103 protein-coding genes, 1 tRNA gene and 4 pseudogenes (1 of these 108 only partly in view) are annotated in these 113,061 nt (G+C 61.5%); 37 read left to right on the forward strand and 71 right to left on the reverse strand.

Going from position 1 to position 113,061, the window contains the following annotated elements; translation table 11 throughout:
* Nucleotides 1-199: 199 nt before the first annotated feature.
* Nucleotides 200-1,855 (forward strand): lipid IV(A) 4-amino-4-deoxy-L-arabinosyltransferase, encoded by a 1,656-nt coding sequence (gene arnT / locus HX793_RS13945; protein WP_177062599.1) that lies wholly within the window; start codon nt 200-202, stop codon nt 1,853-1,855.
* A complete protein-coding gene (locus tag HX793_RS13950) occupies nt 1,855-3,375 on the forward strand; it encodes an ArnT family glycosyltransferase (RefSeq protein WP_177095183.1) in 1,521 nt (506 codons plus the stop codon). Before arnT ends, HX793_RS13950 begins: the two co-directional genes overlap by 1 nt.
* A 9-nt stretch (nt 3,376-3,384) precedes the next feature.
* Here the strand turns inward: HX793_RS13950 and HX793_RS13955 are convergent, their stop codons facing one another.
* The 3 genes from HX793_RS13955 to HX793_RS13965 all read right to left on the reverse strand — a co-directional run bounded on the left by HX793_RS13955 (nt 3,385) and on the right by HX793_RS13965 (nt 5,616).
* A complete protein-coding gene (locus tag HX793_RS13955) occupies nt 3,385-3,960 on the reverse strand; it encodes an HD domain-containing protein (RefSeq protein WP_177095106.1) in 576 nt (191 codons plus the stop codon).
* Nucleotides 3,961-4,065: 105 nt separating this feature from the next.
* Entirely contained in the window at nt 4,066-4,623 is a 558-nt protein-coding gene (locus tag HX793_RS13960; protein WP_177062608.1) for a helix-turn-helix domain-containing protein, read from the reverse strand.
* Between the two features lie 63 nt (nt 4,624-4,686).
* Nucleotides 4,687-5,616: an ATP-binding cassette domain-containing protein gene (locus tag HX793_RS13965; protein WP_177095104.1), complete on the reverse strand. Its 930-nt coding sequence runs from the start codon at nt 5,614-5,616 to the stop codon at nt 4,687-4,689.
* A 555-nt stretch (nt 5,617-6,171) separates the two neighbouring features.
* Between HX793_RS13965 and HX793_RS13970 the strand changes: the two genes are divergently transcribed.
* Complete coding sequence (locus HX793_RS13970; RefSeq protein WP_177062612.1) at nt 6,172-6,480, forward strand: DUF6124 family protein; 309 nt, start codon at nt 6,172-6,174, stop codon at nt 6,478-6,480.
* Between the two features lie 469 nt (nt 6,481-6,949).
* On the opposite strand, the gene HX793_RS13975 is transcribed toward HX793_RS13970, so the two are convergent.
* Nucleotides 6,950-13,159, reverse strand: a complete 6,210-nt coding sequence (locus tag HX793_RS13975) for a non-ribosomal peptide synthetase (RefSeq protein WP_177095102.1) — start codon at nt 13,157-13,159, stop codon at nt 6,950-6,952.
* Nucleotides 13,160-13,648: 489 nt separating this feature from the next.
* Here HX793_RS13975 and HX793_RS13980 point away from each other — a divergent pair, with 489 nt between their 5' ends.
* Both HX793_RS13980 and adeC read left to right on the forward strand, forming a co-directional pair.
* On the forward strand, nt 13,649-14,440 hold the full coding sequence (locus HX793_RS13980) for a helix-turn-helix transcriptional regulator (RefSeq protein WP_095016852.1): 792 nt from the start codon (nt 13,649-13,651) through the stop codon (nt 14,438-14,440).
* The gene (gene adeC, locus HX793_RS13985; protein WP_177062089.1) at nt 14,440-15,891 is read left to right on the forward strand and encodes an AdeC/AdeK/OprM family multidrug efflux complex outer membrane factor; all 1,452 of its coding nucleotides are present in this window, start codon (nt 14,440-14,442) and stop codon (nt 15,889-15,891) included. The genes HX793_RS13980 and adeC overlap by 1 nt, the downstream gene beginning before the upstream one ends.
* On the opposite strand, the gene hpaA is transcribed toward adeC, so the two are convergent.
* Nucleotides 15,818-16,678 carry a 4-hydroxyphenylacetate catabolism regulatory protein HpaA gene (hpaA, locus tag HX793_RS13990; RefSeq protein WP_177062091.1) on the reverse strand — a complete coding sequence of 287 codons (861 nt, stop codon included), beginning with the start codon at nt 16,676-16,678 and terminating at the stop codon, nt 15,818-15,820. The genes adeC and hpaA overlap by 74 nt on opposite strands.
* Nucleotides 16,679-16,805: 127 nt before the next feature.
* Here hpaA and HX793_RS13995 point away from each other — a divergent pair, with 127 nt between their 5' ends.
* From HX793_RS13995 to hpaI, 8 genes are read left to right on the forward strand one after another with little or no spacing between them, the layout of a single operon-like run.
* On the forward strand, nt 16,806-17,471 hold the full coding sequence (locus HX793_RS13995) for a fumarylacetoacetate hydrolase family protein (RefSeq protein ID WP_177062093.1): 666 nt from the start codon (nt 16,806-16,808) through the stop codon (nt 17,469-17,471).
* The gene (locus HX793_RS14000; protein WP_177095100.1) at nt 17,468-18,238 is read left to right on the forward strand and encodes a fumarylacetoacetate hydrolase family protein; all 771 of its coding nucleotides are present in this window, start codon (nt 17,468-17,470) and stop codon (nt 18,236-18,238) included. Before HX793_RS13995 ends, HX793_RS14000 begins: the two co-directional genes overlap by 4 nt.
* Nucleotides 18,239-18,243: 5 nt before the next feature.
* Complete coding sequence (hpaE, locus tag HX793_RS14005; protein ID WP_177053657.1) at nt 18,244-19,704, forward strand: 5-carboxymethyl-2-hydroxymuconate semialdehyde dehydrogenase; 1,461 nt, start codon at nt 18,244-18,246, stop codon at nt 19,702-19,704.
* Nucleotides 19,705-19,751: 47 nt separating this feature from the next.
* Nucleotides 19,752-20,609 (forward strand): 3,4-dihydroxyphenylacetate 2,3-dioxygenase, encoded by an 858-nt coding sequence (gene hpaD, locus HX793_RS14010; RefSeq protein WP_177095090.1) that lies wholly within the window; start codon nt 19,752-19,754, stop codon nt 20,607-20,609.
* Nucleotides 20,610-20,624: 15 nt separating this feature from the next.
* Nucleotides 20,625-21,017, forward strand: coding sequence for a tautomerase family protein (locus tag HX793_RS14015; RefSeq protein WP_028617030.1), 393 nt, complete (start codon nt 20,625-20,627; stop codon nt 21,015-21,017).
* Between the two features lie 46 nt (nt 21,018-21,063).
* Complete coding sequence (locus HX793_RS14020) at nt 21,064-22,368, forward strand: MFS transporter (RefSeq protein WP_177062097.1); 1,305 nt, start codon at nt 21,064-21,066, stop codon at nt 22,366-22,368.
* Between the two features lie 11 nt (nt 22,369-22,379).
* A complete protein-coding gene (gene hpaH / locus HX793_RS14025; RefSeq protein WP_016978426.1) occupies nt 22,380-23,183 on the forward strand; it encodes a 2-oxo-hept-4-ene-1,7-dioate hydratase in 804 nt (267 codons plus the stop codon).
* Nucleotides 23,184-23,198: 15 nt separating this feature from the next.
* Nucleotides 23,199-23,999 (forward strand): 4-hydroxy-2-oxoheptanedioate aldolase, encoded by an 801-nt coding sequence (hpaI, locus tag HX793_RS14030; protein WP_177062099.1) that lies wholly within the window; start codon nt 23,199-23,201, stop codon nt 23,997-23,999.
* Between the two features lie 124 nt (nt 24,000-24,123).
* Here hpaI and hpaR read toward each other — a convergent pair whose 3' ends face one another.
* Nucleotides 24,124-24,552 carry a homoprotocatechuate degradation operon regulator HpaR gene (gene hpaR, locus HX793_RS14035; protein WP_016978427.1) on the reverse strand — a complete coding sequence of 143 codons (429 nt, stop codon included), beginning with the start codon at nt 24,550-24,552 and terminating at the stop codon, nt 24,124-24,126.
* A 207-nt stretch (nt 24,553-24,759) separates the two neighbouring features.
* On the opposite strand from hpaR, the gene HX793_RS14040 reads away from it, so the two are divergent.
* The 5 genes from HX793_RS14040 to HX793_RS14060 are packed head-to-tail and all read left to right on the forward strand — an operon-like array spanning nt 24,760 to nt 28,828.
* Nucleotides 24,760-26,058 (forward strand): NAD(P)/FAD-dependent oxidoreductase, encoded by a 1,299-nt coding sequence (locus tag HX793_RS14040; protein WP_016978428.1) that lies wholly within the window; start codon nt 24,760-24,762, stop codon nt 26,056-26,058.
* Nucleotides 26,059-26,089: 31 nt separating this feature from the next.
* Nucleotides 26,090-26,455 (forward strand): cupin domain-containing protein, encoded by a 366-nt coding sequence (locus HX793_RS14045; protein ID WP_177003250.1) that lies wholly within the window; start codon nt 26,090-26,092, stop codon nt 26,453-26,455.
* A gap of 13 nt (nt 26,456-26,468) precedes the next feature.
* The gene (locus HX793_RS14050) at nt 26,469-27,290 is read left to right on the forward strand and encodes a molybdenum cofactor biosynthesis F family protein (RefSeq protein ID WP_177095088.1); all 822 of its coding nucleotides are present in this window, start codon (nt 26,469-26,471) and stop codon (nt 27,288-27,290) included.
* Nucleotides 27,283-28,083, forward strand: coding sequence for an SDR family NAD(P)-dependent oxidoreductase (locus tag HX793_RS14055; RefSeq protein WP_177053653.1), 801 nt, complete (start codon nt 27,283-27,285; stop codon nt 28,081-28,083). Before HX793_RS14050 ends, HX793_RS14055 begins: the two co-directional genes overlap by 8 nt.
* A complete protein-coding gene (locus HX793_RS14060) occupies nt 28,076-28,828 on the forward strand; it encodes an SDR family oxidoreductase (RefSeq protein ID WP_438810848.1) in 753 nt (250 codons plus the stop codon). Before HX793_RS14055 ends, HX793_RS14060 begins: the two co-directional genes overlap by 8 nt.
* A gap of 141 nt (nt 28,829-28,969) precedes the next feature.
* On the opposite strand, the gene feaR is transcribed toward HX793_RS14060, so the two are convergent.
* The 3 genes from feaR to HX793_RS14075 form a co-directional block, all read right to left on the reverse strand.
* On the reverse strand, nt 28,970-29,911 hold the full coding sequence (feaR, locus tag HX793_RS14065; protein ID WP_177095084.1) for a transcriptional regulator FeaR: 942 nt from the start codon (nt 29,909-29,911) through the stop codon (nt 28,970-28,972).
* 113 nt (nt 29,912-30,024) lie between these two features.
* A complete protein-coding gene (locus tag HX793_RS14070; protein ID WP_177095082.1) occupies nt 30,025-30,591 on the reverse strand; it encodes a DUF3156 family protein in 567 nt (188 codons plus the stop codon).
* Nucleotides 30,554-32,053: an APC family permease gene (locus tag HX793_RS14075; protein ID WP_177095080.1), complete on the reverse strand. Its 1,500-nt coding sequence runs from the start codon at nt 32,051-32,053 to the stop codon at nt 30,554-30,556. The genes HX793_RS14070 and HX793_RS14075 overlap by 38 nt, the downstream gene beginning before the upstream one ends.
* Before the next feature lie 217 nt (nt 32,054-32,270).
* On the opposite strand from HX793_RS14075, the gene HX793_RS14080 reads away from it, so the two are divergent.
* On the forward strand, nt 32,271-33,593 hold the full coding sequence (locus HX793_RS14080) for an alginate export family protein (protein ID WP_177053648.1): 1,323 nt from the start codon (nt 32,271-32,273) through the stop codon (nt 33,591-33,593).
* Nucleotides 33,594-33,625: 32 nt separating this feature from the next.
* Here the strand turns inward: HX793_RS14080 and HX793_RS14085 are convergent.
* Both HX793_RS14085 and HX793_RS14090 read right to left on the reverse strand, forming a co-directional pair.
* Nucleotides 33,626-34,105 (reverse strand): annotated as a pseudogene (locus tag HX793_RS14085) (flavin reductase family protein); the annotation flags it as partial.
* 57 nt (nt 34,106-34,162) lie between these two features.
* Entirely contained in the window at nt 34,163-35,332 is a 1,170-nt protein-coding gene (locus tag HX793_RS14090) for a p-hydroxyphenylacetate 3-hydroxylase oxygenase component (RefSeq protein WP_028617044.1), read from the reverse strand.
* 236 nt (nt 35,333-35,568) lie between these two features.
* Between HX793_RS14090 and HX793_RS14095 the strand changes: the two genes are divergently transcribed.
* Complete coding sequence (locus HX793_RS14095) at nt 35,569-37,056, forward strand: aldehyde dehydrogenase family protein (protein WP_177095078.1); 1,488 nt, start codon at nt 35,569-35,571, stop codon at nt 37,054-37,056.
* Between the two features lie 266 nt (nt 37,057-37,322).
* Here the strand turns inward: HX793_RS14095 and HX793_RS14100 are convergent, their stop codons facing one another.
* Both HX793_RS14100 and HX793_RS14105 read right to left on the reverse strand, forming a co-directional pair.
* Nucleotides 37,323-37,727: a RidA family protein gene (locus tag HX793_RS14100; protein ID WP_177053644.1), complete on the reverse strand. Its 405-nt coding sequence runs from the start codon at nt 37,725-37,727 to the stop codon at nt 37,323-37,325.
* Between the two features lie 88 nt (nt 37,728-37,815).
* The gene (locus HX793_RS14105; protein WP_095015576.1) at nt 37,816-39,156 is read right to left on the reverse strand and encodes a PQQ-dependent sugar dehydrogenase; all 1,341 of its coding nucleotides are present in this window, start codon (nt 39,154-39,156) and stop codon (nt 37,816-37,818) included.
* 268 nt (nt 39,157-39,424) lie between these two features.
* Between HX793_RS14105 and HX793_RS14110 the strand changes: the two genes are divergently transcribed.
* Entirely contained in the window at nt 39,425-39,901 is a 477-nt protein-coding gene (locus tag HX793_RS14110; protein ID WP_177095077.1) for an Sbal_3080 family lipoprotein, read from the forward strand.
* Here HX793_RS14110 and HX793_RS14115 read toward each other — a convergent pair.
* From HX793_RS14115 to HX793_RS14130, 4 genes are all read right to left on the reverse strand, one after another.
* Nucleotides 39,876-40,808, reverse strand: a complete 933-nt coding sequence (locus HX793_RS14115) for a pyridoxamine 5'-phosphate oxidase family protein (RefSeq protein WP_177053642.1) — start codon at nt 40,806-40,808, stop codon at nt 39,876-39,878. The genes HX793_RS14110 and HX793_RS14115 overlap by 26 nt on opposite strands.
* 79 nt (nt 40,809-40,887) lie before the next feature.
* On the reverse strand, nt 40,888-41,772 hold the full coding sequence (locus HX793_RS14120) for a LysR family transcriptional regulator (protein WP_177053641.1): 885 nt from the start codon (nt 41,770-41,772) through the stop codon (nt 40,888-40,890).
* On the reverse strand, nt 41,772-42,692 hold the full coding sequence (locus HX793_RS14125; protein WP_177095074.1) for a LysR family transcriptional regulator: 921 nt from the start codon (nt 42,690-42,692) through the stop codon (nt 41,772-41,774). Before HX793_RS14125 ends, HX793_RS14120 begins: the two co-directional genes overlap by 1 nt.
* A gap of 18 nt (nt 42,693-42,710) precedes the next feature.
* The gene (locus HX793_RS14130; protein ID WP_177095072.1) at nt 42,711-43,331 is read right to left on the reverse strand and encodes a glutathione S-transferase family protein; all 621 of its coding nucleotides are present in this window, start codon (nt 43,329-43,331) and stop codon (nt 42,711-42,713) included.
* A 256-nt stretch (nt 43,332-43,587) separates the two neighbouring features.
* On the opposite strand from HX793_RS14130, the gene HX793_RS14135 reads away from it, so the two are divergent.
* The gene (locus HX793_RS14135; RefSeq protein WP_177053638.1) at nt 43,588-44,802 is read left to right on the forward strand and encodes a DUF2599 domain-containing protein; all 1,215 of its coding nucleotides are present in this window, start codon (nt 43,588-43,590) and stop codon (nt 44,800-44,802) included.
* Nucleotide 44,803: 1 nt separating this feature from the next.
* Here the strand turns inward: HX793_RS14135 and HX793_RS14140 are convergent, their stop codons facing one another.
* A complete protein-coding gene (locus HX793_RS14140) occupies nt 44,804-45,598 on the reverse strand; it encodes an ABC transporter permease (protein ID WP_016978449.1) in 795 nt (264 codons plus the stop codon).
* The gene (locus HX793_RS14145) at nt 45,595-46,278 is read right to left on the reverse strand and encodes an ABC transporter ATP-binding protein (RefSeq protein ID WP_177062101.1); all 684 of its coding nucleotides are present in this window, start codon (nt 46,276-46,278) and stop codon (nt 45,595-45,597) included. The genes HX793_RS14140 and HX793_RS14145 overlap by 4 nt, the downstream gene beginning before the upstream one ends.
* A 173-nt stretch (nt 46,279-46,451) precedes the next feature.
* Between HX793_RS14145 and HX793_RS14150 the strand changes: the two genes are divergently transcribed.
* The 3 genes from HX793_RS14150 (at nt 46,452) to HX793_RS14160 (ending at nt 48,971) form a co-directional block, all read left to right on the forward strand.
* A complete protein-coding gene (locus HX793_RS14150; protein WP_177062103.1) occupies nt 46,452-47,648 on the forward strand; it encodes a DUF1835 domain-containing protein in 1,197 nt (398 codons plus the stop codon).
* Between the two features lie 45 nt (nt 47,649-47,693).
* A complete protein-coding gene (locus tag HX793_RS14155) occupies nt 47,694-48,518 on the forward strand; it encodes an HAD family acid phosphatase (protein ID WP_177062105.1) in 825 nt (274 codons plus the stop codon).
* A gap of 75 nt (nt 48,519-48,593) precedes the next feature.
* Nucleotides 48,594-48,971, forward strand: a complete 378-nt coding sequence (locus HX793_RS14160) for a c-type cytochrome (RefSeq protein ID WP_218178626.1) — start codon at nt 48,594-48,596, stop codon at nt 48,969-48,971.
* 3 nt (nt 48,972-48,974) lie between these two features.
* Here HX793_RS14160 and HX793_RS14165 read toward each other — a convergent pair whose 3' ends face one another.
* From HX793_RS14165 to HX793_RS14215, 11 genes are all read right to left on the reverse strand, one after another.
* The gene (locus HX793_RS14165; RefSeq protein ID WP_177095070.1) at nt 48,975-49,409 is read right to left on the reverse strand and encodes a RidA family protein; all 435 of its coding nucleotides are present in this window, start codon (nt 49,407-49,409) and stop codon (nt 48,975-48,977) included.
* 208 nt (nt 49,410-49,617) lie between these two features.
* Nucleotides 49,618-51,201, reverse strand: a complete 1,584-nt coding sequence (locus tag HX793_RS14170; protein ID WP_177062111.1) for a flavin monoamine oxidase family protein — start codon at nt 51,199-51,201, stop codon at nt 49,618-49,620.
* A 12-nt stretch (nt 51,202-51,213) separates the two neighbouring features.
* Nucleotides 51,214-52,137 (reverse strand): ABC transporter substrate-binding protein, encoded by a 924-nt coding sequence (locus HX793_RS14175; protein WP_177062113.1) that lies wholly within the window; start codon nt 52,135-52,137, stop codon nt 51,214-51,216.
* A gap of 18 nt (nt 52,138-52,155) precedes the next feature.
* Nucleotides 52,156-52,929 carry an amino acid ABC transporter ATP-binding protein gene (locus HX793_RS14180; RefSeq protein WP_016978457.1) on the reverse strand — a complete coding sequence of 258 codons (774 nt, stop codon included), beginning with the start codon at nt 52,927-52,929 and terminating at the stop codon, nt 52,156-52,158.
* The gene (locus tag HX793_RS14185; RefSeq protein ID WP_016978458.1) at nt 52,922-53,887 is read right to left on the reverse strand and encodes an amino acid ABC transporter permease; all 966 of its coding nucleotides are present in this window, start codon (nt 53,885-53,887) and stop codon (nt 52,922-52,924) included. Before HX793_RS14185 ends, HX793_RS14180 begins: the two co-directional genes overlap by 8 nt.
* Before the next feature lie 16 nt (nt 53,888-53,903).
* The gene (locus HX793_RS14190) at nt 53,904-56,297 is read right to left on the reverse strand and encodes a TonB-dependent receptor plug domain-containing protein (protein WP_016978459.1); all 2,394 of its coding nucleotides are present in this window, start codon (nt 56,295-56,297) and stop codon (nt 53,904-53,906) included.
* Nucleotides 56,298-56,683: 386 nt separating this feature from the next.
* Nucleotides 56,684-57,892 carry a DSD1 family PLP-dependent enzyme gene (locus HX793_RS14195; protein ID WP_177095181.1) on the reverse strand — a complete coding sequence of 403 codons (1,209 nt, stop codon included), beginning with the start codon at nt 57,890-57,892 and terminating at the stop codon, nt 56,684-56,686.
* A gap of 56 nt (nt 57,893-57,948) precedes the next feature.
* A complete protein-coding gene (locus HX793_RS14200; protein ID WP_177095179.1) occupies nt 57,949-59,280 on the reverse strand; it encodes a D-arabinono-1,4-lactone oxidase in 1,332 nt (443 codons plus the stop codon).
* 73 nt (nt 59,281-59,353) lie between these two features.
* Nucleotides 59,354-59,710, reverse strand: coding sequence for a c-type cytochrome (locus tag HX793_RS14205; protein WP_016979647.1), 357 nt, complete (start codon nt 59,708-59,710; stop codon nt 59,354-59,356).
* Nucleotides 59,711-59,854: 144 nt separating this feature from the next.
* A complete protein-coding gene (locus HX793_RS14210) occupies nt 59,855-60,607 on the reverse strand; it encodes an outer membrane beta-barrel protein (protein ID WP_016979648.1) in 753 nt (250 codons plus the stop codon).
* A 136-nt stretch (nt 60,608-60,743) separates the two neighbouring features.
* On the reverse strand, nt 60,744-61,568 hold the full coding sequence (locus HX793_RS14215; protein ID WP_177095068.1) for an arylamine N-acetyltransferase family protein: 825 nt from the start codon (nt 61,566-61,568) through the stop codon (nt 60,744-60,746).
* Between the two features lie 120 nt (nt 61,569-61,688).
* On the opposite strand from HX793_RS14215, the gene HX793_RS14220 reads away from it, so the two are divergent.
* The 3 genes and pseudogenes from HX793_RS14220 to HX793_RS14225 all read left to right on the forward strand — a co-directional run bounded on the left by HX793_RS14220 (nt 61,689) and on the right by HX793_RS14225 (nt 62,812).
* The gene (locus HX793_RS14220) at nt 61,689-61,925 is read left to right on the forward strand and encodes a DUF6555 family protein (RefSeq protein WP_016979650.1); all 237 of its coding nucleotides are present in this window, start codon (nt 61,689-61,691) and stop codon (nt 61,923-61,925) included.
* A 95-nt stretch (nt 61,926-62,020) separates the two neighbouring features.
* A pseudogene (locus HX793_RS31290) lies at nt 62,021-62,212 on the forward strand (LysR family transcriptional regulator); the annotation flags it as partial.
* A gap of 186 nt (nt 62,213-62,398) precedes the next feature.
* Nucleotides 62,399-62,812 (forward strand): hypothetical protein, encoded by a 414-nt coding sequence (locus HX793_RS14225; protein WP_177095066.1) that lies wholly within the window; start codon nt 62,399-62,401, stop codon nt 62,810-62,812.
* A 183-nt stretch (nt 62,813-62,995) separates the two neighbouring features.
* On the opposite strand, the pseudogene HX793_RS14230 reads toward HX793_RS14225, so the two are convergent.
* Nucleotides 62,996-64,426: pseudogene (locus HX793_RS14230) on the reverse strand (IS1182 family transposase).
* A 25-nt stretch (nt 64,427-64,451) separates the two neighbouring features.
* Here HX793_RS14230 and HX793_RS14235 point away from each other — a divergent pair.
* Nucleotides 64,452-64,766, forward strand: a complete 315-nt coding sequence (locus tag HX793_RS14235; protein WP_177053850.1) for a hypothetical protein — start codon at nt 64,452-64,454, stop codon at nt 64,764-64,766.
* 156 nt (nt 64,767-64,922) lie between these two features.
* On the opposite strand, the gene HX793_RS14240 is transcribed toward HX793_RS14235, so the two are convergent.
* A complete protein-coding gene (locus HX793_RS14240; RefSeq protein WP_177095064.1) occupies nt 64,923-65,183 on the reverse strand; it encodes a DUF3630 family protein in 261 nt (86 codons plus the stop codon).
* Nucleotides 65,184-65,357: 174 nt separating this feature from the next.
* Here HX793_RS14240 and HX793_RS14245 point away from each other — a divergent pair, with 174 nt between their 5' ends.
* Nucleotides 65,358-66,392 carry a hypothetical protein gene (locus HX793_RS14245; protein ID WP_178905516.1) on the forward strand — a complete coding sequence of 345 codons (1,035 nt, stop codon included), beginning with the start codon at nt 65,358-65,360 and terminating at the stop codon, nt 66,390-66,392.
* Between the two features lie 94 nt (nt 66,393-66,486).
* Here HX793_RS14245 and HX793_RS14250 read toward each other — a convergent pair whose 3' ends face one another.
* From HX793_RS14250 to HX793_RS14265, 4 genes are all read right to left on the reverse strand, one after another.
* Complete coding sequence (locus tag HX793_RS14250) at nt 66,487-66,933, reverse strand: GNAT family N-acetyltransferase (protein WP_177095690.1); 447 nt, start codon at nt 66,931-66,933, stop codon at nt 66,487-66,489.
* Nucleotides 66,881-67,483, reverse strand: coding sequence for a P-loop NTPase family protein (locus HX793_RS14255; protein ID WP_256354448.1), 603 nt, complete (start codon nt 67,481-67,483; stop codon nt 66,881-66,883). The genes HX793_RS14250 and HX793_RS14255 overlap by 53 nt, the downstream gene beginning before the upstream one ends.
* Before the next feature lie 141 nt (nt 67,484-67,624).
* On the reverse strand, nt 67,625-67,825 hold the full coding sequence (locus HX793_RS14260) for a DUF6021 family protein (RefSeq protein WP_177095688.1): 201 nt from the start codon (nt 67,823-67,825) through the stop codon (nt 67,625-67,627).
* A gap of 14 nt (nt 67,826-67,839) precedes the next feature.
* Complete coding sequence (locus HX793_RS14265; protein ID WP_177095685.1) at nt 67,840-68,016, reverse strand: hypothetical protein; 177 nt, start codon at nt 68,014-68,016, stop codon at nt 67,840-67,842.
* A gap of 114 nt (nt 68,017-68,130) precedes the next feature.
* Here HX793_RS14265 and HX793_RS14270 point away from each other — a divergent pair, with 114 nt between their 5' ends.
* Nucleotides 68,131-68,652 carry a DUF3087 family protein gene (locus HX793_RS14270; RefSeq protein WP_177095699.1) on the forward strand — a complete coding sequence of 174 codons (522 nt, stop codon included), beginning with the start codon at nt 68,131-68,133 and terminating at the stop codon, nt 68,650-68,652.
* On the opposite strand, the gene HX793_RS14275 is transcribed toward HX793_RS14270, so the two are convergent.
* From HX793_RS14275 to HX793_RS14285, 3 genes are read right to left on the reverse strand one after another with little or no spacing between them, the layout of a single operon-like run.
* Nucleotides 68,649-69,089, reverse strand: a complete 441-nt coding sequence (locus tag HX793_RS14275; protein ID WP_177095697.1) for an MEKHLA domain-containing protein — start codon at nt 69,087-69,089, stop codon at nt 68,649-68,651. The genes HX793_RS14270 and HX793_RS14275 overlap by 4 nt on opposite strands.
* A gap of 43 nt (nt 69,090-69,132) precedes the next feature.
* On the reverse strand, nt 69,133-70,263 hold the full coding sequence (locus tag HX793_RS14280) for an MFS transporter (RefSeq protein ID WP_016979669.1): 1,131 nt from the start codon (nt 70,261-70,263) through the stop codon (nt 69,133-69,135).
* A gap of 47 nt (nt 70,264-70,310) precedes the next feature.
* The gene (locus tag HX793_RS14285; protein ID WP_177095683.1) at nt 70,311-71,675 is read right to left on the reverse strand and encodes an MFS transporter; all 1,365 of its coding nucleotides are present in this window, start codon (nt 71,673-71,675) and stop codon (nt 70,311-70,313) included.
* A 200-nt stretch (nt 71,676-71,875) separates the two neighbouring features.
* Between HX793_RS14285 and HX793_RS14290 the strand changes: the two genes are divergently transcribed.
* Nucleotides 71,876-72,601 (forward strand): carbonic anhydrase, encoded by a 726-nt coding sequence (locus HX793_RS14290; protein ID WP_028616817.1) that lies wholly within the window; start codon nt 71,876-71,878, stop codon nt 72,599-72,601.
* A gap of 3 nt (nt 72,602-72,604) precedes the next feature.
* On the opposite strand, the gene HX793_RS14295 is transcribed toward HX793_RS14290, so the two are convergent.
* The 7 genes from HX793_RS14295 to HX793_RS14325 are packed head-to-tail and all read right to left on the reverse strand — an operon-like array spanning nt 72,605 to nt 76,427.
* Complete coding sequence (locus HX793_RS14295; protein ID WP_028616818.1) at nt 72,605-73,054, reverse strand: alpha/beta fold hydrolase; 450 nt, start codon at nt 73,052-73,054, stop codon at nt 72,605-72,607.
* Entirely contained in the window at nt 73,047-73,796 is a 750-nt protein-coding gene (locus tag HX793_RS14300; RefSeq protein ID WP_177095680.1) for an HvfC/BufC N-terminal domain-containing protein, read from the reverse strand. Before HX793_RS14300 ends, HX793_RS14295 begins: the two co-directional genes overlap by 8 nt.
* Nucleotides 73,793-74,617 (reverse strand): MNIO family bufferin maturase, encoded by an 825-nt coding sequence (gene bufB / locus HX793_RS14305; protein ID WP_177095678.1) that lies wholly within the window; start codon nt 74,615-74,617, stop codon nt 73,793-73,795. The genes HX793_RS14300 and bufB overlap by 4 nt, the downstream gene beginning before the upstream one ends.
* A gap of 54 nt (nt 74,618-74,671) precedes the next feature.
* Nucleotides 74,672-74,944, reverse strand: coding sequence for a BufA2 family periplasmic bufferin-type metallophore (gene bufA2, locus HX793_RS14310; RefSeq protein ID WP_016979675.1), 273 nt, complete (start codon nt 74,942-74,944; stop codon nt 74,672-74,674).
* Between the two features lie 26 nt (nt 74,945-74,970).
* Entirely contained in the window at nt 74,971-75,732 is a 762-nt protein-coding gene (locus HX793_RS14315; protein ID WP_010209550.1) for an alpha/beta fold hydrolase, read from the reverse strand.
* An 18-nt stretch (nt 75,733-75,750) separates the two neighbouring features.
* On the reverse strand, nt 75,751-76,158 hold the full coding sequence (locus tag HX793_RS14320) for a DoxX family protein (protein WP_177095676.1): 408 nt from the start codon (nt 76,156-76,158) through the stop codon (nt 75,751-75,753).
* On the reverse strand, nt 76,155-76,427 hold the full coding sequence (locus HX793_RS14325; protein WP_010209548.1) for a BufA1 family periplasmic bufferin-type metallophore: 273 nt from the start codon (nt 76,425-76,427) through the stop codon (nt 76,155-76,157). The genes HX793_RS14320 and HX793_RS14325 overlap by 4 nt, the downstream gene beginning before the upstream one ends.
* Nucleotides 76,428-77,002: 575 nt before the next feature.
* On the opposite strand from HX793_RS14325, the gene HX793_RS14330 reads away from it, so the two are divergent.
* Nucleotides 77,003-79,819, forward strand: coding sequence for an ATP-binding protein (locus tag HX793_RS14330; RefSeq protein WP_177095674.1), 2,817 nt, complete (start codon nt 77,003-77,005; stop codon nt 79,817-79,819).
* A gap of 67 nt (nt 79,820-79,886) precedes the next feature.
* Here HX793_RS14330 and HX793_RS14335 read toward each other — a convergent pair whose 3' ends face one another.
* Entirely contained in the window at nt 79,887-80,780 is an 894-nt protein-coding gene (locus HX793_RS14335; protein WP_177095673.1) for a glycine betaine ABC transporter substrate-binding protein, read from the reverse strand.
* A gap of 156 nt (nt 80,781-80,936) precedes the next feature.
* Between HX793_RS14335 and HX793_RS14340 the strand changes: the two genes are divergently transcribed.
* Nucleotides 80,937-82,973 carry an NADH:flavin oxidoreductase gene (locus tag HX793_RS14340; RefSeq protein WP_177095671.1) on the forward strand — a complete coding sequence of 679 codons (2,037 nt, stop codon included), beginning with the start codon at nt 80,937-80,939 and terminating at the stop codon, nt 82,971-82,973.
* Here HX793_RS14340 and HX793_RS14345 read toward each other — a convergent pair.
* Nucleotides 82,970-83,641, reverse strand: coding sequence for a TetR/AcrR family transcriptional regulator (locus HX793_RS14345; RefSeq protein ID WP_177095669.1), 672 nt, complete (start codon nt 83,639-83,641; stop codon nt 82,970-82,972). The two genes, HX793_RS14340 and HX793_RS14345, sit on opposite strands and share 4 nt — an antisense overlap.
* 140 nt (nt 83,642-83,781) lie before the next feature.
* Here HX793_RS14345 and HX793_RS14350 point away from each other — a divergent pair, with 140 nt between their 5' ends.
* Nucleotides 83,782-84,558 (forward strand): hypothetical protein, encoded by a 777-nt coding sequence (locus HX793_RS14350; protein ID WP_177095667.1) that lies wholly within the window; start codon nt 83,782-83,784, stop codon nt 84,556-84,558.
* 60 nt (nt 84,559-84,618) lie between these two features.
* Here HX793_RS14350 and HX793_RS14355 read toward each other — a convergent pair whose 3' ends face one another.
* The 16 genes from HX793_RS14355 to HX793_RS14430 form a co-directional block, all read right to left on the reverse strand.
* Entirely contained in the window at nt 84,619-85,503 is an 885-nt protein-coding gene (locus HX793_RS14355; protein WP_177095665.1) for a DMT family transporter, read from the reverse strand.
* A 114-nt stretch (nt 85,504-85,617) separates the two neighbouring features.
* Nucleotides 85,618-87,114 (reverse strand): aldehyde dehydrogenase, encoded by a 1,497-nt coding sequence (locus tag HX793_RS14360; protein ID WP_177095663.1) that lies wholly within the window; start codon nt 87,112-87,114, stop codon nt 85,618-85,620.
* Nucleotides 87,114-88,016, reverse strand: coding sequence for a dihydrodipicolinate synthase family protein (locus HX793_RS14365; RefSeq protein ID WP_177095661.1), 903 nt, complete (start codon nt 88,014-88,016; stop codon nt 87,114-87,116). The genes HX793_RS14360 and HX793_RS14365 overlap by 1 nt, the downstream gene beginning before the upstream one ends.
* A 38-nt stretch (nt 88,017-88,054) precedes the next feature.
* Nucleotides 88,055-89,386 carry an MFS transporter gene (locus HX793_RS14370; protein ID WP_177095660.1) on the reverse strand — a complete coding sequence of 444 codons (1,332 nt, stop codon included), beginning with the start codon at nt 89,384-89,386 and terminating at the stop codon, nt 88,055-88,057.
* 161 nt (nt 89,387-89,547) lie between these two features.
* Complete coding sequence (locus tag HX793_RS14375; protein ID WP_177095658.1) at nt 89,548-90,867, reverse strand: NAD(P)/FAD-dependent oxidoreductase; 1,320 nt, start codon at nt 90,865-90,867, stop codon at nt 89,548-89,550.
* An 83-nt stretch (nt 90,868-90,950) separates the two neighbouring features.
* Entirely contained in the window at nt 90,951-91,673 is a 723-nt protein-coding gene (locus tag HX793_RS14380) for a GntR family transcriptional regulator (protein WP_016979687.1), read from the reverse strand.
* 137 nt (nt 91,674-91,810) lie between these two features.
* Nucleotides 91,811-92,824: a GlxA family transcriptional regulator gene (locus HX793_RS14385; RefSeq protein ID WP_177052810.1), complete on the reverse strand. Its 1,014-nt coding sequence runs from the start codon at nt 92,822-92,824 to the stop codon at nt 91,811-91,813.
* 1 nt (nt 92,825) lies between these two features.
* The gene (locus tag HX793_RS14390; protein WP_016979689.1) at nt 92,826-93,671 is read right to left on the reverse strand and encodes an ABC transporter permease; all 846 of its coding nucleotides are present in this window, start codon (nt 93,669-93,671) and stop codon (nt 92,826-92,828) included.
* On the reverse strand, nt 93,668-94,516 hold the full coding sequence (locus HX793_RS14395) for an ABC transporter permease (protein WP_038851404.1): 849 nt from the start codon (nt 94,514-94,516) through the stop codon (nt 93,668-93,670). The genes HX793_RS14390 and HX793_RS14395 overlap by 4 nt, the downstream gene beginning before the upstream one ends.
* A complete protein-coding gene (locus tag HX793_RS14400) occupies nt 94,513-95,625 on the reverse strand; it encodes a quaternary amine ABC transporter ATP-binding protein (RefSeq protein ID WP_177061295.1) in 1,113 nt (370 codons plus the stop codon). Before HX793_RS14400 ends, HX793_RS14395 begins: the two co-directional genes overlap by 4 nt.
* Nucleotides 95,626-95,713: 88 nt before the next feature.
* Nucleotides 95,714-96,562, reverse strand: coding sequence for a glycine betaine ABC transporter substrate-binding protein (locus HX793_RS14405; protein ID WP_177052813.1), 849 nt, complete (start codon nt 96,560-96,562; stop codon nt 95,714-95,716).
* 364 nt (nt 96,563-96,926) lie between these two features.
* Nucleotides 96,927-98,213, reverse strand: a complete 1,287-nt coding sequence (dctA, locus tag HX793_RS14410) for a C4-dicarboxylate transporter DctA (RefSeq protein WP_033903071.1) — start codon at nt 98,211-98,213, stop codon at nt 96,927-96,929.
* A 40-nt stretch (nt 98,214-98,253) separates the two neighbouring features.
* The gene (locus tag HX793_RS14415; RefSeq protein WP_177095656.1) at nt 98,254-99,195 is read right to left on the reverse strand and encodes a D-2-hydroxyacid dehydrogenase; all 942 of its coding nucleotides are present in this window, start codon (nt 99,193-99,195) and stop codon (nt 98,254-98,256) included.
* Nucleotides 99,192-99,575 carry a VOC family protein gene (locus HX793_RS14420; RefSeq protein ID WP_177095654.1) on the reverse strand — a complete coding sequence of 128 codons (384 nt, stop codon included), beginning with the start codon at nt 99,573-99,575 and terminating at the stop codon, nt 99,192-99,194. Before HX793_RS14420 ends, HX793_RS14415 begins: the two co-directional genes overlap by 4 nt.
* Entirely contained in the window at nt 99,568-100,518 is a 951-nt protein-coding gene (locus HX793_RS14425) for a hydroxymethylglutaryl-CoA lyase (protein WP_177095652.1), read from the reverse strand. Before HX793_RS14425 ends, HX793_RS14420 begins: the two co-directional genes overlap by 8 nt.
* A gap of 16 nt (nt 100,519-100,534) precedes the next feature.
* Nucleotides 100,535-101,725, reverse strand: a complete 1,191-nt coding sequence (locus HX793_RS14430) for a CaiB/BaiF CoA transferase family protein (protein ID WP_016979696.1) — start codon at nt 101,723-101,725, stop codon at nt 100,535-100,537.
* A gap of 112 nt (nt 101,726-101,837) precedes the next feature.
* Between HX793_RS14430 and HX793_RS14435 the strand changes: the two genes are divergently transcribed.
* Together HX793_RS14435 and HX793_RS14440 are read left to right on the forward strand one after the other, a co-directional pair.
* On the forward strand, nt 101,838-102,740 hold the full coding sequence (locus tag HX793_RS14435; RefSeq protein WP_177052818.1) for a LysR family transcriptional regulator: 903 nt from the start codon (nt 101,838-101,840) through the stop codon (nt 102,738-102,740).
* 86 nt (nt 102,741-102,826) lie between these two features.
* Nucleotides 102,827-106,027: a DEAD/DEAH box helicase gene (locus HX793_RS14440; RefSeq protein WP_177095650.1), complete on the forward strand. Its 3,201-nt coding sequence runs from the start codon at nt 102,827-102,829 to the stop codon at nt 106,025-106,027.
* Between the two features lie 50 nt (nt 106,028-106,077).
* Here the strand turns inward: HX793_RS14440 and HX793_RS14445 are convergent.
* From HX793_RS14445 to uvrC, 7 genes and pseudogenes are all read right to left on the reverse strand, one after another.
* Nucleotides 106,078-106,257, reverse strand: a pseudogene (locus tag HX793_RS14445) (aldehyde dehydrogenase family protein); the annotation flags it as partial.
* Nucleotides 106,258-106,811: 554 nt separating this feature from the next.
* Nucleotides 106,812-108,974 carry a helix-hairpin-helix domain-containing protein gene (locus tag HX793_RS14450; protein ID WP_177052820.1) on the reverse strand — a complete coding sequence of 721 codons (2,163 nt, stop codon included), beginning with the start codon at nt 108,972-108,974 and terminating at the stop codon, nt 106,812-106,814.
* Nucleotides 108,965-109,756 carry a PP2C family serine/threonine-protein phosphatase gene (locus tag HX793_RS14455; protein WP_306790380.1) on the reverse strand — a complete coding sequence of 264 codons (792 nt, stop codon included), beginning with the start codon at nt 109,754-109,756 and terminating at the stop codon, nt 108,965-108,967. Before HX793_RS14455 ends, HX793_RS14450 begins: the two co-directional genes overlap by 10 nt.
* Nucleotides 109,713-110,390, reverse strand: coding sequence for a vWA domain-containing protein (locus HX793_RS14460; RefSeq protein WP_177052822.1), 678 nt, complete (start codon nt 110,388-110,390; stop codon nt 109,713-109,715). The genes HX793_RS14455 and HX793_RS14460 overlap by 44 nt, the downstream gene beginning before the upstream one ends.
* 242 nt (nt 110,391-110,632) lie before the next feature.
* Nucleotides 110,633-110,708, reverse strand: a tRNA-Gly gene (locus HX793_RS14465).
* A 60-nt stretch (nt 110,709-110,768) separates the two neighbouring features.
* A complete protein-coding gene (pgsA, locus tag HX793_RS14470; RefSeq protein ID WP_003232771.1) occupies nt 110,769-111,329 on the reverse strand; it encodes a CDP-diacylglycerol--glycerol-3-phosphate 3-phosphatidyltransferase in 561 nt (186 codons plus the stop codon).
* Nucleotides 111,330-111,361: 32 nt separating this feature from the next.
* A protein-coding gene (gene uvrC, locus HX793_RS14475) for an excinuclease ABC subunit UvrC (protein ID WP_177095649.1) crosses the window boundary here: on the reverse strand, nt 111,362-113,061 show its 3' portion. 124 nt of this gene lie beyond the right edge of the window; 1,700 of the gene's 1,824 nt are visible here — the last part of the coding sequence; its start codon lies beyond the right edge, outside the window; the stop codon is at nt 111,362-111,364.

Genomic DNA, 113,061 nt, shown 5'->3' on the forward strand with positions numbered 1-113,061 from the left:
TTGATCATTTGGCGAGTTTAAAAGTTGCGCTAGGTGGTATGCCGGGGAAATACATGGCTACTTCAGACCATCCTTAGTTGCGCCTTTTAACTAAGGACATCATGACTATTTTCCGTAATTCAGTGACCACTGTGACATTTTCTTCTATTACTTCATTACTTGAATTCCCCACAACTAAACGTCAGGGAGCGACGTTTGCATGACTCGATTAAAACCTCTGCCACTGTTATTACTGGCCTTTGTCGCGTTTTACCTGTTGCCCCTGGGCCTGCACGGCTTATGGATCCCGGACGAAACCCGCTATGGCCAGATCAGCCAGGAAATGCTCCAGAGCGGCAACTGGGTAGCGCCGCATTTCATGGGCATCCGCTATTTCGAAAAACCCGCTGGCGGCTATTGGTTGATCGCCCTGGGCCAGGCAGTGTTCGGCCAGAACCTGTTCGGCGTGCGCATCGCCTCGGCGCTTACGTCCGGCTTGAGCGTGCTGCTGGCCTACTTGATCGCCCGCCGCCTGTGGAATGACCCGCGCAAAAGCTTCGCCTGCGCCCTGCTCTACCTGAGCTTCGGTCTGGTGGCCGGGCAAGCGGGCTACTCCAACCTGGATCCGCAATTCACCCTGTGGGTCAACCTGAGCCTGGTAGCCCTGTGGTTTGCCCTCGACAGCCACACAGTGCGCGATCGTCTGTGGGCCTGGGCCGTCGTGGGCCTAGCCTGTGCACTGGGTTTCCTGACCAAGGGGTTCCTGGCCTTGGCGTTGCCGGTGTTGATCGCCGTGCCTTACATGCTCTGGCAACGCCGCCTGGGCGAACTGCTGCGCTATGGCCCGCTGGCCATGCTGGTGTGTTTGCTGGTGTGCCTGCCTTGGGCGTTGGCGATCCATCTGCAAGAACCGGACTTCTGGCGCTTCTTTTTCTGGAATGAACACATCCGCCGCTTCAGCGCCGACAACGCACAGCACGTGCGGCCGTGGTGGTTCTTCCTGCCGATCATCGCGGTGGCTTGCCTGCCCTGGGCAGGGTTGCTGCCGAATACACTGCGCAAGACCTGGCAGGAAAGGCGCCAGCCGGCCATCGCTTTCCTCGCCCTGTGGCTGCTGTTGCCGCTGGGTTTCTTCAGCCTGAGCAACGGCAAACTGCCGACCTACATCATGCCGTGCCTGCTCCCCCTGGCCTTGTTGATGGGGCATACGCTGGTCGGCCTGATCAACCAGCATAAAGCCCGCTCGATCTGCCTCAATGGCCTGCTCAACTTCGTGATCGGCATGGCGGCCATGATCGTGCTGATCTACCTGCAGATCGCCCGGCCGCTGTACAGCAACAGCCATGCGGAAATGTTCAGCCTGTCCCTGGCGTTTATCGTGTTGCTGGGGTGGATCCTCACCAACCTGCTGCAAGCCTTCCGCCCGCTGACGCTGTGGGCGATGCCAGCGCTGGGCATCGGCCTGCTAGTGATCCTGCTACCAGCGAGCATGCCGGAGTGGATCGCGGACAACGAAATGCCCGACCAGTTTGTGCTCGAACACCTGGAAGAACTGCAACAGACCCAAGCCTTGCTGAGCAATGAACTGGGGAATGCCAGCGCACTGGCCTGGCGCCTGAAACGCCCGGAAGTGGCGCTGTACGACACCGAGGGCGAACTGCGTTATGGCTTGCAGTACGCAGGCTCGGTCCATCGCAAAGTGGAGTTGGAAGAGGTGCAGGACTGGCTCAAGGAACAGCGCCAACTCGGCTCGGTGGGCGTACTGATGCGCGTCAACAGCACCAGTGAAATGCGCGAAGCCGGGCAACTGCCGCCAGGAGGCAAACGCTACTACAAGGGCTCCCTCGAACTGATCATCTACCCGCAATCGCCATGATGTCAGCTTTCTGGAAGACCGAACGCGGTGCCCTGCTGCTGTTGCTGGGCGTCACTGCCCTGCTGCTGCTGACCGGCCTGGGCGCACGCGACCTGTGGGGCCCGGAAACCCGTTGGGCGAACATCGCCTTGCAGATGCTGCAGAGCGGTGACTACTTCGACCCCTACCTCAAGGGCGCACCGTATTACGACAAACCCCTTCCCTCCTACTGGCTGATCACCGCCAGTGCCCACTTGCTGGGTGGCCTCGGTCCCTGGTCACTGCGCTTGCCGTCCGTGATCGGCGCCTGGCTGAGCGTGTGGCTGGTCTACCTGATCGGCGAACAACTGCTGCGCAAGGGCACCGGGCTGATTGCCGGTTGGATGCTCGCCACCACCTTCTACTTCCTGTTCTGGGCGCGCGTCGCCACGGCGGACGTGCTGACGGTGTGTGGCGTACTGGCGGCGGTATGGTGGTACTGGCGCGGGCCGGAGGACACGCGGCTGGGTCGCTATACCGTGTTCTTCCTGCTGCTGGCCGTGACATCGCTGTTCAAAGGACTGATCGGTTTTGTGCTGCCCGGCCTGGTGCTGCTACCGCACCTGCTGGCTGAACATCGCTACAAACGCCATCTCAACCTGCGCCTGGTGTGTGCCGTGCTGATCGCGGCGGCGGTGTATGCCGTGCCCTTCGTGCTGTCCCATGTCTACGGTGCCCCGAGCTATGGCAGCAGCGGCCTGGCCCTGGTGTTCCGCGAAAACGTGGTGCGCTTTTTCGACCCGTTCGACCATATGGGACCGATCTACACCTACCTGATCTACCTGCCCGCCTACACCCTGCCCTGGGTACCCTGCTGGTTGCTCGGCCTGTGGCTGGCGCTGCGTCACTGGCGCCAGACGCCGCCGAATGTGCGCTGGCTGGTGTGGGGCCTGGGCCTGTTGTTCATATTCTTTACTGCCAGCGGCAGCCGCCGCAGCTATTACGTACTGCCACTGGTGCCCTTCGCCCAACTGCTCGGCGCCTGGTGGGTCAGCGAACGCCTGCGGGCACGGCCGGCCAGCCAGTCACGCTGGTTCAAAGGCTTCGCCATCGCCGCAGCGCTGATGCTGCTGATACTCGGTGTGGCCTACCCCTGGAGCAACAGCAACGGCGGCGTGACCCGCTTTGCCGAAGACGTTCGAGCCGAAGCGACCCAAATCGCGCCGTGGGAGCAATGGCAATTGGTGCTGGTGGAAGCGGACAACAAAGTGCCGATGTACCTGCAAAACGGCGGCAAGCCGTTCTACTACGTGGCCGAAACCCAGGACTTCCCGCGCCAGGGCGATAGCGCAGCATTCCTGGCCTGGCTGGAAAAAACCAGCGGCAAGGCCTTCGATCCGCAACGCACGATCATTGTCGCGCAGTACGCCAAGGACGATCCCGCGCCACTGGCTTACCTGGGCAAGGATCATCGGGTGATTGGCACCCAGCCGGATAATGGCGAGCGGTGGTTTCACAAGCGTGAGGATGGGAGCGTGGCGTTTGTGCCAGAGCGTCGATAGGCAGAAGTTTCACCGGCTCAACAGGTCGATTTTCTCCCGCGTCCCCTCATCAATAAGCCCGCGAAGCCTCTCAAACAAAGGATCGGCATCCGTGTAGCCTTTGCCGTAGGTCAGGTTGAATCCATAGTCGAAATCGGGCGGGTTCTTGCCCTGATTGTGCTGGAGAAGGGTTTCCAGTTTGTCCAGCGCCTTGACGGCCTTGGCCTCGGCAGACTGTGCGGCTTCATAGTCCTCCCACAGCGCCATTATCTGCGTTTGCAATGGCCCGTCGAGGGCGCGGGTCAGATGCAGAAGGTCTTTTCTCTCTTGCTCGCTCTTGTCGGGAAACGACGCTTTGTGGATGGCCGGGATGTCGCCATGGATGGCCTCCCCCAGGTCATGGATGACGCACATCTTGAGCAGTTTGAGCCTGTCGAGATGGCGGAATTGATCCTCGAAAACCATCGCCATCAGGCACAGGCGCCAGCTATGTTCCGCGGTGCTTTCGGTGCGGCCTGAGGTGGTGTGGGCGCTGCGGAGTACGTCCTTGAGTTTTTCCGCCTCGCGAATGAAGGCGAGGCGCCCTTTGATCTCTTCGGTGTCCATGGTGTTCTCTGGCTCGGTCGACTGACGTGCTGCGCGACTGCACAGGCGGCCAGACTAGGTCCAGGGCTATCCGACGTCCACGCATAAGATATGCGTGCGCCCGCGTCAGAGTGTCTCGACCAGGCGCGCGGCCGTTCCGTCCGAGAGGGGGATACGGGTCCAGCGGCAAACGCCTTGCGTGATGGGCACGAGCAGCGAGTCATTGGCGCCCGTGGAAAACTCCACGGCGGGGGGTGCCAGGATTTCGCGCCATCCGGATGCGTTGAGCGCAAGCTCCTTGCACATGATCTCGGGGGTGGCGAAACGCCAAAGAGAGCAGCCCATCAACTCACTGATCGGGCGCGTGAACTCGGCCGCTCGGCTTGGAGAGCACGCCAGCAGACGGTGGGTCAGGTCGCAGACAAGGTGCATGGGCCGTGAGCTCTCGCTGACCAGCCGGGCCAGGACTTGATCGGCGGCGGCGTCGAGGCGAGCGGCCAGCAGTTGCTCAAGCTGTTTGTGCGCCACCGGGTCCATGGCCTGCACGCCGCTTTCCCAGCGGGAAATGGTCGACTGGGTCACACCGAACACCTGCGCGGCATGGGATTGCTTGACGCGGTGCAGCAGGCGCCAGCGCCTCAGCGCAACGCCAGGCAAGGCCAGCGGTAACAATGTGTCAGGCATGTCGAGATCCTCGAGAGGCGACGGGGCGGGTCAGTTTGATGGATGTGCGCCCACGCCTGCAAATCAACTTTGCGGATTGATCCCACTTTTGCGCGGCACACCGGCCGCGTCCGTGCCCACTCGCAACCCTGCCACCTGCTCCTGCACCGCCCGCCCCTCCGCCCGATTGCGGATAAACCCAGCGCGGGTAAACCGCTCCAGGAACGGCACCGGCAGGGTCTTGTCCGGTGTCACTGCCGGCTGCTCGGCCACATCACCGAACAAGGTGAATGCGGCACTTGGCAAGTGCCGGGTGTTGAGGTCACTGGTCAGCCGTCCTTCCTGCAACACAATCGCGCGGTTGGTGACCCGTTGCAGGTCGGACAGGCGCTGGGAGATGTAAAGGATCGCCACACCCCGTGCGCGCTGGCTGTCGATCAGGCCAAGCAGGCGTTCGGCGTCGGTTTCCGACAGGGCCGCGGTGGGTTCGTCGAGGATCAGGAAACGGGGTTGCTGGGCAAAAGCGCGGGCCAGCACCAGCAGTTGGCGGTCCGCCTGGCCGAGGCGTTCGACCGGGTGTTGCAGCGGCAGCTCCAGGCCCAGCCCGGCGGCGATGGCTTCGGCACGTTGCAGCAGGTTTTTGCGGTTGAGCAAGAAGTCGGCGTCGGGTTGGCCCAGCTCATCGAGCAACAAGTTCTCGGCCACACTCAGGCCGGGAGCGATCCCGTCGTCGGGATGTTGGTGCACCGCCACGATGCCGACCCGACGCGCCGACAACGGCGAGGTGAAACGTTGGCGCTGGCCATCGACCCACAGTTCACCCGCGTCCGGCGCCAGGGTGCCGCTGAGGATTTTAACCAGGGTCGATTTGCCTGCCCCCGTGGCGCCAAGCAACGCCACGCCCTCGCCCGGATAAATATCCAGGCTGACCTGATCCAGCGCCCGTTGGGCACCATAGGTTTTGCAAAGGCCAAGCAGGCGAATCAGGGGCGCGGGGGCAACGGGGTTGCTCATGGCTCATCTCTAAGGCGGAACGGTGACTCATTACAACGCTTTACGGCGCTGATTTATTCCGAACAACAATGAGTTAGGTGCCGAATTAAATGCATTACGTCATGAACAATCCAATAGCTGAATCGCATAGGAAAATTTTTTTGAGTTATAAGGCGCTTGTCGGCAGTTTGATGAATGCTTTCAGCAGGGCAACCATGAATCCCATGGGGCCGCGGTTGAGTAGTGGGCGGCAGGATTGGTGGCATTTGGTCATGGTTTGTAAAGGGCCAGCAAGGCGTGTCGCTTTTAATTGCAGGACGTTTCCTAGACAATCCTCGCCGCCTTGTGCCTGCCGGGGTCGGTGGCTAGTCTTCGCTCCGTCACTGAACTCAGTGATCGGGTTTAGCAGCCTGACTTCAATGGGCACACGGTTCACATCTGCGTTTATGGTGGCTGTGCGCGGGGCACCTTCGGGTGCGCTGGTTTTCCTATTGACCGGTCTGCTAACCCGCGTACAGCTGCCACCCGCGTTTAGCAGCGTCGGCGGTAGCTCCTTTACTCAATAGGAGTTACACCATGAACAAAGCCCTACCCGACCCGCCCTGTAACCCCGCCAATGACCGCGCCGCCTTCAACCGCGCCATTGACCATTACCTGCCTTCACAGGGTTTCCACGCCATCAACGAAGACCTCAGCTTCGAAGACGCCCTGCTCTACACCGCCAGTTTGCTCGACAGCGCTTCAGCGACTGCATTGGATTGCGGCGAGCTGCTGCCCAGCCCCGAGCGGGCCAAGATCCTGGCGGTGTGGCATTTACTCGAAATTGCCAAGACGACGGTGGATCGCTCCATCGCATGCCTGAAACCGTCGCCTAACCCTGCCTGAACGCGATCAGAAAATGTAGGAGCTGGCTTGCCGGCGATGGTCGTTAACGATGACGTTGGGTATCTGGGTGAACGCGGCGTTCTCACGTTTTTCGCCGGCAAGCCGGCTCCTACAGAAAACGAAAAGCGTATCCACGATGCGAAGCGAGTCGCTCTTGATTTTGATCTCAGGCGCCCCGTCAAACACGCTGGCCGGAATTCGACAGGGATTTGGGGGGTAAACCGGCAGGGATGCCGGTTTAGCCGCCCCGCGCCATGGATGGCGCGTGGCGGCGNNGAGGTGCCGAGTGTTGGGGCAAGAGCCCTTTGGTTACTTTGGGGCTTTTCCAAAGTGACCCGCCGTAAGGGCGGAACCAATACCCGCCATCACCCAAATAACGGATATGTACTCCGTCTGATCCAACATCCAGGTCGTCTGTCAGGCCGCCTTCGCAGGCAAGCCAGCTCCCACAGGGTCCGCATTACCAACCTTAGATCCTGCGCCGCCGGTTAAGCTGAGGAATGGCCGCCTGAGGAACCTCCACCCGCTCCACCTGCGTCGCCGTCTGCGCCGCCAACTGCGCCAACGTCGGATGACTGAACAACGTCCGCGCATCCACCCCCAACCCCGCCTTGCGCATCCGCGCCACCAGATTCACCGCCAACAACGAATGCCCCCCCAACTCAAAGAAATGGTCATGCCGCCCCACCCGCTCAAGCTTCAGCACCTCGGCCCAAACTCCGGCCATCACCGTTTCGACATCCCCCACCGGCGCCTCATAAGCCCGACTCACCACCGACTCCAACCCCGGCTCCGGCAACGCCTTACGGTCAAGTTTTCCCGCAGGATTGAGCGGCAACTCATCCAACAGCACAAACGCCGCCGGCACCATGTACTCCGGCAACTGCTCCAGCACATGCACGCGCAAGGCTTCCAGGCTCGGTGCCTCCCCCCGCACAGTGAAATAGGCAACCAAACGCTCATCCCGAATCAACACCGCCACTTCGCGCAATGCCGGATGCGCCATCAACCGTGATTCAATTTCCCCCAGCTCCAAGCGCACACCGCGCAGTTTGACCTGGAAGTCATTACGCCCCAGAAACTCAAGGTTGCCGTCCGGCAGGTAACGCACCAGATCACCCGTGCGGTACAGCCGGTCGCCGTCAACAAACGGGCTGTCGATAAACCGTTCGGCGGTCATCTGCTCCAGCCCCAGATAACCACGGGCCACGCCGACCCCACCGATATGCAACTGCCCACTGACACCCATCGGCACAGGCGCATCGTGTTCGTCGAGCACATACAGACGCGTGTTGTTGATCGCCCGGCCAATCGGCAGTTGCAGCGCAGGCACCGGCGCGCCGGGCTCCAGGGTCCATGCGCTGCTGTCCACCGTGGCTTCGGTAGGCCCGTAGACATTATGCAGGCGCACCTTGGGCAAGCGCGCCTGCACGCCACGGGCCAGGGCTTCGGTGAGTTCGCCGCCGCCACACAGCACTTCAGTGAGGCTGGTGCACAGGGCAGATTCTTCCAGTTCAAGAAACTGCTGGAGCATGGCCGGCACGAACTTGATCACGCTGATCTGCTGTTCGCGAATCACCTGCGCCAGGTACGCAGGCTCACGGTGACCATCCGGCCGGGCGAGCACCAACCGCATGCCGTTGGTGAGTGGCCAGAACAGCTCCCACACCGAGCCGTCGAAGCTGAAGGGCGCCCGTTGCAACAGCGCGCCGCCCTCGGCGTTGGGGCACAACTGCGAGCCCCAATGCATCAGGTTACCAAGGCCCCGATGCTCGATCATCACGCCTTTGGGCGTACCGGTGGAGCCCGAGGTGTACATCACGTAGGCCAGGTTGGCGACGCTCAAGCCCGGCACCAACGGATTGCCGATGGGTGCCTGGCTCCAGGCGCAGTGGTCGAAGTCGATCACCGGGATCGACACATCACCCGGCAAGTCGCGGGTTGCCGCGTGCACCAGCAATGCAACCGGTTGGCTGTCGTGGAGCATGTAGGCCAGGCGCTCGCGCGGGTAGCCAGGGTCCAGCGGCACATAGGCGCCGCCGGCCTTGAGGATCGCCAGCAAGCCCACCACCAGGTCCAGCCCGCGCTCGACGCACAGCGCCACGCGGGCGTCCGGTTGCACCCCGCGTTCGCGCAGGTGGAAGGCCAGTTGATTGGCGCGTTCGTTGAGCTCGCGGTAGGTCAGTTGCCGCTCGCCGGCCTGCACCGCCACGGCGTGGGGAATGTGCCGCGCGTGAGCTTCGAACAGAGCCTGCACGGTGAGGGTTTCGGGGTACGTGGTTTCAGTGGCGTTGAAGTCCACCAGCAAGGTGTTCAACTCGCGGGCGGGCAGGACCTGAATTTCACACAGTGGCGTTTGCGGTGCCTGTTCCAGCGTACCCGCCAGGTTGACCAGCACGGTTTCCAGATAATCCAACAAGCGCTCGGCGCCGACCTGACCTGGGGCCTTAGCCTTGATCTGGAAGCCACTGGCGGTGTCATCCACGGTCAGCATCAGTGGGTAGCTGAGAATGTCTTCACTGCTGAGCAAGGCGATGCCCGGCACCAGGGTCAAGTCGCGCTCGGCATCGGTGTGCCGGTAATTGAGCAGGCTGTTGAAGAGCGGTGACGCGCTGCTGCAACGCTGAGCCAACGCAAGGGAGGCTTGCTCATGGGCGAGTAATGCACTGAGCTGAGCGTGAGTATCGCGCAGGGCATCAGCCACGTTTTTACCGGCAAGGCGCACGCGCAGCGGCAGCGTGTTGATGAACATGCCCAGGGCCCGGTCGGCGCCCTCGCCCGCCTGCAAACGGCCGAGCAGCACGGTGCCGAACACCACGTCATCGCGGCCCGCTACGCGGCTGAGCACCTGGGCCCAGGCCAGATGGAACAGGCTGGCCGCGCTCACGCCCAAACCGCGCGCCTGGGCACGCAGGCTCAGGTTGAGGCGGTCGCTCAGCACGCGTTCGGCTTCATCGGTGTGCGCCCGATCCGCCTGGCGTTCCTGTAGGCCGAAGGCCAGCGTCGGCTCGTCGATATCACCCAGTTGCTCGCGAAAGAACGCCTCATGCCCAGCCTGCCGTGCCGGCGAACGGGCTTGCGTCACCACAGTGCGATACGGCACTGGCACCGGCAGTTGTGCCTGCTGGCCGAGCAAATGGGCGCGAAGTTCCTGCATCAGGATTGTGGTGGAGGTGGCGTCGTTGACCAGGTGATGGAAGCGCAGGCGAGCGATCCAGCGTTGGTACTGCGGTTCTTCGGCATAGTCCAGGGCCATGAGTGGCGCCTGGCGCAAATCCAGCGGTAAATAGCCCTCGCGCAACGGTTCAACGCGTAACAGCGCCGCGCGCCACACCACTTGCATCGGCTGCTCAAGCGCATCCCATACCAGGCTGGTGCGCAGGATGTCGTGGCGGTTGATCACCTGTTGCAGGGCCTGGGCAAATGCGTCCACCTGCTCACGCCGGGCAAAACTGAACAGCGCCTGTTGCTGATACGGATCGCGCTCGTCGGTGATGTGATGGTAGAGCAAGCCCTCCTGCAACGGCGCCAGCGGGTAGACGTCCTGCACGTTGGCCGCGCCGCCGGGAATGCTCGCAACAATGCGCGCCAGGTTGTCAGGATCCAGTTCGGCCAGCTCAGGCGCGTCCATCACGCCGTATTCACTGGCCGCCGCCAAGGCCGCCAGGGTCGGCTGGCCGAACAGCACCTGCACATCGGCACGCAGCCCGACCTGGCGCATGCGTTGCACCAACTGCACGGCCAGCAACGAATGCCCGCCGAGTTCGAAAAAGTGGTCGTGACGCCCGATCTGCTGCACCTGCAACAGCTCGGCCCAGAGTTGCGCCAACAGGGACTCCACCCCGGCGTGCGGGGCTTCATACAGGCGCGTGACGAAGGCATCCTGGGTCGGCGCGGGCAATGCCTTGCGGTCGAGCTTGCCGTTGGCGGTCAGGGGCAGCGCGTCGAGTTGCGTGTAGGCGGCGGGCAGCATGTAGTCGGGCAGCGAGACCTGCAGGTGGGTGCGCAGGGCTTCGATCTGCAGCGCTTCGCGGGGGACGAACCAAGCGAGCAATTGCCCATCGCGTGACTGCACCACGGCTTCCTGTACCTGTGGATGGGTGGCCAGGGCGGATTCGATTTCGCCCAGTTCGATGCGCATACCTCGGATTTTCACCTGGTCGTCGTTGCGCCCCAGGTATTCAAGGTTGCCCTCCGGCAGCCAGCGCGCGAGGTCGCCGGTGCGGTACATGCGGCCTTCGATAAACGGGTCGTCGAGGAAGCGTTCGGCACTGAGTTCGGGGCGGTTGAGGTAGCCCCGTGCGACACCGTTGCCGCCGACGTACAACTCCCCTGCTACACCGATGGGCACCGGGCGTTGCTGTTCATCCAGCAAGTACACCGTCGCATTGGCGATGGGCGCGCCGATGTGCAACGGCTGGCCTACTTCCATGGGACCGGAGGTGGCGACCACCGTGGCTTCGGTGGGGCCGTAGTTATTGATCACCGCGAAGGACTGCGCCTGGGTGAAAGAGCGCAATCGGTCGCCACCGATCAGTAGGGTGCGCAGGGTCGGGTGTTGCAGGCCCTGGCTGAAAGCGTACTCGGCCACGGGCGTCGGCAGGAAGCACACCTGCAGCGGCTGTGCCTGCCACCAACGGAGCAGCGCGTCGATATCTTCGGCGCCGTCGTGAGCCGGCGGCAGGTGCACGGTGGCACCCACGCACAGCGCAGGCCAGACTTCCCAGGCCATCGCGTCAAACCCGAAGCCGGCGACGCTGGCGGTGTGGCTACCGGCGTGCAGGTCGAAAGCCTGGCAATGCCAGTCCACCAGGTTCGCGACGGTGTGATGCTCGACCATCACGCCCTTGGGCAGGCCGGTGGAGCCGGAGGTGTAGATCACATAGGCAAGATTGGAAGGGCTGACCGCTACGCAGGGGTTGGTGCCTAGGTGGAAGGTCGGGCGATCCAGCTGGATCACCGGCACCTCCAGCGCAGGCAAACGTGACAGCAGATCGTGCTGGGTGAGCACCACCACCGGATCGCTGTCTTGCAGCAAATAGTTCAGGCGCTCGGCGGGATGGGCCGGGTCGACCGGCACGTAGCAGGCGCCCGACTTGAGGATCGCCAGCAACCCCACCAACGTCTCCAACCCGCGCCGCGCCAGGATCACCACGCGGTCGTCCGGTTGTACACCGCGTTCCAGCAGTTGATGGGCCAGCGCATTGGCCTGCTGGTTGAGCTGCGCGTAGCTCAACTGCCGGCCTTGGTACACCGCCGCCACGGCGTCCGGCGTACGTGCAGCCTGAGCTTCGATGCGGCCGTGCAGGGTTTGCAGCGGTGCGTTGGGCTGGGCGGTGGCGTTCCAGTGTTGCAGCTGGGCCTGTTCGGCGGGCGTCACCAGGGAGAAATCACTGATCTTCAGCGCGACGTCCTCCAACCCTTGCTCCAGCAGCCAGGTAAAGCGCTGCGCCAGGACAAGTACTTCATCGTGCTGGAAGTACGCTTCGTTGTAGACGCAATGCAGGCACGCGGTGTCCTGGTAACGGTTGCTGCGCAGGTGGATCGCCAGCGGCAACGGCTCATGGTGATTGGACACCTTGACCGCTCGGGCCTCGGTAGTGCCATAGCGCAGTTCATGGTCGTCCTGCTCGAAGGACACTGAAAGGTCGAACAACTGACTGCGATCAGTGCGGCGCAGGCCCAGCTCACGGTTCATCTCACTCAGGGGAAACCGTTGGTGCCGGAAGTCCTGCTTGAGCTGATCACGCACCCCGCGCACCACAGCGCTGAATGGCAACTGCTCATCGAACTGCAAACGCACGGCACTGACCTGGGTGAACAGCCCGACGGTGGAACGAAAACGCGCATTGGAGCGGTTGAGAATCGGCAGCCCTACCACCCACTCCTGGCGCTGGGCGGTGCGCGTGAAATACACATACATCGCCGCCAGCAGCACATGAAATGCCGAGGCCTGGTACCGGTGGGCCACTTGCTCCATACGGTTGAGCAGCGCCACCGGAAACCCTTGGACCAAGGTATTGCTGGACATCCTGGCGGTATACCGGGGCGTCAGTAAAGGCTCCGGCAGCACGCGGTATTTGCTCAGCCAATACCCACGGTCGCGGGCATAGCGGGCCGAGGCGTGATAGCGCTCATCCGCGTCGATGAAGTCGAGATACGACGGCGCCAGCGGCTCCGGTTGCCTGCCTTGTTGCAGGTCGGTGTACAGCCGGGCCAGGGATTGCAGCATCTGGCCGAAGCCCCAGCCATCGAGGATCAGGTGGTGGGCCTGGGTGCCGAGGCGGTAGTGATCGTCATCGAGCTTGACCAGGAAGAAGCGAAACAGCGGCGCGCCCTGCAGGGTGAATGGCAGGGCCATTTGCGCCTGCATCAGCGCCTGGCTGGCGGCCTGTGGATCAGCCTCGCCGGCAACATCATGCAGGGCCAGGTCGACGGGCAACGTGGTAGCGAAGGTCTGCCGAGGCAAACCGTTGGCGTCGGTGTGCAGTTGCGTGCGCAACGCATCGTGCTTGATCACCAATAACTCGATAGCGCGCAGCATCAGGTCTTGCGCGATGGGGCCGGCAAAATCCACATAGCCGCCGATGTTGTACAGCGGCGAATCGCCCACGCGCAGTTGGTCGAGCCAGATGTCCTGTTGGGCGGCGGTAAGGGGGAAGCTGGAGGAATGCTTCATAAGATCCTTCTCATGGGGTTCAGGCACTGGCCGCGCAGGGAGGCCCATTACGACGAATAGGCCGGATTGGAGCATGAGGGATCGGGGCTGTCTGACACCCTAAACCCGGACATCCAAATGGATGGAACAGGCTTGGCTGAGGGTTCATTGCTGAAACGATTAAAGCTGTGTAGGAAATTGGCTATCCATGACCGCTGCCAGCTCTCATTGATTGTTTTAAAAATTAATTATTTTTCTTAATTATCAAATAGTTAATTAACTCTAAAAACCTCTTATGGTTTTTCTAAGCCGGAATTGCCTCTCAGAAACGTCGAATTAATGACGTGGTTTTTATGGCAGGTTGTGTCCCTCGTTTCCGCTACATACGTAGGACGAATCCCCTGGCTAAATACAATCTCGACTACCGACTCTGGTGTGTGAGCAACGGATCGCCCCCGCAGAAGCCCAGAGAGTCTGTTGACGGTTTTCGACATCAAGGATGAGATGGCTATGAGTTTGACCAGCAGTATTGCCAACCCGCAAAGCCCGAATTTCTATGCTGAAATGGGTGAGTTGATTGCCAGCAGTGGCCACGCGGACTTCGCCGCACACATGCTGCACCTGGTGGACAAGTGGGTGCCGATCCACCTGGTGGACCTCAGTGAATGGACCCTCGACGCGCTGCGCGACCGCGTGCTCGATATCAAGCTGCTCGGCAGCGCCGGTCAGACCCAGGACCTGCCGCCGCTGGTGCTGAACTCCATGGACGACCACCCGTTGCTGCGGGAAATGCTCGGCATGCAGGACCCACTGCTGATCCAGTTGAAGGCCAAGGCCAAGAGCGTGTTCCCGCGTGGCACCTCGCACCAGTGCAACCTGGTGTCACGCCAGGGTAACCGGCGCTGTGTGATTTCGTTTTATCGCCCACCCAACCATCGCGGGTTTTCCCTGGCCGAGTTGTCGTTTCTCAAGTGCCTGTCGGACACCCTGCTGCCGTTGATCGAGTGCCATGCCCAGAGCCTGCGCCAGGCGCCCCAACCTGCGGCCGAACCGGCCCACACTTTGCTGGAGCAATCCCAATTGCAGCGTGAGTTCTACAAGCGCCTGTCCCTCGGTGAAATCACCCTGTCGGCTCGCGAACAAGAGGTGTGCCTGGGCCTGCTGACCGGTGGCACCGTGCCGCAAATGGCGGAAAAACTCAGCGTGAAGAACAGCTCCATCGAAACCTACCTCAAGCGCGCCGCGGCCAAGTTGGGCGTGAGTGGTCGGCATGGCCTGGCCAAATGGATGGTTGGCGCCTGATGAATAAATTGAGCGCATTCGCGATGGCAGGGCTGCTCGGCGGCTGCTCGCTGATCCCCGATTATCAACGGCCTGAGGCGCCCGTGCCGGCGCAGTATCCCCAGCAAGGGGTATACGCGCTGGCACAGCCCGGCACGTCGGACTGGCAGCAGTTGTTTCATGACCCGGCGTTGCAACGGTTGATTGGCGAGGCCTTGGTCAACAACCGCGACCTGCGGGTGGCGGCGCTGAACGTCGAGGCGTTCCAGGCGCAGTACCGTATCCAGCGCGCGGACCTGTTCCCGGCCGTCTCTGCCACCGGGGCCGGTCAGCGTCGGCGTTTGCCGGGGGATGTGACCGGCACGGGCAAGCCTGCCATCACGTCGAGCTATTCCGCGACCCTGGGCATTAGCGCCTATGAGCTGGATCTGTTCGGCCGCATCCACAGCCTCAGCGAACAGGCGATGCTCACCTACCTCGGTACCGAAGAGGCCCGACGCAGCGCGCAGTTGAGCCTGGTCGCCAATGTCGCCAATGCCTACCTGACCTGGCGCGCCGACCAGGAACTGCTGGCCCTGGCCCGACAAACCCTGGTCGCCAACGAGCACAGCCTGCGCCTCACCAGCCGCAGTAAAACCGCCGGCAAGGCGTCGGCACTGGACGTGGTGCAAGCCAGTACCAGCGTCGAAAGCACCCGTGCCAGCGTGGCCCGTTATGAGCGCCAGGTCGCCCAAGACCTCAACAGTCTGGCCCTGCTGGTGGGTGGCCCGGTGGACGAACAACTGCCGTCGCGCCCGCTGGCGGATGACTTAGTCGCAAGGGTGCCGGCCGGCCTGCCTTCGGACCTGCTGCAACGCCGTCCGGATATCCTCCAGGCCGAATACCAACTGCGCGCCGCCAATGCCAATATCGGCGCCGCACGCGCTGCGTTTTTCCCGTCAGTGAGCCTCACTGCCAACGCCGGCACCGCCAGTACGGAACTGTCAGGGCTGTTCAAGGCCGGCTCCGGCAGTTGGACGTTCCAGCCGCAGATCAACCTGCCGATCTTCAACGCCGGCAGCCTGCGCGCCAGCCTCGACTACGCCAAGCTGCAAAAGGACATTACCGTGGCGCAGTACGAAAAATCCATCCAGACCGCTTTCCAGGAAGTCGCCGATGGCCTCGCGGCGCGGCAGACCTATACCGACCAGCTGGAGGCACAACGGGATTTCGTCGCGGCCAACCAGCAGTATTACAACCTGGCCGAACACCGCTACCGCAGCGGCGTGGACAGCAACCTCACCTTCCTCGATGCGCAACGTACGCTGTTCAGCTCGCAGCAGGCGCTGATCGTCGACCGCCTGGCACAACTGGTGGCCGAGGTGAAGTTGTACACCGCACTGGGCGGCGCGTGGCAGGTCAACGCAAGCCCGACTGCCGCAGCCGATACTCCCCCGGCGTCACCTGCGCATAACGAAGGAAAAACCGGCTGAAATACGCCGGGTCCTTGAAGCCGAGCTGGTAGCAGATTTCGTTGGCGGAACTGCCGGTGAACAGCAACAGGCGCTTGGCTTCCTGCATCACGCGCTCAAGGATCAGGCGCTTGGACGGCAGGTCGGCCAGGCGCCGGCACACCTCATTCAGGCGAGCCTCGGTCACGCCAATCCCCACGGCATAGCGCGCCAGCGGCCAGTGTTCCAGGTAGTGCGCCTCGATCAACTCGTTGAAGCGATGGAAGATGCGCAGGTCTTCGTGGCGGGTCGGCCGCGCCGGTAACGAGTGGGCGCACAGCCGCAGCAGGCGGATCATGATCAGCCGCGTAAGGCTGTCCAGGGCCGCCGCGCGCCCTGCCCGTCCGGCGTTGATCTCATCGCTCAACTCTTCGAACAATCGATCCAGGCCTTGATCACCCGCCGTCAACGCCACGCAGGCGGCGCCGGAGGCCAGGCTGGGGTCGGCGTCGATCAACCCCCAGACCAACTGCTGACGAACCGTCAGCACGTGCCCATCGGCATCCGCCTCGGTGACAAAGGCGTGGGGCACCGTGGGCGGCGTGAGGAAGAACATCGGCCCGGACTCCACATACTGGCGGTCGTCCAGGTACACCCGCACCGCGCCACTTTTCACGTAATGCACCTGGAAAAACCGGTCATGCCGGTGCACGGGCATGTTGCGCCCGAAAAAGCCCGCCAGGTTGCCGAGCTTGTCGTAGTGCACCTCGGCATCGCTGTAACGCTGGTCGTAGACCTGCCCGATATTGATATTGGGAATCGGCTGCACGCTGCCCCCTTGTTGTTATTTGAATGCCAGGGATTTTGCCACGCTTGACGGTAGTTAACATATTAATTATAACGTTAACAACTTAACGAACTGCCTATGCAGCAGTCGCCACCGTCAGGAGAAACGCATGAGCCGTACCCTGCATGATGTTGCCAGCGGCACCCTGTTCGGCGTTGCGCTGAACTACCAGGGCCTGCTGGACCAGCATCTCGCCGCCTTCCAGCAGGCGCCCTACCAGAAGCCGCCGACCAAGCCGGTGCTGTTTATCAAGACCCCGAATACGCGCAACCAGCACGATGCGGTGGTGCTTCACCCACAGGGCGAACGCCTGCAACCCGGCCCGGCATTGGGTGTGGTGATCGGCCAGCGTGCCAGCCGCGTCAGCCTGGACAATGCCATGGCCCATGTGGCCGGTTATGTGGTGGTCAACGAATTCAGCCTGCCGGAAGACAGCTACTACCGCCCCGCCGTCAAAGCCAAATGTCGCGATGGGTTCTGCGCGCTGGGGCCGGCGTTCGTGCCACAGGACCAGGTGGGCAACCCCAACCAACTGAGCCTCAAGCTGTGGGTCAACGGCGAACTGCGCCAGGAAAACTCCACCGCGAACTGGGTGCGGGACATCCCGCAATTGATCGCCGAAATCAGCGAGTTCATGACCCTGTACCCCGGCGACGTGCTGATCACCGGCACGCCCGAAGGCCGCGTGGATGTGGTGCCGGGCGACACCGTTGAAGTCGAGATCAGTGGCGTGGGCCGCCTGACCAACCATATCCAAGCGGAGACCCCGGCATGAAACGCGCACGCATTCGCTATGAAGATAAGATCCACGCCGTAACGGTCGAAGTCGACAATGCCGTGCGCCTGGACGACGGTCGCTTGCTCGCGGAAGATCAGGTCGAGTGGCTGCCCCCGGCCACCGGCAACATGTTCGCCCTCGGCTTGAACTACGCCGACCACGCCGCCGAACTGGCCTTTACGCCACCGACCGAGCCGCTGGCCTTCATCAAGTCCGTCGGCACCTACACCGGCCACCGCCAGGTCACCTGGCGCCCGGACAATGTCGCCTACATGCACTACGAGTGCGAGCTGGTGGCGGTGATCGGCAAGGCCGCACGCAACGTCAAACGTGCCGATGCGCTCGACTACCTGGCCGGCTACACAGTGTGCAACGACTACGCGATCCGCGACTACCTGGAAAACTACTACCGCCCCAACCTGCGCGTGAAAAACCGCGACGCCACCACTCCGGTCGGCCCGTGGATCGTCGACGTGGCCGATGTGCCCAACCCAGGCAACCTGACCCTGCGTACCTGGATCAACGGTGAACTGCGCCAGGAGGGCAGCACCCGCGACATGATTTTCGACATCCCCTACCTCATCGAATACCTGTCCAGCTTCATGACCCTGCAACCCGGCGACATGATCGCCACCGGCACGCCCGAGGGCCTGGCCGATGTGGTGCCTGGCGATGAAGTGGTGGTGGAAGTCGAAGGCGTGGGCCGCCTGGTCAACCGAATTGTCAGCGAGGCGGAGTTCTTCTCCGCCCGGAAAGAGGCGTAAGCAGCATGATCAAACACTGGATCAACGGCCGCGAGGTCGAAAGCAAAGACACCTTTATCAACTACAACCCGGCCACCGGCGAGGCGATTGGTGAAGTGGCCAGCGGCGGCTCGCAAGAAGTCGCCCAAGCCGTGGCGGCAGCCAAGGAAGCCTTCCCCAAGTGGGCCAACACCCCGGCCAAGGAGCGCGCACGCCTGATGCGCAAGCTCGGTGAATTGATCGAACAGAACGTGCCACACCTGGCCGAGCTGGAAACCCTCGACACCGGCCTGCCGATCCACCAGACCAAAAACGTGCTGATCCCAAGGGCGTCGCACAACTTCGACTTCTTTGCCGAAGTCTGCACACGCATGGACGGCCACAGCTACCCAGTGGACGACCAGATGCTCAACTACACCCTCTACCAACCGGTAGGCGTGTGCGGGTTGGTGTCGCCGTGGAACGTGCCGTTCATGACCGCCACCTGGAAGACCGCGCCGTGCCTGGCACTGGGTAATACGGCGGTGCTGAAGATGTCGGAACTGTCGCCGCTGACCGCCAATGAACTGGGGCGCCTGGCGGTGGAGGCCGGCATCCCCAACGGCGTGCTCAACGTGATCCAGGGCTATGGCGCCACGGCCGGTGATGCGCTGGTGCGCCACCCGGACGTGCGGGCAATTTCCTTTACCGGCGGCACCGCCACCGGCAAGAAGATCATGCAGACCGCCGGCCTGAAGAAGTACTCCATGGAGCTGGGCGGCAAGTCGCCGGTGCTGATCTTTGAGGACGCCGATCTGGAACGCGCCCTCGACGCGGCGCTGTTCACCATCTTCTCCCTGAACGGCGAGCGCTGCACCGCCGGCAGCCGGATCTTTATCCAGGAAAGCGTGTACCCGCAGTTCATCGCCGAATTCGCGGCGCGCGCCAAACGCCTGATCGTCGGTGACCCACAGGATCCGAAGACCCAAGTCGGTTCGATGATCACCCAGGCGCATTACGACAAGGTCACCGGCTACATCAGGATTGGTCTCGAGGAAGGCGCCACCTTGCTCGCCGGCGGCCTGGAACGCCCGGCCAACCTGCCGGCGCATTTAAGCAAAGGCCAATTTATCCAACCGACTGTGTTTGCCGATGTGAACAACAAAATGCGCATCGCCCAGGAAGAAATCTTCGGCCCGGTGGTGTGCCTGATCCCGTTCAAGGACGAAGCCGAGGCCCTGCAATTGGCCAATGACACCGAATACGGCCTGGCCTCCTACATCTGGACCCAGGACATCGGCAAGGCCCATCGCCTGGCGCGCGAGATTGAAGCCGGCATGGTATTTATCAACAGCCAGAACGTGCGCGACCTGCGCCAGCCGTTCGGCGGGGTCAAGGGCTCCGGCACCGGGCGCGAAGGTGGCCAGTACAGCTTTGAAGTGTTTGCCGAGATCAAGAACGTGTGCATTTCCATGGGCAGCCATCACATCCCGCGTTGGGGCGTGTAACACCAGGTAATGCGCTCCAACAAAAATAATGAATCTGGAGAATCATCATGGGCGAAGTGGTCCTGGCAGCGAAGATCTGCCACGTACCGTCGATGTACCTGTCGGAACTGCCCGGCAAGCATCACGGCTGTCGCGAAGCGGCGATTGCCGGGCACAAGGAAATCGGCCGTCGCGCCCGCGAGCTGGGCGCCGACACGGCGGTGGTGTTCGACGTGCACTGGCTGGTCAACAGTGGTTACCACGTCAACTGCGGCGAGCAGTTCCAGGGCACCTACACCAGCAACGAGCTGCCGCATTTCATCAAGAACATGGACTACGCCTACCCCGGCTGTCCCGATCTGGGCGAGTTGATCGCTGCCGAGGCCAACGCGGCCGGCGTGCGCAGCATGGCCCATAACATCCCGAGCCTGGAGCTGGAATACGGCACGCTGGTGCCCATGCGCTACATGCACATGGGTGTGCCGGAGGATGAGAAATTCAAAGTCATTTCCATCGCCGCCTGGTGCGCGTGGCATCGCCTGGAAGACAGTTTTGCATTCGGTGCCGCTGTGCGCCGGGCCATCGAGAAGAGCGACCGCAAGGTGCTGGTGCTGGCCTCCGGCTCGCTGTCGCACCGTTTTTCGGATGACCGCCAAGCCGAAGCGAATATCCACAACTGGACCCGCGAGTTCGACAAGCAGGTGGACCTGCACGTGGTGGAGATGTGGAAGCAAGGCCGCTTCAAGGAGTTCTGCGCGATGCTGCCGGACTACGCCGAACACTGCTTCGGCGAAGGCAAGATGCACGACACCGCCATGCTCCTGGGGCTGCTCGGTGGGCCGGATTATGCCAAGCCGGCCGAGATCATCACGCCGCCATTCGGCAGCTCGGGCACCGGTCAGATCAACGCGATTTTCCCGCTGTAAACCTGGGAGAAACCCATGCCGCATTTTATCGCCGAGTACACCGACAACATCGAACAACAGGCCGACCTACCCGGCCTGTTTGAACAGGTCCACCGCGTGCTGGGAGACAGTGGCGTATTCCCCCTCGGCGGTATCCGCAGCCGTGGCGTGCGCCTGGACACCTGGCGCATGGCCGACGGCAAGCACGACTACGCCTTTGTGCACATGACCCTCAAGGTCGGCCACGGTCGCGACCTGGCCACGCGCCAAGCGGTAGCCGAGGCGTTGTTTGCGGTGATCACCACGCACTTCGCCGAGCTGCAGGCGCAACGTTTGCTGGCGCTGTCGTTCGAGATGGTCGAGCTGCACCCGCAGCTGAATTTCAAGCAGAACAATGTGCATGCGTTCTTGAATAACCCGACGGGGTAGATCCCGTCACTCCCCTCACGGCCTCTCAGACAAAAAGTACAACATCATGAGCACAGCCCAATCGACTGCCAGCCGCGTGCTGGCCGAGCATGACCGCACCCATCGTTCAGTGACGTGGCGCCTGATGCCGCTGTTGCTGGTGTGTTACCTGTTCGCCCATCTGGACCGCATCAACATCGGCTTCGCCAAGATGCAGATGAGCAGCGACTTGCAGTTCAGCGACACGGTGTACGGCTTCGGCGCCGGGTTGTTCTTTATCGCCTATGCGTTGTTTGGCGTGCCGAGCAACATGGCGCTGGACCGCGTCGGCCCGCGGCGCTGGATCGCCAGCCTGATGGTGGTGTGGGGCCTGCTGTCCACCGGCATGCTGTGGGTAGAAAGCGCCAAGGGCTTCTACGTGCTGCGCTTTTTGCTGGGGGTGGCCGAGGCCGGTTTTTTCCCAGGCATCCTGGTGTTTCTCAACCGCTGGTACCCGGCACGCCGCCGCGCCCAGGTCACCGCATTGTTTGCCATCGCCGTACCCATGGCCGGCGTGCTGGGCGGGCCGTTGTCCGGGGCGATCCTCGAACATTTCCATGATGTGGGTGGCCTGCGCGGCTGGCAGTGGATGTTCCTGATTGAAGGCTTTCCGGTGGTGCTGCTCGGGCTGGTGGTGCTCAAGTGGTTGCCGGATGGTTTTGAATCGGTGCACTGGCTGACGGCCGAGCAAAAGCAACAGTTGCAGGCCCAATTACGTAGCGAAGAACAGCGCAAGACCATCACCTCGTTCGGCGGCATCCTGCGCGACCCGCAGGTGTGGTTGCTGGTGGCGGTGTATTTCGCGGTGATGCTGGCGGTGAACACCCTGGCGTTCTGGATGCCCACGCTGATCCACGGCGCCGGTATCGGCCGCGACAGCCAGGTCGGCCTGCTGAGTGCCGTGCCGTACCTGGCCGGGTGTTTTTTCATGATCGGCTGCGGGCGTTCGTCCGACCGCCACCGCGAACGTCGCTGGCACCTGTGCGTGCCGCTGCTGATGGCTGCCGTCGGCATTGCCGTGGCCGGCCTGGCGCCAGGCAACCCTCTGCTGGTGATGGGCGGGTTGGTGGTCGCCGGCATGGGCGCCAGCGCGGCCTTGCCGATGTTCTGGCAACTGCCGCCAGCGTTTCTCTCCAACACCACCCAGGCGGCCGGTATCGCCATGATCAGCTCGTTCGGCAGCGTCGCCGCGTTCCTCGCGCCGTACCTGATCGGCTGGATGCGCGACGCGACCCAGAGCGCCAGCCTGGCGCTGTACGTACTCGCTGTATTTATCGCCCTCGGCGGCCTGCTGGTGCTACGCACCCACGCCGCCATCGTCAATCCCCGTTAAGGACCGTTGCCATGCTCGACTCCCAGCAAATTCTTGCGGCCGCTGCCCACCTGGACCGCGCCGAACGCAGTCGCGAACAGGTGCGCCAGTTTTCCCTCGACTACCCCGGCATCACCCTTGAGGACGCCTACGCCATCCAGCGCGCCTGGGTTGCGCAAAAGATCCAGGACGGGCGCACGCTGAAGGGCCACAAGATCGGCCTCACCTCGCGCGCCATGCAGGTTTCGTCAAACATCACCGAACCGGACTACGGCGCCCTGCTCGATGACATGTTCTTCGACGAAGGCAGCGACATTCCCTTCGAACGCTTCATCGTGCCGCGGGTGGAAGTGGAGCTGGCGTTTATCCTCGGCAAACCCCTCAAGGGCCCGAACTGCACGGTGTTCGATGTGCTCGACGCCACCGAATGGGTGATCCCGGCGCTGGAGATCATCGACGCACGCATCCAGCAGGTCGACCCGCAGACCAACGCGACGCGCAAGGTGTTTGACACCATCTCCGACAACGCCGCGAATGCCGGCGTGGTGCTGGGCGGCCGTGCCGTGCGCCCCACCGAGATCGACCTGCGCAAAGTGCCGGCGGTGCTGTACCGCAACGGCGTGATCGAGGAATCCGGCGTTTCCGCCGCCGTGCTCAACCACCCGGCCAAAGGCGTGGCCTGGCTGGCGAACAAACTGGCGCCGTATGACGTGACCTTGCTGCCGGGGCAGATCATTCTCGGCGGCTCGTTCACGCGCCCGGTCGCGGCCCGTCCTGGCGACACCTTCCACGTCGACTACGACCTGCTCGGCTCGATTGCCTGTCGCTTCGTCTGAACCCTGGAGATTGCCATGGACATGCCCGTCAACCGCTTCAAACAACGCCTGCGCAACGGCGACATACAGATCGGCCTGTGGCTCGGCCTGGCCGACGCCTATTGCGCGGAACTGGCCGCGAATGCCGGTTTCGACTGGCTGCTGATCGACGGCGAACATGCGCCCAACCACCTGCAAGGCATGCTCGCCCAGTTGCAGGCCGTGGCACCCTACCCCAGCCAGGCGCTGATTCGCCCGGTGATCGGTGACAGCGCATTGATCAAGCAGTTGCTGGATATCGGCGCCCAGACCCTGCTGGTGCCTATGGTCGAAAGTGCCGCCCAGGCCCGCGAACTGGTGCGCGCCCTGCGTTATCCGCCCCAAGGGATCCGGGGTGTGGGCAGTGCACTGGCGCGGGCTTCACGTTGGAACAGCATCCCTGGCTACCTCGACCAGGCGGATGAACAGATGTGCCTGCTGGTGCAGATCGAAAACCTTGAAGGCCTGGCCAACCTGGATGAGATTGCCGCCGTCGAGGGCGTGGACGGCGTGTTTATCGGCCCGGCGGATTTGAGTGCGTCGATGGGGCATCGCGGCAACCCTGGGCATCCCGAGGTGCAGGTGGCGATTGAGGACGCGATCGGGCGCGTCGTGCAGTCGGGCAAGGCGGCGGGGATTCTGAGTGCGGATGAAAGCCTGGCGCGGCGCTATATCGAGTTGGGCGCGACGTTTGTCGCGGTGGGCGTGGATACCACTGTGTTGATGCGTGGGTTGCAAGCGCTGGCCGGGACATTCAAAGGGGCTTGCGAGGCCAACTACGCAGGCAGCGTGTACTGAGATCCCCTGTGGGAGCTGGCTTGCCTACGATGGCGATGTATCAGTGACAAATAAGCCAGCTGACCCGCCGCTATCGCAGGCAAGCCAGCTCCCACATTTGCCCTGCGCAGAGTCAGGAATTGCTTCAACGCTTGATATTGATGTTCTTCAAGTCATCCAGCAGACCCAGCAGGGTCTGCAACTTCTCCTCGCCCAACTGATCCTGCAAGCGCTGGTAGTTGGCCTCCATGCATTGGCTCATGGACTCGAAACTCGCCTTGCCCTTGTCGGCCAATGTCACCAGCACCCGGCGCTGATCCTGCTCGGCTTTGCGCCGGTGCACCATGCCGGCGGTTTCCATGCGCACCAGCACGCCGGTCATGCTCGGCTTGAGGATGCAGGCCAGTTCGGCCAGTTGGTAAATCTCCAGCTCACCGTGTTGCTCAAGGATGCGGATGATGCGCCACTGCTGTTCGGTCAGGCCGTGTTCATTCAGGGAAGGACGGAAAAAACTCATAGCGGCTTCGCGCGCCTGCAGCAAGGCCAGGGTCAGGGACTGTCGAGGTTTGGACATAGGAATCAGGGTCACGAGGTATTTAGTTAATAATTTAACGAAACTCTAGCATTCCCAGACGGCGAGCGCGCTATAACTTGTCTAGCGCACTGCCCATGGCGCGCAGAATCAAAAGCCTGGGCACGCAGGATCAAGACTTCCACCCCGCCAGGGCCCCTAATGGAGGCATCCGCTTTAGAGCCTTCCTTCACCTTTTCAGGCTGCGCCATGATCAACATCGAAACCCCCACGTATTACACCGCCACCAAGAAATACAACCTCAGCTTCCCGACCCTGGAACAGGACATCGACGCCGATGTGGTGGTGATCGGCGGCGGTTTCTCCGGCATCAACACGGCCCTGGAACTGGCGGAAAAAGGCATCACCAATATCGTCGTGCTTGAGGCACGTTACCTGGGCTTTGGCGGCACCGGCCGCAATGGCGGGCAGATCATGGCAGGCATCGGCCATGACCTGGAGAAGATCAAGAAAGACGTCGGCGAAGACGGCCTGCGCCAGGTGTTCGAGATCAGCGACCTGGGCGCCGACATCATCAAGAGCCGCATCGCCAAGTACAACATCGACGCAGACTTCTGCCACGGCTACGGCTACATGGGTTTCAATGCCCGCCAGGAAAAAACCCTGCGCGCCTGGGAAAAGGACTTCAAGTCGATCAACAGCCAGCACGAGATCCGCTTCCTCGGCGGTTCCGACGTGCAGCAGATCATTGGTTCCAAAGCCTACAGCAGCGCCTTGCTGCACATGGGCGGCGGGCACGTGCATTCGCTGAACCTGCTGCTGGGCGAAGCCACCGCACTGGCCAGCCATGGCGTGCGGATTTTCGAGAACAGCCCGGCGTTGGAGGTCAGCTATGGCGAGCGCATCACCGTGCGCACCGGTCGCGGGTCAGTGCGCGCCAGCAAGTTGCTGTGGGCCTGTGACAGTTTCCTCAACAAGCTGGAGCCGGAGCTGCACCGTTCGACCATCAACACCTACGCGTTCCAGATGATGACCGAGCCATTGTCCGAGGAACTGATCCAGCGCATCAGCCCGATTCGCGGGGCCTACAGCGACATCCGCCCAGTGATCGACTACTACCGCGTCACCAACGAGAACCGCCTGCTGTTCGGCGCCGCCACGCCGCTGGTGGAGCATATTCCCGGCGACCTCAAGGCGTGGAACCGCAACCTCATGCTGAAGATCTTCCCCTACCTCAAGGACGTGAAGATCGACCTGGCCTGGGGCGGCCCGATGGCGTGCAGCCCCAACCTGTTCCCCCAGATCGGTACCTTGCCGGGGCGCAGCAACGCGTTTTTCGTGCAGGGCTATTCCGGCTTCGGCGTGACGCCCAGCCACATCATCTGCAAGGTCCTGGCCGAAGGCATGAGCGAAGGCTCGGCGCGCTATGACCTGGTCAGCTCGATTCATCGCCCGACCATCCTCGGCAAGGACGCGATCCGGCCCTTGCTGCTGACGGCGGGCAAATCCTGGCACCAACTGTCCGGTTATTGGAACGGGCGCCGCTAACCCCCTTTTTTCCTCATCAGGAGCAACTGCCATGACCCTCACTACGCTCAAACACAACATCCAGCTGTCGGAACTCGACCCCTGGGGCACCGTGGCCGACCTCGGCTCGCAGATTCTCGAAGGCGAAGTGCGTGCCTTCGGCAAGATGACCTTCGGCGCGCCCACCGACCCGGTCAGCAGCGCCTATTTCGGCACCACCCAGGGCAAGTTCCGCATGGTCTACCCGTTTGCCGAACAGGCCACGGTGGTTACCGGCGAAGTGCTGCTCACCGACGAGTCCACTGGCCAAACCACGCGCTACAAAAGCGGTGATAGCTGGTTCGTGACCAAGGGCACGCCGGTGCTGTGGGAAGTGGTCAGCGAGAGCTTCGTCAAACACTACTTTGCCGTCGTGTAAGGGAGGCGTTGCCATGACGAGTTCTTCTGACTGGATCACCGTCGGCGCGTTGGCCGACGGTTTCGCCCCGGATGCGTTCATCCTGCCCAACCTCGCCGAACTGGCGGGCCAGACCTTCACCCTGCACTTCGCCAACGGCTGGCAGATCGAACACCGCTTCGAGCAAGACCGCCTGGCCTGGCACGCTGCCGACGGCCACTCCAGCGGCAGTGCGGCGTACCGCGCCACTTCGATCCGCCCAGGCCTTTACCTGGTGGATTTCATCAAGCATGAGGCCGGGCAGAGTTGGTCGATCAGCCTGGTACTGGACACGCCGAACGCCTCATTCACTGCGGTGATCGGACGCCTGCCAGACCCGGCCGAGACCCACGAAGGTCTTTATCACCGCGCCCTCGCCGGTAAACCGCTGACCTCGGTCGAAGTCGACTTCCTCCACGGCAGCCTCGACCGCCCATGGCAGGCCGGCCACTGCCTGCATGCACCGACCGACGAACTGGTCGGTCTGCGTAACCAGTACCGCTACAGCCCCAGCGAAGTCTACGAACACATCTACCTCAACGAGCGCTTCTACGCCTGGCAATGCTTGAAGGGCGTAGAGCAAGGCCTGTGCGACACCGACCGCTGCCATTACTACAAGATCGCCGAGCAGCTGTACCTGTTCGTGTGGCAGGAGAAGATCGTGCCGACTCTCGGCCTGGTGCTGATCGACCTGCAGCAGCACCGCAGTGACGGCAAGATCTTCGGTTATGCGGGCGCGTCCTTCGATGCGCTGTCGAACTTCCCCATCAGCTCGTATTGCCAGGTGCTCAACCGCACGGAGTATCCCGATGACTGAGCCGCGCACGGTGGTGATCACCGGCGCCGGCACAGGCATCGGCGCCGCGTGTGCCCGGTTGTATGCCCAAGAAGGTGCACGCCTGGTGCTGATCGGGCGGCGCCGTGAGCCATTGGAACAGGTCGCGCAGGAGACTGGCGGCCTGATCCTGGTGGGCGATGCCGCCTGCCCGCAGACCTGGGACGGGTTTATCCAACAGATCAGCGAGCGTTATGGACGCCTCGATGTACTGCTGGCCTGTGCCGGCGGGCATGGCCTGGGCAGCGCGACCCAGACCAGCCCAGCCACCTGGGAAAGCGCCCTGCGCAGCAACCTGGACAGCGCGTTCTACAGCGCCCGCGCCTGCTTGCCACTGTTGCAGGAAAGCGCGGGGGCTATCGTGCTGATCGGCTCCATCGCCTCCTTGGCGGCGGGGCCCGAGGTGTGCGGCTACACCACGGCCAAGCATGCGTTGCTCGGGCTCAATCGCTCGCTGGCGCGGGACTATGGGCCGCACGGTGTGCGAGTGAACGCGGTGTGCCCCGGCTGGGTGCGCACGCCCATGGCCGACGCGGAAATGCAGCCGTTGATGGACACCTATGGCGACACCTTGCAGCAGGCCTACGACCGGGTCTGCGCCGACGTGCCGCTGCGCCGGGCGGCCAGTGCCGAAGAGATCGCCACGGTGTGTCGCTTCCTGGCGTCCAGTGATGCGTCGATCATTACCGGGGCGACGTTGGTGGCCGATGGCGGTTCCAGCATTGTCGACGTGCCGACCCTGGCGTTCGCGCACTTGGAGAATGCCCATGACTGACCTGGATTTCAGCGGGCAAGTGGTGTTGGTCACCGGCGGTGCCCAGGGGATCGGCCGGGGCATCGTCGAGGCGTTTGCCAGGCGTGGTGCTCGGGTGGTGATTGCCGACCGGCAGCGGGAACAGGCTGAGGCGGTGGCGACTGAGTTGTCCGCGCAGGGCTATCCGGTTGAAGCGGTCGGCGTCGACCTGGCGGAATCAACGGCGGTGTTTGAGTGCGTTCAAAGGCTGCCACGCCTGGATATCCTGGTGCACAACGCCGGGTATTTTCCGCTGACGGCCTTTGAAGACATTACCCCGGACATCCTGCAGCGCACCCTGGCGGTCAACCTGTCGGCGCTGTTCTGGCTGACCCAGGCCGCACTGCCTGCGTTTCGCGAACAGGGCCGGGGCTGTGTGCTGGTGACCTCTTCGGTGACCGGCAACCGCGTCGGTTACCCGGGCCTCAGCCATTACGCGGCGTCCAAGGCCGGGGTCAACGGGTTTATCCGCAATGCGGCGCTGGAACTGGCGCCGTTGAAGGTTCGGGTCAATGGCGTGGAACCGGGCATGATCGCCACACCGGCGATGGGTAACCTGGGTGACGCCGCGCTGAATGACACGATCGCCAGCCGTGTGCCCCTGGGTCGATTGGGCGCAGCAGCGGATATTGCCGGAGCCATGTTGTTCCTGGCATCTGAGCTGGCCAGCTACGTTACCGGGCAGACCTTGGTGGTGGACGGCGGGTCCACTCTGCCAGAAGTCTGAAAATCGATTCAAATGTGGGAGCGGGCTTGCTCGCGAATGCGGTGGATCAGTCAAAGTATGTGCTGACTGGTCTACCGCATTCGCGAGCAAGCCCGCTCCCACATTGGCTATACAACGTTTTTGCCGACCGCGATCCCGTGCTTATGCCCCCACCGCCTGCATCCGGCTCGAACGGAAATCCTTGGGCGACACCTCGAATTGCTTCTTGAACGACCGGCTGAAATGCGCCGAATCGGTAAAGCCCCACTTGTAGGCAATCGAGGTGATCGACTCGCTGCGCAGGAACGGGTTGGTCAAGTCATCCGCACTGCGTTTGAGCCGCGCGCGCTGGATGTAGCGGCAGACGCTGTCGTCCTGCTCTTCGAACAGACGGTACAGGTGACGCACCGAGATATTCAGCCGATTGGCCAGGCCGATCGGGCTGAGGCCAGGCTGGCTCAGGGACTCATCGATGACCTTCTGCACGTAGCTGCGCAGGTTGTTGCCCTGCAACGCTGCCAGACCCTCGCGACACTCGTCGCCCTGCTCAAGCGCCGAGCCGAGCAGCGACACAAAGGCGGTTTGCAGCGCCTCTAATTCACCTGCGCCGTCTTCGGTGTCGTCCTTGCACAGTTGGTCCATCAGCACATGCAGCATGCGCCCGCAGGCCTTGGTCGAGGAGATCTTGCCAAAGGCACGCGCGTCGCCGCCCAGATGCTTGCACACCTGCGGGCGTGATAGTGACAGGGAGGCGTGTTCGATGAGGCCGAAGGGGGTGATTTCGATGGAGCCTACCGAGTCCATCAGCAGCATCTCGCCGGGGGCCAGTTGCAGGGTCTGGCCGTTCTGTACGATCTGTGAGTAGCCGCTGCGCTGGCTGACCAGGAAGCAATCCTGGTCGTTGTCGTGGTCGGCATGGTGCGCCGGGCGTTTGATCAGCCCGGCATTGGTGCGCAGGATCGCGACGCCGCGTGGCAGGTCTTTGATCTCGCCGATGAACAGTGAGCGGTTGAATGCCAGTTCGGTGTCGAAGTAACCGCACGCGGCGCGTAGGTCGCGGGTCCAGGTGTCCAGCCCGTCGTGGGCATGCTGTGGGATGCTCATGGGGTGTCTCCGCAAAGGATTCTTTTTGTTGTTCTGGCGCAATAGTTAACATGTTATCTATATGCACGCAACAACAACCTGTTTGCCCTTTGCAGAAGCACTAATGATGCCAATCAGAGGTTCGACAACACGCGATTCAATCCGGCCAGCGCCGCGAGTAAGTGACTGCGTTGCGCGGGACTCAAGGCGATGTAGCGTCGAAAGGCCGGTAAACGATTGACCACCTCACTGCCGCCCATATGCTCCAGGCGCACGCACCATTGCTGACCTTGCAGCTCGATGCGCAGGCGCTTGAAATCCAGCGGCATCAGCGCCTGGAACACCTCGTCGTCCGCGATCAGGCGCGCCTGCAACTCACGCCCCAATGCCTGATTGCCGGAGCGGCGCCGTACACGAATGCCAGTGCGTCGAATCGCGCCGCCATGGTGCACTTCGAAGCTCGCTGTGCCTCCTGTCGCAGCAGGCACACGCAGAACAAACTCAGTCAACACCAGGTGCATCAACAACTGCGACTCGGTGCGTTCGACGATCTCGAACGCCACGCCGTCCACTTCAAGTGTCGCCAACCCGAGGTTGCGCCGCAGATGTGCCAGGGTCACTCCCGGTCGGTAGCCTGCCGGCGCGCGCTCGGCGCGAAACAGCTCAAACAGTCTTTGCCGCAAAGTCGCCATAACGCTCATCGGCCAGCTCCGGTTGATGACTGAATTCCTTTGCCAATACGTCCTCCACGGCGGCCGGCTTGAAGGGGTTGACCTTTTGCACCACCAGGGTCCAGAACAGCGCGTACGCGGCGGTGCCGCCCAGCATCACGCCAAAGGGTACGTAGATGTCCGCCGGGTTCATGCCCGGTGGCGTGATGAACCACATGCCCAGCAGGATGCCGATGCTCGACACGATCTGTGGCAGTGGGAACCACGGCGAGCGATACGCCCGTGGCAGGTCCGGCCGACGGATGCGCAGGCTCACCACCGAGATCGTCACCAGCAGGTAGGCAAAGCTCCACGCACACACCGCCGCCAGCACCAGGTGCATGATGTTGTCGGTGTTGCCGCCCAGGTACAGCGCGTGCAGGCAAGGAATCAGCATCGCCACCAGGATGCACAGCAGCGGCGTCTTGAAGCGTGGGTGCAGGTAAGTGAAGACTTTGGGCAACGCCCCATCCACCGCCATGCCGTAGAGAATCCGTGGCACGCCGGCCATCAAGGTGTTGATGGTGGCCGCGCCGGCAAACAGGAAGCCGATGCCCAGCCACAGCGGACCGATTTGGCCCATCACTTGTTCGGCGAATTTGGGGATGGCCATGGGTGTGTCCAGCAGGTGCACGCCGGAGGCGGCATCGAGTACCACGTTTTCTACTTGGCGTTTCATCGCTGCGCCGTAGATGAACATGCACGTGGCCACGCCCATCAGCCCCAACATCATGGCGCGCGGCATCACCTTGGCCGATTGGCGCAGGTCTGGCGCCAGCGGTGTGACGAATTCGCAGCCGACAAACATGAACATCGCCATGCCCACCAACGACAGCACGGTGATCAGGTCGGTGCCCACCAGCGACTCACCGAACCAGCCATCCAACTGCACGGCGGGCGCGGCGATCAGGCCCAGCACACCGAACACCATCAGGGTGGTCCACATGCCGAAGGTGAGGATGATTTCCGCGCGGCCAAACGCGCTGACACCAAACGCGTTCAGCACACCAAAGACAATCACGAAGCCGACGCCCAGCAGCCACGAACCGCCGGCCGACTCGGCCAAGGTGTTGAGGTGTTCGAAGTTCACCAGGGCCATGACCCCGGACAGGATGGTTTCGGCGGTGCCGGCGAACACATGCACGATCAGGTAGGCCGACAAGGTGCCGGTGATCGCGAAAAACCGCCCCATGCCGCAGTTGATGTAGTCGTACACCGAGCCGGTGGTGGGCAGGATTGAGGCGGCCTCGGCGAAGGTGGTGGCCTGGGCCAGCATCATCACCACGGCGATCAGCATCGCCAGGGCAAACGCACTGCCGCCGATGCCAAAGCCCATGGTGGCGGTGAGAATCACCGGGCTGGCCATGATCAGGCCAATGGTGCTGGCCAAGGCGGTGGGGAAACCTACCGTGCCTCGGTTGAGGTGCGCGGTGAGTCGGTCGTTGATCGACATGATGGGGTCCTCGAAAGCGGTTTTTTTTAATGTGTCAGCACTCTGCGCCCCACTCGAGTTGATCGTCTTGCCCCTGTCTGCCGCCGGTTTTGTTGCTCCCTGCCACAGCGTAGGGCGTGGCGGCCTGGGTCAATTCCCTGGCACGCAGAGAAAAGACTTCGCCCTCCGCGCTCGCCCTAATGCGCCCTCACTCTTAACCAAGATGGGGACAATAACAATGGAGCACACACTGAAAAATCGCCGCCTGCGCCAGGCGGTCGGCCTGGGTATTGCGCTGCTGATGGGCCAGGCCCAGGCCATCGAGTTGTATGCCGATGCCGACACCAGGGTCACCGGCAACTTCCTCGCCGTCTATGGGATGTTCAACAGCCCGAAGAACTACGATGGGCGCAGCGGCGGTTCCACCTGGCGTGAGGCCTTTATCAAATACGGCCTGAGCGTGGACCAGAGCCTCGGCGCCTTGGGCGGCGTGTATGGCACGGCCAACCTGGTGAGTTCCGGCACCTGGGGCGATGGCGATGCGTCCGGGGTGACCACAGGCAAGGAGCGCACCACCAAGTTTGACGAAGCCTTTGCCGGCTGGCGCTCCGGCGATCTGTTCCCAGCCTTGGGCAAGGACGGCGTGGACCTGTCGTTCGGCCGCCAAATCATCATGCTGGGCGACGGTTTCCTGATCAATGATGACGGCCCCAACCTCGGCAAGGGCATGGGCGATGGGGAATTCAACCGTGGCGGCGCCTACTACATCGCCGCGCGTCATGCGTTCGACAAGACCGCCGTGATCCGCCTGGGCGGCAAGGACGGCGTGCATGGCAGCCTGATGTGGATCAAGTCCGACAACCCCGCCCAGGCCATGACCGAAATGGCCGCCGGCACCCTGGAATACAGCGCCGCACCGGGCACCCTCGGGCTCACCTACATTCACGGCATCGACGTGGACGAGCGCTTCGCCAGCGACGTGCAGCGCCAACGCAAGGGCATGAACCTCTATAGCCTGCGCGGCGCGGGCAATGCCGGCATCGACAACGCGCACTTCGCCTTTGAACTGGCCCGCCAGGACCGCCGCGACAGCCAGCAGAATGCCGGTTACGCCGAAGCCGGCTACACCTTTGCCGACCTGCCCTGGTCGCCGGACCTGACCTACCGCTACGCGCGCTATTCAAAGAACTGGGACGCAATGTTCGCAGGCTTCAACCGGGGCTACGGCACCTGGGTGCAGGGTGAAGTGGCGGGCAACTACTCGGGCCCCTACAACACCAACACCTCAGTGGAGCACGTGGGCTTCAAGGTCAAGCCGCTGGAAAATCTTACCCTCGGCGCGTTGTTCTTCGACTACAACACAGTCAGCACCCGCGGCCAACTCAACCTGGATGGCCGCGAGCTGGACCTGTACGCCGAGTGGGCGGTGAACGAGCACCTGATCATCACGCCGCTGCTGGGCCTGTATAAACCCAACAAGGATGCCGAGACCGGCGGCAATCAGGTCGGTGGCAACGGCACCAACGTGTACAGTCAGTTGGTGGTCGCCGTGCCATTCTGAACCGCTTGGGGCGCGCACGGACGCAGCGCCTGGACCTCGGCATAAGCGCCCTGGTGGTACAACAGCGGCGCACGCCCGAAGTCATCAAACGCAACCACCTTGCCAATCATGATCCAGTGGTCGCCGCCGTCCACCTGCTGGTATTTCTCGCAGTGGAACCGCGCCGAGCAATCGGCGAATACCGGCGAGCCACCCTCCCCCGGCTCGTACTCGATCAGGGCGAAGCGATCCTCACGCGGGCGCGCAAAGTTGTTGGACAGGTGCACCTGGTCGGCCGCCAGTACATTCACTGCAAAATGGCTGGCCTCCTCGAACACCTCGTGGCTGTTGGAGCGTTTATCGATGCTCCACAGCACCAGCGGCGGGTCGAGGGACACCGAGTTGAAACTGTTGGCGGTCACGCCCACCTTGCGCCCGGACGCGGTGGCGGCGGTGACCACGGTCACGCCGGTGGCGAAGTTGCCGAGGGCGCGGCGAAAGGCCCGTGGGTCGAAAAGGCGGCTGTCAGACATGCAAGACTCCCGGACGCCGTCGAACGGGCGCCCTGATTGTTGTGGGGGAAGACGGCGTCACACCATGCTCGGGTCCGGCTCCAGGCCCATCAGCTCACGGCCGAGGATCTGCGCGCAGACGTCGTAGTCGGTGTAGGCATGGGCGCCGGTCATGTGGGAATCGCGGAACAGGCGCTGCATTTCGTTGTGTTCGAACCAGGCATTGCCACCGGCGGCGGCGAACAGCCGGTCCACGGCTTCGATGCACATTTTGGTGGCGTAGGCCTGGTTGGTGCGCCAGAACGCCAGGGTTTCACGGCTCGGGTAGCGGTGCGCGGCGCTGTGTTCGGCGTGGTCCTGCCAGGTCTTTTCGAGGAATGCGCGAGCGGCCGCCACTTGGTGGGTGGATTCGGCCAGGCGCATCAACGCAGGCGTGGCCGCGCCGACAGCGGCACCGGTGTAGGCGCGAACGCGGTTTTTGGTTTTTTCGCGGAACACCTCCAACATGCGCTCGGCCACGCCGAGGCTGACGGTGGAAAATCCACTGGCAAAATACGGCCGGTACGGCGCGTAGAAAATCTGGCTGTCCGGATAGAGGCCAAAGCCAGCCGACTTGCCTTCCATCATGTCCTTGGCTTTCTGGATACGATGCTCGGGCACCCAGGCATTATCGATGACCAGGGTCTTGGTGCCGCTGCCCTTCATGCCGGCAGCGAACCAATCGTCACGGATCTGGTAGTCACTGCGCGGCAGCACGGCGAAGCAGTAATCCTGGCCGCCTTCGGCGTTCTGCCGACGGCAGCCGACAATCGCCCACTCGCCATGGTCACAGCCGCTGCTCCAGCCCATTTCACCACTGAAGTGCACACCGCCCTCGCCCTCCACCACCCGGCCAAACGGCGCAATACTGCTGCTGGCGGTGGCGTGCGGGTTTTCGCCCCAGATCTCCTGCTGTAACTGCGCCGAAAACAGCGCCAGTTGGTGGCTGTGGGTGCACAGCAAGCTCATGGCCCAGGCGGTGCTGGCGCAACTGCCGGCAAGCAAGGCGATGCAGTCGGCGAACTCGGGCAGCGACAGCTCCAGCCCACCAAAGGCCTTGGGTTGAAAGGCGCGGTGCAGGCCGATGCTTTTGAGCAAGGCGATGTTTTCATCCGGCACCTGGCGCTGCTGCTCGGCCCGCGTGGCATTCGCGGCAATCAGCGGCAGGAGGGGCTTGAGGTCTTCAAGGAGCGGGTTTGGCTTTTTCATGGACGGCCCTGCTTATTATTGGAAGTCCGGCGGGCGCTCCGGGTTGAGGAACGGCGCCTGATGCAGGGCCAGTATCGATGGGGGCGCGCAGGTGGAAAATGCACGTTCCACAGGCAAGGTTGTACTTTTCATGGGCGTGGCAGCCACAGACATCTCGCGCGGCAGGCAGAGTCAAGCCATGGTCCAGTGGCTTGGTTACCCTCAGGCTTTCCTTTGTGAACTGCCAGGAACCTGCCATGAGTGATATCCCGCTGTTGCCCCAAGTCGAAGCCTTTCTGCGTCGGCCCCATGGGTTATTCATCGACGGCGTGAACGTGCGCAGCCATTCCAGCCAGACCCTGGCCGTGACCAACCCGGCGACCGGTGAGGTGATCGCCCAGGTGGTCGATGCAGACCTGGCGGATATCGACGCGGCAGTGGATTCCGCCAACCGTGGCTTCCAGCTCTGGTCCCAGGCGTTACCCGCGACACGTGGCAACGTACTGCTCAAGCTCGCGGACTTGCTGGAACGCAACCGCGAAGAGCTGGCGCAGATTGAAACCTGCCAGTCCGGCAAGATCATCCAGATTGCCCGCGCGTTCGAAGTCGACCAGGCCGCGCACTTCCTGCGTTACTACGCGGGCTGGGCGACCAAGCTCAGCGGCCAGACCCTGACCCCGTCGCTACCCTCGTTCAACGGCGAGCGTTACACCGCGTTCACCCTGCGTGAACCGGTGGGCGTGGTGGTGGGCATCGTGCCGTGGAATTTCTCCACCATGATCGCCATCTGGAAACTTGCCTCGGCACTGGTGACCGGCTGCAGCATCATCATCAAGCCCAGCGAGTTCACGCCGCTGACCCTTCTGCGCATCGCTGAACTGGCCGTCGAAGCCGGGTTGCCAGCCGGTGTGCTTAACGTGCTCACCGGCGGCGGACATGTCGGCAAAGGCCTGGTGGAACATCCTGGCACCCACAAAGTGTCCTTCACCGGCTCCGTGCCGACGGGCATCGCTGTCGGCCGCAGCGCCATGGGCGCCGGCCTCACCCGTGCGACCCTGGAACTGGGCGGCAAGAATGCCGCCGGTTTCCTGCGCGATGTGGACGTGGACAAGGCGGTAGACGGCATCATCGAAGCGGGCTTTTTGCACTCCGGGCAAATCTGCGCGGCGGCCGAGCGGTTCTTCGTGCATCGTTCGCAAATGGACGCTGTGTTGGACAGGCTCAGCCAGCGCCTCAGTCGCCTCACCATCGGCTCGCCACTGGATGAGCGCACCGAATTCGGCCCGGTCACCCACCACCAGCACCAACTCAAATTGCTCGGTTACTTCAGCCAGGCCCACGCCGAAAACAACACGATCATCCATGGTGGCACCCTGCTTGACCGTCCCGGCTGCTACGTCGAACCCACGGTGATCCTTGCCAACAGCATCAACGACACCCTGCTCAACGAAGAGACCTTCGGCCCCATCGCCACCTTCCTGCCCTACGACAGCGAAGACGAACTGCTCGCCCTGATGAACAACGGCCCCTACGGCCTTAGCGCCAGCCTGTGGACCAACGACCTGGGCAAGGCCCTGCGCATGGTGCCGGCGATCCAGGCCGGCACCGTCTGGGTGAACATGCACACACTGCTCGACCCGGCGGTGCCGTTTGGCGGCAGCAGGTCGTCGGGGGTGGGAAGGGAGTTTGGCAGTGCGTTCATCGAGGATTACACCGAGCTGAAGTCGGTGATGATTCGGTACTGAGGGTGCGGATAACGACCATGACTTCTGTGGCGAGCGGGTTTGTTGTGGTGAACGAGCTTTCTGTGGCGAGCGGGCTTGCCCCGCGTTGGGCTGCGAAGCGGCCCTTGGTTCGGAAGAATGCGGTGTATCAGGTAATCCTCGGCGCCTGGTTTTAGGGCCGCTTCGCGCCCCAACGCGGGGCAAGCCCGCTCGCCACAACAAGCCCCCTCACCACAACAAGCTCGCTAGCCACAGAAAGCTTACCTGCCCCACCGTCTGATGTGTACTCACGCCTGCGGAATCACCGCTTCCGCCTCGATCTCGATCAACCACTCCGGCAACGACAACCCGCTGACGATAATCCACGAAGACGGCGGCGGGTTGTGCGGGAAGCGCTGGCGCAGCGCCTGCGCGATCGGCTCCTGCTGGTCGCGGGCGGACTCGGCGATGTACAGCCGCAGCATGATCACATGGGACAGATCACCGCCGACTTCGGCCAGCACCTTGTGGATATTGTCCAGCGCAGCGGCGGTCTGCTCGGCCATGCCTGGGCCGACCGTGCGCTCTTGCGCATCCACCCCCACCTGGCCGGACAGCATGATGCGCCGACCCTGTGGCACCTCAAGCGCCTGGCTGAAGCCGTATTGCAGGGAGTTGAATACCGTCGTGGGATTGATGACCTTTCGTTGCATGACGCTTCCTTGTTGTCGGTAGGAAAACAAGGCTAACCCAACGGCATCGTTCAATCTGGCAGTTCAACATCCCGCAACATATCGGGGGTCAGGGCTTGCGCTGTGTCACCCGCCACACTTTGTTCCCCACATCATCCGCCACCAGCAACGCGCCCTGCTCGTCCAGGGTCACACCCACCGGCCGACCTTGCGCTTCGCCTTCGGCATTGAGAAAACCGGTGAGGAAGTCGACCGGTGCACCCGACGGCTTGCCCTCCTTGAACGGGATAAATACCACCTTGTAGCCCGCTTGCGGGTTGCGGTTCCAAGAGCCGTGTTCACCGACAAACACTCCATCGGCAAAGGCAGCCGGCATGCCGCGCGCATCGGAAAAGGTCAGGCCCAGCGGTGCGACGTGAGTACCCAGGGCGTAGTCCGGCGCGATGGCCTGGGCCACCTTGTCCGGGCGTGGCGGTTGGACGCGCACATCGACGTGGCTGCCGTAGTAGCTCCACGGCCAGCCGTAGAACGCGCCGTCCTGCACCGAGGTGAGGTAATCGGGCACCAGGTCGCTGCCGATTTCGTCGCGTTCGTTGACCACCGTCCACAGTTGGGTAGAACCCGGTTTCCACGCCAGGCCGTTGGGGTTGCGCAAGCCGCTGGCGAACAGGCGTTTCTCACCGCTGGCCACGTCCAGTTCCCAGATGGCCGCACGTCCCTCCTCTGCGTCGAGGCCGTTTTCGCCGACGTTGCTGTTGGACCCCACCGTCACATACAGCCGGGTGCCTTCGGGGTTGGCCAGCAGGTTTTTGGTCCAGTGATGGTTGATGCCGGCCGGCAGGTCGGTGACCTTGACCGGAGTGGCGTCGATGTGGGTCTGGCCTGGGGTGTAAGGCACCTTGACCACCGCGTCGGCATTGGCGATATACAAGTCGTTGCCCACCAGCGCCATGCCGAACGGCGACATCAGGCCGCTCAGGAACTCGGTCCGCACTTCGGCATGCCCATCGTGATCAGCATCACGCAGCAAGGTGATGCGATTGGCGCTCGGTGTATCCGCGCCGACACGCCCCATCACCACACCCATCGCCGTGCGCCGTGCCCAGGCGATCACACCCGTGCCGCCGTCGGTGGCGCCTTCGGGCATGGGCGGGTGATTGCTTTCAGCGACCAGCACATCACCGTTGGGCAGGGTGTAGACCCAGCGCGGGTGATCGAGGTTGTCGGCCAGGGCTGTGACGGTGAAACCCTGCGGCGCAGTGGGTTGCACGCCGTCGGGCCAGCCCACGGCCTTGGAGACCTTGAGCGTGGGGATCAAGGAAGTACTGGGTTCGGGCAGTTGCGGCGAAGGGCCGACACCGGCTTGGAACGGTAATTTGGACGCTTCGCCACAGGCGCTGAGAACAGCGGCGGCGGCAATCAGGAGCGCAAGGCGGCTCGGTACATTCATGGTGCAAACCTCGGGGCAGAAACCTGAGGGAGTATTGCCCTATAACGCGCGGGTAGCCACCGGCCGTGGCGCAATTGAATGTTAACCGTGGGGCACGAATGGCATCGAAGTCTCTCTTTTGTCGGACTGCTTGGGGCCGCTTCGCGACACAACGGGACGGTTCGACAAGCCAGCTCCCAACACATGATCCCTTGCGTCTGAAATGCTGCGCTCGCCATCAGACCTTCACTGCTATCATCAAGCCACTACTGAAGATATGGACGTCGCTATGCGCCTGATAACAGCTCCCGCTTGTTTGCTGGCAGCCTTAACCCTGGCTGGCTGCAGCATCAAGCAAACCGTCACGCCGGTTGCCTTCAGCGGCGCCCAGGCGCCTGAGATCTGCATGATCCCCGCCGAAGGCTTGCGTGCCGGGTTCAATGCCACCTACACCGCGCAGTTGCGCAGCAAAGGCTTCCAGACTCGTGAGCTGCGGCCCGGCACCCCACCGGCCAGTTGCGCCCTATCGACGACCTACATTGGTCAATGGAGCTGGGACCTGGCGCTGTACATGAGCTATGCCGATATCCAGGTGTTTGAAAATGGCCGCCAGGTGGGCAAGGCGCTGTATGACTCGACCTCGGGTGGCGCTCGAATGGGCAAGTTTATCGATGCACAAAGCAAGATCATCGAGATGACCAACCAGTTGTTCCCGAATACCTCCTATGGTCCGGGACTGCCTACCAACTCCCCATCGCCAGACTGAACGGCGAAAACTCCGCGAACTGCCACCGCAACGCCAACGCCGCCGGGCGGCGCACCACCTGTTCCACCGTCACCGTCCACAGTCGCTGGGCGCCCTCGAACAGCGCCACTTGCGGGCCGTCCAGAATCAACGTGGTGCGCCCCGTCACTTGCAGCACGTCCCCCGATTCAAAGTCGATGAACAACAACCCCGCCACCGGGTTGGCTTGCAGGTTGCCCAGGGTGGCGAAAAACAGGTTGCCGGCAAAGTCGGGGATGGTCAGTACATTGCCTTCGACCCGCACAAAACCCGTGTTGCCGCCTCGATGAGAAACGTCCACCGAACGTTGGCCGTCCAGCTCGACGTAGCTGGCGACGAACAACGTGTCGGCGTTGCGGATCAGGGTTTGGGCGGCAGCGTCCAGGTCGTTGAAGCGCTCGACCGCCGTGCCGGGTTTACGGGCGATGCCATCGACCGGGCGCAGTTGGATGTACTTGGGGCAATTGCCAAAGGTGTGCACCACGTCGACCGAAAAGCCGTCGTGATCGAGTGCACCCACACGGCCGTTCATACGATTGCGACGCCGGGTGTTGAGGTCGATGCCCAACAGGCCGACGGCTGCTCCCTCATGCAGGGCGTTGCGGGCCGGGTCGGCCGCGGACGGCAGGCTGTCGATCTGCAGGGTCTGCGGGTCCGGCGAGTGGGCAAAGCCTGGCGCGCCTTCGATCATCGTCGCCCAAGGGAGGCCCTGCTCGTCCACCGCGCCCAGCACCAGGTAAGGCAACAAAGGGTAGAAATCCCGGTGCTGTTCCGGCAGGTGATCGCGGATCACCTTCGGCCCGACCACGGCCATGCGGTCGGCCACGCCCACCACCTCTTGTATGTGCCGTTCGCCGGCATGCCAGGGAGATTGTTCGATCAGGTTCATGGCGAGCACCTCAGGTTGGATGTGTCGATGCTGCGCCCTGCCAGCCGGCGTGAGAATCACCACACCAGGTAATCCACTATTACGCCAGCTGAAATGCCGGGTGTTCGCGCAGCGCCATGACGCAGTGGTCGACAAAGCTGCGCACACGCATCGGTGCGTTGCGACCTTCGCGGTACACCACCTGCACCGGCAGTGGCGGCAGTTCAAAATCCGGTAATACGCGACGCAGTTGCCCGCTCAGCAAGTGTTCGTGCACCGGATAACTCAGGCAACGAATCAACCCCGCGCCTTGCACCGCCGCATTGATCGCACCCTGTACCGTGGCGCAGCCCAGACGGGCACGGGCCTTGAGTTGATAGCCCTGGAAATCCCAATGCACCTGATCGGCGCTGGCGATCAGCCGGTGCTGCTTGAGGTCGTCCGGGTGTTGGGGCTCGCCGTGAGCTGCAAGATAGTCGGGGCTGGCGCAGAGAATATGCCGCACCTGCCCCAGCGGCCGGGCGATCAATGACGAGTCGGGCAGTTCACCGACGAGGATGGCGACGTCGAGCCCTTCTTCGTGCAGGTTCGGGTAATAGTCGTGGTAGCTGACGACCAGGTTCACCTCGGGGTAGCGGTCCAAGTAGTCGGCCAGGACCGGCGCCATCACATAACGGCTGAACAGGAACGGCAAAAACACCCGCAGATTGCCCTGGGCCTGCACATGCAGCCCCTTGGCCGAGGCTTCGGCGGCGTCCACCGCAGCGAGCAGGCGTACGCAGTCCGCCAGGTAGGCGCTGCCGGCGTCGGTAAGGCTCACGCCACGCGTGCTGCGCGCCAGCAACGGCACGCGCAAACGCGCCTCCAGGCGGGCAATCGCGCGTACCAGGGTCGGGCCGGAGACCTGTGCGTCGCGCGCCGCCGACGCCAGGCTCGGCTGCCCGGCCAGCGCGGCGAACAACTGCATATCGCGATAACGCTCCATCAGCTGCGCCGTTTCATCGCCGGGTTCAGGGCGGCGTCCTGGCCCAGGCGATGGGTAAGGAAGTCGACAAAGGTGTTGATCTTGGCCGGCACCCGGCCGCTCTTATGGAACACCACCTGGATCGGCAGCGGCGCCGACTCATAGGCTTGGAGGATAATTTCCAACTCTCCCGCCGCCACCGCGGCTGCGACCTGATAGGACAACACCCGCGTCATGCCCCAGCCCAGGCGCGCCAGGTTGATGGCCGCATTGTTCGCCGTGACCACCAGACGTGGCTCGATGGTTACAGTCAAGGGTTGGCCGCCGTCCACAAATTCCCAGCCGCTCACCAATGAACTGGACGACGACGTGGCGATCTTGGCCTCACGCAACTGCGACGGATGCGTAGGCCGCCCGTGCTGTTCGAGGTACGCCGGCGATGCGCAGACCACCCGGCGCACTTCGCCGACCTTGATCGCCTGCTGCCCCGGTTCATGCAAGTGACCGATACGCACCGCCACGTCCACACCTTCGTCGATCATGTTGACCACACGATCGACCAACAAGGCGTTGATATTCACCAAGGGGAACCGGTCCAGGTACTCCCCCAGCACCGGCGCCACATACAACTCGCCAAACAACACCGGCGCAGTCACCGTCAAATGGCCGCAGGGGATGGAATAACTGCCCGCCGCCGCTTCCTCGGCTTCATCGAGTTCCGCCAGGATGCGCCGGCAATCTTCCAGGTAACGCTGGCCGGCTTCGGTGAGGTGCAAGCTGCGGGTGGTACGCGCCAGCAATTGGGTGCCGATGCGTTCCTCCATAGCGGCGATGGCGCGGGTCACGCTGGGTGGCGAGGTTTTCAGACGGCGCGCGGCAGCGGCAAAGCCCTCCTCCTCGGCCACCGCCAGGAATACCTGCATTTCATGAAATCGGTCCATCGGCGCGCCTCTAGAAAGTTACTGCGACTGCAAGCCTACCGCCGTGCGCGGCATGCCCACGAACCCCGGCAATGCCTCGATGCTGGCGAGCCAGGCGCGCACATGAGGGTAGTCGGTCAGCGCCACATTGCCTTCCGGCGCGTGGGCGGTGTAGGTGTAGAAGGCCACATCGGCAATGGTCGGCTGCTCACTGGCCAGGAAGCGGCTTTGGCCCAGCTGCGTTTCCATCAGTTTCAGCAACGCGTGGGACCGGCTGATTGCGGCGGCGGTGTCCACCTGGGCACCAAACACCAGGGCAAGGCGTGCAGCCGCAGGCCCAGCGTGCAGTTGGCCGGCAGCGGTCGACAGCCAACGCTGCACACGGGCCTGGCCCACCGGGTCGCTCGGCAACCACTGGCCGTTGCCGTAGGTGTTCGCCAGGTAGACCAGGATCGCATTCGAGTCCGCCAGTACCACACCGTTGTCATCGATGGCCGGCACCTGGCCGAACGGGTTGATGGCGGCAATGAAGTCGGGCGCCTTGTGGGCGGCTTGCTTGAGGTCCACCAACACATAGTCCGTGGGCAGGCCGAGCAGCGACAGCATCAGCTCGACGCGGTGGCTGTGGCCGGACAACGGGAAACCGTAGAGTTTGATCATGAGGGGCTCCAATAAAGTGGGGTATCAACGCCCCGCATGTTCCGCCGCTGCCCCAGCCGTTGGAATCACCAGGATTTACAATCCAGCATTTCACCCCATGAAACAATCACCCGACAGGCAAAAGGGGGACAGGTTCTCGCCGTGATCATCAAGCACCCCGGAGCGACTGGAGCGCAGGCAAGAGTCTGTCTACGCTCTGCACCGAGTGGAGCAAGGAATCGTTCCAGTCGCTCCACGTATTCAAGGAGCAATACCCATGAAAGGATCACGTACGCCCATCGCCCTGGCCCTCGCGGCGCTGGCATTCACCGCCCATGCCGATCAAGGCACCGACACCGTCGCCCGGCTCAACCAACTCTACAATGACACCCGCCAGGACTGCGGCGGGCCGTCCAAGCCAGCCTTCCTGTGTTCCGGCGTGCTGTTCCGCGCCACGTGGCCTTCCACCGACTATCAGTTCTACAGCGTCAGCCCGAAAAGCCAGGCCAGCGGCGGCGTTTCGGCCTCCTACCTGCGCAAGGATTCCAAGTACCGCAAGTTGGCGTACGGCCTCAAAAGCGGCTTCATCTTCGACACCATTTTCGGCAACCCCAAGGATCATCAGGACTACGCCGTGCTGTGCTCCTTCCCCATCGACGCCGCCACCGACGATCGCAACCAGCAAGGCTGCACCGACTCACGCCGAACGCCAGGCGTCGTCGAAAAGTACTGCCATGAACAAGGCATCACCACCGCCGAGCAATGGGGCGTCAACTACAAGCAGAACCGTGGCGATCACTCGCGCCAATGCTCCTTTGATGTGCGCGACGAACGCAACACCGCCGCAGGCCCGGCGTTCTATCAGAGCATTCGGGCAATGGCGACGATTGCCGACGAATCCTTCACCACCCAGAACGAGCTGCGTCTGGCCAAGTGGGAGGAAAACCCACCGAAGTCACCGTCGATCCTCGCCCTGTTCTACACCGAAGACGCCGGCCTGGAAGGTGCACGTTTGAACCAGTTGCAGTGGTACAAAGCCGTGGGCAACTACCTGCCGGTGATCAACATGAAACTGCCGCAGACCCGCCAGCAGGAGGCGTCGTTCGCCTACGACAGCAAGAAGCAGGTCATCCAGCCCATCACCGAAAAGAACAGCTGCGAGCGTTACGTGCAAAGCGCAACCTGGGTGGAGCGCGACGACCCAGGCTTTGGCCGCAAGATCATGACCTTGGAAGTGACGCCGACCGACTGCGGCCGCCAGGTCAAAGACGGCCAGACCAACAACTTCTTCAACGAACTGGCCAGCGACCACTACCTGGACGCCGGCTGGAAGGACAACCCGGACAACCGCGACAGCAACGTCGGCAGCATGCGCCGCCAACTGGTCTGCCACTTCAATATCGCCCGCAACAAGCCGGAATGGAACCTGGAGCCGTCGCGGCCGTATACCTCCAATGAGGATTCGATTGCCAAGGGTTGCAACAACACTTGAGTCAGGAACGCTCCTGCAGCCTATCCCGCAAGAACCGGTGGCTCACGGAAAACAACCGCCGGTAGGTGAGCAGCACCGCACCTACCGTGCCCAACGCCGACGCTGCGGCAATCAGAAACATGATCACGATCTGATACCGCACTGCATCCACCGGGCTCTCCCCCGCCAGCACCTGCCCGGTCATCATGCCGGGCAGGCTGACGATGCCCACCACGGTCATTTGGTTCAGCGTCGGGATCATCCCGGCGCGCACAGCCTGGCGGATGGCTTCCTGCGCGGCTTCCCAGCGCGAGCCGCCGAGGGCCAGGATCATTTCGATGGTGTTGCGGCCCGAGGTCAGCTCCTGGGTCATGCGTTCGATCCCCAGCGACACCCCGGTCAGGGTGTTGCCCAGGATCATGCCGAGGATCGGAATTGCATACTGCGGCTCGTACCACGGGTGGATGCGAATCACCGCAAACAAGCCCACCGCCGTTACCAGCCACGAACTGCCCCACACCGACAGGATGCTGTCCACACGCTGCCCCCGGTAAGTGCGCCGCCCGCGCCCCGCCGCCGAGATGCCGGCGATCAGGGTCATGGCGCACATCAACGGCAGCACCACGTACCAGTAAGCGAACTCGAACACCCAGCCCAGCAGGTAACCGATGGCCAGCAGTTGCACCACGGTGCGCACCGCCGCCCACAACAACTGGCGCTCCAGGCCCAGGCGCAGCAGCAGGGAAAGCGCGCCGTTGATCAGGATCAGCGAGGCGGCAATACCCATGTCCAGCGCGGTGAGGTTTTGATAGTTCATGGCTGGGCCACTCCGCTCAATACACCGGCACTCATCTGCAAATGGATGTTGCTCATGCGCCGGGCCTGGTCCAGGTCGTGGGAGACCCAGATACAGGCACGGGCGCGATCCCCGGCAAACCAGGCATCAATCAGCGCTTCCACTTCGCGGGATGAAGCGGGGTCGAGGGCGGCGGTGGGCTCGTCGAGCAGCAGCACTTCGGGATTGAGTTGCAGAGTGCGGATCAGCGAGACCACCTGGGATTCACCGCCCGACAGGTCGGCAGCGCGCTTGGCCAAAAAGCCAGGATCCTTGCCGGCGTGGCCCAGCAGTGTGGTCACCGTGGCAAGGTCAAAGCGGCGTTTGCGCGACGTCTTGAGGCTGAAGGGGAAACGCAGGTTGTCTTCCACCGTGCCGTCGAGCAGCGCCGGGCGTTGCGACAGGTAGCTGATGTGGCAGCGGTAGTGGGGAATCTGCGCATTGCCGATCGGCTGGCCGTTCCACAGGATCTGCCCGGAGCTAGGCGCGTCCAGCAGCGCCAGTGCACGCAGGAACACGCTTTTGCCGGAACCGGATGAGCCGGTGATCGACACGCGATCGGCGGCATTCAAGGTGAAATCGGTGGGCTGGAGCAACGCCACGTGGCGGCGCTCGTCCATGCGCGTGAGGGCGCGGGTTTCGATTAACGGGGTGTCGGACATGAACTCTTTACTCGGTTGAACGGCTTGCAATCAAAAACCTCACTGCCTATATTCCCCGTCTGGCGCTCTCTACGCCACCTTCCGCGGAAAGGGCTGCGCCCAAGACACTGCAACATCCTCTTTTTCTACGACTCCCCACCTTGAAGCGGAAAAGGTTTGTGCAAGGAGCTCGTATGTCCCGCCACTTCAATTCCGATGGCCGCCTCAACCTTGAACAGCAGCGCAAGCGTGCCAAGGAACTGCTGCCACGCCTCAAAGCCGAAGACCCGAACGCGACCTTATCCGTGGCTCAATGGGAGATCGCCAAGCAGCTGGGTTTCAGCAGTTGGCCCAAACTCAAGGCCCATGTCGACGCCATCGACTTTGCCGCCCGCCACCCCGACTTCACCGCCAGCGACGAAGCCCGCACCACCCACTGGCGCTGCGGCAATGACATTGCCCACAGCCTGCAACTGGCGGGGTTCAAAGGGCAGTTCCGGATGCTTACCGACCCGCTGTGCATGGGCCCTGTCCGCGATTTGCCCAGCCAAGCCTTCCGTGCGATGCGCAGCGCTTTTATCAGCCAGGCCTTTGCCATCGATGAAGCTGATGCAGCACGCCGCGTCGACGCTGAGTACGACCACCTCGAAACCTTGGCCAGCGCCGAACACAGTGTGCTGTGGTGCGAGGCGGATGCCTATGACCAGTTGTTCCTGATCCGTGCGCTGGCCGGCCTTGAGCAGCCACCGCGCAAGCTGGAGCTGATCGAGGTGGACCGCATTCCCGGCGTGCAACGCTTTATCGGCATCGGCCAACTGGCGCCGGATGTGTTGGCGTGGCTGTGGCCGCAACGGCGCTTGATCGATGATCACGCCGTGCAACTCGCCAAAGAGGCCTGGTCGGCGTATTGCGACAGCTCGCCAGTCAAGTGGGCGCAATTGGCCCATGGCAGCCACCCCGCCTTACCGTTTCTGGCCCCGGCGCTGTTGCGTCAGTTGCAGGAGTTGCCCGGTCTGCGCGATGGGCTGTCGCTGACCGAACGCCTGGCCCTGACGTACCTCGCCGAGGCTGGGCCAACGCCATTCGGCCGGGTCTTTGCAGAGTTGATGGCCAAGCGTGAGCCGCTACCGTTTCTGGGGGACATGATGTTTCACGCGCTGCTGCGGCCGTTGATCGATGGCGACAACCCTTTGCTGACAGCCACCCAGACGCACCTGGAATGGCCACGCCAGGTGCTGGCGTTGACGGCGCTGGGGCAAGCCGTGCTGAACGGCCATGCCCACTGGCGGGATCATGCCAGTCATGCGCGCTGGGTCGGGGGGGTCTGCCTACGACCTGGCCAGCCTCATTGGGCGATTGATGAAAACATCCTGCCTGTATGGCGCCCGTGATTAGGCTAAGGTGCGCCCATCCAACTTTCATCTGCGAGACTGCCCATGCGTAAACTGATCTTCGCCAGCCTCTGCCTGCTGGCGGGCTGCCAACAAACACCTCCGGCCAACGACCAACTCGACGCCGTGCTCTGGACACAGACCTCCATCGAGCATGAGTTGATCTACCGTCAGCTCTTCGCCCATGCCACCCGCCAACTCGACGTGGCGCTGGCTGATCCGACCTGGGACGCCCTGCCCTTACCCCCGCGCAACCTCAAAGGGTTGCCGCCGGCGGTCGTGGTCGATATCGACGAAACCCTGCTGGACAACGTGCCGCTCAACGCCCGCGATGTGGTCAACAACCAGGTTTATTCCTACGACCGCTGGAACACCTGGGTCGACCAGGCCAAGGCCCAGGCATTGCCCGGCGCAGTCGCCTTCGTGCAAGCGGCCCAGCAGAAAGGTATCGCGGTCTACTACCTGACCAACCGTGAACACAGCCAGGTCGCCGCCACCGTGAAGAACCTGCGCCTGCGCGGTTTCCCGGTGGCAAGCGACGAACACGTCCTCGCCGCCAGCACGCCCACCGGCCATTGCGAAAGCGCCGGCTACGGCAAGAACTGCCGTCGCCAATGGGTCGCCGCCCATGCCCGCGTGTTGTTGATGGCCGGTGATTCCCTGGGGGATTTCGTCCAGGCCGAGCACAACACCGTCGCGGATCAACGCAAGGCTGTAGCGCCTTATGTGAACTGGCTGGGGCAGCGCTGGTTTCTGTTGCCCAACCCGACGTATGGCAACTGGTACAGCGCGCCGTATGGGGATGATGAGAAGTTGCCGTTTGAGCAAAAGCGCAAGCTCAAGCAACAGGCGTTGCAGTTGCAGGAATAGCCCACGCGGCTGAACGGTGGGCATCAGGTTGTGCCCACGATCCCAATCTGATTCAAACCACAAGGTCATATGGATATGAAACGGGTACTTATCGCCTGGCTCGGCCTGTTATCGCTCACCCAACCCTCACTGTCCTTCGCGGACAACCTCAACGGGAAAACCCTATTTTCCCAGCGGTGTGCGATGTGCCACGGCGCCGATATCAAAGGCACAGGCCCCTTGGCCAACAAGAGCAGCCCCCCCACCCCCGACCTGACCACCGCGGCGTTCAAAAAGCGCCTGAATGATTATCCAGGCGTTATTGTCTCGTCGATCATCCTTCGCCCCAATGGCGACTTGATCCCAAGAACCTTGCGAGAGAACGGCGTGAAGCTGGCGCCGTTCGCTTGGAGGGTTGACGACTTCCGCGATTTGAACCAGTACATGAGCGGTGTGATTGCAAAAAGTCGATGAGTCTCACACCGCTCTTGCCGCGATCGCCTCCACTTCGACCAACGCGCCGGGCAACGGCAATGCCACCACCTGCAACGCTGTGCGTGCCGGTTTATTCGGTTGCTCAGGCGTACCAAAGAACTGCGTATAGCCCGCCTGCAAGCCGGCGAAATCCAGCTTGCCGCCCGTCTCTTCGGCCCCCACCAGAAACACCCGCAACTGCACGATGTCGCCCAGGTCCAGGTCTTGCTGGCGCAAGATCTTGCGCAGCTTGTTGAATACCGACACCGTCTGCACTTCGGTATTTCCATAGGCTGCCGGCGTGCCCGCCGGGGCCTTGGCGTCGTGCACGTCCGGCAAGGTGCCGCTAACGAAAATCAAGCTGGTAGAAGCCGGCACGGACACGGTCTGCGAGATCGGGAAATCGCCGACGCTGGTGCGTTGAATGTTGTCGCTCATGATATTTCTCCTTAATGATGCATGGGTCACTCAACCACTTTCAAAACCGTCGACACCCTCTGTGGCGAGCGGGCTTGCCCCGCGTTGGAGCGCGTAGCGCTCCCAATCCAGGCGCTGCGGTGTGACAGATAAACCAAGTCGGCGGGTTCTGGGGCCGCTTCGCGCCCCAACGCGGGGCAAGCCCGCTCGCCACAACAGCGCATTTGGCCTAGGAAGCGGCCGCCGCCGATATATAGCGTTGTTGGGTAACCCGTTCGGCCAGTTGCCCGACCACATGGCGCGCCGAATTGGCCGCCGATTCCTGCCAGATGCCCACGCCGCTTTGCACCAGGCCATCACCGGCGAAGTACACACGGCCGTGGCCGGCTTCGAGCAAGGCGCTGGCGTCGGCCGGGAAGTGTTCGCGTTGCAGCCACGGGCCTTCGCTGTAGGGGATCTGTTCCCAGGACACCGCCAGCGGATTGCGCAGGTGTCTGGAATAACCGGGGTGCAGCAGTTCCACGGCTTCTTTCGAGGTGGCGTACTGCTGGTCGAACGGTTGCGCACCAAATACGTCGGCGCCCTCCCCGGTCACATAGCCCGCCACCAGCAAGCCTTCGCGGGTATTGAGGTCGTTGCTCGGGTACCACAGCAGGCGCGCCGGGTGTTCGATCCACGACAGGCCACCGTAGGTGCGGTAGTCGGTTTCCCAGAATCGCGGCGACTGCCACGCCACTTTGGTTGCCTGGTCGCTGCGGGTGCTGAGCAAGGCGGCCTTGATCGGGTCGCTGAAGTCAGTGTCGAGCTTGGCCAGCAGCGGCAACGGCAGGGTCGAGATCAGGTAGTCGGCGCGCACCACCTGTTCGCGACCGCTGAGCTTGTCGTGGTAAGTCACGGCTACGCCGTCTTCCAACTGGCGGATCTGCCGCACCTGGGCGCCCAGTTGCACCTGGCCCCGGACGCGCTGGTAAAAGGCGTCCGTGATGCGGTCCATACCACCGACCGGTTGGAACATGGTCGCGGAGAACTCGGGAAATTCCGTGTGCAACAACGCGCCCCACAGTTCCGGGTGCAGCAGTTGGTCGAGTGATAAAGGGCTACGACTGGCGGGCAACGCACCGGGATACGCAGGCGATTCCAGGTGCCCCGAACGAATCGTGCCTTCGAACGCCAGCGCCTGTGACAGGTCGCCATACACCTGCAGGAACGCCAGCAATCGCCTGCGTTCCTCACCGCTCAATACATCATCGAGGGCATCACGCTGCACCGCCTTGGCCAGCAAGCCGGACACATGCCCACGCGCATCGTTGATGGCCTGGCCGACGGTGAATGCCGGCTTGCTCACATCCGGCCGCACCTGGGCGCCATGGCTGCTGTTGACCAACACCTCCAGCGGTACGCCCAACTCGCTGCAATAGTCGAGAATGGTGCGATGCTGGCTGGGAATCCGCGCCGGCCCGGCGTTGAAGTAGTGCCCCTGTTCGAACGCTGCGGTTTGCGTGCGGCCGTCCTTGTAATCCACGCGATCGCCGTTGCGGATCGTCCAGGTGCGGCCGCCCACGCGGTCACGCGCCTCCAGCACTTGCACCTCGAACCCGGCGCGGCTCAACTCCAGTGCCGTCACCAGCCCCGCGATCCCGGCGCCCAACACCAGCACGCGGGTGCCCTGCCCCAGGCCTTCCTTGAGTTTCAGCGGTTGCGGGCGGCGGTGTGACGACGGCCCCAGGCCCAATGCCGCCAGTGCCTCCTTGACGGCCTTTTCGCCGCCTACCGCAGCAATGCTCGACAGCGCTTCACGTCGTGTCAGTCCCATGCTCGATGCTCCTTAATCCGGCAGGCCCGGTGGGTTGATCAACGACTGGTCGACGCGCTCGATATCCAGGCCCCAGCGTTGCAGCACCTGTTCGTATTGGCCGCCGGCAATTGCGCCTTCCAGCGCGGTGTGGATCGGCTGGACCAGGCCGTTGTCCTTGCGCGTGGTCACCGCAATGTCTGCTTTCAAAGGCCAGCCACCATTGACCGTGCCGACAAGCTTGATACCGCCGGTGATTGCCGCCGAATAGGCGTACACCGAGTTGGGCCCGAACAGCGCATCGCTGCGCCCGGATTGCACCGCCAGTTGCGCGGCAGCCTGGTCGTCGAAGTACTGCAACAGTGCCGGCTTGAGCCCGGCTTTTTCATTGGCGTCGTTCCAGGCCAGCAGGACCTTTTCCTGGTTGGTGCCGGAGCCAACGATGATCTTCAGCCCGGCAATATCTTCGGCCTGCTTGATCGCGCTGATCTTGCTGGTGCTCTTCACATAAAACCCGAGCACGTCCTGGCGGTAGGTCGCGAAGTCGAAGCGCTTCTTGCGCGCCTCGGTCACCGTGACGTTGCTGATCACCGCGTCGTACTTGCCCGAACTGACGCCCAGGGGCCAATCTTCCCAGCTGGTCTGCACCACGTTGAGTTGCAAGCCCAGGCTGTCGGCGACCAACTGCGCCGTATCGGCCTCGCTGCCGATGGTGGTCTTGTCATCGCTGGCCAGCAGCGCCAGGGGCGGCCCAGCCACACCGGACACGGCCACGGTGAACTTGCCCGGCTGGGCGAACTTGAAGCCCGGTGGGATCTGCGCGATGGCTGCTTCGTTACGCGGTACATGAATGCGCGGGCGGTCGGGGCTGAGGTCGACCTGTTGCACGGCGAATGCGCTTTGCGCAGTGCTGACGGCGAGCGCCAGCAAGGCTATGCGGGCAGTAGAAATAATCATGGGCAGTCACTCCTTGAACTAAAGCACCTTGCCGAGAAAGGCCACAGTGCGGGGATGTCGGGGTTGGCGGAAAATCTGCTCGGGCGGGCCTTCTTCGATCAACTGGCCGTCGCAGAGGAACACCACGTGGTCGGCCACTTCACGGGCAAAGCCGATTTCGTGGGTGACGATCACCAGGGTCACACCCAGTTGGGTCAGGCCCTTGATCACGTCGAGCACTTCGCCCACCAGCTCCGGGTCGAGCGCCGAAGTGGGTTCATCGAACAGCAGCACTTTGGGGTCCAGCGCCAAGGCGCGGGCGATGGCCACGCGCTGTTGCTGGCCGCCGGAGAGCTGGCGCGGGTAGGCATCGACCTTGTCCGCCAGACCCACCTTGGCCAGCAGCTCGGCCGCCTTGGTTGGGGCCTCGGCCTTGTTCCAGCGCTTGTGGGCCAGAGGCGCCTCAGCGACGTTCTCCCAGGCGGTGAGGTGCGGGAACAGGTTGAAGTTCTGGAACACGAAGCCCACGTCGATGCGGCGCTTGAGAATTTCGCGCTCTTTCAGCTCGTAGAGCAGGTCACCCTTGCGGCGATAGCCGACGTATTCACCGTCGATGGTGATATGCCCGCTGTCGATCTTTTCCAGGTGGTTGATGGTGCGCAGCAAGGTGGACTTGCCCGAGCCGGATGGCCCGAGGATCACCGTAACCTTGCCAGGGTCGATGGTCAGGTCGATGTCTTGCAACACCTGCTGGTTGCCAAAGCGCTTGCCCACGCCCTGGATCTGGATGCGCCCGGCGCGTGCTTCAGCCATGGGTTTTCTCCTTCAACCAACCGCGTAGGCGTTGCAACGGCGTGGGCGGCAGTACCCGTGCGGTGCCGCGTGCGAAATGGCGCTCGACGTAGTACTGCGCGCTGGTCAGCACAGTGGTGATGATCAAGTACCAGACCGTCGCCACGATCAGCAGCGGGATCACCGCCTGGGTGCGGTTGTAGATGACCTGCACGGTGTAGAACAGCTCGGGCAAGGCCAGGACGTAGACAATCGAGGTGCCCTTGACCAGGCCGATGATTTCATTGAAACCCGACGGCAGGATCGAACGTAGCGCCTGGGGCAGAATGATCCGGAAGATCCGCCGCGAAGCCGGCAAACCCAACGCCGCAGCGGCTTCATGCTGGCCGGCGTCGACACCGATCAGCCCGCCGCGAATGATTTCTGCCGCGTACGCCGCCTGCATCAGGCTCAAGCCCAACACCGCCACAGTGAACTGGCTGAGCACGTCCACGGTGGACCACTCGGCGAACACCACCGAGGTGAACGGCACGCCGAGCACGATGTGGTCGTACAGGTAGGCAAAGTTGTAGAGGATGATCAGCACCAGCAACGCCGGCATCGAGCGGAAGAACCAGATGTAGCCCCAGGCCAACGCCGCCAGCAGCGGCGAGCCTGACAGTCGCGCCAACGCCAGCGCTGTGCCAAGAATGATGCTGAACACCGTGCTCAACAGCGTCAGCAACAGCGTCTGCCCCAGCCCACGCAGCACCGACGGCGAGAAAAACCACTGGCCGAACACACCCCACTCCCAGCGCGGGTTGGTGGCCAGGGAATGCACGATGGCCAGCAGCACCAGCGCCGCGAAGATCGACCCGGCCCAGCGCCAGGGATGCCGCGCGGGCACCACTTGCAGGGCCTTGATCGGCGTGGAGACACGGGTCTGGCGCACCGGGCTGGGCGAGTCAATCAGGTCATAGGATTTGGCGACGATGGGCATGGTGTGTTCCTCGGCCTCAGAAGGCATAGGTCAAGCGGGTGTAGTAGTACCCGCCGGTAAAACCGTAGGGCGAATAGACGCCATAGCTGCTGACCATGGTGCTGCTCGGCACCCCTTGTTTCTTGGGGTAGATATCGAACAGGTTCTTGGCGCCGACAGCGATATTCAGGTCTTTGGTGAGGTTGTAGCCAAGGTCGAGATCGGTGATCCACTTGGCGCTGTAGATGCGGTCCAGGTCGCGATTGGCCGACGAGTTGACCTCCTTGTAGGAGCCGTAGCGGGTCAGCGCCAGGTTGAGATTGAAGCGGTCGATGCTCCAGTCGCCGCCCAGGATCAGCTTGGTGCTGGGCTGCACGCCGGTAATCAGGTTGCGCGCCTCACGGTTCATCAACTCGTAGGAGGTGCCGAGGATGTTGGTGGATTCCTTGTAGTTGAGGATCCGCGTCTGGTTCCAGTTGAACGCGGCGGTCCACTTCACCGCGCCGTACTGACCGAGGTCCTGGCTGTAGTTGCTGACCAGGTCCAGGCCTTTGGTGCGGGTGTCGGCGCCGTTGATGAAGTACTGGCCGCCGGAGGTGGAGTTGATGCCGTTGCCCTGCAACACCTGGGTGATCTCGGGGCCGAGCAAGGTGCCGGTGAGCGTGATGCGATCGCGCAGGTTGATCACGTAGGCATCGGCGGTGAAGCTCAGGCGATCAGTGGGCGTGAGGGTGAAACCGAGGCTGAAGTTGGTCGAGCGCTCCGGCTTCAACTCCTGAGCGCCGAGGGCCTGGGCGGCAGCTGAGCCCACAGGCAACACGCCGTAATTGATCGACTGGTACACGCCGTCAACCACGCCATAGGTGGTGGACCGCGCACTGAACAGGCTGTTGGCCAAAGACGGCGCGCGGAAGCCGTTGCTCACCGTGGCGCGCACGGCGAACTGCGGGGTGAAATCATAGCGGGTGGTCAGCTTGCCGCTGCGGGTGGCGCCGACGCCCTGGTTATAGTGCTCGTAGCGAAACGCCGTGCCGACGTACCAGTCCGGCACCGGGTTGAAGCCCACATCGACATAACTGGCCAGGCTGTTGCGCGAGGCGCTGCTTTCCTCATCCGGCGAAATCCCGTTGGTGACTTGCGCCCCCGACGACGCGCAATTACCCGGCGCCACGCAGTAGCCGCCGTTGGCATACGACTCATAGTCACCGGCCTGCACCTCATAGGTGTCACGTCGGTGTTCAAAACCGACGCTCAGGTCCAGCGGCTTTTGCAGGCCAATATCAAAGCCGCGCTTGAAGTCGAGATTGGTGGTCAGCTCGGTGGAAATCCAGGTGCCGGAGGTGAAGTGATTCGGCGTGGCCTCGCCCAGCGACGGGTTCTGGTTATGGGTGGTGCCCTGCTCCGCGTCGTTGCGCCCGTAGGTGGTGGACAGGTCCCAGTCCCACTCGCCTACCGTACCTTTACCGCCGAATGCCGCCTGGAAATCATCCTCATCAATAAACCAGGTCGGGGTGTAACCGCCTGGATAACCGTTCGGCCCGGTGGTGATGGTGTTGGTGATGGTCGGCAGGCGGAAGTTCTGACCCTGCTCGGCCTTGCGGCGTGAATAGGTGGTGAAGGAATACAGGCTGAAGCTGTCGTCGATCGGCAGCTCGGCGTTGTAGCCCAGGGTCAGCAGGTTGGTCTTGGGCGTGCCGTAACCGCCATAGGTCGACCGCCCGGCTTGCTCGTAGGCTTGCGCGTAGGTGTAGCCGTTGGCGCTGGCCTTGTTGTCGTCGTTCTGGCTGCGGGCATCCAGGGCGAGCTGCACGATGCCGCCGTTGCCGATCTCGAAGCCTTTGTTGAGGCTTTGCTGCACGGTCTGTTTCTTGCCGTCATACCCCTGGCCGACGTTGGTCACCGAAGTGCCGCTGGTGTCGGCCTTGAGGATCACGTTGATCACCCCGGCGATGGCATCGGAACCGTATTGGGCGGCGGCGCCGTCGCGCAGGACTTCCACGTGGTCGATGGCACTGATGGGGATCAAATCCAGGTCAGCCGGGGCTGCGCCAGTGTTGATGCCATTGATGTTCAGGGTGGCAGCGGTATGACGGCGCTTGCCGTTGACCAGCACCAGCACTTCGGCGGCGCTCAGGCCCCGCAGGTTGGGGGCTCGGGCGATACCGCTGGCGTCCCAGCCGGTTTTTTCCGGCAGGGTCAGCGACGGGATCACTGCACTCAGGGCTTCCATGAGGCCGGGCTTGCCGGTGTTCTGCAATTGCTTGGCGCTGACCACGTCGATCGGCACCGGGCTGCTGGTGACGGTGCGCTGTTCGGCGCCACGGTTGCCGGTGACCACCACGGTGGACAGGGTGCTGTCGTCCTGGGCTTGGACGCTGTTGGCAAGGATAGCCAGGGCCAGTGCGGCTGACGGTTGTAGGGCTCGCTTCATAGGTATTCCTGCGTTTCCAAATCGCGAAGTCGGGCAGTCACGCGGGTGGGCGCGGTGCTCGGGTTTTTCTGGGGGGTTGGGGCGATTTGGGGCTAGGTGTGGGGCGAGGTTTGAATTGGCAACATGCGTTGAACTCCCTTCCAACGATTCTGCTGCGGGGGTGGCAGCGCAGAATCCGAATCTAGATTGGTACCATCCGAGGTCAGGGGTAGGCTGTTGAGTTCAAACATAACGGAATGGATTTTAAAAATATAATGCTATTTGGGCATAAGCTAATATTCTTGTATTTCATTATTTTTTGGATATTTTATTCGCATTGGTAATGTCTTTAGACAGCTAGGAATGAGTCCATATCCGTTACCGCAGGAATGGATACCTGCCAATCGTCAGCTATAGACAGGCCAAGCTTCAACAATTTTGCCTCCCCGGACCCCAAGCAAATCGCCAAACTGCAACAACACAAACTCACTCTGCGTCGGCCGCAAAAACACCTGATCCTCCACCCTCAATCCCACCGCCGGCGACCCATTCACCATCTCCTGGTTGGAACTGCGCCCATACAACTCATTACTCTTGAGCCCCTGCGGTGACTCAAACTCCGCCATCCAATTGCCCCCATAAATAAAGTAAGTCCCCCGCTGATTCGGATCCCACCACGAAAACACCCGCGACCTCCCATCCAACGCAGGAATATTCACCAGCCCTGTGCTTTTCAAGACCGGCGTAGCAATAAACGCCGCCGGCACATGCTCACTGAGGGAAGGCAGATCGTAATGCGTCGGCTTGAGCAACGCGGTGCCCACCGACACTTCCGTACTCAGCTGTTCCTGCTCATGAATCCGATAACTCGGGCTCCCCGCCGTATTCAACGTGAGCCCATCTCGCCATAACCCGGCAAAGTACTGACGCGTAAAATCCACATACCCGGTGTAGCGCTGCATCACCTGCTCAAACAACGCCTGGGGTGAGCCAAGAATGCCCGGCACACCCATGCCCACAAACGGGTCATAGCCCATGAACCCGGCAAATTCCAAATGCTGCGGATGGGCGCTGATCAGCGTCAGCATCTGCCCCAGCATCGCGTTATCACTGATGCCACCCCGATGCAGCCCCACATCCAACTCGATATTGACCCGTAACCGCACACTCAACCCCTGCGCCAACCTCAGGTATTGCTGCAACCGCTCAGGCGCATCCAACAGCCACTGCAATTGCCGCGACGGATCAAACGCGCCTTTGTGCGCCTGATAAAACAACTCCACCGATCGCACCGGCAACGGCTTGCCCAACAGGATGTCCGCTTCGGAGAACACCTGGGCGTCATGATTCAGGAATGGCTGGTGAAACGACATCAACCGTTGTGTGCCGGCGCGCTTGGCGATGTAGGCCAGCAGCCCTGGCGACGGCAGGGATTTCTCCACCAGCCGTAGGTGTTTGCCGCCGCGCTTGACCGATTGCATGACCACGTCGATGTTGTGATCCAGCCGATCCAGGTCAATCAGCATCACCGGCCGCATCGGCCCATGGGCCTTGAGTTCGGTATTAAGGGTGCGGAAGTAATCGTTGTAGGGGCTGCCACGGTCACTCGGCCGCAGTAACCAGGCGCCGGCGGCCAGCAAGGCGCCAGCGCCCAACACAAAATGTCGACGCTTCATCGGGCCACTCCCAGGATGGATGACAGGTATGCATTGAGGAATTTGCCGCTGGGGTCCAGCTCGCGACGTACGCGGGTGAACTCGTCCCAGCGCGGGTACAGCGGCTGCAACGTGCGCGCATTGAGGCTGTGCAACTTGCCCCAGTGCGGGCGGCCGGCGTACTTCCAGAAGATCGGCTCCACGGCGGCAAAAAAGTTGTGATGGTCCATGGCGTAGTGCTGGTGCACGGAGATCGAGCAACTGTCGCGGCCTTCGAACATACTCAGGGGAACGTCGTCGGCCTTGACGTAGCGATACTCGATGGGAAACCAGGTGCGCAGGTCCTTGTCATTGATCAGCTTGAGGATCTCGCGCAGGCAGGCCGGGCCATGCTCGGCGGGTACTGAATATTCCATCTCGTTGAAGCGCACATTGCGCACGTTGGCATAGACTTCGAACGACTCAGCCACGCGGTCCTCGAAGCTGGCGAAAAACCGCAGGCTGTTGAGCAAGGTGCGGCGGGTGTCGGGGAAGTCGCTGGCGTATTTGTCGAGCTTTTCGATGATCGTCACGAACTCATTGCCCCCCGCCTCCGCCGGCTCGATGGGTGGCGTTGCCGGGTCGCTGGTTTCGTTCAGGGCAATGGACAGCGCGTAGTCGGAATGGGTGACCACCAGCATTTCCCAGTGCTGGTTTTCCCGGGTGTGCTTGTCGATATCCTCCAGCAACTCTTCGGTCTTGGCGATCCACTGGCGTTCGCGCAGACGGTACGGCGCGCGGTTCTGCGAGCGGATTTGCGTGGCCACGCCCAATGCGCCGAGGGACACACACGCCGCGTTGAACACCTCGGGATGGCGCTGGGCATCGCAGTCCAGCACCTCGCCCTGGGCCGTCACCAGTTGCAGCCCGGTGACGCAACCGGAGTACGAGGTGAAGCCCACGCCGGTGCCGTGGGTCGAGGTGGCAATCGCCCCGGCCAGGGTCTGGTAATCGATATCCGCCATGTTCGGCAGCGCCTGGCCCACCGCCTTGAGTGCCGGGCCCATGCGCGACATCGGCGTGCCGGCGGCGAAGGTGGCTTGCAAGGTCGCGGGATCGTGGTCGAGCAGGCCGTTGAAGTAACTCAGGGACAGCAGCGTGCCGTCGGTGGGCACCAACGCGCTGAAGGAATGGGCCGAACCCACCGGCCTGACCTGCCCCGGTGTCTGGCGAAGCACCTGCACCAGCTCATCCAGGTCTTTCGGCGCCAGGCGGGCCAGCGGCAGACAGGTCTGCGCCCCCGACCAGTTGCGCCACGGAATCAACCTCGGCGCGCGCGCCAACTGGGCCAGCACCGGGTTGCTGCTCAACGCCAGGAAAGCCCCAACCAAGCCTGAACGTTGCAAGAGTTGCCGCCGTGAAAGCGCCATCCACCACCCCTTCTTATTGTTGGATTTGCACGCCGGCCATAAAGCCGATCAGCGCCACAAACTGTTCCTCGGAACACTGCATGCACATCCCCATCGGCGGCATGCCGTTGTAGCCGTTGATGCTGTGGTCCAGCAGCGTGTCGACACCCTGGGCGATACGCGGGCTCCACGCCGCGCGGTCGGCCGTCAGCGGCGCACCGGAGGCCGGGTTGGCATGGCACAGCTTGCAACTGCTGTCATAGACCTGGGCGAGCGCCGGGTCAGCGGGCATTGCAGTCGCCGCCGTGGCGCGTTCGGGGGAGTGTTTGGGAGTGTCGTCACAGGCCGTGAGCAGGCCGAGTAGCAGCAACAAAAAGGCGATGCGGGGCATGGCCACCCTCTCTTCTCAGGCTATGGAAAGCAGCTTCCACACTAAGGCAGCGACGCGGCGGCGTTGAGGGTTTTGGCGGACACAAAGGGGGCTGATGGGGACAGTTGAACGTGGGCGTTGGCCACCCACGTCCCGGCGATGCGCTTAGAACGCGATACCGACCTTGAAGCCGTATTCGTTGCGCTTGAGCTTGGTGTTGTCGGCCACTTCGGAATCGCCGTCGAGTTTGTACTCGGTGCGGGTGTAGTAGAGGCCCGCAACCACCGGCAGGTCGCCCTTCTGGTTCATCAGCAGGCTGACTTCGGCGTAGGGGTTGGTGCGGTCCTTGAGGTCCACGGTGTCGCTGCCGAAATCATCCACCTTGAGCTTGGTGCGGCCATCGATGGTGCGACGGGCGCCGGCTTCGACACGCAGAGTCATGTCATCGAACTGGTGGTTATAGCCCAGGGCTGCCTTGGCGAACGGCGACTTGTTGGTCAGCTTCACGTCGAGGTCGTTGATCTCTGGCTCGTAGCGGGTCCAGCTGTAGCCACCACCCACGATCACGTCGACAAAGTTGCGCGCATCCAGCGCGGCACGCCAGCCAAGGTCCAGGTCAGCCTGGCCTTCCTTGAGTTTGTTGTCGCTCTTTTCGCCGTACTTGGCTTCGATACCGGCCTGGTAGATAAAGCCGGATTCAGCGGTGAGCTTGTTGCCGAAGTTATAGAACAGGCCCGCTTCGGGCATGTGGCTCTTGTCGCTTTCGCTGCCGCCTTCGAATTTGAAATCGTTGTAGCTGCCCAGGATCCCGAAGGTGGAAATCGGGTCAGTGGACGGTGCGGCGAACACCGCGGCAGGCGCAGCGACCAGCGCCAGCAGCGAGGAACCTTTGAGGAATTTTCCGAATAGCTTGGACATCGTTTTACATCTCCTTGTCTGGTGAGCAAATTATTCAGGAACCGGTTCGAACCCCTGCTTGCGCGAAAGGTTCGAATTAATTTGCGTTGATTTGGAGGTAAAACGGTTCAGCGAAGGCTCTAACTCAACACTTCTATCAGTTGGCCATCACCAAGCCATCAAGGACAGTGCGCAGCGCCGGCGTGACCGGCACGCGAATCCCAAAGGTTTCAGTCAATACCTGCAACACCTCGTCGGCACTGGCGAGGGCGTGCTTTTCACTCGGCCGGTCCAGGTAGTGAATCGCATAATGGGCGTTGTTCAGGGTATGGCGCTTACCCGCAGCCAAGCGCGCGACTTTCAACTGGCCAACAAATACCGAGTCCGGATGGGTGGAGACATACCAGTTGCCGATTTCATAATCGATGGCCGCCTGCACCTGCAGATCGAACACATACAGGCCGCGCCACTCCTCGGCCACGTGCGCCCACAGGGTGTAACTGCCCTGCCCGTCGAAGGTCAACCGATAAGGCTCATGCGCCGTGGCCTGCACCGCCTCGGTGTCCAACCGCAGCGGACTGCTGGGCACCATGCCGCCAAAGCCGACATCAGTGATATAGCGCACGCCATCCAACGTCACCAGGCTCAAACGATGAGTCCGCGCCGTACGCGCATCCGGCGGCCCACCCATCACCACCCGCCCGGTGATGCCACGCGCGTCAAAGCCAAGTTCCTGCAACAACGCCAGGAACATCTGGTTCAACTCGTAGCAATACCCACCTCGCCCCTCCAGCAGCACTTTCTGCTCGACGCTGGCCAAATCGATTGGCACCGGCAGGCGCATCAGGCTCGACAGGTTCTCGAAGGCAAAGGTGCACACATGGCGCAGTTGCAGCTCCCGCAAGGTGTGCAAGGTCGGCGCTGGCGGCGAGTCATAGCCCAGGCGTTGCAGATAGAGGCGGCTATGGGTCAACAGTGACATGGAGCAATCCTTGGGCGCGGGATAGAGGCGACACTATGCCGCGCCGATGTGCAGATTGTCATTTTGAATGAACCTTTTTGAACGCTGCCCTATCCATCTATAACAACACAGGGAGGCAACATGAGTACCGCAAAAATCTACACCATCAATTATCAGCTGCACGGCAAGCCAAAATCCTTTGTGGTGCGCGCCGAAGTGATGAACAACGCCGAAGCCTGGCACTGGGCGGCGGTGGATGCCGATATCGCCCATGTGAGCCGCGTGGGGCGGGTTGGGCATGAGCAAGTGAAGAAGACGACCCGACCGTGGGCGGAGAAGTTTGGGATTACGGAGGTGACGTGGGTGGCGCCGAAGTGAGGGGGGAAAGCCCCGCTGGGTGAGGCGGGGTTTTCTGGGCAGTCGCGGCTATTCGTAAATGACGCCTTTCGGCCATCCGTACAGGCGATGCATAAACCCCTAAGGGAGAAACACTGCTCAGCAATGCCCGCCGGTTGCTGGAGCTGAACGACGGCATCTTTCAGACCCTACGTGAAAGCTAAACCGGCGCGCTTCAAGAAGACTTTGGGGAACATTTCCTCAGCGATATCCTGCGACGCTTCGTCCAGACTTACCCGAGGGTCAATCTCGAAGTCAGGATCGCCCGCTGACCAACCCCAGCGCCGGCGGTATCTGGAAAAATAAATCTGTCCCCTTTTCCGCCTTTCCCGCGCGAAATGATCGAAAGCACCCGAGGGTTCAACTCGGACGACGGCAATGGATTAGAGTGGGCGATATAAATCCGCACCCTGCAATTTTCCACACATCTGTTTATAGCCAGGAGCAACGTTCCCATGAGCGGGCCGTATGAGAAAGCCGAGTTCGCCTTGCGAGCCAAAGACAGTGCGGCCTTCTGGGCTGCACTCGCCGGCGTCGACGCACAAATAGCTGCGCCACTTTTGGCGAAGCTCCTGTTGGAAGACTGGCATGAAGAGCATGAAGATATCGTTTTTGAGTTGGGGCTAATCGGGGATAGCTGCGCGACGTACGCGATTGCGCAAGCCGCGCAGAAGAATCTCGAGTACCTGATCAGGTGGGGCAACCTGGAAGAGTTTCAGCGCAAGTGCGCTTATGCATTAGCGCGTATTGGCTCTGGCGATTCTAAGGTAGCGTTGGAGCTTTTGGCACAGCAGTTCGACACAGGCGTTAGCAAGTATGCTGAGGAAGGGCTGAAGCATTGGCCTATGCCGGTCAAAAAGCGGGGTTAGTGGGCGGAGTTTTTCTGCCTAAATGACCGCTTCTGGCCCAGAGTGTGTAAAAACGCGCTGATGCACTGTCGGTGCGCAGCGCTGACGGTTGTTAGCGGGGTAATTGCTCAGAACAAGTCCTACGGACCATCACGACGGCCTGGGAGCCCATAGCGCCGCTGGATGGCCAAAATACAGACCTCTTCAGGCCGACAGCGCCTTCATTAACCCGCTGGTACCGAGAATTTTTATGACTCGCTTAAAGTTGTAGGCGAGGACGTTCAAGCTCATCTCCGCACTTACTCCGGCCAACTTTCGGGTCAGAAAATGTGTGGCGCCCATCCATTGCTTGAGTGTCCCGAAGGGATGCTCGACCGTACGCTTGCGGACTCGCATCATGTCCGGCGCGTTGCCCAGCCTGTTGTGCATTTCCTCCAATACGGCTTCATGTTCCCATCGCCGAACTCGCCGTTGCTTGCTTGGTGTGCACTTCGATTTCAGCATGCATCCCTGGCAATTAGAACTCCAGTAACGGTGCAACTTCAGGCCTTTTTCAACGCTGGAAAAGCGCCAGATCAACGCCTCTCCAGCGGGACAAATGTATTCGTTTTTTGCCGCGTCATAGTGGAAGGCATCGTTATTGAAACGCCCGTCAGCCTTGGCTCCAGAGGTCATCGGCTTAGGCACATAGGCGGTGATGCCTGCATCGTGACATGCCAGGATTTGTTCGCCTTTGAAGTAACCTCGGTCAGCCACTACCGACAAGGTATCTGACGCCATAGCCTCGCGGGCCTGCTTGGCCATCGAGCTGAGTTGATCGCGGTCGGAGCCGACGTTGGTAACTTCATGGGCAACGATCAAATGGTGCTGGGTATCGACCGCTGCCTGCACATTGTAACCGACGATTCCAGTGCCGCGCGTCATCATGGAACGGGCGTCTGGATCGGTCAGTGAGACCTGTTTATCCGGTGATTCGTTGAGCTGAGTTTCAATCGCTTGAAGCTCTTTCATTTGCGTCCTCAGCTTGGCGATCTTCTCTTCCAACCGCACGGCGTTGGATTTGGAGGCTGTGGGTTCTTGTCGATCCGCAGCATCAAGCTCGGTCAGGTAGCGGCTGATGCTCGATTCAATTTCTTCCATTCGTCGCTTTAGTTTGGCGCTAGTGAAGTTGCGGTCACGATTGTTGACGGCCTTGAATTTACTGCCGTCGACGGCAACCAGGTTTTCTCCGAACAATCCGAGCTACTGACAGAGCACGACGAACTGACGACAGACGCCTCGGATGGCCTTGCTGTTGTCTTTTCGGAAGTTGGCGATGGTCTTGAAATCCGGCATCAAACGCCCCGTCAACCACATCAGCTCAACGTTGCGTTGAGCTTCTCGCTCCAGGCGTCGGCTCGATTGGATACGGTTGAGATAGCCATAGATATAGATCTTCAACAGGACCTCAGGGTGGTAAGCAGGTCGGCCCGTATCAGCAGGAATAGCACCGTCGAAGCCCAAATTGACCAGGTCGAGTTCGTCGACGAAGACGTCGACTATACGTACCGGGTTGGTATCGTTGACGTAGTCGTCGAGGCTTTCGGGAAGTAAGGTGCCTTGACCTCTATGCTCCCCTTGAATAAAGCGCTTCACGAGACGATCCTCTTGTGGAACTCGAATGTTGGATGCTGCTGTGAAGATAGTGAAATCTACCCGTTTTGACGATGTCGACCATGATTTAGGGTATGAGTACCGTGGTCATAATTACAGCGTGCAGAGCGATGGGGATATGTTCCTGATCAGAACTTACGACGACGAACCAAGCTGTGCGACTGTCGTAAGTCCGACCAGGGCGCATGCCAACGGCAACCTTAGACAGCTCGTCGCTTTCTTGCAGACGGAGTTTGGGGTCTCTAGGATCAAGCTCTACAAGGGGGATTTGGGGAGCTACGCTGAGATCGACCTTGAAACGTTGGCATTCCTTCCCATTTAATTCGGCAGCGATAGCGCGGTTGGTGTTTTTACACACTCTGGGCCGAGAGCTGTCACTCACGAACGACGGCTTTCGGCCAAAAGCTGACGGTGGCTACAGGCAGAAATCGACCCACTGCCGCCGTCTAGATCAGATGTGATCTTTGTTGGAGCGGGCTTACCCGCAAGGAGGCTGCTTGAGCAACTCACATGCTCTTCGAGCGATGTCATCTGCACCATCGGAAATGACCACTGAAATGCCTAAATAGTGTTCAAGGTGCAGGGTGAGCGTGTGTTCACCTACCAACAGATCCCAGTAGCGCTGGTCTTGACCATCGAGCCTCTCTTTCCAGCAACCTCCCAGCCCTTGCTCAAGAACCCGGGCCACGTCCTCGAAAAGCGTCCAGTCGGCTTCTTCTGATACATCAATCCTCACCATGCGTCACCTCACCAACAGAAGTCCCCCGATTCTGGTGGCTCCTGCGAATGGTCGCAATGGGGCGGTTAGCAACGGCCTGACTTCGACCGTCGCTAGTAACTGGCGGAAAGTCAATTCACGACCATAATTGCCATCACAAAGCCATCGCCGCCGTTCAAGCGTTCAAGGAAAAATATGATTTCCAAGCTCGTTTCGACTTGCCTCATCTGCTCGTCCCTCGCAGGATGCAACTACTTAACGTATTACAAAGAACTCGAAGCTGATAAGCGTCTTGCTATTGTTACCGAAAAGAAAGAGTTCAATGGGACGACGGCATACACAAGAAAGATTACCTGCTCCGAACCCAGCCCAGATGCTCTAACAGCTCTTGCCGCAAGTCTTAGCGGGGAAACTAAAGCCGGGGTTAACGTGGCGGCCGCTTATTCTGAGAACGCTGCAAGTATAGGCTTAAGAACTCAATCAATTCAATTGTTGCGCGATCAGCTTTACAGCATCTGTCAAGCCTATGCCAATGAAGGTCTTTCTTCTTATAGCTACCAAACATTGCTCGCAAAAAACCAACAGAATACAATTGCATTAATGGCTATCGAGCAATTAACCGGCGTCATAAAGTCTCCTAATGTAAAGATTACGACACGCGCAGAGTCTTACGCCTCAGGCTTAGTTAACAAACAAAATAAAGTTACCGAAATGGAGGCTGAACTGGCTGATCAAGAAGACAAAAAATCAGAAAAGTCTCAAGAACTGACAAAAACAATTGATGCGCTTAAGAAAGACCTCAAAGATGCCCAGCGAAGCCAGTCCAACGCTAGCGGCAACGTACACGTTGAGCAAGCAGAAACACCCGAGTCCGTGGGGCAAACTCAGACGAACATTACAACCATCACTGATGCAATTCTGAAACTAGTAGCAACCACAAATGCCAGCCTTGAAAATGTAAACTCTATGTTTGTTTGTACGGACATCCTTCAAACTTCCGGCTTTAGAGGAAAGGCACAAAATGCAGCAAAAGACATGTATACACCATTAGAAAAAGCATGTGAGGACTACGTCAATCAACGGTTGAAGACGGAAATATCTCGCTTAGAGATTGAGGCCAAGGTCTACGCCACAGCGAACCCAACAAAAGTACTAGCTAAACCGGACGAGTTTACTAAAGCGATTGAAGCAGTAACTACGCCAACCAGAACAACCTCTCAGGATCAGTAATTTTACGGCCTCAATCACTGTGGGACTACCAAACTCAGCAATGACCATGTGATGATTTCTTTCGCCGTCCGCTATTGACCGAAAGCCATCAACATCAGTCATTGCCCAAATCCATCCTATGCGTCTCATACCCATCCTCTACCCGCACAAAGCCACAGCGCAGGTAAAACACGCTTCCACCAGCGGTGTCGGTATAAAGCCTCACGCTTCTAAAGTGCAAAGCAGCATGAACAAGCAGCGCGTTCACCAGCCTCTGACCAACATACTGCCCCCTAGAACTAGGCACCACGTACAAACGTCGCAACCTTCCGACACTGGCCCCAGCATACGGATCAACTGAAAGCCCCCCGATCCCCACCAGTCGCTCGTTCAAATACGCGGCCATCAGGCACTCTCCAGGCGCATCGAAGCGATTGACGCCTGAATGCCACTCCGAGATCAATCGGGTAAGAAACCTGAAGCCCTCAGCCACCGCCGCCTTCTCAAGATCAGCGATCTGTGGCGGTAGGTGTGTGATCGGTTGAATCTCCGTCTGGTTCATCCGTACTCCCTGATTTGGCATAAAACACTGGCGGCGAGGCTGGAAAACCCTCGAGAAACGCCTCTATTTGCCGGCGATTTTGCAAGTGGACAGTCAGCACCTGTGGCCCCACCGCCAGGCGCGTTCTCTCGATGCCTGGGCGCGAGTTACGGTCGAAATTCCACACGTAGCGCAGGAAGGTCAGGAACCCCCGGTCGAGCTTCTCGCTACAGCCGTCAGGCATGTCGGGGCGGGGGCGGTTCAATGCGCTGCGCATCAGTACTCGCAGGAAACAGGTGAGACGTGGGGTGTCCAGCCAGATGATCAGGTCGGCACGCTCAAGGCGCAGGTCAAAGGTGCGACGGGCGTAGTTTCCTTCGCATACCCAGTTATCCGTTGCCACCGCGTTGCGAACCCGGGAACGGAACTGTTCTGCGTCGGGCTCAACCCAGCCTGGCTCCCAGAACAGCCGGTCCAGGTGGACTATCGGCAGCCCCAAGCGCTTGCCCAACAGACGGGCCAGGGTGGATTTGCCGCTGCCTGAATTGCCGAGAATGATGATTCGCTGCATGGGGCATCCTGTCGTCAAGACCACTGGCTTTGCGTGGGCGACCAATGGTCAGTGACTGACAGGTACAGGTCAACTCTTTACCTTATGCGGCGAGTTGATCGTGAGGGGGGTTGGGTCGTCGTGTTGGAGGGTCGCACAGACTCAAGGCTTCAAGTCGCCCAACGGATCATAAGGCGGCTTCCTCCCCTCCCTATCCTTCTTCTCCTTATCCAACGGCGCAATCGCCGGCCCCACCGGGTCCACCTGCGGATCCGCCACATCCGGCGAATCCGGGTCAAACCCCAACTCATCCTTGCCACTGGAATGCTCGCCCGAAGCCGGGCCTTTGGGTGTGTTACTCACGGCGTTCTCCTCGTTCAGAGCGGGCGGGCCCTGTCGTGCAGGTTCTCCAGGTCTTCCTCGACGCGTTCCACGTCGTCGGCCTGACGCTCCGCCGGGTCGTTGGGGCGCAACGCGTCGTTGTCGCGCTCTTCTTCTCCGGGTGTGCGGTCAGGGTTTGGGGTGCCGGGCGGTGGCTGGTTGTAGTCGGACATGATGGTTCACCTCGAAGGGGTCTACACAGGTTTAGAGAAACCGCCGTGCGCCATCGTTCAACTTGTTTGCCCAGGCGTGAGATGATGCGCGCCCCTTCTGGAGGCATGAACCGGATGTTCGAGCTCAAACCCTGCGACCCTGTCACCTTCCGTCAACAAACCCGGCGCAGCACGTTGATTGTGGCGGTGCTGTTCCTGGCCTTGGCGATGTTGCTGTCGAGCCTGGCGGTGATGTTGTTTGGCGAGCCTGGCGGGGATAATTTCCGCTTTAATGTCGGCGGTGTGTTCGCCGGGGTGTTGATCACGGTGGCGCTGGTGCGCAGTCCGTTCTGGTCTCAGCCGTGGCTGGCGGCGGCGGTGTATGGCTGGCAGCTCAAGCGCAACCTGATGAGCGTGACCAACGTAATGCACAAGGTCACTGAACGGGTGCAGGCGAATGACCCGACGGCGATCAAGGTGCTGCGTTTTTATCACTTGGGCCTGACGCAGATGCATGAGCTGGACGCCAACTCCAGCGCCCAGGTGCAACTGGTCGCTGAGGTCGAGGCGCATAAGGCCAAGATGCAGGCGTTGGGGATCGATCCCGAGCAGACCCGGTTCGACCCCGCCTGGCTGGACGCGTTTAAAAGCGCTTAGGCCAGCACGCCAATGCGTTGCTCGTCGGGCCAGAACAGCGCGGCCTGGCCGCAGGGTTGGCCTGCATCGTCGAGCAGGGTCCACACCACCCCGGCGTGGATCATGAAGGGCTGATCAAAGGCATCTACGCGCCAGCCGCTGTAACCGGCGGCGATGCCGTTGGCGGTGACTTGCTCCAGCAGTACCTGGCGTGCGGCGCGGTCGAGTTCCGAGGCGCTGAAGCGTGAGGGCATGCCGATGAAGCGCTCGCGCGGGTATTTGAAGCACTGCAACGCGCAGTCGTTCACGTAGGTAAAGCGCGGGTCTGCGGCGCCGTCATGGGCGAGCAGGCTGTAGGGCGCGTCGCGGTGCAGCCAGGCCAGGCGCTGTTGCGGGTCGAGGTGGTCGGGGGCCGGCAGTCCCTGGCCGGTCCAGTGTCGATACGCCATGTCCAGCACGCCTACGAAGTTTTCTTGATGAGACACGCACACCCTCACATGGTCAGTTGGAAATTTTTGCCCGCCAGCAGAAGACCGCGCTGACGGCAATGGCCGCACCGGCCAGGCCAAACACCCAGGGCGCCGAGGCGATCGGCAGCAACAAGCCGGCGAGCAAGGGCCCGAGGCCGGCGCCGATATCGCGCCACACGGCGTTCGAGGCCAGCGCCGACACGCGCATCGAACCGGGGTTGCGCTCGGCGACCAATGTCGTCACCAGCGGCAGTTGCAGCGCACGCAACACCAGCACCGCCGCCGCGCCGACAATCACCCAGTAGCTGCCGAATGCGGTCAGGGCCAGGGCACTCAGGAACGAAAACAGCAACAGCATCGAGGTCGCGCCAAACCGCTGGGCCGCGCGACCGCCCAGTGGGCTCAGGAGCATTTCCGAGACGTACCGCAGCGCCATGAGGCCACCGGCGATCAGCACCGCATCGCCGCCCAGCAGCTTCTGCGCCTGGATCGACAGGCCGAAGATAAACAGGCCGTCCAGCGCCACCCCCTCGATAAACGACCACATCGCCACGCTGTCCGGCCATTTGAAGCGGCGCCCCGGCGTGCTGTGCAAATCATGCCCGACCGTAGGCAAGCCGCGCGCCATCCACAAGCCCACCAGGCAGCAGCCAGCCAGAATCAGAAAGATCGGACGCGGCCCAGCCATCAATGTCAGCCAGCCGCCCAGGGGCAACGCCAGCATCGGCCCCAGGGCGATCAGCGCACGGGAACGCCCGGCCCGGCGTGCGGCGCCGGCAGGTTCCGAGGTGGCCAGCACTTGGGTCGAGAGGTTCAACGCAGCAAAACACAGGCCCCACACCAGGCGCAGGCAGAGCAAGGCGGCGAAGCCGGACAGCAGCGAGTTGCCCACGGCGCACAGGGTGGCGGCGCCGGCGGCGATCATGCAGGTCAGGCGGTCGCCGTTACGCGCGTAGAAATTCAGCACATGGCGGTAGCCGAAAATCCGCACCAGGCGGTTGGCCGCCAGCAGCACGCCGGCTTGGGCCAGGGTGATGCCGAAGGCCTGGGATTCCATCGGCAGCAGCAGGTAGAGCAACACGTCGCTGGGCAGGCATAACGCCAGGGTCAGCGCGGCGCGGCGGGAGTGGGTATCAGCGGTGCGAAGGGCCAGGCTGGACATAAATCTGGAAACATCCCGAAATATTCAGGTCGCCACGGTAGCGCTAATCAGCCCTTTTTCCCATAGGGAAACAACCGCAGACCACTGGCCACGGCCCCGACCAAGGCAAATCCGCAGCCCAGCCATAGCGCATATTGCGGCCCGCTGCCCAGGGACAGGTGAAAACACAAGGCCACCAACGATGCGCCCAGCGTCTGCCCCAACAACCGCGAAATCGCCACGATGCCACTGGCCCCGCCGCTGCGGGCCAACGGCGCGCTGGTCATCAACGCCTTGAGGTTGGGCGACTGAAAGAAGCCGAAGCCCGCGCCACACAGCGCCATGCGCCAGCCGATATCAAACGCCGACGCGCCGCTGCCCAGGGTCGCGAGTGCGGCCATGCCCACGCTGAGCATCAACAGGCCGATGCCGCACAGCACGCCCAGGTTCACCCGGTCGGCCAGGCGCCCCGCCACCAGCGCCATTACCGCCACAACCGCAGGCCACGGCGTCATCAGGAAGCCGGTTTCCACCTGGCTATGCCCCAGCACCGCCTGCAACAGGAACGGCAGCGACACAAAGGCCAGGCCCTGGGCGCTGAACGCGCAAATGGCAGTGAGGGAAGACAAGGCAAACACCGGGCGCTTGAACAGGTCCAGCGCCAGCATCGGCGCCGGGTGCCCGGCCTGGCGCCGCAACAACAACGCGCCGCACACCAGCGCCACCGCGATCAGGGCCAAGGTCAACGCACCCTGGGCGCCATGCACCGCCGTGCCCAAACCCAACACCAACAACGCAAACAGCCCCGCGCACAACAACGCGGCAAGACGATCGAAGGCATGCCCGGTCATCGGCAGGGTCGGCAACGAGCGCAGGCCCAACGCCAGCGCCAGCAAACCCAAGGGCACGTTGATCAGGTACAGCCAGTGCCAGGTCGCCACCGACAGAATCGCCGATGCGGCGGTCGGCCCCAGGGTAAACGCCAGTCCCACCACCAGCGAGTTGTAACCCAGCCCCCGACCGAGCATTTTTGACGGGTAGATATGCCGCAGCAGCGCCGTGTTCACGCTCATGATCGCCGCCGCGCCCAGCCCCTGCACCACCCGCGCCGCCGTCAGGGTGACCAGCGAGCCGGCCAGCCCGCAAAACAGCGACGAGACAATAAACAGCAGCAACCCACCGAGATACACCCGGCGATGCCCCAGCACATCACTGAGGGACGCAAACGGCAACACCGTGGCGATGATCGCCAACTGGTAGGCGTTCACCACCCAGATCACCGAGGCGGAATCGGTGCCAATCCCCTCGGCCAGGGTCGGCAAGGCCGTGTTGACGATGGCCGTGTCCAGGGTCGCCATGCCGATCCCCAGGGAGATCGCCATCACAGCCGGCAGGCGTTTATTGAGGGGCAACCCATCGGCAACAGAAGACATGGACTATCCGCGCAGGTGACAAAGACCCCTAGATTACGGGTAGACCGTTTTTTTTTCAGTGGCCGATGGCCTGGCTGTCAGAATTTTCATGTTGATGCCCACGCGATTCCCGACAAAAAACGGACAGCACCTACATCTCCCCCCGACCATTCTTTGCACCCTTGGCGTTTCTTCTCTTAACGAACCGGAGAGCGCCGCCCATGCTAAAGCAGCCACCCCTGACCCATGACCGTCGACAATTCCTACGCCTTGCTACGGTCGGCGCTGGCGCCCTGATGCTCACGGGCGCGTTACCTGCAGCGCTCGCACACGCCTCGCCGGCACCGAAGGCGGCCAATAACCTCAACCCACAACAAGCCCTGGCCAGGTTGATGGAAGGCAACGGTCGCTATGCCGAAGGCGTCACCAAGCGCCATGAATTCATGAGCGAGCGCGAGGCGTTGGAGGGCGGGCAGAATCCGTTCGTAGCGGTCCTGAGCTGCGCTGATTCACGGATTACTCCGGAATACGCCTTCGATACCGGCCTTGGCGACCTGTTTGCCGTACGGGTGGCGGGTAACTTCGTGACCGACGACGGGCTCGCCAGCCTCGAATACGCGGTGGCGGTGCTCCGCACGCCGTTGATCATGGTGCTCGGGCACGACAGCTGCGGCGCCCTTGCCGCCGGGGTGAAAGCCACCAAGGACAACGCCACGTTCCCCGGCAAGATCCAGGGCCTGGCAGACGCGTTCAAGCCGTCGGTGCGCAAGGTCTTGAAAGCGCCTGGCGATCTGCTTGCGAACGCCATTGCGCAAAATGTCAGCGACACGGTGGCGCGGCTCAAGGCCGAGTCGACGCTGCTGGCGGACGCCCTGGCCGCTGGCAAACTGCACATTGTCGGCGGTATCTACAGGTTGCACAGTGGCCGGGTCGAGTTGATCGGCTGACCCTCAACGCCAGTGCCCGGTACTGGCCATCAACCCCACGGCTTGCGCAAAACCCGCCTGGGGTGCGGTGTTCAGCGTGACCAGCCCGACACAGCGGCTCGGCTTCAACGTCGCGGCCCGCGCAGCGATCCGTGCGCCCTGCTGCGCACCGGCGAACACCGCTTCGGGGATGTGCAGCGCATTCATCAGATCGAGCACATCCTGGCCAAGCACAGCGTCGTCTGCCGTGCGCAAGTACGGTACGATCACCCGAAAGCCCTGGGCAGCCAGCGGCGCCGCCACCTCGGAGAACGCCCTGACATCTGCCCCCAGCAACATGATCGCCCGGCCCTCCTCCGGCCCAAACTGTTCATAACGGATCTCCTGGTCATCGGTGCTCACCTGTTGCACGGCCAACGCCGGCGCGGCCATGACCACCGCCGCCAGCAGCAAAAAACCACGACGATCAAACATGACTGACTCCCACTATTAATTCACTGCCCAGCCAACCGGCCAGGTATTCCCCTGCCTGCATCACACCCGCTTCTTCCCCCAGGCGCTGCACCAGGAACTCACACAGCCCGGCGAAACTGCCGTCGGCCTGCAGCTGTTGCACGGCCAGTAGCTCCAGCGCATCCACTTGGCGTAAACGCGACGTGAACTGCCGACGCCACACGAGCAAGCCCCCCGCCTGTTCCAGCATCACCGCTTCCGGCGCGGCCGCTTCCTGCCACAGCGCCGACCAGATGGCCTCGGCATTGGTGGTCAGGGCGTGGCAGCGCAACGACGGCGTCAGTTGCAACATAGCCCTGTCCCAATCCAGCTCGGCCAAGGCCTCCATGGCCAACGGCTGTGCATCGGCGGCGACAAAGGCTTCATTCAGGGCCGACTCGATCCAGGCCAGTTCATGCACATCGGGGTTGCGCGGGAATACGTCCTTCAAGGTGGCATAGAAGCCCTCCGGGTACGCGTCCAGCGTCCAGGCGTGAGGCGGATGGCGGTCGATATGGGTGATGCTTGCGGCCAGGAAGGCTTCCTCCCCGACCCACCGGCGCAGGTTGGGAAACGCCTGTTCCAGGCAACCCACCAACTGCGCACGGTAGTTGTTCTGGTACACCGCCAGGCCGGCGTGATGATTGCCCAGCGCCTGCGCGGATTCATCCGACGCACTCACCAACCAGCTGCGAAAAGTCTGTTGTAGCTGTGCCAGGTTCATCGTTGCGCTCCCAACGTCCGGGCCATGGCCAATTCCTGGAGCAGCTCGGCAAGCGGCGGGATTTCATCGTCGCGCTCGATCATGGTCGCCACCGGCCCTAGCCGCGTCATGGCCTGGGCGTACAGTTCCCAGACGCCGGCGCACACCGGGCTGTCATGGCTGTCGATCAAAATGTCGCGACCCTGGCTGTGGCCGGCCAGGTGCACCTGGCGCACACGTTCGGCGGGAATACCCTTGAGAAACGCCAGGGCGTCGAAACCGTGGTTGCTGGCACTGACGAACACATTGTTGACGTCCAGCAGCAACTCGCAGCCGGTGCGCTGGGCCATGGCCGCGATAAATTCCCACTCGGCCATGGAGGCGCCTTCGAACGCCAGGTAACTCGACGGGTTCTCAAACAACATCGTGCGGCCCAATGCGTCCTGGGCTTGATGGATGTTGGCGCAGACTCGGTCCAGGGCTTCGTCGGTGTAGGGCACTGGCAACAAGTCATGGGAATTGAATCCCCCGCTGCGCGACCAGCTCAAGTGGTCGGACACAAACAGCGGTTCAACTTCGTCTACCAGCGACTTGAGGCGCTTCAAGTAATCCCCGTCCAGCCCTTCGGCGGTGCCGATGGACATGGACACGCCGTGCAGCGCCACCGGGTAGCGCTCGCGCACCTGACGCAGGATATGCCGGGGCTGACCGCCCGCGACCATGAAGTTTTCGGAGATCACTTCGACGAAATCCACGGGCACCGAGGTCTCCAGGAAGTCGCAGTAATGCTCCTTGCGCAGGCCCAGGCCATAGCCTGAAAAGTGCGGGTTGGATGTCGACATGGCGGATCTCCGCAAAGAATAAGTGGCGAGCCCGCAAGGGGCCCGCCGGGTGGATTACTTCGGTTCAGTCAGGGTGCCGCCGGCCTTGAGGCACTCGGACGGGGTCTTGACGATCACGCCTTCGCCCTTGCAGCTGTTGAGGCCTTTGCAGTCGTTCTTGGCGGTGGCGCACAGGCTGGTGCCTTTGCAGGTGTTGACGCCGTAGCAACGGCCGGGTTTTTCCTGCTGATCAGCAGCGCTGGCAGCGGTGGCGAACGAAGCCGAAGCCATGGCGATCAGGGCAGCAGCGGCAGCGAGGCTCAGACGGGATTTGAGTGCAGTGTTCATGGGTGTTTCTCCGGGGTTGGGGTGAATTACTTGATAACGGAAGCAGCGTCTTCGATGACCTTCGCCACAGCCTCAGGCTGGGAGATGTACACCGAGTGGCTGGCTTTGATTTCAGTGACCTTGGAACCGGCGCGCTTGTACATCCAGCGTTGCAGGTCCGGGCTCAGGGCGCGATCTTCGGTGGACACCACCGCGTAGGTCGGTTTCTTGTGCCAGGCGGCAGCCCACACAGTGCCGCCGAACAAGGCGGTGGTTGCCGGCACTTGGGAGGCGGCCATGAAGTCGGTGCGGTTGGTGGTCAGGTCAGCGGCAAAGTCGGCGTTGAATTTGGTGCGATCGAAGAACAGATGACCGTCGCGGCTGGCCTTGATGTCATCGCTGGGCGCCGGCATCGAGCCGATCAACTGGGCCATGTTCTCGCCCACTTCCGGCTGCAGCGCCGAGACGTAGACCAGCGACTTGACCTTGTCGCGGTCGCCGGCAATCGAGATCACCCCGCCACCGGAGCTGTGACCCACCAGCACCACCGGCCCGACTTGCTGCTCCAGTACTTCGCGGGCCTCGGCCACATCGGCGGCCAGGCTCTCGTGGCCCTGGTGCACCACGGTGACCTTGTAGCCCTTGTGAATCAGGATGTCGTGCACCACACGCCAGCCGGAACCGTCGACAAACGAACCGGGCACGATCACCACGCTTTTACCGGTGCCGGGCTGCGGAGCATCGGCCGCCTGGGCCAGCATCGGAACCGTCAGGGCCATGGCAATGGCCAGGGAAGAAAGCATACGCATTGGAAATCTCCATCAAAGTTATGAACGTTTGCCTGAGATCAGGCGGTCCAGCGACCAGGCTCCACCGCCGTACGCCAGCAGTGGCAACAACAAGCCCGCCCAGGTCAGGTGCACCGGCCAGGCGGCGGGGTACACAAACACCTCGATCACCAGGGTCATGCCCAGCAGCGCGGCGGCGGCCGGACGGGTCAGCAGGCCGAGCACCAGCAACAGCGGGAACAGGTGCTCGGCGTAAGTCGCCAGGTGCGCGGCCCAGTCCGGCGGGATCAACGGCAAGGCGTATTCCGAACGAAACAGCGTGTAGGTCGACGGCTTGAGTTCAAGCAACCCCGTGACCTTGGTGCGCCCCGACAGGAAGAACACCGCCGCAATCGCCACCCGCGCCACCAGCAACAGCAGCGCGTCGGGGAGCAGGCGCTGGATCACGGCTGCTCCGTCAGGCTGCCGAAGCCTTTAGGGGTCTTGATCTGGGTGCAGGTGCCTTTGTCCACCAGCACCCAGGCGTTGCCCTGGTAGTCGGTGGTGGAGGTGGCGGCGCACGAAGTGCCAGCGCCTGCGGCGCAATCGTTGGCACCGGCCAGGGCCACGCCGAAGCATTTTTCCTGGGGCTTGGGTTCATCGGCATGGGCCACGGCCGCGAAGGCGCTGAGGGACAGGGCGAGGGTTGCCGCGAGGGCTGCGTAAGGACGCTTCATGGGGTGAGTCTCCTGGCTTGACTGAGTGTGGCCAGGGCGCCTTGGGGTCGGTGACCGCCTGCGCCAGCTGGTGTGCAGAGTTAAAGCCAGGCGTGTATCCGGTCTGTGTCGCGAACGCGATAGAACGTCATGCGGGTGTATCAGGATGGTGCGGGGATACAGTTCGATACACAGTCAATAAAACAATGCCAAAACCCCGGCGGTTTATTCGGCATCCCGAACGACACAATTAGAAATATTCGTGTTTCCGAACGAAGGCGATTTCGCGTCGCCGGTGACCGCAAAAATCACCATAAATTTCATATGGTTGTTGTCATGTTTGTTACATGCCAACTGGCATACATTCTGCTTTATCCGTGTTTCTGGTAATAAAATGTTTCAGCTCTGAGACAGTCTCATCCCCTGAAGCATGGCCGGCGATCCACCTATAAAAACCACCACGCCCCAAAGGAGGGCGGCCTTCCGACCTTTTGATCGACATCAACTTTCCAAGACTGCTGCTGCACATCTGCACCCCAAAAAGGGCGAACGGCCTGATCGCCGAAAACAAGCCCGACTATAAAAAGGACGATTTGATGAGCTCGAGCAAGAACCACGCAGTGTCCTTCCTGGACGCAGACCACCCCGCGCCGGCCACCCCGGACAGCACCATTGGCTTCGGTCCCTTTCTACTCCTGGCAAGACAGCACGTATTGCTGCGCAACGGCGAGCCGGTGACCCTCGGCAGCCGTGCGCTCTACCTGTTGATTGCCCTGGTGACCCGTGCCGGCGAATTGCTGGAGAAGTCCGAACTGATCTCCTTCGCCTGGCCCAAGGTGGTGGTGGAGGAATGCAACCTGCGCGCGCAGATCGTCGCGTTGCGCCGGGCCCTGGGTGACGATGGCAACTTCAGCTACATCGTCACCGTGCCGGGCCGGGGTTATCGCTTTGTCGCGCCGGTCACGGTGCAGGCTGCCGGTGAAGAGCACCTGCCGGTGCCTTATGTGCGAGTGGATGAGCCCAATCTGCCGACGTCGACGGCTGAGGTGATCGGCCGCGACGCCTTGATCGCCAGCCTGGCCGACCAGGTCATGACCCAGCGTTTCGTCACCCTCACCGGCCCCGGCGGCATCGGCAAGACCACCGTGGCCATGGCCGTGGCGCAACGCCTGGCCAGTGAACTCAACCTGGGCAGCTGTTTTGTCGACCTGGCCCCCGCCACCAGCGGGCAATGGGTGGCCGGCATGCTCGCCAGCGCCCTGGGCATCCAGACGGTCAGCGAAGACCCGCTGCAGGGCGTGGCCGCCAGCCTGGCCAACCGGCGCTTGCTGCTGGTACTGGACAACTGCGAACACGTGCTGCCGGCAACCGCCGACGCCGTGGAAACCCTGCTGCGCAGCGCGCCCCAATGCCATGTACTGACCACCAGCCGCGAACCGCTGCGTGCCGAAGGTGAACGGGTGCACGACCTGGCGCCGCTGCAAGTGCCCGACGCACACGCCAGCCTCAGCGCCCACGAAGCCCTCGCCTGGTCCGGCGTGCGCCTGTTTGTGGAGCGCGTGCGCGCCCTCGACCCCGACTTTGTATTCGGTGATGCCGATGTCGCCGCGGCCTGTGCGATCTGCCGCAAGCTCGACAGCAACGCCTTGGCCATCGAGATCGCCGCCGCCCGCGTGCGCACCTTTGGCATCCAGGACCTGGTGGGCCTGCTCGACGGCAGTTTTCGCCTGCAAATGACCGGCCGACGCACTGCCCTCGCCCGCCACCGCTCCCTGAGCGCCACCCTGGATTGGACCTACGCCATGCTCAGTGGCGATGAACAGGCGATGCTGCGCCAGCTCGCGGTGTTCACCGGTTCCTTCACCCTGGAAGCGGTCAAGGCAATGACCGTCAGCAGCAGCCTCGACCCGCGCAATGCCCTGCCCCTGCTCGAAAGCCTGATGGACAAGTCACTGCTGATCGCCGGTGAGTCCAAGGCGCTCAAACGCTATCGCCTGCTGGAAACCACCCGCGCCTACGCCCTGGAAAAACTCAGCGAACAGGGCGAAACCAGCTCAACCTGCCAACGCCATGCACGCTATGCCCTCGGTATGTTGCAGGAAGCCGGGCAGACCCTGGACGGCCTGTCGCCGGAAACCTGGCTGGCGCTCTACGGCCCGGAAATCAACACCATCCGCGCGGCGCTCGAATGGGCCTATTCGCCCAGCGGCGACTTGCCCCTGGGCATCGAACTGACCCTGGGCGGCGTACCGCTGTGGTTGCGTTTGTCCCTGGTCAGCGAGTGCCGCACCTGGGTCGACAAAGGCCTGGCCAGCGACGGCCTCGTCCCACTGCCGTTGCGCCAGCGCATGCTGTTGCAGACCGCCCTGGCCAGCGTGCTGATGCTCACCTACGGCACCGGCAGCGAAATGCGCGAAGCCTGGCGCCAGGTGCGCGAAGACGCCCGCGACCTCGGTGATGCCGAGCACAAGTTGCGCGCCCTGTGGGGTTTGTGGACCGACCGCTGCGGCTGCAACCAGTACACCGAAGCACTGGAGCTGGCCGAGCGCTACATCGCCCTGAACAGCAGCGGCAGCCACCAACTGCTCGGCAAGCGCATGCGCGCCGTGGCGCTGTTCCATATGGGCGACCTACTGGGCGCTCGGCAGAATATCGACGAAGCCCTGGGCTCTCCGTCGGCGCCGCGCTCGCACATCATCGATGTGCACTTCGACCAACGCATCGCCGCGCGCTGCCTCAAGGCCAAGGTGCAGTTGCTCGAAGGCGATGTCGACCCGGCGCTGCGCTTGGTGGGACATTGTGTCGACGAAGCCATTTCCCTCGACCACCCCGCGACCCTTTGGTACACCCTGTGCCTGGGTGCGATCCCCCTGGCCCTGCTGGCGTCCAACCTGCCGAAAGTGCGCTACTACCTGGGCCTGCTGCAAGACAGCACCACCGGCCAGGACCTGCACATCTGGCGGCAGTTTCGCCTGTGTTTCGAGAGTATCCTGCTGATCCGCGAAGGCTCCCCGGAAGTCGGCGTGCCGCAACTGGGCGAAGCCCTGCATCACCTGCAAGGCCAGGGTGACAGCCAACTCTACAGCCTGCTGCGCTGTGAGTACGCCCTGGGCCTGGCGCGCCTGGGCCTGGAAAAACTCGCTCTGGAAGTGCTGGAAGACACCCTGCAATTGGCCCTCGGTCGCCACGAACGCTGGTTCGCGCCGCAGATGCTGCGCATCAAGGCACAAATGACCCTGCGCCAGGCTCACTACGGCTCGGTCGACAAAGCCAAAGTGCTGCTGCGCCAGGCATGGGTAGATGCGCAATTGTCCGGCGCACATTTTTGGCGGGCGCAGATTGCGACGGATTTGGCGCGACTGCAGGAACCCAAATTGCGCATCGCCTCCCTGCCGCGTTTCCAGCACCGATAGCGACGTCGATCTGGAGTGACCTGCTGTTGTGAACCCGGCGCGCTGCGGTGAATCTGACGAGGGCTGCCTATCGGGAAACCAATCCCGATTTAAACATCCCCTCAAAGCGCGCCTTGTTCGCCGCGTAATACGCCGCCACAGCCTTGTCCGCGGTGCTTTCCCGTGCCTGCATCATCAACGCTTCCAAGTCAGCCTGGGGGATGGAGAAATGCGCAAAGAAGTACGCCACTTCAGGATGCTCCTGGCTGAAGCCTTTGCGGGCCATGGCGTGGATCTGTTCGGCGCCGCCGAAAATCTGCTTGGGATCATCCAGGTAGCGCAGCGACCATTTGGAGAACATCCAGTGCGGGCTCCAGGCGTTGACCAATGACCACTTGTCACGCTTGAGGTTGCGGTCCAGCTCGTTGAGCATGCCGCTCTCTGATGACCCCACCAGTTTGTAGCCCACAAGCTTGTAGTCCTCGATCGCCTTGACGGTGAGTTTGTACTGGCCGTTGCCGACTTCGGAGGTAAAGATCTTGCCGTCGAACTTCTCGCGGATCCCGGGTTTGTTCAGGTCTTCCACGCTGGAGATTTCCGCGACCGGCACCGACGTGGGTACGGCCATGCCGATTCGTCCTTCATACAGCACGCCGAGGTCTTCAAGCCGGTCCTTGTACTTGTCGTAGAACGCCTTGTGGGTGCTGGGCAGCCAGACCATCGGGATCAGGTCGATATTGCCGTTGGCCAGCGCCTGGAACTGGATGCCGATATCGGCCATCACCAGCTTGACCGGTTGCTTGAGATGTTCCTGCAACGCCGTGCTGGCGAGCTTGACGGTGATTTCCGTATCGGACCAGTTCACCCAACCGATGCGTACCGGTGGTTTTTCTTCTGCATGGGTCACCGCCGCAGTGGCGCCCAGCGCAAGGCCGAGCAGGTAGGCACAGGCTTTTTTCCGATAGTGCACATGAGCATTCATCAGACGTCCTCCTAAGGGGTGAGGCCGATCTTAGCGACGACTGCAGGGCACCGCAATAGAAATGTACATGCGTGTCGACCATTATTGACACCTATGTACATTTATCCTAATTTCAGATCGCCGAGCCTGATGATGCCCACTACGGAGCACAGAATAATGTCCAGCGATCCCCTGCTGCAGCCCTACACAATCAAGCACCTGACCCTGCGCAACCGGATCATGACCACGGCCCACGAACCGGCCTACCCGGTGGACGGCATGCCGCAGGCGTTGTACCGCGCCTACCACGTAGAGCGCGCCAAGGCCGGCGTGGCCTTGACCATGACCGCAGGCTCCGCCGCCGTATCGCGGGACAGCCCGCCGGTGTTCAACAACGTGCTGGCCTACAAAGATGAAGTGGTCGGCTGGTTGAAGGACCTGACCGATGAGTGCCACGAACACGGTGCGGCGGTGATGATCCAGCTGACGCACCTGGGCCGTCGTACACGCTGGGACAAGGCCGACTGGCTGCCGGTGGTCTCGCCGTCGCACCGTCGCGAGGCGTCACACCGCTCGTTCCCAAAGAAGATGGAAGACTGGGACATCGAGCGGATCATCAAGGACTACGTCGACGCCGCCGAACGCATGAAAGCCGCCGGCTTGGATGGCCTGGAACTGCAAGCCTACGGCCATTTGATGGACCAGTTCTGGTCACCGCTGACCAACGAGCTGGACGGCCCTTACGGCGGTTCGCTGGAAAACCGCATGCGCTTCACCTTCGACGTTCTGCGCGGCATTCGCCAGCGCGTCGGCGAAGACTTTCTGCTGGGCGTGCGCTACACCGGCGACGAAGCACTGCCGGGCGGGTTCACCGCCAGCGAAGGCCTGCAGGTTTCGCATATGCTCAAGGACAGCGGGCTGGTGGACTTCCTCAACGTGGTGCGTGGGCATATCGATACCGACGCGGGCCTGACCGACGTGATTCCGATCCAGGGCATGCGCAACTCGCCGCACCTGGATTTTGCCGGCGAGATCCGTGCGTCCACCGGCTTTCCCACCTTCCACGCAGCGAAAATCCCGGATGTGGCCACCGCGCGCTACGCCATTGCGTCGGGCAAGGTGGACATGGTCGGCATGACCCGCGCCCATATGACCGACCCGCATATCGTGCGCAAGATCATCGAGCGGCGTGAAGAAGACATCCGCCCCTGCGTCGGCGCCAACTACTGCCTGGACCGCATCTACCAGGGCGGCGCCGCCTACTGTATCCACAACGCGGCGACCGGCCGTGAAACCAGCATGCCCCATGAGATTCCCAAGGCTGCGGTGAAGCGCAAAGTGCTGATCATCGGCACGGGCCCGGCCGGGCTGGAAGCGGCACGCGTCGCCGGTGAGCGCGGGCATGATGTGACAGTGCTGGAAGCCGCGGACCAGCCCGGCGGGCAAATCCGCCTGACCGCCCTGAGCGAGCGGCGTCGCGAGATGATCGGCATCATCGACTGGCGCATGGCCCAGTGCGAACGCCTGGGCGTGAAATTCCACTTCAACACCTGGGCCGAAACCGAGACGGTGCTGGCCCATGAGCCGGACGTGGTGATCGTCGCCACCGGCGGCCTGCCGCACACCGACGTGCTGGCCGCGGGCAATGAACTGGTGGTGTCGACCTGGGACATCATTTCCGGCGACGTCAAACCGGGGCGCCATGTGTTGATCTTCGACGACGCCGGCGACCACGCCGCGCTGCAAGCCGCCGAAGTGATTGCGCAGAGTGGCGCCAGCGTCGAAATCGTCACTCCGGACCGAGCCTTCGCCCCGGAAGTCATGGCCATGAACCTGGTGCCCTACATGCGCAGCCTGCAGGACCTGGACGTGACCTTTACCGTAACCTATCGGGTTGAAACGGTGGAGAAACGCGACGGTCGGCTGGTCGCGCGTTTTGGCAGTGACTACGGCGCGGTGCGCAAGCAGCGGGTGGTCGACCAGGTGGTGGTCAACCATGGCACGCTTCCCCTGGATGACCTGTACTTTGAGTTGCGCGCGCACTCCAGCAATGGCGGCGCGGTCGAGCAGCAGGACTTGATTGCCGGGAACGCGCAGAACATCGTGACGAACCCTGAAGGTCGCTTCCAGCTGTTCCGGATCGGTGATGCAGTGGCCGCACGTAATACCCATGCGGCGATCTACGATGCGTTGCGGTTGGTCAAGGACCTTTAAAAACGCTCAAACACCCCCGGTGTGGTTTCGGCATAGCCAAACGCCCCATAGAAACGGTCCAGTTCACGCCGCTTCAGGGCCTTGCCGGTGAACACGCTGACATACTGGGGAATACGCCGGAACCGCACCACCACCTCTTCGGTGGTGTTCATCGAGATATAGCCGATCTGCGTCAGGTAGATGGTCCGGGCACGCACATCGGCGGCCTCGTCGTCGTAACCAAAACGCCGGAACATCGCGGTCAAGGCGTTGATGCGGGTGTCATCGGCCTGCGCGATTTCGGCCGCGACTTCCACCGACTGCATCGCCCAACTGCGTACGGCAAACTCGAACTGCGAGTCGAACAGTTCCGGGTTCAACCAGCACTCGAAGACGTTGAGAATGGCCTCGGAAATACTCTCGGCATAGCGTTCGCACTGGTACACCAAGTTGCCGGTGTTTTTGTCGCGCCAACGGGTCAGCAAGGCGGCGAGCAGTTGCTCACGATCCTCGAAAAACCAATAGAAACTGGTGCGTGACAGGCCCAACTGCTTGGCCAGCGGCATCACGCGCACGGCGTCGATACCGGATTCTTTGAGGGCCGCGTAGGCGGCGTCCAGCCACACATCGACCGAGCCGCGCCAGCCTGTGTCCTGGTTCTTGCCTCGCGGTTTTGCGGGTTGCGACATCCTTGGGTCACCTTTGCCGGGGAATTGCCGGTCACTCTACACGCCCTCATCCATGAGTGCAGTTCGTCGGTAAAACCGCACGAAGAAAAAATCCGGACTACTGTATTTATGTACAGTTAAATAACTTAAGGATGAGCATCATGAACGACAATTTGAAGCAGTCAGGTTCTACCACCACCTCCCAACCCACCACCACATTCGAGCAGGCCAAAACCGGCAGAGCCTTGGATTTCACTTGGACGCCTGACGCCAACACGACCACCACCATCGTTTCGGCGGATTGTGTCGACTACCGCGTCAATACCGCCCAAGGCAGCCCGACCGGTGACAGCGACTCCATCGCACGGCTGACCTATGCCCAAGGCAACGGCGGTGGCCAGGTGGGTACGCTGTTTCTCGAAGAGGTGCGTGCCGGCGTACGCGCCAACACCCGGATCGGACTGATGGTAGGCCGCAAATGGGCGCTGGACGCCGACGCAGCGGATACCGGCAGCATTGGTACCTACGTGGTGGAACAGTTCGATGACATGCGCGCCAGCGTCAACTATGTCGGGGCGTTCGCCCGCGTCTTTGCCGACCCTCGGATGGTCAGTTATCACGCCGGGGGGCATGTGCACACCAATATCTCGATCACCGGCAGTAGAGCCCTGAGCATGGCGGATTCTGGCAAGTCGATCCTGATTATCAGCAATACGGACGTCACGCTGACAGTGGGAGACGATGTGACTGAAGGCTTCAGGGCCACGTTGATCCAGGCGGCAGCTGGCAAGATCAACATCGCCGGATCGAGCAGCCATACGCTGTACAGCAATGCCGGAAACCGCACACGCACGCTCAACCCGCTGGATGAATTGGAGGTCAGCACGTTTCCAGGGGGGCCGGTGTTCCTGGCTTTTCGGGTCAGGCCTGCGGCTTGATGCAAACGCTCGGATCTGGTGTCGCCGCTACCGGATGGGTGCCGGTGACTGCTACACCACTTAGCCAGGCTGCGCGGTGCCTTTAGGGGCGGCGCCCTCCCCCTGCGCCGACAACACAATCGCCAGCACGATCAACGCCGCGCCTGCCAACATCCGGTAGGACGGCGCTTCATGGAACAGCCACCAGGCGCAGGCAATCGCGTACACCGGCTCCAGGGAAATGATCATGCCTGCGCTGCGGGCGTTCAAACCCTTGAGGCTTTTGACGAACAGCGCCTGGGACACCGCCGTGCAGAGCACGCCGAGAATGGCCAGGTTGAGCCAGTCGACAGGCTCCAGCGCCACCAGGTCGAACACTGCAACCGGCGCCATGAACAGCGCCACGGTAGCGTTCTGCCAGAACACCACTTGCACGCCATTTCGGCCATCGGTTGCGCGGCGGTTGGTCATGGCCAGCAAGGCGAACGACAGCCCCGAGGCAATCCCCCACAGCAGCCCGACCGTGCCTTGGTTGGCGATCTCGAACGAGGGTGTCACCAGTATCAGGCCGAGCGTGACCAACAGCAACAACAGCGCTTCAGCCAGGCGCGGCCGGTCGCGGAACACCGCCATGTCGAGCAAGGTGATAAACGCCGGAAAGCTGGCAAAGCCCAAGGTGGCGACAGCGACGCCACCGACCTTGATCGCAATAAAAAACGTGATCCAGTGCGCGGCCAGCATCAGCCCTGAGACGGCATAGATGCCGAGTTTCCTGAGGTTCAGGCCGCGCAGCAGCGCGCGGTCCTGCAGATGTGCGAACACCCCCAGGGCCAGCAAGGCAAAGGCTGCACGGCCAAAGGTGATCACACTGGCGCTGGCGTGGATCAGTGCGCCAAAAATACCGGTCAAGCCAAACAGAATTGCAGTGATATGGGCAGAAGTAAGGGCAGTACGATAGGCAGTCATGAAAAGGCTTCGAAAAAACGAGCTGGGCCGTGGACTTCTTATTGTTGACCCGATTGAAAGGAAGGCGCCCCAATCGCCGCTTGCGTGGAGCTTTGTAGAGGGGCGCCTGGTTTTTTAACCTTCGGACACGTCGATCCAGATGGTCTTGATCTCGGTGTACTGGTCGTGTGCCCAGATGGACTTGTCGCGCCCGCCGAAACCCGACTGCTTGTAGCCACCGAACGGGGTCGAGGCATCGCCTTCACCGAAGCAGTTGACGGTGACGATACCGGCACGGATCTCGCGGGAGAGCTTGATCGCATTGCGCAGGTTATCGGTGTACACCGACGCCGCCAGGCCGTAGATGGTGTCGTTGGCCAGGGCAATGGCTTCTTCCAGGGTGTTGAACGTCGTGACGGTCAGCACAGGGCCGAAGATTTCTTCCTTGAACAGCACACTGTCGGCCCCCACGCCATCGACCACGGTCGGCTCCACGTAGATATCGCCTTGCGTCTTGCCACCGTAGACCACGCGCAGGTTTTCGTTGCCAGCCTGCACCAGGTACGAGCTGACCTTGTCGAAATGCGCGCGGCTGACCATCGAGCCCAGGCGATTGTCCGGGTCGAGCGGGCTGCCCATCTTCCACGCCTGCAACTGCACACCGATACGCTTGAGCAGCGCGTCCTTGATATCGGCGTGAACGATAAGGCGCGAAGACGCCGAGCAGTTCTCGCCCATGTTCCAGAACGAACCATTGACGATATGCCCCGCCACCACATCCAGGTCGGCCACGTCGTTCATCACCACGGCCGGGTTTTTGCCGCCCAGTTCCAACACGATGCGCTTGAGGTTCGACTCTGCCGCGTACTGCAGGAACAGGCGCCCGGTGTCGGTGGAACCGGTGAAGCTGACCATGGTGACGTCCATGTGGCGACCCAACGGTTCGCCCACTTCACGACCGCCGCCGGACACGACATTGAACACGCCCGCCGGAATCCCGGCCTGGGCGCCCAGCTCGGCCACGCGCAACGCGGTCAACGTGGTTTCCTTGGCTGGCTTGACCACGATCGAGCAACCCGCCGCGAGGGACGGCGCGATTTTCCAGGCCAGCATCAGCAGCGGGAAGTTCCACGGCAGCACCAGGCCGACCACGCCGATGGCTTCGCGCACCACCAGGGTCAAGGCGTCCGCGCCGACCGGGGCGGTGTTGTCGTAGATCTTGTCGATCAGCTCGGCATGCCAGCGGATCATGTGGATGGTTTCCGGCACGTCGGTCAGCTGGCACTCACGCACCGGCTTGCCGCTGTCCAGGCTTTCCAGCACGGACAGTTCGTGGGAGTGCTGTTCCAGCAGGTCGGCAAAACGCAGCAGGACTTTCTTGCGCGTACCGGGGCTGAGCTTGTGCCAGCGGCCGTCGTCAAACGCTTGCTTGGCCGAAGCCACGGCGTAGTCCACGTCGTCGCTGTTGCACGCGGTGATTTCAGCCAGCACTTCGCCGGTTGCCGGGTTGGTGGTGGTGAACGTCTTGCCCGACCCCGAGGTGTGGGCCGCGCCGTTGATGAAGGACGTGGTGGGAAACCGGATGTCCTGGGCGATGGCCGCGTATTCGGCGGCGCTGAGCAGGTGAGTCATCATGCACCTCCGACGATTTGCGCAACGTCGCGCTTGAGGTTGGTGATCACAGTTTGCAGCGCCTGGTTTTCGCTTTCGGTCAACGGTTGCAGCGGTGCGCGCACGCTGCCGGTACGCAGGCCATTGAAGGCGCAACCGGCCTTGATCGCCTGGACGAATTTACCGCCTTCGAGGAAGTCCATCAGCGGCATGAAGGCGCTCATGATCTTGCGACCCTTGTCGAAGTCTTTTTCGACCACGCAGGCTTCATACAGGGCGACGTGTTCACGCGGCACGAAGTTGGAACCGGCGCACACCCAACTGCGGGCGCCCCAAGCGAAGAACTCCAGGGCCTGGTCATCCCAGCCGCAGGACAACGCGATGTTCGGGTATTGAGTGGCCAGGCGGTGCACCTGGCCCATGTCGCCCGAGCTTTCCTTGATCGCCACGACGTTTTTCGAAGCGGACACGGCCTTGAAGTACTCATCGCCCATGCTCACGCTCATGCGGCCTGGGTAGTTGTAGAGCATGATCGGCAGGCCCGCAGCCTGGTCCACGGCCAGGGCGTGGATGGCGTTTTCCTGTTCGGTGGGCAGTGCGTAAGGCGGCGAACCGACCAGGATCGCGTCAGCCTTGATCGCACGGGCGGCCCTGGCGTACTCCACCGAATCTTCGGTACGGATGGCGCCGGTGCCGACGATCAACGCGACGCGGTTGCCAATGACTTCCTTGGCGTGGGCAGCTAGGTCGATGCGCTCCTGAGAGGTGTGCGCGTAGTACTCGCCGGTGGAGCCGCCGATGATGATGCCGTGTACCTTGGATTCGATCAGGTATTCCAGCACGTCGGCGAACGCGGCGCTGTCGATCTGGCCGGTGGCGGTCAACGGGGTGATTGCCGGGGTGTAGATGCCTTCAAACTTCATGAGTGTTCCTCCAACAGTGAAAGTGATGTGGTTTGCGCTCAACTGCTCAACGCAGCGGCGTCCCGCAAGTTCAGCGAACGTGTTTCCGGGGCCATGGCCCAGGCGGCGGCCAGGCCGATGAACGTCACGCCAGCCGCGACGTACATGGTGTTGCCGATACCAATCGAGTGAAGCGACAGCGGTACGAGGTAGGTGCCAACGGCGGCGCCGATCCGTGACAGCGAGGTGCCGATGCCCACGGCGAAGGCGCGGATTTCGGTGGGGAACAGTTCGTTCGGGTAAACCAGTTGCAGCACCTGGGCGCCGCCGATGAACACGGCGTAGGCGCCGAACAGCAGCAGCACGAGAATTTCGTGGCTATTGGAAAACGCCGCCAGCAACAACAAGGAAAGGCCTGACCACAGGAAGCTGTTGATCAACATGCTGCGTCGACCGATGGTGTTGATCAGCCGCGTGGCCAGCACGCAACCCACCACGAACAACAAGGTGATGAACATCGAACCGTAGGAGGCCCACTCGCCTTTCAGGTTGAGGGCTTGCAAGACTTTGGGGGCGAATGCGTAAACGGCGAACACGGGGATGATCGAACAGGACCAGAACACCGAGACAAAGAACAAGCGCTTGCCGTACCCCGAGCGCAGCAGGTCACGGAAGGTCATCTTGCGTTCGTCGGGTTGCTCCGGCAGGTCGCGCAATGAGTAGTGCGGCCCGTAGACGCGCTTGATGACCTGCTCGGCTTCGGCCTCGCGGCCCTTGCTCAGCAACCAGCGCGCCGATTCCGGCGTACCCAGGCGCAGCACAAACAGCACCAGCCCGATCACCGAGGCACTGGCCAATGCGTAGCGCCAAGCGTCGTCGGCACCGGTATTGAGGATCGCGTTGCCGACCACATAGGCGAATGCCGCCCCGGCGAACCAGAGGATGGTCAGGGCGGCCAGCCGAGGGCCGCGTTGCTTCTTCGGTAGGAACTCCACCAGCAAGGAGGTGGCAACGGGGTATTCAATGCCCACGGCCAGGCCGATGATGAAGCGCAGGGCAAACAATGCCCAGGCCGACTCCACCCAGAACTGCGCCAGGGAACACACAATAAATAACGACGGGCCAATGAAATAAACTTTCTTGCGCCCTAACTTATCGGTCAGCCAGCCGCCGATAAAACCGCCAAAGAACACGCCGATCAAGGCAGAGGCGGCAATAAGGCCTTGCCAGAACTCGGTCAGTTCCAGTGCACCGGTCACTTGCAGCATCGCAATGCCGATAATGCTTAATACATAGCCATCCACAAATGAACCACCGCCCGAACGGGCCGTGAGCAATCGGTGAAAGTTGTTAAGCGGTACATCCTCAACTGAGGCATTCGGACTTGTCATTATTATCTCCTACTTCGCTTCGTTCATTCGCCGGGGTACAACGCACACTTGAAATCCAGGCGAATGAAAGCCGTCTCAATCAGAAACCGCAGTCGCGTAAACGCCTGCTGTTTTCCAATCAATAGATTAAGTTCGGTATTGCGTAACGAGCGTGTTGCGAATCAGCTTTCCTGGCCGGCGCGGCTTTGCCCCCATAGCAAGTTCATGTTTACACCCGCTGATAACAGCGGCTCCGGTGGGTTTCTGCTCGGGCCCGGGGACGTCAACAGGAAGTCCACCAGGTGATTGCGCTTGCCCGCCAGCCATTCGGCCAGCAAGGTGCCAGTAACCGTGCCGCGGGTGACGCCCAGGCCGTTGCAGCACAGCGCGCCATAGACGTTTTTGGCCAGCTCGCCGAAGTGCGCCATATGGTTGCGCGACAGGCTGAGGGAGCCGCCCCAGGTGTAGTCGAACGTCACTTCGCGGTGCAGCGGGAAGCGGCGGTCGAAGGACTCTTTGTGGCGCTTGACGAACCGCTGCAGGTACTTGGGGTTGCTGCGCCCGTCGGCGTTGAAGCTGAAGCTGTTGCGCACCAGCAGGCGGTTGTCGACGGTGCGGCGCAAGGTGGTGCCAAAGGGGTCGGCGGGGATTACGCCCCAGAATGGATGGCCACCCAGGCGTGCCTGCTCGTCTTCGTTCAGCGGTCGGGTCAGGCTGGCGTAGGTGAAGATCGGCAGCATGCGGCTCTTGAGGAAACCAAAGCTCATGGCGAACGCGTTGTTGGTCAGCACCAGCTTGTCGGCGATGATGCGCCCGCCCTTGTGGATCAACACGGTCTTGTCGCCGTACTCCACTTCGGTAATCGGGGTGTTTTCGTACAGCGTCACGTTGGCCGGCAAGGTGTCCGCCAGCCCTTTCACCAGCGCCGCTGGCTGCACCAGTGCGGTGCCCGGTGTGAACAGGGCCTTGCGGTAGAAACCGGTGCCGATGTGGTTGGGCATATCGTCGGCTTCGATCACTTGATAGGCCTGGCCGAGCTTGTCGAGGCCACGGCGGTAGGCATTCAGCACGGCAATGCCACGGTCCTCGACGGCGGCCTGGTACTTGCCGCAATCGCGCCACTGGCAGTTGATGTTGTGCTGCTCTACCAGCGCGCGCAGCATGGACTGCCCGGCGAGATTGAGCTCCATGCTGATCCGGGCGGTGGCGATGTCGCCGATGTAATCTTCGGCACCGATGTCATGGGGCAAGTCGATGGCAAAACCGGCGTTGCGCCCGGAAGCGCCGTAGCCGACCTCCTGGGCTTCGATCAACACGATCTCGTCATCCGGAAAATTCACCGCCAGTTGACGCGCCGCCGCAAGGCCGGTGAACCCCGCCCCGACCACGGCCCAGCGCGCCGAGCGGATACCGCTGTGGCGCGGGCGTGCCACGCGCGGTGGGCTGAGGTGAAACCAGCCACAGGTTGAATCGTCTGCCGGGGTGTTTCTGATGAGTGCCATTTTCGCGACCTGGGTTCTTTTATAGTTGTTAGAGCTAACAGCTACCCGTCTGCATCGCGTCACACTGGCCCGGCATCAACCGATCAGAAGGTGAGCGCTACATCCAGGCCTTCGGGCGCCGCGTACTCGGACATCCGCCGACGGGACAGTTCGAGGTGGGCCCGCACGATTTCCCCAGCCGAGACCGGATCGTGGTGTTCGATTGCATGGATCATCTCGTCGTGCTGCTGGGCGGCCACTTCCAGGTCTTCCTGCATGTCGACGGTGGTCGGATGGCGATAGAAGATTTTGCCCAGGCGTGCGTGGTCGATCAGCAAGCGTTGCAAGCTCGGCATCAGGTAGGCGTTGTGGGCCATCTTGCCGATTTGCAGGTGGAACTCGTCGTTGTACAACACACGGTTCTCGACATCTTTTTCCTCGATAGCGATACGGAACAGCGCCTGGATGCGCTTCAACTCCACCACTTCCACAGGCGTTGCGTGTGAGCAGGCCAATTGCGTGGTAGCGATGTAAATCAGCGGTGCCGCCAGGAAAAAACTGCGCAGCGACTGGTAACTCATGGCCGACACCCGCGCGGCGCGGTTGGCTTCGAGGTCGATGTACCCTTCCGCCGCCATCTGCCGCATCAGTTCACGCACCGGTGGGCGCGACAAACCGAATTCATCACACAACGCCAGCTCGTCCACCACAGCACCGGGTGCCAGTTCCATGCTGAGGATGCGACGCCGCAGCGCTTCACCCAGTACCGCCTTGCGATCGATGCTTGGCTCGGCCGAAGCCGGTGTAGTGAGTTCTTTGGTAGCCATGTGAAACCTTCCTAGTAGTAAGTGCACACGGTCTACTACCTGTATTCGCACTATAAAACAACAAAATACTTTGTGTCTACAATTAAAATACACAGTGTTAAATTCAGTTTAAACCCTTTGCCAGCGGGGCTTTCCAGCTATTTGACCAAGCGAATTTCCTTGGACGGACGATGGCCGAAATAGGCGCTGTAGCACTTGCTGAAATGGCTGGGCGAGACAAAACCACAGGCGACCGACACCTCGACGATGGTCAGCGAGGTGTGCTGTAACAAGCGCCGTGCCTCGGTGATGCGCAGGTCCATGTAATAGCGTTGCGGCGAGGTGCCCAGTTGCTCCTTGAACAGCCGCTCGATCTGTCGCCGCGAGCGCCCGGCGTAAAGGCACAGGTCGACCATTTGCAACGGTTCTTCGAGGTTGACGTCCATCAGGTTGATCACTTCGCGCAGCGGCCCACTGACCGAAACGTTCAACATCGGCTTGATCCGGCGAAAGCGCGACGCCTCAAACGCCAGGATGTCTTCAATACCGTCGGTGAGGCTCTTGCCGTGCAAGCTGCGGATCCACTCCAGCGCCATATAGAACGTGCCGGTGGGGCTCGATGCCGTCAGACGGTTACGGTCCACCACGTAGGCTTCACTGGTGACATGACTGAGCCGCGCGATCTCGGCCAATGCAGGGCGATGCTCGGGGTGAATCGCGCATCGGTATCCCTCCAACAGCCCCGCCCGCCCCAGAAACCACGCACCGTTCCACACGCCCGCCAGCGTTACGCCCTGCTCCGCCGCCGTACTCAGCAGTACGGTCAATTCATCGTTGTAACGCAGCGGCGTGCGATAACCGCCGCAGATCACCAGCAAATCCAGATCGAGCACAGCCTCCAGCGTCAGGCGCGCGTCGGGACGGATCACCAGGCCCAGGTCACTCACCACCTCATCGCAGACCAGGCCGAAGGTGCGCGTGGCGAACAGATCCGCGCGCAACAGGTTGGCGGTGACGATAGTGTCCAGCGCCTGGGTAAACGCCGGCAGCGAAAAGTGCTCCAGCAGTACAAACCCCGCCCGCGCCTTGCGCACCTCCTGGCCGTGATGATCATTGAGGTAACGCAGGTTCTTGCCATGCATAGCACCACTGAATTGACGTCGCACTACCACGTCATACCCGCCGTGCCTGGCGTTGCAATGCGCCGCGTGACAAGCGGTCGAGCAACAGCGCCACCGCCACAATCGCCAGGCCGGCACGCAGGCCCAGGCCCATCTCCATTCGCGTCAAGCCACGGGTCACTTCGGCGCCAAGGCCACCGGCCCCGACCAACCCGGCCAGCACCACCATCGCCAGCGACAACAGGATGCATTGGTTCAGCCCCACCAGCAGCGTGGGCGCCGCCGTGGGCAATTCGATCTTGAGCAGGATGTGCCGTGGCGATGCGCCCATGGCCTGGCCCAGTTCCAGCAGGTCCTTGGGCAACTGCTTGAACGCCAAGGTGGTCAGTCGCAGCATCGGTGGGATGCCATACACGATGGTGGCAATGATGGCCGGCACTCGCCCCAGGCTGAACAGCATCACCGCCGGGATCAGGTACACCCACGGCGGGACGGTTTGCATGATGTTCAAGATCGGCAGCAACGCCGCGTCCACACGCTTGACCCGTGCGGCAAGAATGCCCAGGGGGAACGCAACGCTGACGGAAATCAGCACCGCCACCGAGACCAGCGCGATGGTCTGCATCGACGCCACCCACAGCCCGGCAAACAGGCAGAACGCCAACATCAAACCGGCAAACAGCGCCACGCGCCAGTTGGCGAAGATCCATGCCAGCACCACCACGATGGCTATCAACACGTAGGCATGGGGCGCAAGCAGCAGGCCCTCGATCACACCCAACGAGGCCTCAATCACCTTGCCGATCAGCACGAACAGACCGTGCAGGTGGGTGTTCAGCCAGTCGATGGCAGGGGCCAGAAACTCACCCGGTGAGATACGCAAATCAGCAAGGCTCATTGACTGGCTCCTCGGCGCGATTCAGCCGCGCTTTGTGCAAGACGGTCGAGAATCATCGTGAGGATGACGATGGCCAGCGCCGCATTGATCGACTTGGCGATGTCCAGGGTGCGCACCGCACCGTAGATGGACTCGCCCAACCCACCGGAGCCGACAATACCGGCAATCACCACCATGCCGAATGCCATCATCAGGCTCTGGTTGACTCCGGCCATGATGCTCGGCATCGCAAAGGGCAAGCGGATCTTGAAGAACATCTGCAAGCCGGTAACGCCGCTGGCATCACCCAGCTCGACGAACTCCTTGGGCGTCATGCGGATGCCCAGGGAGGTCAGGCGCAGTGCCGGCGGCACCGCGACGATAAACGTGGCCAGCAGCGCCGTCGCCGGGCCATAGCCGAGCAAGGCAATCGCCGGCAATAGATAGATATAGGGCGGCAGTGTCTGCACCAGGTCCAGGCACGGGTCGACCACACGATCGAACGCCGGCGTGAGCCCGGCCAGCACGCCCAACGGCACTGCCACCAGCAATGCCAACAGCGTGGCGGTGAGCACCAGCGCCAGGGTGCTGACAGTCTCGGGCCACAGCCCGATAACTTCACACAGCAGCAAGGCCAGCGCCGACAACACCGCAAAGCGCAGCCCCACCATGCGCCAGCCCAGCAGGCCAATGACGAGGGCGATCACATAGAACGGCGGCGCAGCGATGCACCACTGCACACCTTTGAATACAGCAGTCAGGGCCGTGTTGGCGGCGTCGAAGAAAAACTCGCCATTGTCCTGCAACCACATCAGGCCGGCGTCTACAGCGGCATCGAACGGTACCGAGAAATCCGGCGTACTCATATCGACGCCTCCAACACCGGGGCCAAGGCCTGGGCCTCGTTGGGAATGCCCTGCACGCCGCGCAGCAGATCCCCAGGCGTGATGATGCCCACCACGACGCCCTGCTCGACCACCGCCAACGGCTCAAGATCGGCGCCCATGGTCAAGCCGATCAGTGCGTTGATATCGGTTTCTGGCGTGGTTTGAGTGAGCCGGGTGAAATCGCACAGGGGGAACGCCTGTGCATAACGCGCCACCGGCGTCATCACCGAATGGGCCTTGACCAGGTGCAAGCGCGAGATGCCCGCGACGAACTCAGCGACATAGTCATCGGCTGGGTTCAACACAATCTCTTCGGCCGTGCCGACTTGGATAATCACGCCGTCCTTCATGATGGCGATGCGGTCACCGATGCGGATGGCCTCTTCCAGGTCGTGGGTGATAAACACCGCGGACTTGCCCAGCTCCTTGGTGAGCTGGCGGAACTCATCCTGCAACTGACGACGGATCAAGGGGTCGAGCGCACTGAACGGCTCATCCATCAGGATAATTTCCGGGTCGGCGGTCAGCGCCCGCGCCAGCCCGACACGCTGCTGCATGCCGCCAGACAGCTCGCTCGGGTAGCGCGAAGCCCAGTCACTCAGGCCGACCTTGGCCAACGCACGTTCCGCCACTTGATAACGCTCAGCCTTGCCAACGCCCTGCACTTCCAGGCCGAAAGCGGTGTTTTCCAGCACGGTACGGTTGGGCAACAACGCCACACTCTGAAACACCATGCCAATGTGTTTGGCCCGCACTTCGCGCAACTGTGCGGGAGATAAAGCGGACAAATCCTTGCCCTTGACTAGCACCTTCCCGGCGCTGGGGGTGATCAGTTTGTTGAGCAAGCGGATCAGGGTCGATTTGCCACTGCCGGACAAACCCATGATGCAAAAAATTTCACCGCGGCGAACCTGCAGGCTCACATCCGACACCCCCACCACGCAGCTGAAATCCTGCAGCACCTGGGTTTTGCCGAGCCCTTTGTGAACCACCGCTTGCATCGCCGCCTTGGCATTCTGACCGAAGATCTTCCAGACCGACTGGCAATCCACAAGCACTTCGTTAGTGTCTATTTTGAGCGTTGTCATGTTTGAGCCTATTGAACCAGTTCGACTGGTTTTTCTAATTGATCAGAACGCGTTATCTGTACCCGGCAGTGGCAAAAAAGAGTGAGGTTTATTGTTTGATATTGGCCCAGCGCTTCATCAAGTCGGCATGGTTGTCGGCCCAGCCCGCAACGGCCTGATCCATGCTCTTGCCGTCCTTGACGGCGCCGTTGATGGCGGTGATGTCGGCAAGCGGCACGTAGACGCTGGCGATGACTTCGCGGGCGTGGGGGTATTCAGCGGTGAAGCCTTTATGACCAATCCAGTAGTAGGCCTGCGGGGGTGCGAAAGAACCCTTGGGGTCCTTGAGGAACTTGAGGTCGAACTTCTGGGCCATCCACGACGGCTCCCAGATGGTGACCGCGACCCACTCCTTGCGGTCCACGGCAGACTTCAAGGCGGCCGTCATCGCGGCAGTACTGCCTTCGAGCAACTGCAGTTTGAATCCGTAATCCTTGACCGCCTTATTGGCGTCGCTCATCAACCCTGAACCCGGCTCGATGCCGATGATCTTGCCGCCAAACTTGTCGGCGTTATCGTTGAGCTGCTCCAGCGAATCGATATCGACGTACTTGGGTACGGCGATCGCCTGGTAGAGGCCATAGGAAACCGGCGAGAGTTTTTCCAGGCGGTTCTTGTTTTTGTTCCAGTAGTCCTGGGTGGCGTAATCGGTCTGTGAAGCCAGGACTTGTACATCACCCTTGGTCAGGGCCGCATAGGCAATACCGATTTCCGAGAACTCAACCACTTTCACGGAATAGCCGGCGTTCTCCAATACCTTCTTGGTAATGCCGGTAATCGGCGTCAGGTCTTCCCAGGACATGGTGCCGACCGTGATGGTTTTTTCTTCGGCCTGCACCGGAAGCGCAACCACACCCACTAACGCAACCGCACAAACGGTTTTCCAAAAGTTCTTCATGGCGCGCCTCGATCTACGTTGTATTTATAGTTTCTGGCCCTGTTCAAAGGCCGGTGTGTTGGAACAACAAGGAAGGGTTCGGCAGCGCTGAGGGCGGCCTGTTGAAGCGAGACTCGCATGGGAAAAACGGAGGGTCAAGAGAATGTATTTTCTGTGTATACAAATATAATTCACACAAAACACAGATCGAATAATATTTTTTATATGTAATTCATAGAGTTAGACGAGAACGACGAAATACCGACAAGTCGGTTATAGGAAAGTATAAGGTCGCTTTTGGAATGCTACGAAGAGAGGAAAACGGACGTGGTCGTAGAGGTCTGGAGTGGGGGCACTCCAGACAGATTCAAAAAAGCCGCGCGCCCTACCCTAACTCACGCTTGAGTTGCTCGCGATCCAACGCCCCATCCCAGCGGGCAATGAACAGCGTGGCCACACCGTTGCCGATCACGTTGATCAGCGCACCACCTTCAGAGATAAATCGGTACACGCCCAGAACCAACACCAGTCCCGCAGCGGGAATGACATCAATCGAGCCTAGGGTGGCGGCCAGGGTGATGAATGCGCCGCCGGTCACGCTCGCCGCGCCTTTGGAGGTCAGCAGCAGGATCAACAGCAAGGTCACCTGGTGATACAGCGACACATCGATGTCCAGCGCCTGGGCAATGAAGATCGCCAACACCGTCATGTTGATGCAACTGCCGTCGAGGTTGAAGCAGTAGCCTGAGGGCACCACCAAGCCGACGGTGGACTTCTCACAGCCGAGCTTTTCCAGCTTGCCCATCAGGCGTGGCAAGGCGGATTCCGAGGACGAGGTGCCCAGCACCAACACCAGTTCTTCACGGATGTACTTGAGGAACTTCCACAGGCTGAAACCGGCCAATCGCGCGACCAGGTTCAACACCACGAACACAAACACCAACCCGGTAAGGTAGTAGCACACCAACAGGTTCACGTAGGCCCCCAGCGATTGCACGCCGTATTTGCCGACGGTGAACGCCATGCCGCCAAAAGCCCCGAGCGGCGCCAGGTACATGACAATCTTGAGCATGCGGAAAAATGCCTTGGCGACCAGGTCAATGGTGTTCAGCAAGGGTTTGCCGGTATCGCCCAACAACTGCAGGCCAAACGCAAACAACACCGAGATGAACAGCACCTGGAGGATGTCGCCGTCGGTAAACGCGCCAAACACCGTACTGGGCACGATATGTGTGAGGAAGCCGACCACGCTCTGATCGTGGGCCGCCTTGGTGTAACCGGCGATAGCCGATGCATCCAGGCTGGCCGGGTCGATGTGCATGCCCGCGCCCGGTTTGAGCAGGTTGACACCGATCAGGCCGATCACCAGGGCGATAGTGGTCAGTACTTCAAAGTAGATCAGGGATTTGAAGCCGATGCGGCCGATGCGCTTGAGATCCTGCATGCCGGCAATGCCGCTGACCACCGTGCAGAAGATGATCGGCGCGATCAGCATCTTGATCAACTTGATGAAAGTGTCGCCCAGGGGCTTCATCTGTTCGCCCAAACTTGGGCTGAAATGACCGAGGATCACCCCCAGCACAATGGCTGCGAGCACTTGCACATACAGGTGCTGGTAGAACGGTGTGCGCTGTGGCAGCGCTTGAATCGACGAGCTGATTATTTTTGTCATGGCTCTGCCTATAGATTTAGTGAGGGACGTCGCTGGGGTTTCAGGTCACCACGTTGATCGGTTTGTTGGCGGCGAATGCCTCGATGTTGGCCAGCAGCACCGCCTTGAGGCGCGCGACACTGCTTTGGCTGGCCCAGGCAACGTGGGGCGTGATCAGCAAATTGGGGTGATCAGCGTGCAACAACGGGTGGTCAGCTTGCGGCGGTTCCACGTGCAGCACATCCAGTGCAGCGCCGCCCAATTGGCCGCTGGCGAGACCGGCGAGGACGGCGTTTTCGTCCACCAATGCACCGCGTGCGGTATTGATCAGCAAGGCGCCGGGTTTCATCCGCGCGATTTCGGCGGTGCCGATCAGGTAACGGGTCTGGGGCGTAAGAGGGCAATGCAGAGTCAGCGCGTCAGCCTTGGCCAACACTTCCTCGAACGCCACGTAGCCCGCCCTCACCTGCTGCGCGCCACGGTGTTCGGCAAACAGCACGGTAATGTCCAAGGCCTTGGCCAGGCGCGCGACACGGCTGCCAATATCGCCGCGACCGACGATGCCCAGGGTCGAGCCTTGCAGGTCCTGGATCGGCGCGCCGTGCACACAAAAATGCGAAGACTGTGGCCACAGACGCGCCGAGGCAGCGCGGTACGCCATCAAGTGACGACGCAGCGCAAACAGCGAACCGATCACCGACTCGGCCACGCTGACGGCGCTGTAGGCCGGCACGTTGCACACCGTCACGCCTTGATCACGGCAGGCGGCGAGATCCACGCAGTCGTAGCCGGTCGCTGCCACGCAGATCAGCTTCAGGCGCGGCAATTGCTCCAGAGTGGCGCGGTCCAGGCGCACCTTGTTGGTGATCGCCACGTCGGCGTCGGCCAGGGCTTCGATTACGTGATCGGGGCGGGTGTGCTCACGCGCGGTCCAGTGGCTGGCGTGGGCAGGACGCGCCAATGGAGACGGCAGGCTCGCGCCGTCGATAAACACGATATTCATGCCGGCACCTGCTCGGAAATCTCGATGAGGTTCAGGTCGGGGTCGCGCACATACACCGAGCGAATCGGCCCGGTTGCACCGGTACGCAGCACGGGGCCTTCGATGATCGGCCAGGTTTCAGCCTTCAAATGGGCGATCACTGCTTCCAGGGAGATGCTGGCGATAAAGCACAGGTCCAGGGCGCCAGGCACTGGCAGATGGGCCTTGGGTTCGAACTCATACCCACGCTCATGCACATTGATTTTCTGGTTGCCAAAACGGAAGGCGACGCGGCCGTTGCCAAAGGTCTCCAGGCGCATGCCCATGACGCGGGTGTAGAAGTCTTTGCAGGCGGTGAGGTCAATCGTCGTGAGGACCAAATGGTCGAGATGATCAATCATGATGGGCTACCTGTTGGGTCAGGGTGTGGACGTGTTCGGGAATGGGGTGCAAGTCCAGGCGTTTGCCGGCCTTGAGGATCTGGCTGGGCGTGGCGTGGCCGATCAGGCCGGGTAAGCGGGCAGATGCGGCCAGTACGCGGTCCAGCTGCAGGCCGGTGTCATAGCCCATCAGGTCGAGCATGTGCACCAGGTCTTCCATGCACACGTTGCCGCTGGCGCCGGGGGCATAGGGGCAACCACCGAGGCCGCCCAGCGAAGCGTCGAAACGGTCGATCCCGGCCTGCAACGCCGCCAGGGTATTGGCCAGGGCCATGCCACGGGTGTTGTGGAAATGCAGGGTCAGTTGCAGCTCGGGAAAGCGCTCGCGCACCTGCCGCGACAGCGCTTCCACCTGTGTGGGATAGGCCATGCCGGTGGTGTCGCACAGCGTGACGCCGCGCACGCCGAGTTCGGCAAAACGCCCGACCCATCCCAACACATCGTCCGCCGCCACATCGCCCTGCATCGGGCAGCCAAACACTGTGGACAACGACACATTGACCGCCACCGGCCCACGCCCAATCACGCCCACTACCTCCCTCAACTGGGCAAATGATTGCTCACGCGTCATGCGCAGGTTTGAGCGGTTATGCGGCTCGCTTACCGACATCACCAGGTTGGCCTCGTCGATGCCACAACCCAGCGCCCGTTCGGCACCGCGCACGTTGGGCACCAGCACCGTGTACTCCACGCCCTTTTGACGATGGATCCCGGCCATCACGGCCTCCGCATCGCGCAACGCGGGAATGGCCTTGGGTGAGGTAAACGAGGTCACTTCGATCTTCGCGTAGCCGCACTGGCTCAGTTGGTCGATCAAGGCGATTTTCTGTTCGGTGTCGATAAAAGTCTTTTCGTTCTGGAAGCCGTCACGGGTCGCGACTTCCTGCAGGTACAGGCGTTTCATAGAGCTACTCCTTGATTCAGATCAGGCCGCGAGCGCGCCAGGCTTCGCGGGTCGGCGCGTCGATACCGATGCCGTCGAGCACCGCATCGGTGTGTTGCCCAAGCGTGGGTGCGCGTGAGTGCACGCGGCCGGGGGTTGCCGTCAACTTGGGCACGATGCCGGGCAAGGTGACGGCGGTGCCGTCGTCCAACTGGCTGGCAAGCAGCATGTCGCGGGCCTGGTAATGGGGGTCGGCGGCGATGTCGGCGGCGTCGTAGATCTTGCCGGAGGGGATGTTGGCGTCCTTCAGCGCGGCCAGCACCGCATCGAGGTTTCTCTCGGCCGTCCAGGCGGAAATCGCCGCATCGATGCGCGCCACATGGCGCACGCGGCCGTCGTTCTGCGCCAGTTCTGGATCGTCGGCAAGGTCCAGACGTTCGATCTTTTCCATCAGGCGCCGGTAGATGCTGTCGCCATTACCCGCGATCAAGGCGTACTTTCCATCCTTGCAACGGTAGGCATTGGTCGGCGCGATGCCTGGCAGGCTGCTGCCGGCCGGTTCGCGCACGCTGCCGAACACCGAATACTCGGGAATCAGGCTTTCCATCATGTTGAAAACCGACTCGTACAAGGCCACATCCACCTGCTGGCCAGCACCGCGATTCTGCTCGCGATGGCGCAAGGCAAGCAGCACACCGATCACGCCGTGCAGCGCGGAAAGCGAGTCGCCTATCGACACCCCTACCCGCACCGGCGTACGGCCCGGCTCGCCGGAGAGATGGCGCAGGCCGCCCATGGCCTCCCCGATCACTCCAAAGCCTGGCAAGTCGCGATAAGGTCCGGTCTGGCCGTAGCCGGAGACCCGCAACATCACGAGGCCAGGGTTGATCGATGACAGCTCATCCCAGCCAAGGCCCCACTTCTCCAGGGTTCCAGGGCGGAAATTCTCGATCAGGATGTCGGCGTCCTTGACCAGCCGCTTGACCACCTCACGCGCTTCGACCTGGCGCAGGTCGAGGGTGACGGACTGCTTGTTACGCGACTGTGCAGCCCACCACACCGACGTCCCGTCGTGCAGCAAGCGCCATTTACGCAGGGGATCGCCGGTGATGGGGGGTTCGATCTTGATCACTTCGGCGCCGAACTCGGCGAGGATCTTGGCGGCGAAAGGCCCGGCAATCAGTTGGCCCATTTCGACCACCTTGATGCCTTCCAGGGGTAGGCTCATGACGTTGTCCGTTCTTGTTGGAGGTGATGGTCGGATAATCCCCCCAAAAACAGGCCGTGAGAATGTCAAAGATTTCCACTACTCTTTCCTGATTGGAAACACAGAGGTGGAAATGATCAACCTACTGCAACTGGACCTGGCCTCCCTGCGCCTGCTGGTGCTGGCCGCCAAAACAGAAAATCTCACCCAGGCGGCCAACAGCGCGCATATGACCGTTTCCGCCGCAAGCAAACGGCTGGCCGAACTCGAACGCGTCACCCACTGCACCCTGTTCACCCGCGTGCCCCGGGGCCTGCAACTGACCCCGGCCGGACGTGGCCTGGCCGAGCATGCGCGCACGCTGCTCGACGTCGCCCAGCAAATGGCCCATGACGCCAACGACTATGCCAAGGGGGTTCGTGGCCATGTGCGCTTGTTTGCCAACACCTCGGCGGTGATCCAGTTCCTGCCAGCGGACCTGGCGAATTTCCTGGCCGCCAACCCGCATGTGCGCATCGAGCTGGAAGAAGCGCTCAGCGACCGCACCATTCACGCGGTAGAAAACGGCGAAGCCGAGATCGGCATCTTTGCCGACAACGTGCCCGCTCCCGGCTTGCACATGCAGCCCTATCGACGTGACCGGCTGGTGGTGCTGGTGCCGCAAAACCATCCGTTGGCACAGCGTTCAAGCGTGATGCTGGCCGACACCCTGGACTTTGACTACGTCGGCTTGAACCAGGGCAGCTCGCTGCTGCGCCGCATCAACGATGCCGCCGCCAGCACCGGCAAGCGCCTAAAGGTGCGTATCCAGGTCAGCAGTTTTGATGGGATTTGCCGGATGATCGAAGCGGGACTGGGGATCGGCATACTGCCGCTGGGCTCGGTGCATCCTGAGTTGCTGGCGTCCAAACTACGGGCGATACCGCTTGAGGGAGAATGGGCGTCACGGACCTTGTATGTCGGCGTGGCGGATGCGACGCGCCTGTCGCCGGAGGCGGCGAACCTATTCAACTATTTGAATAGCCTTGAAGGCTGACCGGTCACGGGTTGCTGCACTCAACGTCTTTCATGCCTGATATCCTCCCTGCAGGAACCCAAGCCAGAGTGCTTTCAAGGACGTAGATGACTTCGCAAAACATCGTGCGCTATTGGCATGCCGTCGAACTGCTGCAACCCCAGGCCGTCCCCAAGCTGAAAAAACGCGACAACGACTATCAGCCTTACTTCCAGGACATCCCCTGCTCGGCCCAGATCCTGCCATGGATGCCGGCCAGTGCGCTGAGCCGTCAGCGTCTGCCGGCGAAACGCACCTGGAGCCACACGCTGTACGCCCACCTGTATGACAACCTGGACGTCTCCCGTGAACTGGAGCGGCTCTTCGGAGCAGACCAAGGCTACAAGGAACCGCAACGGCGAATGTCCGCCTTGTTCGCCCTGAAGTTCAACGAGCTGGGCATGATGGTGGTCGACAGCCTGGTATTGTCGAGTGAGGCGTGGTTTGTCGGTTGCGCGATCAATGGCCATAACTGGACACGCGGTTTTGATGACGCCCAGGACGCCTTGCGCGAACAGGCCAAGAGCCTGCTCGGTGGCGTGGTACTGGCCGCCGACCTCGAGCGCATGACTGCGCTCGTGCGCAAGGCCCTTGGCGTGGATGAGCTGTTCGGTGACAAGCCTCGCACCCATCGTTTCCGCTCGGCCCCGATTAATCCGGACAAGCCTGAACAAGAGGACGATCCACTCAACAGCTTCCTGCTCGGCGACCTGGCCGACGTCGCCGATGCCCTGGCCTGCGGCCAGACCAGCGCACCACTGGCACATTACCTGAGCCAGCACGACGCCAACCAACGGCTGCACCTGGATAAACCGAATGCCGACCTGGTGCTGATCGATCGCCTCGCCCCCTCTCGCTACGCCTCCGGCTGTTGGCCGGCCGAACGCCACTTGGGGCTGGTGCACTCGCAGCAGTTGGCGGTCAATAGCTTGCTTTTGAACCTTGGCAATACCCCCGGCTTGATGGGCGTCAATGGCCCTCCCGGCACTGGCAAGACCACCTTGTTGCGCGACCTCATCGCCGCAGTGGTGACACAACGGGCGGATGTCCTCGCGTCACTGAACAAGGCTTCAGACGCTTTTCTGCAAAATGGCCGCGAGTCGGCCAATGATGGCGGGCGCGAGCGTTTGGCGTTTCAGCTGAACCCCCGGCTGCTCGGCTTTGAGATGGTGGTAGCTTCGTCCAACAATGGCGCGGTGGAAAACGTCACGCTCGAATTGCCCCAGCGCGACAAGATCGATCCATCGTGGCTGCCCGATGCCGAATATTTCAGTGAGCTGGGCGAGTTGACCAGCGGCAGGCCCGCATGGGCGCTGATCTCCGCCGCCTTGGGTAGCAAGTCCAATCGTACGCGGTTCGTCGACCGCTTTTTCTATGGCAACGGTGACCCCTCGCCAGACCGCGCCGATCAACAAGAGGTACCGGCCCCCAAGGGCATGCGCGAATGGCTCAACGAGCACGCGCAGCAGATGAAGCCGCTTTCGCCCGCCGAAAAGGCCACCCTCTGGCGTGCCGCCGTCAAGCAGTACCAGGATGCCAAAGACGCAGAGCACGCCCTGCGCGATCAGGTCAGCGACGTCCTCGCACGGGTTCAGGCAGTGATCGATGCCAAGGCGCGGATCAAGCAGAAGGAGCAGGAACGCCAGGCCCGATTGGTCCAACGACGCGACCTCGATAGCGAGCAAACCAAGCTCGACCGCCAGCAACTCACACCCGCCCGTGAGCACCTGCAAGGTGCCCTCCAGGCTCTGGAAGCGCACCTGGGAAAAAAACCTGGCCTGCTCGCCAACTTGTTGAGCCTTTGGGGCGCACATCGCACCTGGACCGCGCAGCAACGTTTACGCGTAGGTTCTCACGACCTGGCGAAGGATGCCTTCGACAGCCTTCAACGCCAATTGCAGCGACTGACTGCCCAACTGGACCAAATCAAACGCCAGTTGGTCACTGACGAACAGGCTATTCACGATGCCATCCGTCACGCAACGTTACAGATCGATAAAGCCCGCAGCATTGCCCAGGGCGGCCAAGCCGACCATCTGCTGATCTGGCTTGAACAAGGTCAGCTCGGCAGGGGCAGCGACATCGAGTTGCGGGAGCCCTGGATCGTCGAAGGATGGCGCCAGGCGCGGGCAAAGGTATTTATCGAAGCGCTCAAACTGCACCGCACGTTCTTTCAGATCGAAGCTTCGCGCCTGGGCTACAACCTGGCGTTCATCACCAGCTTGTTGACCGGTAGCCGATACCGCGGCGTGTCTCAGGCGGTGGTGCGTTCGGCCTGGGCCTCGTTGTTCATGTGTGTGCCGGTGCTCAGTAGTACCTTCGCCTCGTTCGCACGGTCCTTTGGCAGCTTGGGCTGCGGCGAAATTGGCTGGTTACTGGTGGACGAAGCCGGTCAGGCGACCCCGCAGGCCGCTGTGGGCGCACTGTGGCGAGCACGCCGCGCGGTGCTGGTTGGCGACCCACTGCAACTGGAACCTATCGTGACGGTCTCCGACGCCGTGCTCGAACACATGCGCACCCGCTACCAGGTCGATGCCCATTGGTTGCCCAACCGCCAGTCGGCCCAGACCCTGGCTGACCATGCCACACCCTGGGGGCGCATGGCTGGCCCCCAAGGCCAGAAATGCTGGGTCGGCCTGCCGCTGGTAGTGCATCGCCGCTGCGACAAGCCGATGTTCGACCTGGCCAACCTCATCGCTTACGACGGCGCCATGGTCTACGGTACTGTTGCGCCGTCCGCCACTAAGGAAACGCCCGCCCGCCTGGCCACGGGCTGGATACACGCGAGCGGCCCGTCTTCAGGCAACTGGGTCGATAACGAAGGGCATGCGCTGGATCGCCTGCTGGCCCTGCTCGAAGCCGATGGTGTGCCGCCGGACAATATCGCGGTCATCACCCCTTTCCAGGACGTGCGTAACCAACTCAAGGTCCGACAGCTCGGCCAGCGGGTACACGGCACTATCCACACCATGCAAGGCAAGGAAGCCGCCGTGGTTATCCTGGTGCTGGGCGGCAACAGCGAAAATGCGGGCGCGCGCAACTGGGCCGTTTCACAGCCCAATTTGCTCAATGTCGCCGCGACCCGCGCCAAGCGGCGCTTGTACGTCATCGGCGACCGTGCGGATTGGAAGCAGCGCCGCCTGTTCTGCGATGTCATGGACCTGCTGCCCGCCCACCCCATTGGGGTTACGGGGGCTCCCGGCCTATTCAACAGCGACGGACTCGCGCAGTTCGAGGCAAGCCGAGGGGGTGATGGCGCTGGTTTCTAGCAGGGTGCGGCGGCTGTCGATGCTCGCACCACAAATTGCCACCCTGAAAATCAGCGCAATTGGAACCAGGTGGTTTTCAGTTGCGTGTACTTGTCGAAAGGATGCAGTGACAGGTCGCAGCCAAAGCCGGACTATTTGCCGCCACCGAAGGGTACCGACACGTCCAGGGCGTCGACGGTGTGGACCGACACCGTACCGACGTTCAGGGCGCGGGCCACACGGTGGATGCGCGCGGTATGCTCCGCGTCGACGATCGCACCTGCATCAACTCAACCTCAACGGTCGGGTGATCTGCGACTTCGAACGCGATCATCTGCACGACGAAGTCCTGCGCAGCCAAGGCAGCCTGCTCACCACAACGTACGTGCCTCCTACACGGGGGCAAAAATCTAAAAACCACGACGCCTATATCGTTAAAACGTGTGGTTCAGGATGGATTCGGTAAATCACGCGCAAACAAAAACGCCGATCATTTCTGATCGGCGTTTTTGTTGAATATGGAGCGGGAAACGAGACTCGCATCTAGCGTCCGCCCCATTGAAATCTAAGGGGTTTCTTTTATTCCTGAAGCAGGAATGGACTTGATTCTGGAATTATTTTCGGGGTGTATCAAGAGTCAAAAAGGGTTCGCCCCAGATATGGCGACCCCTCACATTTCAAGGTGGCACGATCCATTCATGGCCTCTCAGCAGCCTTCAGCCAATCACTGACACCTGTAACTCCAAGCGACAGCAACCCATCTTGCACCGCCACTACCTGCTCATCGCCCCTCCCCACAACCGCTTCAATTTCGAGTCCCATTGCAAGCCGGATACCGGGAGCATCCCCAGAACTGACGTCCCGCTCGTTTTCCCTTACGAGCTGTCCGACGCACCATCGAGGCACCACAACTTGGACAAACCCCAGCCCCTGAATAATATGTTGGACTAGGCGATGACGAGACCCTGACCGCTTGAAGCGGCGCTTGTCTTGGCATCTCAATGGAGACGACCGCAGCAGGTGGTACAGCGATGCTCATGGCAACGCAATCCCGTTGCGCCTTTGCCCGCTCAGCAAGAGCCTGCACAAGAGATGGATCTGGCGTAGATTTAGCGGATATACATCGAGGGACCGCAGCTTGCAAAGCCGCGAGGCCCGACCGAAGTTTGTTCTGCAGATCAATCTGTTTAGTCGCGGATGCGGAGCGCACTGCATTCTCAGCTTGGATATCAGACGGGTCTGGCGAGGCGTTGTAGCGAAACTTGGCCTCGTGACTCTGGCGCCACACAAGCATTTTGCCAGTCAGCGCTTCACCGAATCCAGGTACCGCCCGAACTGCCGAAGCCGTGATGTCAGCAGCTGTCTCGATACCAAAGGACGCCAGTGTGGCAGTTTTAGCAGGCCCTATGCCTGGTATTGTCGCGCGCCTGATCAGAAACCGATCCAAGAAGTCTGTTCTCTGACGAGCCTCTCGTGTTGACTTCAGCTTCGTCAGCGCCTGTACAAGATCTCCCTCCACCTGCCGATATCGGGCAACGCAATCATCCAGGTCGGCACGCAGGACAAATATTTCCTTGAGGCCGATGCGCTGCAGGTATGCCTGCGATGCCAAACGCACTAGATTGTCCGCATCCTTATAGGCATTTAGAAATGGTGTTGAGTCCACCTTGGCCTTAGTGAATATTCCGAAAAAGCCGTAGATTACGAAGCATCCCCACAGAAGCGCTAAGAACGGTGCATTGGCAAAGCCGATGATTGCCACCAGCATGGCAAGACCACCGAAGAAAACTTGGTTAGAACTTTTGCTCTTCGCCCGAGTAAGTGTCGTACTGGGCGGACCGGTATCGCCGCTCCAAGTGGGAAGGACTTCCTCCGGCCGTGGGAGCCGCACCGCTTGGATGGCCGCCCATATACGCTCCAGATCGAAAGGACCTGCCGTCGGGATATTCCCCACGACAAGCCCCAACGGAAACATTTCGACGCCTGACTGACTGGCGAGCCGACACCAAAGGCAACTTCCTGCCGCGCCAGGAAAGTAGTGGGTCGGCACATTCGCACATTGACGCAGGGTGGTTTCAAGTCCCTGAAGCAAACTCACCCAGGCCGCGGGATCCGGACGAGAAACGGCCGCTAGACCGAACGCAGCCTCAAATGCTGCGGCGATCTGCGGAGGGAAGTCCCCCAGCAGAACCGAGCCCGGCGGCGGTGTGGTGCGTGTTTCGTCACGTCGCGCAACTGAAAAGGCGAAGCGGTTCTGTGCAATCGACTGACCCAGGCTAAGATCCGCCCCACTAAAACGGCCGGCATAGGGATGCTTGCCCATGATCAACAATTGGAAGGTGGCGACTGCAAGACCAAAGTTGTCATGCGCTTGAGTGCGCTTGACGTTACTAAGGCTGACACCATGGAGTTCCGGAGGCGTGAAGTCCTCGGTGCCGACCACACAAGGGTAGGACTGCCCGTTCAAACTGAACTGAAAACTGTCGGCATCAATCAGTGCAACAGTCGCGTCTTGCGCTACCAGAACCCCAGAATGATTGAGGTCACCGATAATACATCCCGCTTGATGCACCGTCGCGACAGCACGGGCGACGTTTTGCGCCACACGAACCAGAAACCGGTAGTCCGCTTTGGGAAAATGAATTTTGCGCGACTTGGGGCTGTATAGCTCATGGAGTGGTCGATATCCCGCAACCAGCCGCATAGAAAAGCCAGCAAAGTTTCCCGATGAGTCAGTGACCACTTCAGACGGGAAGGCGACTAGAGTGGTCGCGTCCGCCAATCGGCCCTCGACCATCGCTCGGACCTTACTCTCGCGGGATCGCCTAAGCTCCGTTTTGTAGATCTTGACTGCTCGATCTGCACGTCCCACTAGGGCGTAAACGTCTCCCTCACCGCCCTTGCCGAGCCGCTTATCGAGTTGTTCATTCTTACCGGCGATCCTAACCGGCGAGGTGTTCATTGGCATGAGATAAGGATGAGAGTTTTGTCGTCATCCGTGCGCTCGCAGAGCGCTGGACTGTCCAGGTAGCGCGCGAGCGCGCCCGACAATTCGACGAGGCGCCCCTCTCCTTCAACCTGATCGACCGGTTTAATCATCGGATCAAAGAACCGAGCAAAAGGCCGTTGCGTTGCCTGCTCCAAAGCGACTGACTCTAATCCGTCGGAAAACAAAGCAAAGGCGTCATATTCGAGATCTAGATGGAACGTATGCAGACGAACCTCTGGGTCGTCCGTGACGAAATAGGTCGTCGATGCGAACTCTCCGTTCTCCGGCCAGCACAATGCTTCCCAAACCCCATCTTTACGAGCCACCAACGCACTGTCGCCAATCTGCAAGGCCAAGACACGATTCTTGAATACCACCAGCATGACCAGCGTCGCGGCGAACTGCCGCCGTGTCACCCCGCGCCGCGCCGCGGCCTCGGAGAGTCGATCTCGCACTTGGTCAATCCAGCACAGAATCACTTCGCCGTCTGGCAAGTCGTCGTGATGTTCAAACCATGTGCGGAAATCGGCCATCAGACTACGGCAGAGCAAGGAAGCGCCTTGTCCGCCATAACTAGCGCTACCCGCGCCGTCGGAAACAACCGCGCAAAATGTATGCGGGCTGATCCGCATAACGTTGTAGGCATCCTGCTTTCGCGTGCCCATTCGCACATGAGACGTACCAACGCACGATGCAGCCGCCCAACGCCAGCGTGGACTATCCAGCAACGGCCCACCCCTCTGGAGCGGTCGGATTGACAAGAGGAACAGCGTCGCCAGGATTGGACTGCGATACGGCACTTAGCGAGCTGGACAGCCAAGCGAATAGTTCCCGAAATGCGAGACCCTTTAACTTCAGTGGCTGACGGGTGCCAATCTGGGAAAGAGTCGACATGTCTGCGCCTGCAACGCCCACGGAGTAAAACATGAACTCCTTACGTTCCTCACCTTCATGGACGCGTCGACGCGCTTCCTGCCAATCGTCAGTCGGAGCACCGTCGGTAATTAGAAATACCCACGGACGGTAGTACTTAACGCCATTGGCTCGGTAGCGGTCCTTACGTTCGCGCAACAGATCCAGCACTCGCACGACGGCTTCACCCATTGGCGTGACGCCACTGGCTTCTAGTACCTCAGGGAAAAAGCCATCGACTGTCGTGAACTCGGTGCGCACGTTGACAGGACCAAAGGTCACCACTGCCAACTCCACGCGCTTTGCTGCCATCGCGTCAGCGTGTAGATCCTCTTTGAAGAATTGCAGAGCATCATTTAACTGTTGAATCGGTGCGCCGCTCATAGAACCAGAAGTGTCCAACAAAAGAATGCAGGGACACCGTTGCTCCGGATTCTCAGCGAACTCTGCGTCCGCAAAGGGTTGTTGCTCGAAATCGTTCATCTTGCTCCCTTCTATCCTTTTTCCATAACGATGCTACGTAATGGCACGATACCAGTACGGATCATGAACGCACAAATTTCCTCAGTGCTGGCTCCCAACCCTCTTCTCAAAATCGAGCAAGCAAGAACGGTCTGTTGCGCTTAGCGGAATGATAGAAGGTGCTGAAGCCTGTGCTTCCAGTACTAAACATAAATTTCAGGCACAAAAAAAAGCCACTCATTGAGTGGCTTTTTTCTGAATCTTGGAGCGGGAAACGAGACTCGAACTCGCGACCCCGACCTTGGCAAGGTCGTGCTCTACCAACTGAGCTATTCCCGCTTGGTGATGCGCATTCTATAGAAATCTCAGAACCCGTCAACCTCTTGATTCAAAAAAGTTTTATTTCTTTTCGACGGTGGTGCGCAAATGAGGCCAGGCAGCGCGCAGATATTGGAGCATGGACCACAGCGTCAGGCCAGCCGCAATCAGCAGCAAGGCATAGCCAGTCAGGACCCAGAACGAGAAGTCCGACGGGTTGGCCAGCAGGATCACCAATGCAAGCATTTGCGCAGCGGTTTTCCATTTGCCCATGTTGGACACGGCCACGTGAGCGCGGGCGCCGATTTCGGCCATCCATTCGCGCAGGGCCGAGACGACGATCTCGCGGCCGATGATCACGGCGGCCGGCAGGGTCAGCCACAGGTTGCCGTGTTCCTGTACCAGCAGCACCAAGGCGACAGCCACCATGAGCTTGTCGGCCACCGGGTCGAGGAACGCGCCGAACGGCGTGCTCTGTTCCAGGCGGCGGGCCAGGTAGCCGTCGAGCCAGTCGGTGGCGGCCGCAAAGGCGAACACTGAACTGGAGGCTGCATAGCTCCATTCGTACGGCAAATAGAACAACAGAATGAAAATCGGAATAAGCAGGACGCGTAGAACGGTGATCAGATTAGGGATATTCATCGGCACAACTGGCTACGAGGTGGAAAGGCATTCTATTCGCTGTGCAGATTCGCATAAATCAACTCAGCGAGCTTTTTACTGATACCGGGTGCTTTAGCTATTTCGTCAATGCTGGCACGGGATAGCTCTTGCAAGCCACCAAAATGTTTAAGCAAGTCGCGTCGCCGTGTCGGCCCGACCCCCGCCACCCCTTCCAGGGTTGAGGTTCGCCGGGTTTTGCCGCGACGGGCGCGGTGACCGGTAATGGCGAAACGGTGGGCTTCGTCACGGATCTGTTGGATCAGGTGCAGCGCAGGAGAATCGCCCTTCAAGGTGAACTCATGGGCGGCGTCATTCAAGTACAACGTTTCGAAACCGGCCTTGCGCGTGGCGCCCTTGGCTACGCCGAGGAGGATCAGGTCGGGCACCGCCAACTCGTTGAGCACGTCGCGGGCCATGGACAGCTGGCCCTTGCCGCCGTCCACCAGCAGGATGTCTGGCAACTTGCCCTCGCCGTCCTTCAGCTTGCTGAAGCGTCGCGTCAGGGCCTGGTGCATGGCGGCATAGTCATCGCCGGCGGTGACGCCTTCGATGTTATAGCGCCGATAATCGGATTTGATCGGCCCTTCCGGTCCGAATACCACACAGGACGCCACGGTGGCCTCACCGCTGGAATGGCTGATGTCATAGCACTCCAGGCGCTGCGGCGGCTCGTCCAGGTTGAGGACTTCAGCCAGGGCGTCGAAGCGTGCGGCGACATGCTGTCGATTGGCCAGGCGTGCACCCAGGGCCTGTTCGGCATTGGTCACGGCCAGTTGTTGCCAACGGGCGCGGGTGCCGCGTACACGGTGGCTGATGTCCAGCTCGCGGCCACGCAGTTCGTGGATTGCCTCGATCAGCGTGGGAAAGTCCTCATGCACCACATTGACGATCAGCTCCGACGGCAGGTCGCGCTCGGGACTGCTGACGTAGTACTGGCCAAGGAAGGCGGCCATGACTTCGGCCACGTCCTCGTCAATACCGGTCTGCGGGAAAAAGTTCTTGCTGCCTAGCACCCGGCCGCCACGCACGCTGATCAGGTGCACACAAGCGCCACCTGGATTGACGAAGGCCGCGATCACGTCCACGTCGCCGGTGCCGCCTTCCATGCTTTGCTGATCCTGCACACGGCGCAGCAGCGAGATCTGGTCGCGCAGTTCAGCAGCCTTTTCAAAATCCAGGGTGCTGGCGGCCTGCTCCATCGCGCCGGAGAGTTCATCGGTGAGGGCGTTGCTGCGCCCTTCGAGGAACATCACCGAATGGCGAACATCTTCGGCGTACTCCTGCGGTTCGACCAGGCCCACACAGGGTGCCTTGCAACGTTTGATCTGGTATTGCAGGCACGGTCGGGTGCGGTTCTTGTAGAAGCTGTCTTCGCACTGGCGCACAAAAAACGTCTTTTGCAGCAGGCTAAGGCTTTCACGGATCGCGCCAGCGCTAGGGTACGGCCCGAAATACTTGCCCTTCTGCTTCTTCGCACCCCGGTGAATACTCAGGCGTGGGAAGTTGCCGTCGGATAAAAACACGTAGGGGTAGGATTTATCGTCGCGCAGCAGGATGTTATAGGGCGGCCGCCACTCCTTGATCAGCGTCTGCTCAAGCAGCAGCGCTTCGGTTTCATTGGCGGTGATGGTGGTTTCAACCTGGGCGATACGCGCCACCAGTGCAGCGGTTTTCGGCGCGAAACCGGTCTTGCGAAAGTAGCTCGCCAGGC

Source organism: Pseudomonas reactans (assembly GCF_013387025.1).
Classification (GTDB): Bacteria; Pseudomonadota; Gammaproteobacteria; order Pseudomonadales; family Pseudomonadaceae; genus Aquipseudomonas; species Aquipseudomonas reactans.

What these genes read in the sequence shown, in the direction of transcription:
- arnT (WP_177062599.1), top strand. Translation starts at nt 200, where the DNA reads ATGACTCGATTAAAACCTCTGCCACTGTTATTACTGGCCTTTGTCGCG.
- HX793_RS13950 (WP_177095183.1), top strand. Translation starts at nt 1,855, where the DNA reads ATGTCAGCTTTCTGGAAGACCGAACGCGGTGCCCTGCTGCTGTTGCTG.
- HX793_RS13955 (WP_177095106.1), bottom strand. Translation starts at nt 3,960, where the DNA reads ATGGACACCGAAGAGATCAAAGGGCGCCTCGCCTTCATTCGCGAGGCG.
- HX793_RS13960 (WP_177062608.1), bottom strand. Translation starts at nt 4,623, where the DNA reads ATGCCTGACACATTGTTACCGCTGGCCTTGCCTGGCGTTGCGCTGAGG.
- HX793_RS13965 (WP_177095104.1), bottom strand. Translation starts at nt 5,616, where the DNA reads ATGAGCAACCCCGTTGCCCCCGCGCCCCTGATTCGCCTGCTTGGCCTT.
- HX793_RS13970 (WP_177062612.1), top strand. Translation starts at nt 6,172, where the DNA reads ATGAACAAAGCCCTACCCGACCCGCCCTGTAACCCCGCCAATGACCGC.
- HX793_RS13975 (WP_177095102.1), bottom strand. Translation starts at nt 13,159, where the DNA reads ATGAAGCATTCCTCCAGCTTCCCCCTTACCGCCGCCCAACAGGACATC.
- HX793_RS13980 (WP_095016852.1), top strand. Translation starts at nt 13,649, where the DNA reads ATGAGTTTGACCAGCAGTATTGCCAACCCGCAAAGCCCGAATTTCTAT.
- adeC (WP_177062089.1), top strand. Translation starts at nt 14,440, where the DNA reads ATGAATAAATTGAGCGCATTCGCGATGGCAGGGCTGCTCGGCGGCTGC.
- HX793_RS13995 (WP_177062093.1), top strand. Translation starts at nt 16,806, where the DNA reads ATGAGCCGTACCCTGCATGATGTTGCCAGCGGCACCCTGTTCGGCGTT.
- HX793_RS14000 (WP_177095100.1), top strand. Translation starts at nt 17,468, where the DNA reads ATGAAACGCGCACGCATTCGCTATGAAGATAAGATCCACGCCGTAACG.
- hpaE (WP_177053657.1), top strand. Translation starts at nt 18,244, where the DNA reads ATGATCAAACACTGGATCAACGGCCGCGAGGTCGAAAGCAAAGACACC.
- hpaD (WP_177095090.1), top strand. Translation starts at nt 19,752, where the DNA reads ATGGGCGAAGTGGTCCTGGCAGCGAAGATCTGCCACGTACCGTCGATG.
- HX793_RS14015 (WP_028617030.1), top strand. Translation starts at nt 20,625, where the DNA reads ATGCCGCATTTTATCGCCGAGTACACCGACAACATCGAACAACAGGCC.
- HX793_RS14020 (WP_177062097.1), top strand. Translation starts at nt 21,064, where the DNA reads ATGAGCACAGCCCAATCGACTGCCAGCCGCGTGCTGGCCGAGCATGAC.
- hpaH (WP_016978426.1), top strand. Translation starts at nt 22,380, where the DNA reads ATGCTCGACTCCCAGCAAATTCTTGCGGCCGCTGCCCACCTGGACCGC.
- hpaI (WP_177062099.1), top strand. Translation starts at nt 23,199, where the DNA reads ATGGACATGCCCGTCAACCGCTTCAAACAACGCCTGCGCAACGGCGAC.
- hpaR (WP_016978427.1), bottom strand. Translation starts at nt 24,552, where the DNA reads ATGTCCAAACCTCGACAGTCCCTGACCCTGGCCTTGCTGCAGGCGCGC.
- HX793_RS14040 (WP_016978428.1), top strand. Translation starts at nt 24,760, where the DNA reads ATGATCAACATCGAAACCCCCACGTATTACACCGCCACCAAGAAATAC.
- HX793_RS14045 (WP_177003250.1), top strand. Translation starts at nt 26,090, where the DNA reads ATGACCCTCACTACGCTCAAACACAACATCCAGCTGTCGGAACTCGAC.
- HX793_RS14050 (WP_177095088.1), top strand. Translation starts at nt 26,469, where the DNA reads ATGACGAGTTCTTCTGACTGGATCACCGTCGGCGCGTTGGCCGACGGT.
- HX793_RS14055 (WP_177053653.1), top strand. Translation starts at nt 27,283, where the DNA reads ATGACTGAGCCGCGCACGGTGGTGATCACCGGCGCCGGCACAGGCATC.
- HX793_RS14060 (WP_438810848.1), top strand. Translation starts at nt 28,076, where the DNA reads ATGACTGACCTGGATTTCAGCGGGCAAGTGGTGTTGGTCACCGGCGGT.
- feaR (WP_177095084.1), bottom strand. Translation starts at nt 29,911, where the DNA reads ATGAGCATCCCACAGCATGCCCACGACGGGCTGGACACCTGGACCCGC.
- HX793_RS14070 (WP_177095082.1), bottom strand. Translation starts at nt 30,591, where the DNA reads ATGAGCGTTATGGCGACTTTGCGGCAAAGACTGTTTGAGCTGTTTCGC.
- HX793_RS14075 (WP_177095080.1), bottom strand. Translation starts at nt 32,053, where the DNA reads ATGTCGATCAACGACCGACTCACCGCGCACCTCAACCGAGGCACGGTA.
- HX793_RS14080 (WP_177053648.1), top strand. Translation starts at nt 32,271, where the DNA reads ATGGAGCACACACTGAAAAATCGCCGCCTGCGCCAGGCGGTCGGCCTG.
- HX793_RS14090 (WP_028617044.1), bottom strand. Translation starts at nt 35,332, where the DNA reads ATGAAAAAGCCAAACCCGCTCCTTGAAGACCTCAAGCCCCTCCTGCCG.
- HX793_RS14095 (WP_177095078.1), top strand. Translation starts at nt 35,569, where the DNA reads ATGAGTGATATCCCGCTGTTGCCCCAAGTCGAAGCCTTTCTGCGTCGG.
- HX793_RS14100 (WP_177053644.1), bottom strand. Translation starts at nt 37,727, where the DNA reads ATGCAACGAAAGGTCATCAATCCCACGACGGTATTCAACTCCCTGCAA.
- HX793_RS14105 (WP_095015576.1), bottom strand. Translation starts at nt 39,156, where the DNA reads ATGAATGTACCGAGCCGCCTTGCGCTCCTGATTGCCGCCGCCGCTGTT.
- HX793_RS14110 (WP_177095077.1), top strand. Translation starts at nt 39,425, where the DNA reads ATGCGCCTGATAACAGCTCCCGCTTGTTTGCTGGCAGCCTTAACCCTG.
- HX793_RS14115 (WP_177053642.1), bottom strand. Translation starts at nt 40,808, where the DNA reads ATGAACCTGATCGAACAATCTCCCTGGCATGCCGGCGAACGGCACATA.
- HX793_RS14120 (WP_177053641.1), bottom strand. Translation starts at nt 41,772, where the DNA reads ATGGAGCGTTATCGCGATATGCAGTTGTTCGCCGCGCTGGCCGGGCAG.
- HX793_RS14125 (WP_177095074.1), bottom strand. Translation starts at nt 42,692, where the DNA reads ATGGACCGATTTCATGAAATGCAGGTATTCCTGGCGGTGGCCGAGGAG.
- HX793_RS14130 (WP_177095072.1), bottom strand. Translation starts at nt 43,331, where the DNA reads ATGATCAAACTCTACGGTTTCCCGTTGTCCGGCCACAGCCACCGCGTC.
- HX793_RS14135 (WP_177053638.1), top strand. Translation starts at nt 43,588, where the DNA reads ATGAAAGGATCACGTACGCCCATCGCCCTGGCCCTCGCGGCGCTGGCA.
- HX793_RS14140 (WP_016978449.1), bottom strand. Translation starts at nt 45,598, where the DNA reads ATGAACTATCAAAACCTCACCGCGCTGGACATGGGTATTGCCGCCTCG.
- HX793_RS14145 (WP_177062101.1), bottom strand. Translation starts at nt 46,278, where the DNA reads ATGTCCGACACCCCGTTAATCGAAACCCGCGCCCTCACGCGCATGGAC.
- HX793_RS14150 (WP_177062103.1), top strand. Translation starts at nt 46,452, where the DNA reads ATGTCCCGCCACTTCAATTCCGATGGCCGCCTCAACCTTGAACAGCAG.
- HX793_RS14155 (WP_177062105.1), top strand. Translation starts at nt 47,694, where the DNA reads ATGCGTAAACTGATCTTCGCCAGCCTCTGCCTGCTGGCGGGCTGCCAA.
- HX793_RS14160 (WP_218178626.1), top strand. Translation starts at nt 48,594, where the DNA reads ATGAAACGGGTACTTATCGCCTGGCTCGGCCTGTTATCGCTCACCCAA.
- HX793_RS14165 (WP_177095070.1), bottom strand. Translation starts at nt 49,409, where the DNA reads ATGAGCGACAACATTCAACGCACCAGCGTCGGCGATTTCCCGATCTCG.
- HX793_RS14170 (WP_177062111.1), bottom strand. Translation starts at nt 51,201, where the DNA reads ATGGGACTGACACGACGTGAAGCGCTGTCGAGCATTGCTGCGGTAGGC.
- HX793_RS14175 (WP_177062113.1), bottom strand. Translation starts at nt 52,137, where the DNA reads ATGATTATTTCTACTGCCCGCATAGCCTTGCTGGCGCTCGCCGTCAGC.
- HX793_RS14180 (WP_016978457.1), bottom strand. Translation starts at nt 52,929, where the DNA reads ATGGCTGAAGCACGCGCCGGGCGCATCCAGATCCAGGGCGTGGGCAAG.
- HX793_RS14185 (WP_016978458.1), bottom strand. Translation starts at nt 53,887, where the DNA reads ATGCCCATCGTCGCCAAATCCTATGACCTGATTGACTCGCCCAGCCCG.
- HX793_RS14190 (WP_016978459.1), bottom strand. Translation starts at nt 56,297, where the DNA reads ATGAAGCGAGCCCTACAACCGTCAGCCGCACTGGCCCTGGCTATCCTT.
- HX793_RS14205 (WP_016979647.1), bottom strand. Translation starts at nt 59,710, where the DNA reads ATGCCCCGCATCGCCTTTTTGTTGCTGCTACTCGGCCTGCTCACGGCC.
- HX793_RS14210 (WP_016979648.1), bottom strand. Translation starts at nt 60,607, where the DNA reads ATGTCCAAGCTATTCGGAAAATTCCTCAAAGGTTCCTCGCTGCTGGCG.
- HX793_RS14215 (WP_177095068.1), bottom strand. Translation starts at nt 61,568, where the DNA reads ATGTCACTGTTGACCCATAGCCGCCTCTATCTGCAACGCCTGGGCTAT.
- HX793_RS14220 (WP_016979650.1), top strand. Translation starts at nt 61,689, where the DNA reads ATGAGTACCGCAAAAATCTACACCATCAATTATCAGCTGCACGGCAAG.
- HX793_RS14225 (WP_177095066.1), top strand. Translation starts at nt 62,399, where the DNA reads ATGAGCGGGCCGTATGAGAAAGCCGAGTTCGCCTTGCGAGCCAAAGAC.
- HX793_RS14235 (WP_177053850.1), top strand. Translation starts at nt 64,452, where the DNA reads ATGTTGGATGCTGCTGTGAAGATAGTGAAATCTACCCGTTTTGACGAT.
- HX793_RS14240 (WP_177095064.1), bottom strand. Translation starts at nt 65,183, where the DNA reads ATGGTGAGGATTGATGTATCAGAAGAAGCCGACTGGACGCTTTTCGAG.
- HX793_RS14245 (WP_178905516.1), top strand. Translation starts at nt 65,358, where the DNA reads ATGATTTCCAAGCTCGTTTCGACTTGCCTCATCTGCTCGTCCCTCGCA.
- HX793_RS14250 (WP_177095690.1), bottom strand. Translation starts at nt 66,933, where the DNA reads ATGAACCAGACGGAGATTCAACCGATCACACACCTACCGCCACAGATC.
- HX793_RS14255 (WP_256354448.1), bottom strand. Translation starts at nt 67,483, where the DNA reads ATGCAGCGAATCATCATTCTCGGCAATTCAGGCAGCGGCAAATCCACC.
- HX793_RS14265 (WP_177095685.1), bottom strand. Translation starts at nt 68,016, where the DNA reads ATGTCCGACTACAACCAGCCACCGCCCGGCACCCCAAACCCTGACCGC.
- HX793_RS14270 (WP_177095699.1), top strand. Translation starts at nt 68,131, where the DNA reads ATGTTCGAGCTCAAACCCTGCGACCCTGTCACCTTCCGTCAACAAACC.
- HX793_RS14280 (WP_016979669.1), bottom strand. Translation starts at nt 70,263, where the DNA reads ATGTCCAGCCTGGCCCTTCGCACCGCTGATACCCACTCCCGCCGCGCC.
- HX793_RS14285 (WP_177095683.1), bottom strand. Translation starts at nt 71,675, where the DNA reads ATGTCTTCTGTTGCCGATGGGTTGCCCCTCAATAAACGCCTGCCGGCT.
- HX793_RS14290 (WP_028616817.1), top strand. Translation starts at nt 71,876, where the DNA reads ATGCTAAAGCAGCCACCCCTGACCCATGACCGTCGACAATTCCTACGC.
- HX793_RS14295 (WP_028616818.1), bottom strand. Translation starts at nt 73,054, where the DNA reads ATGTTTGATCGTCGTGGTTTTTTGCTGCTGGCGGCGGTGGTCATGGCC.
- HX793_RS14300 (WP_177095680.1), bottom strand. Translation starts at nt 73,796, where the DNA reads ATGAACCTGGCACAGCTACAACAGACTTTTCGCAGCTGGTTGGTGAGT.
- bufB (WP_177095678.1), bottom strand. Translation starts at nt 74,617, where the DNA reads ATGTCGACATCCAACCCGCACTTTTCAGGCTATGGCCTGGGCCTGCGC.
- bufA2 (WP_016979675.1), bottom strand. Translation starts at nt 74,944, where the DNA reads ATGAACACTGCACTCAAATCCCGTCTGAGCCTCGCTGCCGCTGCTGCC.
- HX793_RS14315 (WP_010209550.1), bottom strand. Translation starts at nt 75,732, where the DNA reads ATGCGTATGCTTTCTTCCCTGGCCATTGCCATGGCCCTGACGGTTCCG.
- HX793_RS14325 (WP_010209548.1), bottom strand. Translation starts at nt 76,427, where the DNA reads ATGAAGCGTCCTTACGCAGCCCTCGCGGCAACCCTCGCCCTGTCCCTC.
- HX793_RS14330 (WP_177095674.1), top strand. Translation starts at nt 77,003, where the DNA reads ATGAGCTCGAGCAAGAACCACGCAGTGTCCTTCCTGGACGCAGACCAC.
- HX793_RS14335 (WP_177095673.1), bottom strand. Translation starts at nt 80,780, where the DNA reads ATGAATGCTCATGTGCACTATCGGAAAAAAGCCTGTGCCTACCTGCTC.
- HX793_RS14340 (WP_177095671.1), top strand. Translation starts at nt 80,937, where the DNA reads ATGTCCAGCGATCCCCTGCTGCAGCCCTACACAATCAAGCACCTGACC.
- HX793_RS14345 (WP_177095669.1), bottom strand. Translation starts at nt 83,641, where the DNA reads ATGTCGCAACCCGCAAAACCGCGAGGCAAGAACCAGGACACAGGCTGG.
- HX793_RS14350 (WP_177095667.1), top strand. Translation starts at nt 83,782, where the DNA reads ATGAACGACAATTTGAAGCAGTCAGGTTCTACCACCACCTCCCAACCC.
- HX793_RS14355 (WP_177095665.1), bottom strand. Translation starts at nt 85,503, where the DNA reads ATGACTGCCTATCGTACTGCCCTTACTTCTGCCCATATCACTGCAATT.
- HX793_RS14360 (WP_177095663.1), bottom strand. Translation starts at nt 87,114, where the DNA reads ATGACTCACCTGCTCAGCGCCGCCGAATACGCGGCCATCGCCCAGGAC.
- HX793_RS14365 (WP_177095661.1), bottom strand. Translation starts at nt 88,016, where the DNA reads ATGAAGTTTGAAGGCATCTACACCCCGGCAATCACCCCGTTGACCGCC.
- HX793_RS14370 (WP_177095660.1), bottom strand. Translation starts at nt 89,386, where the DNA reads ATGACAAGTCCGAATGCCTCAGTTGAGGATGTACCGCTTAACAACTTT.
- HX793_RS14375 (WP_177095658.1), bottom strand. Translation starts at nt 90,867, where the DNA reads ATGGCACTCATCAGAAACACCCCGGCAGACGATTCAACCTGTGGCTGG.
- HX793_RS14380 (WP_016979687.1), bottom strand. Translation starts at nt 91,673, where the DNA reads ATGGCTACCAAAGAACTCACTACACCGGCTTCGGCCGAGCCAAGCATC.
- HX793_RS14390 (WP_016979689.1), bottom strand. Translation starts at nt 93,671, where the DNA reads ATGAGCCTTGCTGATTTGCGTATCTCACCGGGTGAGTTTCTGGCCCCT.
- HX793_RS14395 (WP_038851404.1), bottom strand. Translation starts at nt 94,516, where the DNA reads ATGAGTACGCCGGATTTCTCGGTACCGTTCGATGCCGCTGTAGACGCC.
- HX793_RS14400 (WP_177061295.1), bottom strand. Translation starts at nt 95,625, where the DNA reads ATGACAACGCTCAAAATAGACACTAACGAAGTGCTTGTGGATTGCCAG.
- HX793_RS14405 (WP_177052813.1), bottom strand. Translation starts at nt 96,562, where the DNA reads ATGAAGAACTTTTGGAAAACCGTTTGTGCGGTTGCGTTAGTGGGTGTG.
- dctA (WP_033903071.1), bottom strand. Translation starts at nt 98,213, where the DNA reads ATGACAAAAATAATCAGCTCGTCGATTCAAGCGCTGCCACAGCGCACA.
- HX793_RS14415 (WP_177095656.1), bottom strand. Translation starts at nt 99,195, where the DNA reads ATGAATATCGTGTTTATCGACGGCGCGAGCCTGCCGTCTCCATTGGCG.
- HX793_RS14420 (WP_177095654.1), bottom strand. Translation starts at nt 99,575, where the DNA reads ATGATTGATCATCTCGACCATTTGGTCCTCACGACGATTGACCTCACC.
- HX793_RS14425 (WP_177095652.1), bottom strand. Translation starts at nt 100,518, where the DNA reads ATGAAACGCCTGTACCTGCAGGAAGTCGCGACCCGTGACGGCTTCCAG.
- HX793_RS14430 (WP_016979696.1), bottom strand. Translation starts at nt 101,725, where the DNA reads ATGAGCCTACCCCTGGAAGGCATCAAGGTGGTCGAAATGGGCCAACTG.
- HX793_RS14435 (WP_177052818.1), top strand. Translation starts at nt 101,838, where the DNA reads ATGATCAACCTACTGCAACTGGACCTGGCCTCCCTGCGCCTGCTGGTG.
- HX793_RS14440 (WP_177095650.1), top strand. Translation starts at nt 102,827, where the DNA reads ATGACTTCGCAAAACATCGTGCGCTATTGGCATGCCGTCGAACTGCTG.
- HX793_RS14450 (WP_177052820.1), bottom strand. Translation starts at nt 108,974, where the DNA reads ATGCCAATGAACACCTCGCCGGTTAGGATCGCCGGTAAGAATGAACAA.
- HX793_RS14460 (WP_177052822.1), bottom strand. Translation starts at nt 110,390, where the DNA reads ATGAACGATTTCGAGCAACAACCCTTTGCGGACGCAGAGTTCGCTGAG.
- pgsA (WP_003232771.1), bottom strand. Translation starts at nt 111,329, where the DNA reads ATGAATATCCCTAATCTGATCACCGTTCTACGCGTCCTGCTTATTCCG.